The organism is Aeromicrobium sp. EU05-FHT14F07, from assembly GCF_058790455.1.
This window is the reverse complement of sequence record NZ_JBYTCR010000009.1, coordinates 54577-141397: the sequence shown is the minus strand read 5'-3', so window position 1 is coordinate 141397 and position 86821 is coordinate 54577. Positions and strand designations below refer to the sequence as shown.

The 86821-nt window shown below is 72.5% G+C and carries 79 protein-coding genes and 1 tRNA gene (1 of these 80 cut by a window edge); 46 read left to right on the top strand and 34 right to left on the bottom strand.

What is annotated here, in order from left to right:
- Positions 1-409: 409 nt before the first annotated feature.
- Together AC3WRM_RS10295 and AC3WRM_RS10290 are read right to left on the bottom strand one after the other, a co-directional pair.
- Positions 410-853 (bottom strand): GNAT family N-acetyltransferase, encoded by a 444-nt coding sequence (locus AC3WRM_RS10295; RefSeq protein WP_492248119.1) that lies wholly within the window; start codon positions 851-853, stop codon positions 410-412.
- Complete coding sequence (locus tag AC3WRM_RS10290; RefSeq protein ID WP_492248120.1) at positions 850-1206, bottom strand: GntR family transcriptional regulator; 357 nt, start codon at positions 1204-1206, stop codon at positions 850-852. The genes AC3WRM_RS10295 and AC3WRM_RS10290 overlap by 4 nt, the downstream gene beginning before the upstream one ends.
- Before the next feature lie 131 nt (positions 1207-1337).
- Here AC3WRM_RS10290 and pcrA point away from each other — a divergent pair, with 131 nt between their 5' ends.
- Positions 1338-3725 (top strand): DNA helicase PcrA, encoded by a 2388-nt coding sequence (gene pcrA / locus AC3WRM_RS10285; RefSeq protein WP_492248121.1) that lies wholly within the window; start codon positions 1338-1340, stop codon positions 3723-3725.
- A 61-nt stretch (positions 3726-3786) separates the two neighbouring features.
- Here the strand turns inward: pcrA and AC3WRM_RS10280 are convergent, their stop codons facing one another.
- Entirely contained in the window at positions 3787-4566 is a 780-nt protein-coding gene (locus AC3WRM_RS10280) for a M23 family metallopeptidase (protein ID WP_492248122.1), read from the bottom strand.
- Between the two features lie 162 nt (positions 4567-4728).
- Between AC3WRM_RS10280 and AC3WRM_RS10275 the strand changes: the two genes are divergently transcribed.
- From AC3WRM_RS10275 to sucD, 3 genes are all read left to right on the top strand, one after another.
- The gene (locus AC3WRM_RS10275) at positions 4729-4995 is read left to right on the top strand and encodes a hypothetical protein (protein ID WP_492248123.1); all 267 of its coding nucleotides are present in this window, start codon (positions 4729-4731) and stop codon (positions 4993-4995) included.
- Between the two features lie 142 nt (positions 4996-5137).
- Positions 5138-6304, top strand: a complete 1167-nt coding sequence (sucC, locus tag AC3WRM_RS10270) for an ADP-forming succinate--CoA ligase subunit beta (protein ID WP_492248124.1) — start codon at positions 5138-5140, stop codon at positions 6302-6304.
- 10 nt (positions 6305-6314) lie between these two features.
- The gene (gene sucD / locus AC3WRM_RS10265; RefSeq protein WP_492248125.1) at positions 6315-7208 is read left to right on the top strand and encodes a succinate--CoA ligase subunit alpha; all 894 of its coding nucleotides are present in this window, start codon (positions 6315-6317) and stop codon (positions 7206-7208) included.
- Between the two features lie 114 nt (positions 7209-7322).
- Here the strand turns inward: sucD and AC3WRM_RS10260 are convergent, their stop codons facing one another.
- On the bottom strand, positions 7323-9143 hold the full coding sequence (locus AC3WRM_RS10260; RefSeq protein ID WP_492248126.1) for a SigE family RNA polymerase sigma factor: 1821 nt from the start codon (positions 9141-9143) through the stop codon (positions 7323-7325).
- A gap of 69 nt (positions 9144-9212) precedes the next feature.
- On the opposite strand from AC3WRM_RS10260, the gene AC3WRM_RS10255 reads away from it, so the two are divergent.
- The 4 genes from AC3WRM_RS10255 (at position 9213) to AC3WRM_RS10240 (ending at position 13038) form a co-directional block, all read left to right on the top strand.
- The gene (locus AC3WRM_RS10255; protein WP_492248127.1) at positions 9213-10451 is read left to right on the top strand and encodes a cell division protein PerM; all 1239 of its coding nucleotides are present in this window, start codon (positions 9213-9215) and stop codon (positions 10449-10451) included.
- Positions 10336-10992 carry a phosphoribosylglycinamide formyltransferase gene (gene purN, locus AC3WRM_RS10250; RefSeq protein ID WP_492248128.1) on the top strand — a complete coding sequence of 219 codons (657 nt, stop codon included), beginning with the start codon at positions 10336-10338 and terminating at the stop codon, positions 10990-10992. The genes AC3WRM_RS10255 and purN overlap by 116 nt, the downstream gene beginning before the upstream one ends.
- Entirely contained in the window at positions 10989-12545 is a 1557-nt protein-coding gene (gene purH, locus AC3WRM_RS10245; protein WP_492248129.1) for a bifunctional phosphoribosylaminoimidazolecarboxamide formyltransferase/IMP cyclohydrolase, read from the top strand. The genes purN and purH overlap by 4 nt, the downstream gene beginning before the upstream one ends.
- A gap of 67 nt (positions 12546-12612) precedes the next feature.
- Positions 12613-13038 (top strand): GNAT family N-acetyltransferase, encoded by a 426-nt coding sequence (locus tag AC3WRM_RS10240; protein ID WP_492248130.1) that lies wholly within the window; start codon positions 12613-12615, stop codon positions 13036-13038.
- A gap of 114 nt (positions 13039-13152) precedes the next feature.
- Here the strand turns inward: AC3WRM_RS10240 and AC3WRM_RS10235 are convergent, their stop codons facing one another.
- Complete coding sequence (locus AC3WRM_RS10235; protein WP_492248131.1) at positions 13153-13716, bottom strand: TetR/AcrR family transcriptional regulator; 564 nt, start codon at positions 13714-13716, stop codon at positions 13153-13155.
- Positions 13717-13821: 105 nt separating this feature from the next.
- Positions 13822-14466 carry a TetR/AcrR family transcriptional regulator gene (locus AC3WRM_RS10230; RefSeq protein ID WP_492248132.1) on the bottom strand — a complete coding sequence of 215 codons (645 nt, stop codon included), beginning with the start codon at positions 14464-14466 and terminating at the stop codon, positions 13822-13824.
- A gap of 149 nt (positions 14467-14615) precedes the next feature.
- On the opposite strand from AC3WRM_RS10230, the gene AC3WRM_RS10225 reads away from it, so the two are divergent.
- The 3 genes from AC3WRM_RS10225 (at position 14616) to AC3WRM_RS10215 (ending at position 16835) form a co-directional block, all read left to right on the top strand.
- Entirely contained in the window at positions 14616-15479 is an 864-nt protein-coding gene (locus tag AC3WRM_RS10225) for a bifunctional methylenetetrahydrofolate dehydrogenase/methenyltetrahydrofolate cyclohydrolase (protein ID WP_492248133.1), read from the top strand.
- Positions 15476-15760 (top strand): DUF3017 domain-containing protein, encoded by a 285-nt coding sequence (locus tag AC3WRM_RS10220; RefSeq protein WP_492248134.1) that lies wholly within the window; start codon positions 15476-15478, stop codon positions 15758-15760. Before AC3WRM_RS10225 ends, AC3WRM_RS10220 begins: the two co-directional genes overlap by 4 nt.
- A 73-nt stretch (positions 15761-15833) precedes the next feature.
- A complete protein-coding gene (locus AC3WRM_RS10215) occupies positions 15834-16835 on the top strand; it encodes a M14 family zinc carboxypeptidase (protein WP_492248135.1) in 1002 nt (333 codons plus the stop codon).
- A gap of 42 nt (positions 16836-16877) precedes the next feature.
- On the opposite strand, the gene AC3WRM_RS10210 is transcribed toward AC3WRM_RS10215, so the two are convergent.
- Both AC3WRM_RS10210 and AC3WRM_RS10205 read right to left on the bottom strand, forming a co-directional pair.
- A complete protein-coding gene (locus tag AC3WRM_RS10210) occupies positions 16878-17864 on the bottom strand; it encodes a malate dehydrogenase (protein ID WP_492248136.1) in 987 nt (328 codons plus the stop codon).
- A 110-nt stretch (positions 17865-17974) separates the two neighbouring features.
- Positions 17975-19573 carry a catalase gene (locus tag AC3WRM_RS10205; protein ID WP_492248137.1) on the bottom strand — a complete coding sequence of 533 codons (1599 nt, stop codon included), beginning with the start codon at positions 19571-19573 and terminating at the stop codon, positions 17975-17977.
- A gap of 265 nt (positions 19574-19838) precedes the next feature.
- Here AC3WRM_RS10205 and AC3WRM_RS10200 point away from each other — a divergent pair, with 265 nt between their 5' ends.
- Positions 19839-22055 (top strand): NADP-dependent isocitrate dehydrogenase, encoded by a 2217-nt coding sequence (locus AC3WRM_RS10200; protein ID WP_492248138.1) that lies wholly within the window; start codon positions 19839-19841, stop codon positions 22053-22055.
- 57 nt (positions 22056-22112) lie between these two features.
- On the opposite strand, the gene AC3WRM_RS10195 is transcribed toward AC3WRM_RS10200, so the two are convergent.
- From AC3WRM_RS10195 to AC3WRM_RS10185, 3 genes are read right to left on the bottom strand one after another with little or no spacing between them, the layout of a single operon-like run.
- Positions 22113-23657 carry an AMP-binding protein gene (locus AC3WRM_RS10195; RefSeq protein ID WP_492248139.1) on the bottom strand — a complete coding sequence of 515 codons (1545 nt, stop codon included), beginning with the start codon at positions 23655-23657 and terminating at the stop codon, positions 22113-22115.
- A gap of 1 nt (position 23658) precedes the next feature.
- Positions 23659-24789, bottom strand: coding sequence for a DUF5938 domain-containing protein (locus AC3WRM_RS10190; protein WP_492248140.1), 1131 nt, complete (start codon positions 24787-24789; stop codon positions 23659-23661).
- Position 24790: 1 nt separating this feature from the next.
- Positions 24791-25585 carry an SDR family NAD(P)-dependent oxidoreductase gene (locus tag AC3WRM_RS10185; RefSeq protein ID WP_492248141.1) on the bottom strand — a complete coding sequence of 265 codons (795 nt, stop codon included), beginning with the start codon at positions 25583-25585 and terminating at the stop codon, positions 24791-24793.
- A gap of 130 nt (positions 25586-25715) precedes the next feature.
- Here AC3WRM_RS10185 and AC3WRM_RS10180 point away from each other — a divergent pair, with 130 nt between their 5' ends.
- A complete protein-coding gene (locus AC3WRM_RS10180) occupies positions 25716-26324 on the top strand; it encodes a TetR/AcrR family transcriptional regulator (protein ID WP_492248142.1) in 609 nt (202 codons plus the stop codon).
- 74 nt (positions 26325-26398) lie between these two features.
- Positions 26399-27604: an MFS transporter gene (locus tag AC3WRM_RS10175; RefSeq protein WP_492248143.1), complete on the top strand. Its 1206-nt coding sequence runs from the start codon at positions 26399-26401 to the stop codon at positions 27602-27604.
- 23 nt (positions 27605-27627) lie between these two features.
- On the opposite strand, the gene AC3WRM_RS10170 is transcribed toward AC3WRM_RS10175, so the two are convergent.
- Positions 27628-28188: a TetR/AcrR family transcriptional regulator gene (locus AC3WRM_RS10170; protein ID WP_492248144.1), complete on the bottom strand. Its 561-nt coding sequence runs from the start codon at positions 28186-28188 to the stop codon at positions 27628-27630.
- 23 nt (positions 28189-28211) lie between these two features.
- Between AC3WRM_RS10170 and AC3WRM_RS10165 the strand changes: the two genes are divergently transcribed.
- Complete coding sequence (locus AC3WRM_RS10165) at positions 28212-29423, top strand: MFS transporter (protein ID WP_492248145.1); 1212 nt, start codon at positions 28212-28214, stop codon at positions 29421-29423.
- Here AC3WRM_RS10165 and AC3WRM_RS10160 read toward each other — a convergent pair.
- From AC3WRM_RS10160 to AC3WRM_RS10115, 10 genes are all read right to left on the bottom strand, one after another.
- Positions 29344-30300: a sulfate/molybdate ABC transporter ATP-binding protein gene (locus AC3WRM_RS10160; protein ID WP_492248146.1), complete on the bottom strand. Its 957-nt coding sequence runs from the start codon at positions 30298-30300 to the stop codon at positions 29344-29346. The genes AC3WRM_RS10165 and AC3WRM_RS10160 overlap by 80 nt on opposite strands.
- Positions 30301-30312: 12 nt before the next feature.
- Complete coding sequence (locus AC3WRM_RS10155) at positions 30313-31143, bottom strand: sulfate ABC transporter permease (RefSeq protein ID WP_492248147.1); 831 nt, start codon at positions 31141-31143, stop codon at positions 30313-30315.
- A complete protein-coding gene (gene cysT, locus AC3WRM_RS10150; RefSeq protein WP_492248148.1) occupies positions 31136-31981 on the bottom strand; it encodes a sulfate ABC transporter permease subunit CysT in 846 nt (281 codons plus the stop codon). The genes AC3WRM_RS10155 and cysT overlap by 8 nt, the downstream gene beginning before the upstream one ends.
- Before the next feature lie 35 nt (positions 31982-32016).
- Entirely contained in the window at positions 32017-33099 is a 1083-nt protein-coding gene (locus AC3WRM_RS10145; RefSeq protein WP_492248149.1) for a sulfate ABC transporter substrate-binding protein, read from the bottom strand.
- A 322-nt stretch (positions 33100-33421) separates the two neighbouring features.
- Positions 33422-34285, bottom strand: a complete 864-nt coding sequence (gene purU / locus AC3WRM_RS10140; RefSeq protein WP_492248150.1) for a formyltetrahydrofolate deformylase — start codon at positions 34283-34285, stop codon at positions 33422-33424.
- A gap of 9 nt (positions 34286-34294) precedes the next feature.
- Complete coding sequence (locus tag AC3WRM_RS10135) at positions 34295-35830, bottom strand: DHA2 family efflux MFS transporter permease subunit (RefSeq protein ID WP_492248151.1); 1536 nt, start codon at positions 35828-35830, stop codon at positions 34295-34297.
- Between the two features lie 133 nt (positions 35831-35963).
- On the bottom strand, positions 35964-37094 hold the full coding sequence (locus AC3WRM_RS10130) for a GNAT family N-acetyltransferase (protein ID WP_492248152.1): 1131 nt from the start codon (positions 37092-37094) through the stop codon (positions 35964-35966).
- Positions 37091-37417 carry a hypothetical protein gene (locus AC3WRM_RS10125; protein WP_492248153.1) on the bottom strand — a complete coding sequence of 109 codons (327 nt, stop codon included), beginning with the start codon at positions 37415-37417 and terminating at the stop codon, positions 37091-37093. The genes AC3WRM_RS10130 and AC3WRM_RS10125 overlap by 4 nt, the downstream gene beginning before the upstream one ends.
- A gap of 70 nt (positions 37418-37487) precedes the next feature.
- A complete protein-coding gene (locus AC3WRM_RS10120; RefSeq protein ID WP_492248154.1) occupies positions 37488-38333 on the bottom strand; it encodes a prephenate dehydratase in 846 nt (281 codons plus the stop codon).
- Between the two features lie 23 nt (positions 38334-38356).
- Positions 38357-39502 (bottom strand): galactokinase, encoded by a 1146-nt coding sequence (locus AC3WRM_RS10115; RefSeq protein WP_492248155.1) that lies wholly within the window; start codon positions 39500-39502, stop codon positions 38357-38359.
- A gap of 52 nt (positions 39503-39554) precedes the next feature.
- Here AC3WRM_RS10115 and trpS point away from each other — a divergent pair, with 52 nt between their 5' ends.
- Positions 39555-40568, top strand: coding sequence for a tryptophan--tRNA ligase (gene trpS, locus AC3WRM_RS10110; RefSeq protein WP_492248156.1), 1014 nt, complete (start codon positions 39555-39557; stop codon positions 40566-40568).
- Complete coding sequence (locus AC3WRM_RS10105; RefSeq protein ID WP_492248157.1) at positions 40561-41127, top strand: 2'-5' RNA ligase family protein; 567 nt, start codon at positions 40561-40563, stop codon at positions 41125-41127. The genes trpS and AC3WRM_RS10105 overlap by 8 nt, the downstream gene beginning before the upstream one ends.
- A gap of 22 nt (positions 41128-41149) precedes the next feature.
- On the opposite strand, the gene AC3WRM_RS10100 is transcribed toward AC3WRM_RS10105, so the two are convergent.
- Entirely contained in the window at positions 41150-41716 is a 567-nt protein-coding gene (locus AC3WRM_RS10100) for a TetR/AcrR family transcriptional regulator (protein ID WP_492248158.1), read from the bottom strand.
- Between the two features lie 70 nt (positions 41717-41786).
- Here AC3WRM_RS10100 and AC3WRM_RS10095 point away from each other — a divergent pair, with 70 nt between their 5' ends.
- Positions 41787-42362, top strand: a complete 576-nt coding sequence (locus AC3WRM_RS10095; RefSeq protein WP_492248159.1) for a dihydrofolate reductase family protein — start codon at positions 41787-41789, stop codon at positions 42360-42362.
- A 6-nt stretch (positions 42363-42368) separates the two neighbouring features.
- Here the strand turns inward: AC3WRM_RS10095 and AC3WRM_RS10090 are convergent, their stop codons facing one another.
- Positions 42369-43265, bottom strand: coding sequence for a LysR family transcriptional regulator (locus AC3WRM_RS10090; protein WP_492248160.1), 897 nt, complete (start codon positions 43263-43265; stop codon positions 42369-42371).
- An 83-nt stretch (positions 43266-43348) separates the two neighbouring features.
- On the opposite strand from AC3WRM_RS10090, the gene AC3WRM_RS10085 reads away from it, so the two are divergent.
- From AC3WRM_RS10085 to AC3WRM_RS10015, 15 genes are all read left to right on the top strand, one after another.
- Complete coding sequence (locus AC3WRM_RS10085) at positions 43349-44065, top strand: succinate dehydrogenase cytochrome b subunit (protein ID WP_492248161.1); 717 nt, start codon at positions 43349-43351, stop codon at positions 44063-44065.
- Entirely contained in the window at positions 44065-46029 is a 1965-nt protein-coding gene (locus AC3WRM_RS10080; RefSeq protein WP_492248162.1) for a fumarate reductase/succinate dehydrogenase flavoprotein subunit, read from the top strand. The genes AC3WRM_RS10085 and AC3WRM_RS10080 overlap by 1 nt, the downstream gene beginning before the upstream one ends.
- A gap of 13 nt (positions 46030-46042) precedes the next feature.
- Entirely contained in the window at positions 46043-46789 is a 747-nt protein-coding gene (locus tag AC3WRM_RS10075; RefSeq protein ID WP_253021960.1) for a succinate dehydrogenase/fumarate reductase iron-sulfur subunit, read from the top strand.
- Positions 46790-47285: 496 nt separating this feature from the next.
- On the top strand, positions 47286-47696 hold the full coding sequence (locus tag AC3WRM_RS10070) for a MarR family transcriptional regulator (RefSeq protein ID WP_492248163.1): 411 nt from the start codon (positions 47286-47288) through the stop codon (positions 47694-47696).
- On the top strand, positions 47693-49075 hold the full coding sequence (locus tag AC3WRM_RS10065) for an MFS transporter (protein ID WP_492248164.1): 1383 nt from the start codon (positions 47693-47695) through the stop codon (positions 49073-49075). Before AC3WRM_RS10070 ends, AC3WRM_RS10065 begins: the two co-directional genes overlap by 4 nt.
- On the top strand, positions 48975-49379 hold the full coding sequence (locus AC3WRM_RS10060) for an SRPBCC family protein (protein WP_492248234.1): 405 nt from the start codon (positions 48975-48977) through the stop codon (positions 49377-49379). The genes AC3WRM_RS10065 and AC3WRM_RS10060 overlap by 101 nt, the downstream gene beginning before the upstream one ends.
- 101 nt (positions 49380-49480) lie before the next feature.
- A complete protein-coding gene (locus AC3WRM_RS10055) occupies positions 49481-50644 on the top strand; it encodes an amidohydrolase (protein WP_492248165.1) in 1164 nt (387 codons plus the stop codon).
- Between the two features lie 99 nt (positions 50645-50743).
- Positions 50744-51832, top strand: coding sequence for a BMP family lipoprotein (locus AC3WRM_RS10050; RefSeq protein WP_492270922.1), 1089 nt, complete (start codon positions 50744-50746; stop codon positions 51830-51832).
- Between the two features lie 146 nt (positions 51833-51978).
- On the top strand, positions 51979-53565 hold the full coding sequence (locus tag AC3WRM_RS10045) for an ABC transporter ATP-binding protein (protein ID WP_492248167.1): 1587 nt from the start codon (positions 51979-51981) through the stop codon (positions 53563-53565).
- Complete coding sequence (locus AC3WRM_RS10040; protein WP_492248168.1) at positions 53562-54680, top strand: ABC transporter permease; 1119 nt, start codon at positions 53562-53564, stop codon at positions 54678-54680. The genes AC3WRM_RS10045 and AC3WRM_RS10040 overlap by 4 nt, the downstream gene beginning before the upstream one ends.
- Positions 54677-55939 (top strand): ABC transporter permease, encoded by a 1263-nt coding sequence (locus AC3WRM_RS10035; protein ID WP_492248169.1) that lies wholly within the window; start codon positions 54677-54679, stop codon positions 55937-55939. Before AC3WRM_RS10040 ends, AC3WRM_RS10035 begins: the two co-directional genes overlap by 4 nt.
- Entirely contained in the window at positions 55939-56412 is a 474-nt protein-coding gene (locus AC3WRM_RS10030) for a cytidine deaminase (RefSeq protein WP_492248170.1), read from the top strand. Before AC3WRM_RS10035 ends, AC3WRM_RS10030 begins: the two co-directional genes overlap by 1 nt.
- On the top strand, positions 56409-57611 hold the full coding sequence (locus tag AC3WRM_RS10025; RefSeq protein WP_492248171.1) for a cytochrome P450: 1203 nt from the start codon (positions 56409-56411) through the stop codon (positions 57609-57611). Before AC3WRM_RS10030 ends, AC3WRM_RS10025 begins: the two co-directional genes overlap by 4 nt.
- The gene (locus AC3WRM_RS10020) at positions 57608-58891 is read left to right on the top strand and encodes a thymidine phosphorylase (RefSeq protein WP_492248172.1); all 1284 of its coding nucleotides are present in this window, start codon (positions 57608-57610) and stop codon (positions 58889-58891) included. Before AC3WRM_RS10025 ends, AC3WRM_RS10020 begins: the two co-directional genes overlap by 4 nt.
- A 20-nt stretch (positions 58892-58911) precedes the next feature.
- Positions 58912-59382 (top strand): MaoC family dehydratase, encoded by a 471-nt coding sequence (locus AC3WRM_RS10015; RefSeq protein WP_492248173.1) that lies wholly within the window; start codon positions 58912-58914, stop codon positions 59380-59382.
- Between the two features lie 808 nt (positions 59383-60190).
- Here the strand turns inward: AC3WRM_RS10015 and AC3WRM_RS10010 are convergent.
- Genes AC3WRM_RS10010 through deoC form a run of 3 tightly spaced genes read right to left on the bottom strand, consistent with a single transcriptional unit; the run spans position 60191 to position 63558 of the window.
- Complete coding sequence (locus AC3WRM_RS10010) at positions 60191-61093, bottom strand: aldehyde dehydrogenase family protein (protein ID WP_492248174.1); 903 nt, start codon at positions 61091-61093, stop codon at positions 60191-60193.
- Entirely contained in the window at positions 61093-62541 is a 1449-nt protein-coding gene (locus tag AC3WRM_RS10005; RefSeq protein ID WP_492248175.1) for an aldehyde dehydrogenase family protein, read from the bottom strand. Before AC3WRM_RS10005 ends, AC3WRM_RS10010 begins: the two co-directional genes overlap by 1 nt.
- A 33-nt stretch (positions 62542-62574) precedes the next feature.
- Positions 62575-63558, bottom strand: coding sequence for a deoxyribose-phosphate aldolase (gene deoC, locus AC3WRM_RS10000; protein ID WP_492248176.1), 984 nt, complete (start codon positions 63556-63558; stop codon positions 62575-62577).
- 173 nt (positions 63559-63731) lie between these two features.
- On the opposite strand from deoC, the gene AC3WRM_RS09995 reads away from it, so the two are divergent.
- Entirely contained in the window at positions 63732-64811 is a 1080-nt protein-coding gene (locus AC3WRM_RS09995) for an adenosine deaminase (RefSeq protein ID WP_492248177.1), read from the top strand.
- 6 nt (positions 64812-64817) lie between these two features.
- Here the strand turns inward: AC3WRM_RS09995 and AC3WRM_RS09990 are convergent, their stop codons facing one another.
- Positions 64818-65489, bottom strand: a complete 672-nt coding sequence (locus AC3WRM_RS09990; RefSeq protein WP_492248178.1) for an ATP-binding protein — start codon at positions 65487-65489, stop codon at positions 64818-64820.
- Positions 65490-65791: 302 nt separating this feature from the next.
- Between AC3WRM_RS09990 and AC3WRM_RS09985 the strand changes: the two genes are divergently transcribed.
- Positions 65792-68881, top strand: a complete 3090-nt coding sequence (locus AC3WRM_RS09985) for an Ig-like domain repeat protein (RefSeq protein ID WP_492248179.1) — start codon at positions 65792-65794, stop codon at positions 68879-68881.
- A gap of 41 nt (positions 68882-68922) precedes the next feature.
- Positions 68923-72267, top strand: a complete 3345-nt coding sequence (locus tag AC3WRM_RS09980; RefSeq protein WP_492248180.1) for an ExeM/NucH family extracellular endonuclease — start codon at positions 68923-68925, stop codon at positions 72265-72267.
- Positions 72268-72380: 113 nt separating this feature from the next.
- On the opposite strand, the gene AC3WRM_RS09975 is transcribed toward AC3WRM_RS09980, so the two are convergent.
- Positions 72381-73325 (bottom strand): GNAT family N-acetyltransferase, encoded by a 945-nt coding sequence (locus AC3WRM_RS09975; RefSeq protein WP_492248181.1) that lies wholly within the window; start codon positions 73323-73325, stop codon positions 72381-72383.
- 114 nt (positions 73326-73439) lie between these two features.
- Here AC3WRM_RS09975 and fdxA point away from each other — a divergent pair, with 114 nt between their 5' ends.
- On the top strand, positions 73440-73763 hold the full coding sequence (gene fdxA / locus AC3WRM_RS09970) for a ferredoxin (protein WP_067855044.1): 324 nt from the start codon (positions 73440-73442) through the stop codon (positions 73761-73763).
- Positions 73764-73821: 58 nt separating this feature from the next.
- Positions 73822-74925 carry a succinyldiaminopimelate transaminase gene (dapC, locus tag AC3WRM_RS09965; RefSeq protein WP_492248182.1) on the top strand — a complete coding sequence of 368 codons (1104 nt, stop codon included), beginning with the start codon at positions 73822-73824 and terminating at the stop codon, positions 74923-74925.
- Between the two features lie 58 nt (positions 74926-74983).
- On the opposite strand, the gene AC3WRM_RS09960 is transcribed toward dapC, so the two are convergent.
- Positions 74984-75595: a TetR/AcrR family transcriptional regulator gene (locus tag AC3WRM_RS09960; protein WP_492248183.1), complete on the bottom strand. Its 612-nt coding sequence runs from the start codon at positions 75593-75595 to the stop codon at positions 74984-74986.
- A gap of 43 nt (positions 75596-75638) precedes the next feature.
- Here AC3WRM_RS09960 and AC3WRM_RS09955 point away from each other — a divergent pair, with 43 nt between their 5' ends.
- From AC3WRM_RS09955 to AC3WRM_RS09920, 8 genes are all read left to right on the top strand, one after another.
- Positions 75639-76901, top strand: a complete 1263-nt coding sequence (locus AC3WRM_RS09955) for an oxygenase MpaB family protein (protein ID WP_492248184.1) — start codon at positions 75639-75641, stop codon at positions 76899-76901.
- Between the two features lie 132 nt (positions 76902-77033).
- Positions 77034-77123, top strand: a complete 90-nt coding sequence (locus AC3WRM_RS09950; protein ID WP_083516245.1) for a potassium-transporting ATPase subunit F — start codon at positions 77034-77036, stop codon at positions 77121-77123.
- Positions 77124-77130: 7 nt separating this feature from the next.
- On the top strand, positions 77131-78801 hold the full coding sequence (kdpA, locus tag AC3WRM_RS09945) for a potassium-transporting ATPase subunit KdpA (RefSeq protein WP_492248185.1): 1671 nt from the start codon (positions 77131-77133) through the stop codon (positions 78799-78801).
- A complete protein-coding gene (gene kdpB, locus AC3WRM_RS09940; protein WP_492248186.1) occupies positions 78798-80828 on the top strand; it encodes a potassium-transporting ATPase subunit KdpB in 2031 nt (676 codons plus the stop codon). The genes kdpA and kdpB overlap by 4 nt, the downstream gene beginning before the upstream one ends.
- Positions 80825-81406 (top strand): potassium-transporting ATPase subunit KdpC, encoded by a 582-nt coding sequence (gene kdpC, locus AC3WRM_RS09935; RefSeq protein ID WP_492248187.1) that lies wholly within the window; start codon positions 80825-80827, stop codon positions 81404-81406. Before kdpB ends, kdpC begins: the two co-directional genes overlap by 4 nt.
- A 4-nt stretch (positions 81407-81410) precedes the next feature.
- Entirely contained in the window at positions 81411-83951 is a 2541-nt protein-coding gene (locus AC3WRM_RS09930) for an ATP-binding protein (protein ID WP_492248188.1), read from the top strand.
- Positions 83948-84628 carry a response regulator gene (locus AC3WRM_RS09925; RefSeq protein WP_492248189.1) on the top strand — a complete coding sequence of 227 codons (681 nt, stop codon included), beginning with the start codon at positions 83948-83950 and terminating at the stop codon, positions 84626-84628. Before AC3WRM_RS09930 ends, AC3WRM_RS09925 begins: the two co-directional genes overlap by 4 nt.
- Positions 84629-84687: 59 nt before the next feature.
- Positions 84688-84858 (top strand): hypothetical protein, encoded by a 171-nt coding sequence (locus AC3WRM_RS09920; RefSeq protein ID WP_492248190.1) that lies wholly within the window; start codon positions 84688-84690, stop codon positions 84856-84858.
- 4 nt (positions 84859-84862) lie between these two features.
- Here the strand turns inward: AC3WRM_RS09920 and AC3WRM_RS09915 are convergent, their stop codons facing one another.
- The 4 genes from AC3WRM_RS09915 to AC3WRM_RS09900 form a co-directional block, all read right to left on the bottom strand.
- Positions 84863-85162 (bottom strand): DUF503 domain-containing protein, encoded by a 300-nt coding sequence (locus AC3WRM_RS09915; protein WP_067861323.1) that lies wholly within the window; start codon positions 85160-85162, stop codon positions 84863-84865.
- A gap of 14 nt (positions 85163-85176) precedes the next feature.
- Positions 85177-86028, bottom strand: coding sequence for an NAD-dependent epimerase/dehydratase family protein (locus AC3WRM_RS09910; RefSeq protein WP_492248191.1), 852 nt, complete (start codon positions 86026-86028; stop codon positions 85177-85179).
- A gap of 58 nt (positions 86029-86086) precedes the next feature.
- Positions 86087-86548, bottom strand: coding sequence for a TFIIB-type zinc ribbon-containing protein (locus AC3WRM_RS09905; RefSeq protein WP_492248192.1), 462 nt, complete (start codon positions 86546-86548; stop codon positions 86087-86089).
- 246 nt (positions 86549-86794) lie between these two features.
- Positions 86795-86821 (bottom strand) — tRNA-Lys (locus AC3WRM_RS09900) (it continues 149 nt past the right edge of the window).

Here is an 86821-nt window from a genome sequence, read left to right as displayed (position 1 = left end):
TTGTCCTCCTCGTCCCATTTGTTGTTTTTCTCCACACCCGGATCCCGTTCAGCGTGGCGAGGCTCCACCGACGGCACGCGCGAACGCAGAATCGTGCGCCCAGCACGCGCAAAGGAAGAATCGTGCGTCGCCCACGAGCCCAGACCGGACCCCGCGACCCGAAGCCGCCCCGGACCCGCTGCCGGTCGAGGCCCTTTCGGAGGCCACCCCCAGCGCCAGCCGAGGCAGCGCACCAGCAAGGTCACGACGACCACAGGCAGCGCACCAGCAAGGTCACGACGACCGCAGGCTGCGCACCAGCAAGGTCACGACCACCGCAGGCAACGCACCAGCAAGGTCACGACGATTGCAGGCTGCGCACCAGCAAGGTCACGACCCCGCAGCCAACGGATGAAGGCCCGACGCCGACTCAGCTCAGCTCGCGGACCAGATGGACGACGGGGAAGGGGCGGCCGAAGGCGTCGGTGGTGTGGGTGCGGAGGGTGCGGAAGCCGTGCGACGTGTAGAAGCCGAGGCCGTGCGCGTTGCCGGCGTAGACCTCGACGCTCGTGGGGCCGACGTGGTCGAGCAGGAGGGTGCCGATGCCCGTGCCGTGCACCTCGGGCTCGACGTAGAGCAGCTCCAGGTGCGTGCCTCGGCATCCGGCGAGGCCGAGGGGGCGGCCGGCGCGCTCGGCCACCCAGACGTCCATCGACGGCAGCAGTGCGTCGCGCAGATAGGGGTGGGCGTCGGTGAAGTCGTGGTCGGCCATGAAGCCGTGGCTGGTGCGCGCCGCCCGCTCCCAGAGGTCGGTCAGCTCGTCGAGGTCGCGCTCGCGGGCCAGCCTGATGGTCACGTCGTCCAGGTCGCTCACGCGCCCCACACCTCCTCGACCAGCCGGACGACCTGGTCGCGGGAGAGACCGGCGCGGCGCGCGTCCGCGACCACGCGCTCGACCGCCGCGCGGGTGGCGCCGTCGGGGGCGACCGGGGCCGTCACGAAGGTGCCGCGCCGACCCTGGGTCTCGACGACGCCGTCGGTCTCCAGCTCGCGGTAGGCCCGGGCGACGGTGTTGACGGCCAGCCCGAGGTCGGCGGCCAGCGCACGCACGGTCGGCAGCCGGTGCCCCGCGGGCAGCGAGCCGTCGGCGGCCGCCGCAGCCACCTGGCGCCGCACCTGCTCGAACGGCGGCTCCTGCGAGGCATGGTCCACCACGACGTCGATCACCCCGCCACCCTGCCAGCCGTCGCCGCCGGGCGCGAGCCCCCCTGTCGGTTCGTGCGCCGTCCGCCCGTCTCGTCGTCGCTCCGGTCCGTCATCGCGGCGCTGTCGGGCCCGCCGACTAGGCTGGACCGGTCATGACGTCGCCCTTTCCCGTGCCCGCAGGTGCCCGCCCCTCGTCGTCCTCGGACGACTCCGACCCGAGCCCGACGTCGGGGGCCCGTCCGCGCCGCGCGGCACGGTCCGACACGCTCCTCGAGGGGCTCAACGACGCCCAGCGGGCCGCGGTCTCGCACGAGCCGGGACCGGTCCTGGTGGTCGCGGGAGCCGGGTCGGGCAAGACGCGGGTGCTCACGCGCCGGATCGCCTGGCTGATCTCCGCCCGCGGTGCCCACCCGGGCTCGATCCTGGCGATCACGTTCACCAACAAGGCGGCGGCCGAGATGCGCGAGCGCGTCGCCGAGCTCGTCGGCGGCCCGTCGCGCGCCATGTGGGTGAGCACCTTCCACTCCTCGTGCGTGCGCATCCTGCGGCGCGAGGCCAACCGGTTCGGCTACACGTCCACGTTCAGCATCTACGACGCCGCCGACTCCCGGCGGCTGATGACGCTGGTGTGCAAGGACATGGGTCTGGACCCGAAGCAGGTCAACCCCCGCGCCGTGCTCCACTGGGTGTCCAACCTCAAGAACGAGCTGGTCGACCACGAGTCGGCCGGTGGCCGTGCCACCAACGGCACCGAGGAGCTCTACGCCGAGGCCTACCGCCTGTACCAGCAGCGGCTCCGGGCGGCCAACGCCATGGACTTCGACGACCTCATCATGCAGACCGTCCACCTGTTCCAGGCCTTCCCCGACGTCCGCGAGACCTACCGGCGACGCTTCCGTCACGTGCTCGTCGACGAGTACCAGGACACCAACCACGCCCAGTACGCGCTCGTGCGGGAGCTGTGCGACCCCGAGACGGACCCCGACCTCGACCTCATGGTCGTCGGCGACTCCGACCAGTCGATCTACGCCTTCCGTGGCGCGAACATCCGCAACATCCTCGAGTTCGAGCAGGACTACCCGGCAGCGTCCACCGTCCTGCTGGAGCAGAACTACCGCTCGACGCAGACGATCCTCAACGCGGCCAACGCGGTCATCAGCCGCAACGAGGGCCGCAAGGACAAGAAGCTGTGGTCCGCCGCAGGTGACGGCGAGCGGATCGTCGGCTACGTCGGCGACGACGAGCGCGACGAGGCGCAGTTCATCGCCGACGAGGTCGACCGGCTCACCGACGCCGGCGACGCCAAGCCGTCCGACGTCGCCGTCTTCTACCGCACCAACGCGCAGTCCCGCGTGTTCGAGGAGGTCTTCATCCGCGTCGGGCTGCCGTACCGCGTGGTCGGGGGCGTGCGCTTCTACGAGCGCAAGGAGATCAAGGACGCCCTCGCCTACGTGCGCGCGCTGGTCAACCCGCGCGACGCCGTGTCGCTGCGACGCATCGTCAACGAGCCGAAGCGGGGCATCGGCGACGGTGCACAGGCTGCCGTCGAGCGGTTCGCCGCACGCGAGCAGATCTCCTTCTGGGACGCCCTGCAGCGCGCGGAGGAGGCCGGCGACCTCGCCCCCCGCTCCCTGAAGGCCGTGCAGACGTTCGCCGCCACGATGGCCGAGCTGCGCGAGCTCGCGCTCTCCGGGGAGCCCGCCGACGTCGTGCTCGAGGCGGCCCTCACGCGCAGCGGGTACCTCTCCGCGCTCGAGGACAGCAAGGACCCGCAGGACGAGACCCGGGTCGAGAACCTCGCCGAGCTCGTCGCCGTCGCCCGCGAGTACGTCGTGAACGCGTCCACCGTCTCCGACGAGGAGAGCGGTCGCGAGGAGGCCGACCTGACGAGCGGATCGCTGGAGGCGTTCCTCGAGCAGGTCGCGCTCGTCGCCGACGCCGACTCGATCCCCGACGAGGGCGACGGCATGGTCACGCTCATGACCCTGCACACCGCCAAGGGCCTGGAGTTCCCGGTCGTCTTCCTGACCGGTCTCGAGGACGGCGTCTTCCCCCACCTGCGGGCGCTGGGTGACGCGAGCGAGCTGCAGGAGGAGCGCCGCCTCGCCTACGTCGGCATCACGCGCGCCCGGGAGCGGCTCTACGTCACGCGCGCCATGAGCCGTGCCGCGTGGGGCGCCCCGTCCTACAACCCCGCGTCGCGGTTCCTCGACGAGATCCCCGCGTACCTGCTCGACTGGCGCCGCGAGGGGCAGTCGCCGACGGCCTGGACCCGGGCGCCCTCCATCGGCTCCGGTGGTGCCTCCGGCGGAGGCGGCCGCGGTCAGGCGTTCACGGCCAAGGCGGCCGCGGCACGGTCGCAGCGCAAGCGTGCGGTGCCGTCGCTGACCCCGGGCGACCGGGTCACGCACGACAGCTTCGGCCTCGGCACCGTCGTCGCGCTCGACGGGCAGGGCGACAACGCGGTCGCCAGCGTCGACTTCGGGTCGCAGGGGGTCAAGCGTCTGCTGCTGCGCTACGCACCCGTCGAGAAGCTGTAGCCGCCGCGACGCACGGACGCCCCCGGCCGGTGGCCGGGGGCGTCGTCGGGTCGGGGTGGGGCTACGGCGTGACGCCGTGCTCGCGCAGGGCGATCTCCGGGTCGATCGGCTCGCCGCCGCCGGGTCGCACCTCGAGGTGCAGGTGGGGGCCGGTCACGTTGCCGGTCGAACCCGTGTAGCCGATCGTCTGGCCGGCGCGCACACGCTCGCCGGGCGTGGCGACGATGCGGCTCTGGTGGCAGTACCAGATCTCGGTGCCGTCGTCGAGGGTGACGACGGTGCGGTTGCCGTAGGCGCCCGCGTAGCTCGTGTCGGTGACCGTGCCGGCGGCGACCGAGACGATCGTCGAGCCCGACGGGCCCGCGAAGTCGAGGCCGGTGTGCACGCGCGCCCACAGCGAGCTGGACTGGCCGAACCGGGCGGTGAGCGCGTAGCCGGTGACCGGCAGCACCCACTGGTTCGACTTGTACTCGTCGGCGACGTTCTGCGCCTTGTCGCGCAGCTCGCCGTCGACCTTGAGCTTCTGAGACGCCTGCTGCTCGGTCTGGCGCGCGAGGGTGGCCTCGTCGATCTCGGGCGTCACGTCGACGCCCTGCGCGCCGGTGTAGCTCGCCGAGATCGTCTGGTAGCCGGAGTCGAGCGACCCCTGGTCGGCGCGCGGCGACAACGCTGCTGCGCCGATGCCGGCCATCACCAGGGCGACGGCTCCCGCGGCAGCCGGCGTGAAGCGCAGGCTGGTCTTGCGACGGCGGGGCCGGACAGCCGCCCGACGGCCGCCGACGGAGTCGCGCGGCGTCTGCTGCCTGACGTCGAGTCGACGTTTGGGCGCAGGTGATGACACGCAGAAACCTCCAGCGATGCACGGGCGGGACCTGTCGAGTCTAGAGGACAGAAGGTCATGGTCAAGGAGGAACCGGGACACCCGCACGGTCGTCCCCGTCGTTCCGGGCGTGTCGCGGGGGCGGTTGTGAGCAGGAACACCGCCGTGCGGGACGATCTCGGGGTGCCGATCCCCCGTGTCGTGGTGGCCGACCTGTCCGGTGCCGCCGAGGAGCGTGCGCTGCGCCGCGCCCGTGAGGTGAGCGCGGACGGCGAGGAGGTCGTCTACCTCGGTGCCAGCCAGCCGGTGGCGACCGCCTGGGTGGTGCGCGCGGAGGACGCCGGACGCGTGCTCGTGGTCGCCGACGACGCGGCGGAGCAGGCGTTGCGGGCCGCGCTCGCCGAGCTCGGGATCGACGACGTCGCGCTCGAGGTGCTGCCGCCGGACTGAGACGCGAGGCGGTGGCGTGGCCGCCGTCACGCTCCCCGGTGTGACGCACCCCGCCGCCCGTTTGCCTCCCACAGCGGCTAGAGTCCCGAGAGGCTCTGACCTACCTCAGAGGACCCTGGACGAACCAAGGACGGTCATCACCGTGGATCTGATGGAATACCAGGCGAAGGAGCTCTTCGCCAAGCACGGCGTCGCGACGACGCTCGGCAAGGTCGTCACGACCGCCGACGAGGCCAAGGCCGCCGCCGAGGAGCTCGGCGGCGTCACCGTGATCAAGGCGCAGGTCAAGGCCGGCGGCCGCGGCAAGGCGGGCGGCGTGAAGATCGCCAAGACCGCCGACGAGGCCTACGAGCACGCGTCGAACATCCTCGGCATGGAGATCAAGGGCCTGACGGTCAACCGCGTGCTCGTCACGCCGGCCACGCCCCCGGTCGAGGAGTACTACTTCTCCTTCCTGCTGGACCGGTCGAACCGCAGCTACCTGTGCATCGCGAGCGTCGAGGGTGGTGTGGAGATCGAGGAGGTCGCCAAGACCAACCCCGAGGCCGTCCGCCAGATCCCGATCGACGCCGGTGCCGGCGTCGACGAGGCCAAGGCCCGCGCGATCGTCGAGGAGGCCAAGTTCCCGGCCGAGCTCGCCGACCAGGCCGTCGCCATGGTGCAGTCGCTCTGGAAGGTCTTCGTCGAGGAGGACGCCACCCTCGTCGAGGTCAACCCGCTCGCCCGTCTCGAGGGCGACAAGCTCGAGGCCCTCGACGGCAAGGTGTCGCTGGACGACAACGCCTCCGAGGTGCGCCACGCCGAGCACGAGGAGTTCGTCATCCACGAGGAGGCGGACCCGCTCGAGGCCAAGGCCAAGGAGAAGGGCCTCAACTACGTCAAGCTCGACGGCGAGGTCGGCATCATCGGCAACGGCGCGGGCCTGGTCATGAGCACCCTCGACGTCGTCGCGTACGCCGGCGAGAAGCACGGCTCGGTCAAGCCGGCCAACTTCCTCGACATCGGTGGCGGCGCCTCGGCGCAGGTCATGGCCGACGGTCTCGACGTCATCCTCGGCGACCCGCAGGTCAAGAGCGTGTTCGTCAACGTCTTCGGCGGCATCACGTCGTGCGACGCGGTCGCGAACGGCATCAAGGGCGCGCTCGAGCTGCTCGGCGACAACGCCACCAAGCCGCTCGTGGTCCGTCTCGACGGCAACAACGTCGACGAGGGTCGCGCCATCCTGGACGAGCTGGACCACCCGCTCGTCACCCAGGTGGACACGATGGACGGAGCGGCCGACAAGGCCGCCGAGCTGGCGAACGGCTGAAGGGGCTGACATGTCGATCTTCCTGACCAAGGACTCCAAGGTCATCGTCCAGGGCATCACCGGCGGCGAGGGCTCCAAGCACACCGCCCGCATGCTGGCGGCCGGCACCAACGTCGTGGGCGGCGTCAACGCCCGCAAGGCCGGCACGACCGTCACCCACACCGACGCCTCCGGCGCCGAGGTGGAGCTGCCCGTCTTCGGCTCGGTCTCCGAGGCCATCGAGAAGACGGGCGCCGACGTGTCCGTCGCGTTCGTCCCGCCGGCGTTCACCAAGGACGCCGTGATCGAGGCCATCGACGCCGAGATCGGTCTGCTCGTCATCATCACCGAGGGCGTGCCGGTCCAGGACTCCGCCGAGTTCTGGGCCTACGCCCAGGGTAAGAAGACGCGCATCATCGGCCCGAACTGCCCCGGCATCATCACGCCGGGTGAGGCGCTGGCCGGCATCACGCCCGCCAACATCGCCGGCAAGGGCCCGATCGGCCTGGTGTCGAAGTCGGGCACGCTGACCTACCAGATGATGTTCGAGCTGCGCGACTTCGGCTTCTCGACCGCCATCGGCATCGGTGGCGACCCGATCATCGGCACCACGCACATCGACGCGCTCGAGGCCTTCGAGAACGACCCCGAGACGAAGGCGATCGTCATGATCGGCGAGATCGGTGGCGACGCGGAGGAGAAGGCGGCCGCCTACATCCAGGCGAACGTCACCAAGCCGGTCGTCGGCTACGTGGCCGGCTTCACCGCGCCCGAGGGCAAGACGATGGGCCACGCCGGCGCCATCGTCTCCGACGGCGCGGGCACGGCGCAGGGCAAGAAGGAGGCCCTCGAGGCCGCCGGCGTCAAGGTCGGCAAGACGCCGTCCGAGACCGCCGCCCTGATGCGCGAGATCCTCAACGGCTGACGCTCGCGTCCGCCATGCCCGGGCCCCGACCTCCTCGTGAGGTCGGGGCCCGGGCACGTTGCGGGGCGTCGAGGAGGCACGGGTGCGCCGGCATCCCGCTCGGGACGGAGCGGCTCAGCGGTCCTCGGCGTAGGCGAGGCGCTCACCGGCGCGGCGCACGAGCGACTCCCAGGCCCGCTGGTCGACGTCGTAGTCGCCGACCGGCGTCATGGTGACCTGGGCGACGGCCTTGCCGCGGCGCACGACCCCCGTGCGGATCACCTGACGCTTGCCGTCGGAGACCTCCGCGCTGATCCGCCAGGAGCGGCCCGAGAACCCGTCGCCCTTGATCGTGCTGCGCTGGCCGACCTTGGCCGAGAGGTTCTCGTCGGGGCAGTCGTCGATGTCCTGCGCGATGTCGTCGGCGAGGCTGCGAGCCTGGCCGTCCTCGTCGTAGGTGCCGACCGTCTCGGTCACGCCGAACTCGGCGGGGACGCCCACGGCGTCGGGGATGACGAACACGCGCGACGCGGTGCTGTCCAGGCCCTTGCGACGGAAGCTGGCGTCGCCGCACTGCGTGGCTGCCGGGTTGTTCCGGGTCTGCAGCGGCTTGGTGCCCGACCAGACCTTGTCGATGTCGGCCACCGGCGGCAGGTCGACCGTGTCGAGGAACCCGGGTGCGCCCGACGTCTTGGGCGGCAGGGCGTCGACGACCTCGATGTCGTCGCTGCAGCGACCGCCGCTGTCGCGGCAGACCCGCTGGATCGAGGCGTTGAGGGTGGTGGCGAAGGCGTCGATGTCCGGCCCGGCGTCGCCGGTCCGCTCGTGCACGAGCGTGCTCGTGACGCGGCCGGAGTGGGCGAGCCCGACGGTGAAGACCTTCTGCGGTGACCGGTGCGAGCGCAGTCGCAGGATCTGGAAGTCGCCGAACGGGCGCTTGACCACGAACGACCCGACGAGCTGGACCCTCGGGTGGCTGCAGCCGGCGTACCAGCCGAGCGTCGTCTCGTACGCCTTCGCCGCGGCGGCGTCGTTGCGCGAGACCTCGATGGACTCCGCCACGCGGTCGTCGTCGCCACCGCTCGCCGTGAACGTGCGGACGAAGACGCGCAGCGGGTCGGGGTCGGCGTAGCGCTGCGGCGGGCAGGTCGCGTAGGGGGTGGTGTTGGTCGGGTCCTCGTCGGTGCCCTCGGAGGCCCAGCGGCGGGTGACGTCGATGCCAGCCACCTGGCGGGTGGTCAGGAGGTTGTCGGCGGTGATCTCGCGGGCCTCGAGGACGAGGTCGGGTCGCTCGGCGCCCAGTTTCTCGCGGTACGGCAGCTCGGTCTGCGTCGCGAGCGCGTCGCCGTCGGTCGCCACCAGGCCGCCGGCGAGGACCGCCAGCACGGCCGCGGCCACCAGCAGCACCGTGTTGCGCTGGCCGCCGCGGCGCGCGGTCGCACGCACCTCGTCGGCAGCGGGCATGCTCAGCTGACCGGTGACCGACCCGAGCGCCTTCAGCCGGGTCTCGAGCTCCTCGAGGGAGAGCCCCAGCCGTCGTTCGAGGCCGTCGAGCGCGGTCGTGACGACCTCGATGCCCTCCTCGGCCCCGACCCCCACCTCGCGCGAGGCCTGGTCGAGGTCGGTGTCGCCGAGCGTCAGGAGCACGATCAGCCGGCGGTCGTCGACGGGGAGGTCGTGCAGCGCGTCGAGCAGCGCGGTGTCGGCGTCCTCCTCGTGGCGACGACGCAGCGGGTGGGTGCCGCGGCTGACCGCCGTGAGCTTCCACGCCTCCGTCCGCACGTAGGCGAGCGGGTCGCGCTGACGGATCTTCGTCCAGTTGCGCCAGGCCCGGCGGTACGCGTCGACCGTCGCCTCCTGGGCCACCTGACGGTCGCCGGACATGGCGTACACGGCACGCAGGCAGGTGGCGGAGGTGGCCTCGTAGAAGCTCGTGAACTCGTCGGCGCGGGTCATCGAGCTGCCTCCTCGGGGATGTCGGCGTGGCTGGTCGGAACGTCATGACCTTACCGGGAGGATGGTCGGGTGAACTCGACCGTCACGACCCCGCCCCTGCGCCCAGGTGTGCTCACTGCCGGGGTCTCGGCGCTCGTCGCGCTCGTCGTCGGGTCCGGCGTGGCCCTCCTCGCCGGGGTCGGGGTGGTGTCGGCGCTGCGCACCGGCGCCCGGTCCTGGCTCGTGCTGCAGGGTGCGGGGATCGAGCTGCAGGGCACGACGCTGGGCCTCGTGCCGCTCGGCGGCGTGCTGCTCTGCGGTGCTCTGACGGCGCGGGTCGCGCGAGCGATGACCCCGGCCCCGGTCGACTCCCCGGGGGCGTTCGCGGCCACCGTGGCCGGCACCAGCGGCGTGCTGGCCGCCGTCCTCGCCAGCGTCTCGAGCACGCCCGACATCGTCGTCAACCCGGCCCGCGCGGCGGCGGCGGTCTTCGTCGTGAGCGGGGTGTCGGCGGCGCTGGGTGCGACGATGCACCACGGACGAGCCGGTGACCTCTGGCCCGCGCCGTGGCGTCGTCCGGAGGTGCGCGGAGCGGTCGTCGCCGGTGCACGCGGCGCCGCCGTGCTGCTGGCCGCCGCGGGCGTCGTGGTGGTGACGCTGCTGGTGCGCCACGTCGAGCGCGCCGGACAGCTGTGGGCGCTGCTCGACCCGGGCGCTGCCGGCACGCCCGCGCTGGCCGCGATCTGCCTGCTCGCGGTGCCGACCATGGTCGCCTGGACCGCGTCGGTGCTCCTCGGCCCCGGCTTCGTGCTGGGGACGCAGACGTCCGTCGACCTCGCCGGCGCGCAGCTCGGCCCCGTCCCGGGGCTGCCGGTGCTGGCCGCGCTGCCGTCGCCCGGGACCTTCGACGACTGGGTAGTCGTGCTGGGACTCGTCCCGGTGCTCGCCGGTCTCGTCGCCGGCTGGACCGTGCGCGCCGGTGCCGAGGCGCCCTTCGGGCTGTCCGACCGACCGGTGCTGGGGCGCAGCCTGCTCGGCCTCGCCGCGGGCGCGGCCGGTGGCGTGGTCGTCGGCGTGCTGGTCGGTGCGTCCGGCGGCGCGGTCGGCCCTGGGCGGCTGGCCGACGCCGGGCCGCCCGCCCTGACGCCCCTGCTGGTCGCCGTCCCCGCGATGGCCGTGGGCGGTGCGCTCGGCGCCCTCGCGGCGCACTATCGTGACGCCCGTGCCCTCCGCCCCGAGCCCGAGCCCGACGCCGACGCGCGCCCGTCTCGTCGTCCTCGTCTCCGGCTCCGGCACCAACCTCCAGGCGCTGATCGACGCGACGGCTGACCCGGCCTACGGGGCCGAGGTCGTCGCCGTCGGTGCCGACCGCGACGGCATCGAGGGGCTGGCGCGGGCCGAGCGGGCCGCGATCCCGACGTTCGTCGTGAGGCTCGCGGACCACCCGGACCGGGAGGCCTGGGACGTCGCCCTCACCGAGCAGGTGGCGGCGCACGAGCCCGACCTGGTCGTCCTCGCCGGCTTCATGAAGCTGGCCGGCCCGCACTTCCTCGGGCGCTTCGGGGGGCGGACGCTGAACACCCACCCCGCCCTGTCGCCGTCCTTCCCGGGCATGCACGGGCCCCGCGACGCGCTGGAGTACGGCGTGAAGATCACCGGCGCGACCCTGTTCGTCGTCGACGCCGGCGTCGACACCGGCCCGATCGTCGCCCAGGTGGCGGTGCCGGTGCTGCCCGACGACGACGTCGCCTCCCTCCACGAACGCATCAAGACCAGCGAGCGCCGCATGCTCGTCGACTCCGTCGGCGAGCTGGCCCGGCGCGGCTTCACCCTGACCGACCGCACCCTCACGCTCGGAGACCCCGCATGAGCACACGACCGATCCAGCGCGCCCTCGTCTCGGTGTACGACAAGACCGGTCTGGAGGACCTGGCCCGGGCGCTGCACGCGGCCGGCGTCTCCCTCGTCTCGACGGGCTCGACGGCCCGGACCATCGAGGCCGCCGGCGTGCCGGTGACGCCCGTGGAGGAGGTGACCGGCTTCCCCGAGTGCCTCGACGGTCGCGTGAAGACGCTCCACCCGCGCGTGCACGCGGGGATCCTCGCCGACACGAGGCTCGAGGACCACGTGGCGCAGCTCTCCGAGCTCGGCGTCGAGCCGTTCGACCTCGTCGTGGTCAACCTCTACCCGTTCCGCGAGACGGTCGCCTCGGGTGCGACCCCCGACGAGTGCGTGGAGCAGATCGACATCGGCGGCCCGTCGATGGTGCGGGCGGCCGCGAAGAACCACCCGAGCGTCGCCATCGTGACGTCGCCCGACGCGTACGGCGACGTCGAGGCCGCGCTGGCGGCCGGCGGCTTCACGCTGGAGCAGCGTCGCCGGCTCGCCGCCCAGGCGTTCGCGCACACGGCCGCGTACGACGTGGCCGTCGCCGAGTGGTTCGCCGCCGGTGGCGCGGGGGAGGGCTCGGCCGACGGTGACTGGCCTGCCTTCGCGGGCACGGCGCTGCAGCGCCAGGCCGTCCTGCGCTACGGGGAGAACCCGCACCAGGGCGCGGCGCTGTACAGCGACGGCACCGGGGGGCTGGCCGCCGCCGAGCAGCTGCACGGCAAGGAGATGAGCTACAACAACTACGTCGACACCGACGCAGCGCGCCGCGCCGCCTACGACCACGACGCGCCCGCGGTGGCGATCATCAAGCACGCCAACCCGTGCGGCATCGCCGTCGGCGCCGACGTGGCCGAGGCCCACGCCCGTGCGCACGCCTGCGACCCGGTCTCGGCGTTCGGTGGCGTCATCGCCACCAACCGGCCCGTCTCGGTCGCGATGGCCGAGCAGGTCGCCGAGGTCTTCACCGAGGTCGTCGTCGCACCCGACTACGAGCCGGGCGCCGTCGAGGTGCTCCAGGGCAAGAAGAACATCCGCATCCTGCGTGCCGAGGGTGCCGACCGCGCCACGCACGAGGTGCGCGAGATCTCCGGCGGTGCGCTCGCCCAGCAGCGCGACCTGGTCGACGCGCCGGGTGACGACGTGTCCGGCTGGACGCTCGTCGCCGGGGAGCCGGCCGACGAGGCCACGCTCGCCGACCTCGCCTTCGCCTGGACCGCCGTGCGCGCGGTCAAGTCGAACGCCATCCTGCTGGCCCACGACGGCGCGTCCGTCGGCATCGGCATGGGTCAGGTCAACCGGGTCGACTCCTGCCGTCTGGCCGTCGAGCGGGCCGGCGAGGACCGTGCCCGCGGCTCCGTGGCGGCCTCGGACGCCTTCTTCCCGTTCGCCGACGGGCCGCAGATCCTCATCGACGCCGGGGTGCGGGCCATCGTCCAGCCCGGCGGCTCGGTGCGCGACGACGAGACCATCGCGGCGGCGCAGGCCGCGGGCGTCACGATGTACGTCACCGGGACCCGGCACTTCTTCCACTGAGTCCACGCGCGACGGCTCACGGGAACGTGCTGGAGGATCCTCGACGGGGTCGTGAAAGGGTCGGCCCATGGACGACGTGAGCGTGCGGAACGCCACCACGGACGACGTGACCGACCTCCTGGAGTTCTGGTCCCGAGCGGGCGAGAACGGGTCCCGGCCGGACGACCGTCCTGACCTCGTGCACGCCCTGATCCGGCACGACCCTGAGGCGGTCCTGGTCGCCGAGGCGGACGGGCGGGTCGTCGCCACGGTCATCGGCGGGTGGGACGGCTGGCGCGCCAACCTGTACCGCCTCGCCGTCGACCCCGGGTGGCGCGGTCGCGGCCTCGGTCGTCGCATGCTGGCCCTCGCCGAGGAGCGTCTCCGACGGCTCGGGGCCGAGCGCTTCTGCGCCATGGTCCTCGACGACAACGAGGAGGGCCGTGGCCTGTGGCGCGCGTGCGGCTACGCGCCGCAGGACGACTGGAGCAGGTGGGTCAAGCAGGCTCGCTGACCCGCCTGCCGCGACTCGTGCACCGTCACGCGGCGCCGCGGTGGATCAGCCACCTGGACGGCGCCCAGGACGTGGCAGATCCACCGCTCGGCACCTGCGGACGCAGGACCGTCGTCAGGCCTGCTGCGGCAGCGCGCGTCGCACGAGCTCGACCACGTGGGACTGCAGCAGCAAGAGCACTCCGTCGAGGCCGATCTCGCGATCGGCGGCGGCCACGAGCGCCCCGGAGTAGAGCAGGCTGGCGCCCCGGGTGACCTCCACCGGGTCGGGCACGCCGGTGGCGGCGAGGATCGCGACCTGGTTGCCGAAGCAGGCGTCGCGCATGGCGTGGACGGCCTCCAGCAGGTGCGGTCGGGCGAGCGCCGCCAGGTAGACGTTGAGGTAGTGCGACGGTCGGTCGGGGGAGAGGGTGCGCATCGGGGCGATGAACCGGTCCGCGGCCTCCTCGGCCGAGAGGCTCGTCCCGGCCTCGGGCACGAGCGCGGCCCACTCGTCGGTCCAGTGGGTCAGCGCCTCCCCGAACATGACGTCGACCAGCTGGTCGATCGAGGCGAAGTAGTACGAGACCGTCGCGAGCGGGACCTGCGCGGCCTCGCTGACGGATCGGTGGGTGACGGCCTTCGTGCCGCCCTCCTCGAAGAGCTTCGCGGCGGCGGCGACGAGCTGCTCGCGTCGCACTCGGCTCCGCTCCTGGCTCAGACGTGCGCGGCCTCCGGATAGTGCCTCAGGCATGGTCCTCTGTCTCTCACGTGCGGGGCCCCCTGGTGAACTTGCTCAGCGTAGTCAAGACTTCAACTTCTCGCTGACGATCTGGGCAACACCGTCGGGGCCGGCCAGCTCGGCCGCCACGAGGCCGCGGATCGCCCAGTCCAGCTGGGCCGCCTCCTCCTGCTCGGAGTACAGACGTGCCTGACGCCGCATGGCCGTGCCGACGATGAGGGTGAGCACCGTCGGTGCCAGCCTGGACGTGTCGGTGACACCGAGGATCGAGAGCCAGAGCGCGATGAGGCCCTCGAGGTCGCGGAGCGCGTCGCCGGCCTCCTCGCGCAGGGCGGGATCGTGGGTGGAGGCCAGGTAGATCGACAGCTCGACCGCCGCAGCCTCCGGACCGCGCACCGCGAACACGGCCTCGAAGGTCGGGGCGACCGAGTCGAGGTCGACGTTCTCGGGCGGCGTCTCGAGCCCGGCGAGCGAGGCCAGCGTGCTGCGCCAGCGTGCGATGTGCTCGCGGAGCGCCTCGCGGAGGAGGTCCTCGATGGAGGCGAAGTAGTAGGTGGTGGTGGCCGGCGGAAGTCCGGCGCGGCGAGCCACGGCGCGGTGCGTCACCGCCCGGGCGCCACCCTCGGCGAAGAGCGAGATGGCTGCCGTCAGCAGCTCGTCCCTCCGCAGTCGACTGCGCTCCTGCGACAGCTGCGCACGCGTCGTCATGTCCACCTCTCCACGTCGCGTCCCGTGACGCGAGTCCGAATCACCGCGACGTCGTCCGTCGTCGGGGCCTCCCCGTGGCCGAGTGTAGGGGGCCTGCGGGCGCCGGGCCTCCTGTCGCCGCGGGCCTGTCGCGTGACAGACTCGACGTCGTGACGGCGCAGATCCTGGACGGCAAGGCGGTGGCCGCGGCCATCAAGACGGAGCTCACCGGTCGCGTCGCGGCCCTGCGCGAGCGCGGGCTGGTCCCGGGCCTCGGCACGATCCTCGTCGGCGACGACCCGGGCAGCCGGTGGTACGTCGACGCGAAGCACCGCGACTGCGCGGAGATCGGCATCGAGTCGATCCGGGTCGACCTGCCGGCCACGGCCACGCAGGCCGAGGTCGAGGCGGCCGTCGACCGGCTCAACGCCGATCCTGCCTGCACCCTCTACATCGTCCAGCTGCCGCTGCCCCGTGGCATCGACGAGAACGCCGTGATCGGGCGCATCGACCCGGCCAAGGACGCCGACGGCCTGCACCCGACGAACCTCGGCTGGCTCGTGCTCGGCGAGCCGGCGCCGCTGCCGTGCACGCCGCGCGGCATCGTCGAGCTGCTGCGCCGCCACGACGTGCAGATCGCCGGTGCGCACGTCGTGGTCGTCGGTCGAGGCATCACCGTCGGCCGGCCCATGGGGCTCCTGCTCACCCGCCGGAGCGAGAACGCGACCGTCACGCTCTGCCACACCGGCACGCGCGACCTGGCGGCCGAGGTGAGACGGGCCGACATCGTCATCGCCGCGGCGGGCGTCCCGGGCATCATCACGCCCGACATGGTCAAGCCCGGCGCAGCCCTGCTCGACGTCGGCGTGAGCCGTGACGACGCCGGCAAGATCGTCGGCGACCTGCACCCGGGCGTCCACGACGTCGCCGGCTGGGTCGCCCCGAACCCGGGCGGGGTCGGTCCGATGACGCGCGCGATGCTCCTGAGCAACGTGGTGGACGAGGCCGAGAAGCGCGTCGCGGACGCCCCGTGAGCCCGGTCGTCCCGCGGAGCCGCGGGTCGCAGATCTACCTCTGCCTGCTCGTCGGCGTCGCCGTCGGGCTGGGCCTGGTGGGCCTGGGGCACTGGCGCGTCGGTCTGCTCGTCGTCGGTGTCACCTTCGCGCTCGGCGGTGTCGCCCGCGCGGTGGTGCCGCAGGACCACGTCGGCATGCTGCGGGTGCGGGGGCGCACCTTCGACATCGTCTGGCTGACGCTGCTCGGCGTGAGCCTGGCGGTCCTGGCGCTCGTCGTGCCTCCGGGCCCGCCGGCCTGACCTGTGTCGGTCGCCGTGACGCGAGTGCGTGCGTCGCCGCGCGCGGCGGTCCGCGGGGGCCTACCGTGGGGCGATGAAGCACGTCGTCGGGCGCGGCCCGGTCCGGTCCCTGGTCCTCGTGACGGTCCTGTCGCTCGGCGGCACCGCGCTCGCGACGTCGGCGGCGTCCGCCCTCGGACGTGACGTCCCGGACCCGTCCGAGCCCGCGGTCGAGGCGACGTCGACGACGAGCCCCACGCCCAGTCCCGGCCCGACCGTCTCGCCGACGCCGAGCGCGAGCCCCAGTCCGAGCCCCAGCCCGACGGCGTCGCCGACACCCACCGCGTCGCCCACGCCGAAGCCGACCGCCACCCCCAAGCCGACGCCGAAGCCCCAGCCGACACCGAAGCTCATCACGCGCAGCGCCGTCCTCGGCACGACCGTGCAGGGGCGCACGATCATGGGGTACTACCGCGGCTGGTCGCACACGACGCAGCGGCGCACGCTCGTCGTGCTCGGACAGATGCACGGCGACGAGAAGGCCGGCCTGCAGACCGCCGACTGGGTCCGCCGCAACGTCAAGCCCACGAAGGGCAGCGAGATCTGGGTCATCCCGACGATGAACCCCGACGGCAACGCCCGCGGCACCCGCACCAACGCCCGCGGTGTCGACCTCAACCGCAACTGGGGCACGAGCGGCTACCGGTCGAGCGGCAAGGGCTCCCGCACCTGGGGTGGTCCGCGTGCGGCGAGCGAGCGCGAGACGAAGGCCGTCGCGGCGTTCCTGCGTCGCAAGCGTCCCGACTACATCGCGTCGGTCCACCAGCCGTTCGGCGTCGTGGTGCGCACCGGCAAGGACCGAGGGTGGGAGCGACGACTCGCCGACGCGCTCGGCCTGCCCATCCGCGAGGTCGGCGTCGGGACGCCGTCCGGCCTCACCAGCCCCACGCTCACCGGCTGGTACAACCGCTACTACGGTCGCCACGGCACGGCGACGACGCTGGAGTACCGGGCGTCGGTCACCAGCGCCTACGCCGGACGCCGGGCCGGTCTGGCCATCACCGGCGCCGCCCGGGTCCGGGCGCGGCTGGGCTGAGCAGTTCCTCGCCGCCGAGGGGGAGGGGGCGGTGTCGCGGGCTCAGACGAGACCGAGCGCCGTCACCGCGTCGCGCTCCTCGACGAGCTCGGCCGCCGTCGCGTCCATCCGGGACCGGCTGAACTCGTCGATCTCGAGGTCCTGCACGATCGACCAGTCGCCGTCGCGCGTCGTGACGGGGTACGAGTACACGAGACCCTCGGGGATGCCGTAGGAGCCGTCCGAGCGCACCGCCATCGACACCCAGTCGCCGTCGGGGGAGCCCTGCAGCCAGTCGCGGGCCGCGTCGATCGTCGCCGACGCCGCGCTCGCCGCCGATGACGCGCCGCGCGCCTCGATGATCGCCGCGCCGCGCTTGGCGACCGTCGGGATGAAGACGTCTTCGATCCACGCCTGGTCGTCCACGACCTCGGCCGCGTTGCGGCCACCGATCTCGGCGTGGAAGAGGTCGGGGTACTGGGTGGCCGAGTGGTTGCCCCAGATGGTCATGCGCCGGATGTCGGCCACCGCGCTGCCGGTCCTGGCGGCCAGCTGGCTGATGGCCCGGTTGTGGTCGAGCCGGGTGAGCGCGCTGAACCGCTCCGCCGGGATGTCGGGCGCGTTGCTCAGCGCGATCAGCGCGTTCGTGTTCGCCGGGTTGCCGGTGACCCCGACCCGCACGTCGTCGGCCGCGACGTCGTTGAGGGCCCGGCCCTGCGCCGTGAAGATCGCGCCGTTCGCCTCGAGGAGGTCGCCGCGCTCCATCCCCTTCGTCCGGGGGCGGGCGCCGACGAGCAGGGCCAGGTTCACCCCGTCGAAGACCTCGCGCGGGTCGTCGCCGATCTCGACCGAGTGCAGCGTGGGGAACGCGCAGTCGTCCAGCTCCATCACGACGCCCTCCAGGGCCTTCAGGGCGGGCGTGATCTCGAGCAGCCGCAGCTGCACCGGAGTGTCGGGTCCGAGCAGGTCGCCGGAGGCGAGGCGGAAGAGCAGGCTGTAGCCGATCTGGCCGGCGGCGCCGGTGACGGCGACCTTGACGGGGCTGGTCACGTCGGGGTGCTCCTTGTGGGAGGAAGGGTCGGGCGGGGTCTGTGACGAACGTAACGCAGCGGCCCACCCGCGCGCACGCGGGCGGGCCGCTGCCGGCCGACGGTCCTCGGTCAGCCGGCGTGCGTCCGCGTCTCCACGAGCGCGTTCGCCACGAGCTCCTTGGCCTGGTCGTCCTCGCCGCCCGGGTTGTCGCCTCCCAGGCCCGCGCGCACGAGCTCCTCGATCTGCTTCGCGGTCGCCTCGTCGACGTGACGCCAGTAGTCGAGGGCGCGCTCCAGCACCTCGCCGGTCACGCCGCCGAGCAGGTGCCCGGCGACCGTCTCGACGAAGCGCTCGCGCTGGGCGTCGTCCCAGACCTCGCGCACGAGCGCACCGGCCTGGCTGAAGTCGTCGTCGTCCGGGCGCAGCGTGTACGCCTGACGGATCATCGGCCCGTCGGCCTCCCACCCGTCCTCGACCACTCCCACCTCATCGCTGTAGCCGCGACCCTCGCTGTTCGGGGCGTACACCGGCTGGTCGCCGCTGTGGTCGTACGCCATCGGTCCGTCGAACGTGTACGTGTTGTGGTGCTGCACGTTCTTCGGCCGGTTCACCGGCAGCTGGTGGTAGTTCGGGCCGATGCGGTAGCGCTGGGTGTCGGAGTAGGAGAAGACGCGGCCCAGCAGCATCTTGTCCGGGCTGAAGCCGATGCCGGGTACGACGGCCGACGGCTCGAACGCCGCCTGCTCGATCTCGGCGAAGAAGTTCTCCGGGTTCCGGTCCAGCGTCATCGTGCCCACCTCGACGAGGGGGTAGTCCTCGTGCGGCCACACCTTCGTGAGGTCGAACGGGTTGAGCCGGTAGGTCCTCGCGTCCTCGTACGGCATCAGCTGGACCGACAGCCGCCACGACGGGAAGTCGCCGCGCTCGATCGACTCGAACAGGTCGCGTCGGTGGAAGTCGGCGTCGTGGCCCGCGATGCGGTCGGCGTCCTCACCGGTCAGTCCCTGCACGCCCTGCTGGCTGTGGAAGTGGTACTTGACCCAGTGCTTGTCGCCGGCAGCGTTGATCCACAGGAACGTGTGCGAGCCGTAGCCGTTCATGTGCCGGTACGAGCGCGGGATGCCCCGGTCGCCCATCAGGTAGGTCACCTGGTGCGCCGACTCCGGGTTCAGCGACCAGAAGTCCCACTGCATGTGGTTGTCGCGCAGGCCGTTCGCGCCACGCCGCTTCTGGCTGCGGATGAAGTGCTGGAACTTCATCGTGTCGCGCACGAAGAAGACCGGCGTGTTGTTGCCGACGAGGTTGTAGTTGCCCTCCGTCGTGTAGAACTTCAGCGCGAACCCGCGCGGGTCGCGCCACGTGTCCGGCGAGCCGTGCTCACCCGCCACGGTCGAGAACCGCGCGAGCATCTCCGTCTCGACGCCCGGCTGGAACAGCGCCGCCTTCGTGTAGGCCGACACGTCCTCGGTCGTCACGAACGTGCCGAACGCGCCGGAACCCTTCGCGTGCACGTTGCGCTCCGGCACCCGCTCCCGGTTGAAGTGCGCCATCTGCTCCAGCAGGTGCCGGTCGTGCAGCAGGATCGGGCCGTCCGCGCCGAGCGTCAGGCTGTTGCGGTCCGAGACGGCGGGCGCGCCGGTCTCCGTCGTCGAGCCCTGCTGCGCCTCGGGCGTCGGCGCGGTCGCGATGGCGGTGCCGTCGTCGGGCTGGGGGATCTCGTGCGTCATGGTCACTCCTCGGGCGTCGGTGTCCCTCCACCGTCCCCCGAGAACGCCGACTCCGCGACCGGAGCGCCGTGCTGCGTCAAGGGTGAGGCCCGGCGCCCCCCGTCGGGCGCTCCGCCGTGCTGCGTCAGGGGTGGGGCCCGGCACCCCCGCCGGGCTGTCCGCCGCCCCCGGCCCGGCACCCCCGCCGGGCCGATGTGGTGACGCGGCTCGCACGGGATATCTTGAGGTCGAGAGACTTTCGGTCGACCCTGAGGAGTGGCCCGCGATGGCCAAGATCATCTACACGCACACCGACGAGGCCCCGCTGCTGGCGACCTACTCGTTCCTCCCCGTCATCGAGGCCTTCGCCTCGACGGCCGGCGTCGAGGTCGAGACCCGCGACATCTCGCTGTCCGGTCGCATCCTGGCCGCGTTCGCCGACGTGCTCCCCGCCGACCAGAAGGTCGACGACGCGCTCGCCGAGCTCGGCGCGCTGGCGAAGACGCCCGAGGCCAACATCATCAAGCTGCCCAACATCAGCGCCTCCATCCCGCAGCTCAAGGCCGCGGTCAAGGAGCTGCAGGAGCAGGGCTTCGACCTCCCCGCGTACCCCGACAACCCCACGACCGACGCGGAGCGCGACACCCAGGCCCGCTACGACAAGGTCAAGGGCAGCGCCGTCAACCCGGTGCTCCGCGAGGGCAACTCCGACCGCCGCGCCCCCGCGTCGGTCAAGGCCTACGCCCGCAGGAACCCGCACTCGATGGGCGCCTGGAGCAGCGACTCCAAGACCGAGGTCGCCACCATGGGCGCCGACGACTTCCGCTCCAACGAGAAGTCCGTCGTCCTCGACGCCGACGACACGCTCACCATCCAGCACGTCGCGACCGACGGCACCACCACCGTGCTCAAGGACGGCCTGAAGGTCCTCGCCGGCGAGGTCGTCGACGCGACCGTCCTGCGAGCCGCCGCCCTCGACGCCTTCCTGGCCGAGCAGGTACAGCGGGCGCAGGACCTCGACGTCCTCTTCTCGGTGCACCTCAAGGCCACCATGATGAAGGTCTCCGACCCGATCATCTTCGGTCACGTCGTGCGCGCCTACTTCGCCGACGTCTTCGCGCAGTACGGCGACGACCTCGCGAGCGCGGGCCTCAGCGCCAACGACGGCCTGGGCGGCATCCTCTCCGGCCTCGACGCCCTCCCGAACGGCGCCGAGATCAAGGCCGCGTTCGAGCAGCGCCTCGCGGAGGGCCCGCGCCTCGCGTACGTCGACTCCGACAAGGGCATCACCAACCTGCACGTGCCGAGCGACGTCATCGTCGACGCGTCGATGCCCGCCATGATCCGCACGTCGGGCCACATGTGGGGCGCGGACGGACAGGAGCACGACACCCTCGCCGTCATCCCCGACTCCAGCTACGCCGGCGTCTACCAGGCCGTCGTCGAGGACTGCAAGGCCCACGGCGCCTACGACCCGACCACCATGGGCTCCGTGCCCAACGTCGGCCTCATGGCGCAGGCGGCCGAGGAGTACGGCAGCCACGACAAGACCTTCGAGATCGAGACCGCCGGCACCGTGCAGGTCGTCGCCGCGTCCGGCGACGTGCTCCTCGAGCACGACGTCGAGCCGCACGACATCTGGCGCGCCTGCCAGACCAAGGACGTGCCGATCCGCAACTGGATCGAGCTCGCCGTCACGCGGGCCCGTGCCACCGGCGCTCCGGCCGTCTTCTGGCTCGACGAGACCCGCGCCCACGACGCGAACCTCATCGCCAAGGTCAACGCCTACCTGCCCGAGCTCGACACCGACGGCCTGACGATCGAGATCATGGCCCCGGCCGAGGCGACCACCTACTCGGTGGAGCGCATCCGTCGCGGCGAGGACACCATCAGCGTCACCGGCAACGTCCTGCGCGACTACAACACCGACCTCTTCCCGATCCTGGAGCTGGGCACGAGCGCGAAGATGCTCTCGATCGTCCCGCTCATCAACGGCGGCGGACTCTTCGAGACCGGCGCGGGCGGCTCCGCGCCCAAGCACGTGCAGCAGCTCGTGAAGGAGAACTACCTGCGCTGGGACAGCCTCGGCGAGTTCTTCGCGCTGGCGGCGAGCTTCGAGCACCTGGCCACCACGGCCGGCAACGCCCGCGCGCAGGTGCTGGCCGACACGCTCGACCGTGCCACCGGCACCTTCCTCGACGAGAACCGCTCGCCGGGCCGCAGGCTCGGCACGATCGACAACCGCGGCAGCCACTTCTACCTCGCCCTGTACTGGGCCGAGGAGCTGGCGAAGCAGACCGAGGACGCCGAGCTGGCCTCCGCGTTCGCCGACGTCGCCGGTGCGCTGCGCAGCAACGAGCAGACGATCGTCGACGAGCTGCTCGCCGTCCAGGGCTCGCCCGTCGACATCGGCGGCTACTACCGCCCGTCGGACGAGAAGGCCGAGAAGGTCATGCGTCCCTCGAGCACCCTCAACGAGGTCCTCGACTCGCTCAGCGTCTGACCCCGCACCACCACGACGAGCGCCCCCACCGGCACCGGTGGGGGCGCTCGTGCGTCGTCAGCCCGGCGTGGCCGGGTCCGCGTCGAGGCGTGCCCGCACGTCGGGCTTGACCACCTTGCCGACCTTGGAGCGCGGCAGGTCGTCCCACAGGTGCAGCTCCTTCGGGGCCTTCACGCCGCCGATCTCCGCCCGGACGAAGGACCGCAGCTCCGACGGGTCGACGACGCGCCCCGGACGCAGCTGCACGACGGCGACGACGCGCTCGCCCCACCGCTCGTCGGGACGTCCGACCACGGCGCAGTCCTGCACGGCGGGATGCCGCATCAGGGCCTGCTCCACCTCCGCCGAGTACACGTTGAAGCCGCCGGTGATGATCATGTCCTTCGCCCGGTCGACGATGTGCAGGTACCGCTCCTCGTCGAGGTAGCCGATGTCGCCGGTGCGGTGCCAGCCGTCGATCGTCGCGGCCGCCGTCGCCTCGGGGTCGCGGTAGTAGCCCCGCATGACGAGCGACGAGCGCACGACGATCTCGCCTCGCTCGCCGGTCGGCTGGTGCACTCCCTGCTCGTCGACGATCGCGAGCGTGACGAGCGGCGCCGCGCGGCCGGCGGACGAGAGCCGTGACGGGATCGGCGCGCCGTCCTCGTCCACGTGCTCGTCCGGGGGCAGCATCGTCAGCATCATGGGTGCCTCGGTCTGTCCGAACAGCTGGGCCATCACCGGTCCGACCCGATCGATCGCCTCGGTCAGCCGCGCCACCGACATGGGGGCGGCTCCGTACCAGAAGCAGCGCAGCGACGAGAGGTCCGTCGTGTCGAGCGCCGGGGCGTCCAGCAGCATGTAGACCAGCGTCGGTGGGAGGAACAGGTGCGTGACCCCGTGCCGCGGGACGAGGTCGAGGATCGCGTCCACGTCCGGGGTGCGCGCGATGACGATCTCCCCGCCGCTGACGAGCATCGGGAAGCAGAGGACGCCGGCCGCGTGGGTGAGGGGGGCGACGGCGAGGTAGACGGGCCGCTCGCCGATCGGGTAGCCCATGAGGGTCAGCGCGGTCATCGTCTCGAGGTTCTGGTGCGTGAGCACCACGCCCTTGGGACGTCCCGTGGTCCCACCCGTGCCGACGATCATCGCGATGTCGTCGGGCTCGTGCCGATCGACGGGTTCCTGGCCGCCGGCGAGGAAGTCCGCCCACGGGTGGGAACCGTCCCGCTCCCCGTCGAGGCACACGATCGTGTGCAGGCCGGGCAGGTCGGGGGCGATGGCGTCGACCAGGCCGGTGAAGGCGGCCTGGTGGACCAGCACCTCACAGTCGAAGCGTTCGAGCAGCTCGCGGTTCTCCGCCGCCTCGTTGCGGGGGTTGACGGGGCACCAGACGGCACCCGCCCTGCTGATGCCGAAGACCGTCGCGAAGGCGACGGGATCGTTCGCCGAGAGGATCGCGACGCTGGCACCGGGCTCGACGCCCCGTGCCACGAGCGCCGACGCGATCCGACCGGAGAGGTCGCCGGCCTCGCGGTAGGTCAGCGACTCCTCCCCGGTCGTCAGGCACGCCTGGTCGGCTGCCACCGAGATCCCCTTGTCGAGGTAGTCGACCAGGCGCACGTCACGCCTCCTGCACCGTGAGCCGGGGCGCGGCGACGAGCCCGAACGAGCGCAGGACGCCGAGGAGCTCTCGATGTCCGAACGCCTGGCAGCCGCTGGCGAAACCAGCCCGCCGGGGAGGCGTCTGGAGCAGCGAGTAGGCCGCGTAGGCCTGCAGCAGGCCGGTCTGCTTGTAGTTGCTGTTGCCGTGGATCACGCAGTGGGCGCGGCCGAGCGGCCCCGAGGCGTGGACGGAGTCCAACGACTTGTTCACCCGCGGGTTCTCGCGGGGCGGCATCGTGTCCATGACCTGCCGCGCCGTCGCCGTCAGGGCGGCGTCGCGCTCCTCGGGGGCCATGTCCTTCGTCGCCTCGAGCGCGCCCGCCACGATCTGCGGCACACCGTGCATCAGGGCGGCGTTGAACACCCCGCCCTGCGCCTTGCAGCTGGCCACGCGCGGGTCGCGCCTGAACCAGACCGGGTGCGACGTGCCGCCCCAGGGCAGTGACTGAGCCAGCTCGTGCTGCCCGGGGACGACCAGCGGGACGAGCCCCTGGGCGGGGTCGAACGGCACGTAGACGTTCTGCTCCAGGTAGTGGGCGGCCGACGTGGCGGCGTTGACGAGGATGGTGCGCGTCGAGGCGATCGTCGGGCTGCCGCCCCAGAACACGGCGATGTCGAGCGTGTCCAGGCCGGGGGTCTCGAGGCACAGCTGGGCCGCGATCTCGCCGGTCGTGTACATCTGGGCGAGGCCGGGGGAGAGCAGCAGCCCGGCGGCGGCGAAGTCGGCGCCGTAGGTCTCGTCGCACGTGATGAGCCAGTCCTGCTCGCCCGTCGTGTCGGTGTAGTGCGTCCCGGCGGCGAGGCAGGCCTCGACCACGGCCGGACCCAGCTCGCTGAACGGGCCCACCGTGTTGAGCACGACCTGGGCCCCCTGGAAGAGTCGGGTCAGGGAGGCGACGTCGTGCTCGACCTCGACCACCTCGTAGTCGGCGGTCTCGATGCCGGCCACGTGGGACTCCATCGACGCGTGCAGCGTCTCCTCGCTCCGCCCGGCCGCCACGAAGGGCACGCCGTACTCGCGGAGGTACTCGCAGACCAGGCGACCGGTGTAGCCGGACGCTCCGTAGACCACCACGGGCTTCGTCGTCATGTCACATCCCCATTCCGCCGTCGACGGGCAGACCTGCGCCCGTGATGAACCGCGCTGCGTCCGAGGCCAGGAAGACCACGGCGTCGGCCATGTCGGCCACCTCGCCCAGCCGGCCGGCCGGGGTCAGGTCGACCACGGCGGCGACGGCGGCCTCGGGCGACTCGAAGAGCCCGAGGTCGGCGACGTCGCTGGCGAGGCTCGCTCCCATCGCCGTCGGCACGAGGCCGGGGTAGATGCAGTTGACCCGGACGCCCAGTCCGAGCTTGCCGGCCTCCATGGCGGCCACCCGGGTCAGGCGGTCCACCGCGGACTTCGTGGCCGAGTAGCCCGCGATGCCGGGGAACGCGATGGTCGCGGCGACCGACGAGACGTTGATGATCGAACCGCCACGGCCGGCGGCGCCCTGCGGCCCCATGGCCCGGAGCCCGTGCTTCACGCCGAGCAGGGTCCCCAGGACGTTGACGTCGAGCATCCGCCGGACGTCGACCGGGTCGATCTCGGTCACGAGGCTGGTGATCTCGATGCCGGCGTTGTTGACCAGCACGTCGAGCCCGCCGTGGTCGCGCACGACGGACGCGACCGCCGCCTCCCAGGCGGACTCGTCGGTGACGTCGAGCTCGACGAAGCCGTGGCCGTCGCCCAGGGCCTCCGCCGTGGCACGGCCGGCGTCGGTCTGCACGTCGGCGACGACCACGCGGCCTCCTGCCGCGGCGAGCGCCTGGGCCATGCCCTGTCCGAGGCCCTGGGCCCCTCCGGTCACCAGGCACGTGCGCCCGGTGAGGTCGAGTGTCGTCATGTCTGCTCCTGTGGTTGCGGGGTGATGCAGGACACACTCACGGACGCTCTGGACAGTTGTCAAGATTTTTCTTGACGACTGTCCAGACGAGTCCTCCGACGCGTACACTGCCGGGGGACGGAGGTGCGGCATGGTGCTCACGACGCGGGTCGACAAGGTCGAGCAGCGCCGGCTCGAGCTGGCGGAGTCGGCGCTGCGCACGCTCGGCGACCTCGGCTACGCCCGGACGGGCCTGCGGGAGATCGCGGCGAACTCGCCCTTCAGCCACGGGGTCGTGCACTACTACTTCCACGACAAGATCGAGCTCATCACCTTCTGCGTGCGCCACTACAAGACGATCTGCTCGCGGCGCTACGACGACGCGGTCGCCTCCGCCACGACCCCCCAGGGACTGGTCGACGACGTCGTGGCCATCATGAGTCGCACGCTGCTCGACGACGCCGCGCTGCACCGCCTCTGGTACGACCTGCGCACGCAGAGCATCTTCGAACCGGGTCTGCGCGAGGACGTGCGCGACATCGACCTGCTGCTCCAGGCCATGGTGGGACGCATCGTCGCCCGCGCCGTCGAGCTGGGAGCGGGACAGGCCCTCGTCGACGAGGCGACGGCGTACGCGGCCGTCGACGGCCTCTTCGAGCAGGCCCTCGTCGCGGCGTCCCGAGGCGACGACGCAGCACAGGAGGCGGCGACCCTCCTGGGCCGTCGCGTGGCTGCCCTGCTGCGCAGCATCGTGGCCTAGTCCGGCGGGTGCTCGCTCCATGACGTCGCCCACACCGGGAACAACACGCCGAGGGTCGGTGCTTGGCTCTTCACGTGACTTCTTCCGTCGACCTGGCCCCGTCTGAGACGACCACCCCGCGTGCCGCGCACGTGGGGCTGGCGATCATCGCCCTCGCGCTCGGCGGCTTCGCGATCGGCACCACCGAGTTCGTCACGATGGGCCTGCTCAAGGAGATCGCCGTCGGCATCGACGAGTCGATCCCGACCACGGGCCACGTCATCACGGCGTACGCCTTCGGGGTCGTGGTCGGTGCACCCGTCATCGTGGCCCTCGGTGCACGGCTCCCGCGCCGCGAGCTGGCGGTCGGCCTGATCCTCGCGCTGGGCGTCGGCAACGCGGTCACCGCGCTCGCGAGCGGGTACGTGCCCGTGCTCGCCGCACGCTTCCTCGCCGGCCTCCCGCACGGCGCGTACTTCGGCGTCGCCTCGCTGCTGGCCGCCTCGCTGGTGCCGGCGCACCGCCGGGGCCGTGCGGTCAGCCGCGTCATGCTCGGCCTGTCCGTCGCGACCGTGGCCGGCGTGCCGGCCGCCACCTGGCTCGGCCAGGAGCTCGGCTGGCGGGCCGCCTACTGGGCCGTGGTCGTGCTGGCGGTGCTGGCCGCGGCGATGATGCTGCTCTTCGTGCCGCACCAGGCCGCCGACCGCACGGCCAGCATCCGGGGCGAGCTGTCGGCGCTCAGGCGTCCGCAGGTGCTGTTCGCCGTCTCTGCCGGCATGGTGGGCTTCGGCGGGCTCTTCGCCATGTACAGCTACGTGGCGCCGATCGTCACCGACGTCACCGGCCTCTCGGACTCCTCGATCCCGTGGTTCCTCCTGGCCTTCGGCATCGGCTCGGTGCTCGGGTCGTGGCTGGCCGGCCCCCTCGCCGACTGGGACGTCCCACGGCTCGTGATCTGGGGCTTCGTGGCGACGGTCGCGGTGCTCGTCGTCTTCCACCAGACCGCGGGCCTCGTGGTGCCCGCCGCTCTCGGGATCTTCGCGATCGGCGCGCTGGGCAGCCTCGTGGCCATCGGCCTGCAGATCCGCCTCATGGACGCCGCGGGCGACGCGCAGATGCTGGGCGCGGCGCTCAACCACTCCGCGCTCAACATCGCCAACGGGCTGGGTGCCTGGCTGGGGGGCGTCGTCATCGCCGCCGGCTACGGGTACCGCGCCCCGAGCCTGGTCGGTGCCGCGCTGGCCGTCGCCGGACTCCTGATCTTCCTCGTCGGTCTGCTGGCCCAGCGCCGCACGGCCTGACGCGGAGGAGGGCGCCGGTCGGCTCAGGCCGCGCGGACGAGCGTGGTGGCGACGGCCCGGGCGACGTCGGTGCTCCGTCCAGGGGTGCGCAGGCGCATCGCGAGGTCGCCGGTGACCACGAGGAGGAGCTGCTCGCCGAGCTGCTCCCCGCGACCCGGCGCCACCTCCTCGGCGAGGTCGACCAGCCGGTGGCGCAGGTGGTCGGTCTCGAGCCGGAGAGCGGCCGCGAGCTCCGGTGGCGGGGAGGCGTGCTCGGCAGCGGTCCCGAGGAACGCGCACCACCGGGAGCCCGAGGGTCCGTCGCGGAACGTCTCGAGCGCGTCGAAGACCGCCAGCAGCCGGGCCTGCGGGGTCGTCTGCTGCGCGACCGCGTCGTCCCAGGTCCGCGTCCAGGCCCGATGGCGACGCTCGAGCGCTGCCGCGAGCAGCGCCTCCTTGCTCGCGAAGCCGCGGTAGAGCGTGGCGGCCGAGACGCCGGCGCGGCCCAGGACCGCGTCGACCGGGGTGGCCGCGACGCCACCGGTGAAGAAGAGCTCGTCCGCGGCGTCGAGCAGCCGGGTCTCCGTCGAGGTGCGCAGGGCCATGGTCGCAGCCTAGACTCACGAAAGTGAAACGTACGTTTTCGTTATCAGGTCTTCTCGTGCCGGGCGGGCTCGCCCTCGTGGCCGCCACCTACGGGCTCGTCAGGCTCGCGACCGGGCTGTACCTGCCCGACGTCCAGGACGAGCTGGGACTCAGCGCCTCGGCGGCGGGCCTGGTGTCCAGCGGCGCCTCGCTCGCCTACTGCCTCGGCGCGCTGCTGGGGCTGGTGCTCGCCGGCCGACGGGCGCGGACCCTCGTGGTGGTCGCCGCGCTGACCGCGGGGGGAGGCGCTCTCGGTCTCGCCGTCGCGCCGGACGCCACGACGTTCGCCGCCCTCGCCGTCGTCGCCTCGGTGGGCGCCGGGGTCGTCTCGCCGGCGCTCGTGGAGATCCTGCGACGCGACCCGGTCGTCGCGGGCGACCCGTCCGCGCAGGCGGCGGTCAACGCGGGCACCGGGCCCGGTCTCGTCGCGGCCGGCGTGCTGGCCCTCACGCTGCTCCCGGACTGGCGCGCGGCGTGGGCCTGGTCGGGCGTGCTCACGCTCGCCGTGGCGGCGCTCGTGCTGGTGGCCGCACGGGGCGGCACGGACGCCGGCCGCGCGCCGGGCCCGGCGCTGCCGCGCTCCTGGTGGTGGGGCCACCGGAAGGTGGTGGTGGCGAGCCTGCTCCTCGGCGCCGGATCGGCCGCGGTCTGGAGCTACGGCCGGGTCGTCGTGCTCGACGCAGGGGCGGGGACGACGACGTCGGTGGTCGCCTGGATCGCGCTGGGCGTGGGCGGCACCGCCGTCGTCGCCACCGCCGGCCGGCTGGGCCGCCGGGGTCCGCGGAGCGCCTGGGTGCTCACGGCCGCCGTCACCGCCGTCGCGACGCTGACGCTCGGAGTGGGGTCCGGCTCCGCGGTCGTCGCCGTCGTCGCGTGCGCGGTGTTCGGCTGGGGCTTCGTCGCCGCGACGGGCGCGCTGATCGCGTGGACGCTCGACGTCGACCCCGGGCGCGCGGCGTCGGGGACGGCACTCCTGTTCGTCGTGCTCGTGCTCGGTCAGGCCCTCGGGTCCGCGCTGGCGGGGGCCCTCGTCGACGGTCCCGGGCACGCGGCGGCGTTCGCCGCCGCCGCCGGCCTCACCGCGGCCGGGGCGCTGGTGGCAGCGCCGCTGCGGCTCAGGAGGCGCCGGGTCGCAGCCGCAGCCACACCCGGTCGCCCTCGTGCAGCCCGAGCGCCGTCGCGTCCGTGCGGGTGAGGCTCACCAGGACCGGGCCCGGCTGGCGGGCGTCCTCGGGCGTGACCTCCAGGCGCACCTCGAACCCGATCCGCGTCCAGCGGGTGATCGTGCCGACCGTGACCGCCGCCTGCTCGTACCGCGAGATCTCGATGTCGTGCGGGCGGACGAGGTGGTCGCCGAGCGTCGTCACCGGACCGAGGAAGGAGAGCACGAAGTCGCTCGCCGGCTTGTCGTAGAGGTCGTCGGGGGTGCCGACCTGCTCGATGCGGCCGTCGTTGATCACCACGATGGAGTCGGCGACCTCCAGGGCCTCCTCCTGGTCGTGCGTGACGAAGACCGTGGTCACGTGCATCTCGTCGTGCAGGCGGCGCAGCCAGTCCCGCAGCTCCTTGCGGACCTTGGCGTCCAGCGCACCGAACGGCTCGTCGAGCAGCAGCACCGACGGCTCGATGGCGAGCGCGCGGGCCAGCGCCATGCGCTGGCGCTGACCGCCGGACAGCTGCGACGGGCGACGGTCGGCGAACTGCTCGAGGTGCACGAGCCGCAGCAGCTCGTCGACCTTCGCCTCGACCTCGGCCTTCGGGCGCTTGCGGATCTCCAGGCCGAAGGCGACGTTGCGTCGCACGCTGAGGTGCTTGAACGCGGCGTAGTGCTGGAACACGAACCCGACGTTGCGCTTCTGCACCGGCACGCCCGTGGTGTCGGCGCCCTCGATCACGACCGAGCCGGAGTCGGCGGTCTCGAGGCCGGCGATGATCCGCAGCAGCGTCGTCTTGCCGCCACCGCTCGGGCCGAGCAGGGCGGTGAGCTGGCCGGTGGGGATCGACAGGTCGACGTCGTCGAGCGCGACGAAGTCGCCGAACCGCTTGCTGACGCCTGCGACCTCGATGCTCATGGGCCTTCCCTCTCAGTGGCGGTCCGCGCGGGAGCGCAGGACCTGGACGACGACGATGCAGACGACGGAGACGCTGGCGAGCAGGAACGCGATCGCGTAGGCGCCCTCGACGTCGAAGTTGAGGTACTTCTCCTCGACGGCCAGCGTGGCGGTCCGGGTCTCGCCGAGCACGTTCCCCGACACGACCTTGACGGCGCCGAACTCACCGAGCGAGCGGGCGAGGGTCAGCACGACCCCGTAGACGACCGCCCAGCGGATGCCCGGCAGGGTGATCCGCCAGAACGTCTGCCAGCCGTTGGCGCCGAGGCTGCGGGCGGCCTGCTCCTGCTCGGTGCCGATCTCGCGCAGCACCGGCACCACCTCGCGGATGACGAGGGGCAGCGAGACGAATGCCGTGGCCATGACGATGCCGGGCGTGGAGAAGATGACCTGGAAGCCCCAGCCCTCGAGCGTCGGGCCGAACCAGCCGCCGCGCCCGCCGTAGACGAGCACGAGGGCGAGGCCGATGACGATCGGCGAGACCGAGAGCGGCAGGTCGAGCGCCGCGCTGAGCAGACGCTTGCCGGGGAACTCGGTGCGCACCAGCAGGAGCGACATGCTGACGCCGAACACGAGGTTGATGGCCGTCGCGCACAGGGCGGCGACGGCGGTGAGCTGCAGCGCCGCCACCATGTCGGGGTCCTCGAACAGGCCGCGCAACGACGTCAGGCCGTCGGCGAACGTGTTGGTCACGACGAGCGCGACCGGCCACACCACGAGCAGCGCGAGGTACACGACGGCGACGACGCGCAGCAGGTACGTGACCGGGCCGCGGGTGCGGCGGGTGGTGCTGAGGTCAGCCACGGTCGCTGATCCTCCTCTGCAGCAGGTCGAGGACGACGATCGTCGCCAGCGAGACGAGCAGCAGCAGGGTCGCGATCGACGCCGCCGCCTCGGGGTTGTCGTTCTCGATCGCGCTGAGGATGCGCACCGACGCCACCTCGGACGTGAAGGGCAGGTTGCCCGACAGCAGCACCAGCGACCCGTACTCGCCGACGGCCCGCGCGAACGAGAGCGCCGCGCCGGCGGTGATGGCCGGGACGAGGCTGGGCAGGATGACGCGACGGAACGTCGTGAAGCGGCTGGCGCCGAGCGACGCTGCCGCCTCCTCCACCTCGAGGTCGAGCTCCTCCAGCACGGGCTGGACCATGCGGACGACGAAGGGCAGCGTCACGAAGAGGAACGCCAGGTAGACCGACGCGCCCGAGTTCGCGACGTTGATCCCGAGCGGGCTGTCGTCCTTGCCGTAGAGCGACAGCAGCACGAGCCCGGCCACGATGGTCGGCAGGGCGAAGGGGATGTCGATGACCACCTCGAGCACGCCCTTGCCGGGGAAGCGGTCGCGGACGAGCACCCAGGCGATCACGGTGCCGACGACCACGTTGACGGCGGTCACGGCGACCGCTGCCTCGAGCGTCAGCACGATGGCCGAGCGGGTCTGCGCGTTGGTGATGGCGCGCCAGAAGTTCGACCAGCCGCCCTCCGACGCGGTGACGACGACGGCGCAGAGCGGGATGAGGACGAGCAGGCTGAACCACAGCATCGAGATGCCGAGGCCGAGCCCGGACGTGCGGGTGAGGGTGCTCGGCAGCGCCGGCCGGAATCGTGCCGGCCGGCGCTGCGCCGGTGCGGTGGAGGTCATGCCGTCCTGGAGGTCGTCGGGGCGGGTGGGGTCGGCTACTGCGAGGCCTTGCCGGACTTCGCGATGGCGTCGGTGACGATGCCGACGGGCGCGCCGTCCTTGCCGTCGCCGAAGAGCTTGTCCTTCACGCCGCTCCAGTCGTGCCCGCCGAAGTCGTCGGCGAGGGTGAGGAGGTTCTTGACCTTCGGGAACGGGTCCGACGCGTCGGCCGCCCCCTTGATGTCGGACGCCTTCAGGCCCACGGCGGACAGGTCGGCCACGCCGGGCTGCTCCTCGCTGAGCGGCCGGAAGCCCTTGAGCGCGAACTCGCGCTGGCCGGTCTCGCCGAGCACGAAGTCGAGCCAGGGCTCCGCGGCGGGGACGTGCTTCTTCAGGACGGCACCCGGGTTCTCGATGAGCACGGTGGTGTCGGGGATGACGTAGTCGAAGCCCTCGCCGTTCTGGTTCGCGAGGATGGCCTCGTTCTCGTAGGCCAGCAGGACGTCGCCCGTGCCGCCCAGGAAGCTCTGGGTGGCGTCGCGTCCGCTGTTCGTCAGGGACACGACGTTCTTGAAGAGCTTGTCGACGTACGCGGTGGCCTCGGCGTCGCTGCCGCCCTGGCTGGTCACGCTGCCCCACGCGGCGAGCGCGTTCCAGCGGGCCGCGCCGGAGGAGGCGGGGTTGGCCGTGACGATCTTGACGCCGGGCTTGATCAGGTCGTCCCAGCCCTGGATGTTCTTGGGGTTGCCCTTGCGGACGCCGAGCACGACCACCGAGGTCGACACGATGCCCTGGTTGGGGCCGTCGTCCCAGGTCTTGTCGACCAGGCCCGCGTCGACGAGACGGTCGACGTCGGTCGCGACGGACAGGTGCACGTAGTCGGCGGGCAGGCCGTCGGCCACGGCGCGGCTCTGGTCGCCGGACGCCCCGTAGGAGGTCTTGAACGAGACACCCTTGCCCTCGGGCGTCTCCTCGAACTTCTCGGCGATCGCCTTGTTGGCCGCCTCGGGGACCGCGAACCCGACGATCTTGATCGTCTCGTCGCTGCTGGATCCCCCCGAGCCGCAGGCGCTGAGCACCAGGGCGGAGGCGGCCGCGAGAGCGGCGGCGGTCGTCAGTCGGCGGCGGAGCGTCGTCATGGGGTCGTCCTCGGGGTCGGGCGCACCCTCCGGGGCCGTGGTGCGTCGAGGTACGACCGTAGGCGTCCGACGCCGCCGCGCACGCAGGTCTCATCATGTGGACTTTGGGGTCGCTGAGTGAGACGGGGGTGGTGGGGTGGCCGGCACCTCGGCCGTCGCTCGGCGTGGTCGCCCGCGCTGTGGGACGCAAGGTTCTGCGTTCATGCGCGGCAGGGTCGAGGATGCTGCGTTCGCTACGGGATCCCGTCGTGAACGCAGAAGCGTTCGGCCTCCAGCGCGCAGACGCAGAATCCTGCGTCCCCCGCGGGCCGGCCGCGGCGGGTCAGGCGAAGACGACGGTGCGGGGACCGTTCATCAGCACGCGTGACTCGGCGTGCAGGCGCACGGCGCGGGAGAGCGTCTGGGCCTCCACGTCGCGACCGGCGCGCGCGAGGTCGGCCGGGCCCATGCGGTGGTCGACGCGCTGGACACCCTGCTCGATGATCGGGCCCTCGTCGAGGTCGGCCGTGACGTAGTGCGCCGTGGCGCCGATGAGCTTGACACCGCGCGCGTGGGCCTGGTGGTAGGGCCGCGCTCCCTTGAAGCTGGGCAGGAAGCTGTGGTGGATGTTGATGGCCCGCCCGGCCAGCGCGCGGCAGAGGTCGTCGCTGAGGATCTGCATGTAGCGCGCGAGCACCACGAGGTCGACGTCGAGGGCCTCGACGAGCCGGAGCACCTCGGCCTCCACGTCGGCCTTCGTCTCGCGGGTGACCGGCAGGTGGTGGAACGGCACGTCGTACGCGTCGGCGAGCCGCTCGAGGTCGCGGTGGTTGGACACCACGGCGGGCACCTCGATGTTGAGGGTGCCGGAGCTCTGCCGGTAGAGCAGGTCGTTCAGGCAGTGGCCCTCCTTGGAGACCATCACGAGCGTGCGCGCGGGCCGCTCCGCCTCCACGAGCCGGAAGTCCATGGCCAGCTCCGCGGCCACCTGCTCGAACCCGTCGGCCAGCGCGGCCGTCCGCGCGTCCTCGCCGAAGTCGACGTGCAGGCGCAGGAAGAACTCGCCCGACCCGTCGTCGGCCGGCTGCTCCGTGTACTGCTGGGAGTCGAGGATGTTGCCGCCGGTCTCGTGGATCCACCGGGTCACGGCGTACACGAGTCCCGGCCGGTCGGGGCAGGACAGCGTCAGGACGTGGGTGCTGGTCACCGCCGCAGTCTAGGCAGCGGGTGCGGCCTGCGTGGGGGCGGTCGCCGGCGCGACGCCCTGGTGACGGGGGCGCTCGAAGAGCAGCACGACGACCAGCCCGACGACGAAGGCGGCGGCCGGCAGCCAGAAGGCCTCGGACATCGCCCGGGAGAAGGCCTCGGCCACCGGCGCAGGCATCGATCCGGACCCGCCGGTCGCCGACTGGAACGCGGACGCGTCGCCCTGCAGCCCGTTCGCGGCCAGGCGCGACCCGATGAGCGCGGCGACGGCGGCGCTGCCCAGGGCCGCAGCGACCTGGCGCGTCGTGTTGTAGACGCCGGCGCCGGCACCGGCCGACGACATCGGCAGGTTCCGGGTGGCCGTGGCGCTGAGCGGCGCCCAGAGGAACGCGTTCGACACGCCGAACAGGGCCATCGGCAGCAGCAGCTGCCAGGCCGGCGTCGATGGGTCGACCAGGCTCCCGAGCCACCGCATGGCGACGGCGGCGGTGCCGAAGCCCACCAGCGTCAGGAGGCGGGGGTGGACGCGGTCGGAGAGCTTGCCCACGACGGGGGAGAGCAGCAGGAGCACGACCGCCATGGGCGTCATGAAGAGCGCCGACTCCGTGGGGCTCCAGCCGCGGGCGCCCTGCGCGTAGAACATGAACGGCAGGCTCATGGCGGTGATGGCGAGGGAGACCATCGCGATGGCGACGTTGCCGACCGAGAAGTTGCGGTCGCGGAACAGTCCGAGGGGCACGAGCGGCTCGCGGCGCACCCGCGCCTGCCAGGCGACGAACAGGCCGAGCACGACGACGCCGAGCGCGATGAGCAGGGGGACGCTGATCGGTCCGGTGATGGTGCCCCAGTCGTACCGCTCACCCTCCTGGATGCCGAACACGAGCAGGAACATGCCGGCTGCGCTGAGCGCGACGCCGAGCCAGTCGATGGTGTGGGCGTGCGTCTCGAGCACCGGGACCAGGCGCACGGCCAGGACGAAGCCGATCAGGCCGACCGGGATGTTGACGAAGAAGATCCACTCCCAGCCGGCGGCGTCGACGAGCACGCCGCCGAGGATCGGCCCGACGAGCGTCGCGACACCCGCGGTGGCTCCCCAGAGGGCCATGGCGCTGCCGCGCTTGGCCGCCGGGAAGGTGCGGGTGATGACCGCCATGGTCTGCGGCGTGAGGAGGGACGCCCCGACCCCCTGGACGACACGAGCCGCGATGAGCCCGCCGATCGAGTCCGTCAGGCCGCACCACAGCGAGGCGAGGGTGAAGATCGTCAGGCCCAGCAGGTAGACGTTCTTGGGGCCGAAGCGGTCGCCGAGGCGGCCGGTCACCAGCAGGGGCACCGCGTAGGCGAGCAGGTAGGCACTCGTGACCCAGATGCCGCTGTTGTAGTCGGTGCGCAGGTCCTCGATGATCGCCGGCGTCGCGACCGACACGATCGTGTTGTCGACGAGGATCATGAAGAACCCGATGACCATCGCCCAGAGGGCGGGCCAGGGGGACGACGTCGTCGAGGAGGTGGCGCCGGGCTGCTGCGGCTCGCTCAGTTGGGTCACGCAACCAGTGTGCCGTCGTGCGCCGACAGAAGCAGCACCAGTGGCCGACGTCTCACCCGGGCTCGCCCGAGCCGTCGGGTGACGCTCGGGACCTGCGCCGATCGCAGCCGGTCCCGCCCGGGCCGCGGGTCCGCTACCGCCGCTCGCTGGCCAGCAGGTCGTAGGAGACGAGGTCGTCGAGCGTGTCGTCGCCCAGCATCTCGGCCTGACGCTCGACCCCGAGCCGGCGGAAGCCGGACCGCTCGGCCACGCGGTTGCTGGCGACGTTGCCCGCGGCGGCCAGCAGGCTGAGTCGGTGCAGTCCGGGGCCGTCGGGCGAGAACGCCCAGCGCGTCACCGCCTCGACGGCCTCGGCGACGAGTCCGCGACCCCGCGCGTCGGGGTGCGCCCAGTAGCCCACCTCGGCCGTGCCGGGGTTCACGCCGCCGAGGTGCATGAGCGTCACGAGGGCGACGAGGTCGTCGGAGACCGGGTCGGCCACGGCCCAGGTGATCTTCTCCCCGGTGGCGGCGCGCCACGTGCAGTCGGCCACGAAGGCGCGGGCCACCTCGTGCGTGTAGGGATGGGGCAGTGACCGCAGCCAGTGCCGGGTGGTCGGGTCGGAGCACGCCTGCGCCACGCGGTGCGCGTCGGTCTCCACGAGCGGTCGCAGCCGCAGGCGGTCGGTCCTGAGCCTCGGTGCGTCCTGCCACGGCCGGCGGGCGTAGGGCGCGTCGCCGAAGCGCAGCACGGCCGTCCAGGCGTCGAGGGTGCGGCCACGCTCGTGCAGCAGGGCGGGCGCGGTGCCGACCAGCTCGAAGCCGCAGGCGTGCGCGACCCGTAGGGATGCCTCGTTGCCCACGTGGGCCCGCCAGTGCACCGCCTCGATCCCGGCCTCGGTGAAGCCGTGGCCGACGGCGAGCCGCACGGCGGCGGTCATGATGCCCCGACCCCGCGCCCACGGGTGGAGCGTGAAGCCGATGTCGGCGACGGGGCCGCCGCGCACGTCGACGTTCCCGGCGAAGCGCGGACGTCCGTCGTCGTCCTCGGCCTCCACGACCCACATGCGGGCGGTGCCCTCGTCCCAGGCGCGAGCGCCGACGTGCAGGGCGAACTGCTCGCTCATCTCGCGCGTGTTCGGGATCGGCACGGCGGTCCACCGCTGCATGTCGGGGTCCTGCGTCATCTCCCACATCGCCTCGATGTCGGCCGGGGTGGCCGCGCGCAGGGTGACGACGCCGTCGGTCAGCACCGGGACCGACAGCGGGAACGGCAGGCCGTTCACCGCGCGCGCAGGATGTCGAGGATCTCGTCGAGCTTGCCGCCGTGCTCGTCCAAGGTCCGGGTGTGCTCGTCGAGGGTCCGGGTGTGCTCGTCGAGGATGCGGGTGTGGTCGGCGAGGGTCCGGGTGTGCTCGTCGAGGATGCGGGTGTGGTCGGCGAGGATGCGGGTGTGGTCGGCGAGGGTCCGGGTGTGCTCGTCCAGGGTCTGCGTGTGTCCGGCGAGGGTGCCCGTGTGACCGTCGACGGTCGAACGGATCTCCGAGACGATCTCGTACAGGTCGTCGACGTCGTTGCGCAGCTGGCTCACACGGTCCGGCGGGGTCATGCGGCCACGCTACTGCGGGTGCGCGCCCGCGACCAAGGGCTTCGTCGTCGACCTGTGGACAGGCGCGACCTCAGCGCTGCTGGGCACGGAACGGGTCGGCCGGGTACACGCCGAGCACGCGGGTCTCTGTGGTGAAGAAGCCGAGCTCCTCCAGGGCCCGTGCCACGTGCGGGTCGTCGGGGTGCCCGTCGACCTCGGCGAGGAACTGGGTGGCGGTGAACTCCCCGCCGACCATGTAGCTCTCGAGCTTCGTCATGTTGACGCCGTTCGTGGCGAACCCGCCGAGCGCCTTGTAGAGGGCGGCGGGGAGGTTGCGGACGTTGAAGATGAAGGTGGTGACGACGGGACCCGCGCCCTGGGGGGCGCGCACCGGCTCGCGGGACAGCTCCACGAAGCGCGTGGTGTTGTGGTCCTCGTCCTCGACGTCGGCGGCGAGGATGTCGAGGCCGTAGATCTCGGCCGCGAGGGGTGGCGCGATGGCGGCGGAGGTGACGTCGGCCGCCTCGGCGATCTCCCGCGCGGCCCCTGCGGTGTCGCCGGAGACGACGGGGACCCAGCCGTGCTGGCCGATGATCTTGCGGCACTGGCCGAGCGCGTGCACGTGGCTGTGCACGGTGCGGACCGTCTCGAGCGTCGTGCCGGGAACCCCCATGACCATGAACTGGATGCGCAGGAAGTGCTCGCCCACGATGTGCAGACCGGACGTCGGGAGGAAGTGGTGGATGTCGGCGACGCGGCCGGCGATCGAGTTGTCGATCGGGATCATGGCGAGGTCGGCGTCGCCGCCGGTGACCGCCGCGAACACGTCCTCGAACGACGCGCAGGCCACGGCCTCGGCGTCGGGGTGGTGCTGCTGGCAGACGATGTGGGAGTTGGCGCCGGGCTCTCCCTGGTACGCGATGCGGCGGGCGGTCACGCGCCCAGTGTCGCACCGCCGCGTCAGGCGGTGCGGTGGGCTCCTGCTGCGGGCCGGACGGCGAAGACCTCCGGCGCCTTCCACCCCAGGGCGTCGTAGCGCTGCTCGACGAGCTCTCGCACGGCGCGCGCCTTGGTCTGGGGGACGAGGGCGATGGCGGACCCGCCGAACCCGCCTCCCGTCATGCGGGCGCCCAGGGCCCCGCCCTCGACGGCCGCCTCGACCGCGACGTCGAGCTCGGCGCAGCTGACCTCGAAGTCGTCGCGCAGCGAGACGTGCGACGCGGTGAGGATGGTGCCCAGCTGCTCGAAGTCGGCCTCGCCGAGCGTCCGCAGCGCGGCCTTGACCCGCGCGGTCTCGGTGAAGACGTGCTGGGTGCGGCGACGCAGCACCGGGTCCTCGAGGCGCACGAGCGCGTCGAGCCCGGCCTTCGCGAGGTGGTCGAGACCAAGCTCGGCTGCGGCGCGCTCGCACTCCGCGCGACGCTCGCCGTACCCGCCGCCCGGCAGGGGTGCGGAGCCCTGGGCCGCCGGGGCGCTGCGGTGCGAGTGGTCGACACCGGTCGCGATGACGAGGAGTGCGAGGTCGGCGGCGGCGAGGTCGAACGGCACGCGGGCCGGGGCGTCGTCGGAGAGCGGGTCGGTGACGACCGCCTCGCCCGCCCGGCCGAACGTGACGGCGAGCTGGTCCATGAGCCCGGTGGGCGCACCCACGAAGTCGTTCTCAGCGCGCTGCGCGAGACGGGCCACCTGCAGCGGCGCGACGTCGAGGCCGGCCACGTCGGCCAGGGCCGAGACGACGCCCACGGTGAGCGCTGCCGACGAGGAGAGTCCCGAGCCCAGCGGCAGCGTCGACTCCAGCACCAGGTCGACGCCCGGCAGCGGGCCCACGGTCCCGAGCGCCCACACCGCTCCCGCGGGGTAGGCGGCCCAGTCGTCGGCCGACACCGTGCCGTCGTCGGGTGCGACGCCGATGCCGAAGGTGGCGCGCTCGCGCGTGCCGTCGGGCAGCGTGCTCCAGACGTTGACCGCGTCGTCGTCACGGCGGCGGACCTTCACCGTGAGGAAGCGGTCGATCGCGAACGGCACCGAGGGGCCGCCGTTGTAGTCGAGGTGCTCCCCGACGAGGTTGACCCGACCCGGAACCTGCCACGTGCGTACGTCGTCCACGGCCCCGAGCCTAGGACCTGTCCCGCGAGGAGCCACTGGCACAATGCACAGCATGTCCAGCAGCACCCGTCCACGCTCGCTGTCCGGCATCCAGCCGACGGCCGACTCGTTCCACTTCGGGAACTACTTCGGGGCCCTGCGGCAATGGGTGGGGCTCCAGGAGGACCACGACGCCTTCTACTTCATCGCGGACCTGCACTCGCTGAACGAGCGTCCTGACCCCTCGCTCCTGCGTCAGCGGACCTACGCGTCCGTCGCGCAGCTCCTGGCAGCCGGTGTCGACGTCGAGCGGTCGACGCTCTTCTGCCAGAGCCAGGTCGTGGAGCACACCCAGCTCGCGTGGGTGTTCAACGGTCTGACGGGCTTCGGCGAGGCCGGCCGGATGACCCAGTTCAAGGACAAGGTCGGTCGGCGGGGCGAGGAGAACGCCAACGTCGCGCTCTTCACCTACCCGATCCTGCAGGCCGCCGACATCCTGCTCTACAACCCGCACCACGTCCCGGTGGGTGAGGACCAGCGCCAGCACCTGGAGCTCTCGCGCAACCTGGCGCAGCGGTTCAACCATCACTACGGCGAGACCTTCCGGCTGCCGGAGCCCTACATCGTGAAGGGCACGGCACGCATCCTCGACCTGCAGGACCCGACGTCGAAGATGAGCAAGTCGGCGTCCAGCCCCAACGGCATCGTCGACCTGCTCGACGACCCTGCCCGCGCGCGCAAGAAGATCCGCTCGGCGGTCACGGACTCCGGGAGCGAGATCGTGTTCGACCCGGAGACCAAGCCGGGGATCTCCAACCTGCTCACGATCTTCTCGGCCATCACCGGCGAGGACGTCGAGGCGATCGTGGCTCGGTTCGAGGGGCGCCAGTACGGACACCTGAAGGTCGAGCTGGGCGACGTCGTGGCCGACTTCGTGGCCGGCTTCGGCGAGCGCACGCGCGCCTATCTCGACGATCCCGCCGAGCTCGACCGCGTGCTGGCCGCGGGCGCCGGCCGGGCCCGTGAGGTCGCGGCGCCGGTGGTGGTGGACGTGTACGACAAGGTCGGGCTCGTCCGCGGTGTCTGACCCGTGCGTGGAGGGCGTGCCGTCGCAGGACGGGGCGCTGACCTTCGGTGTGGCGATCGCCGTCCCGGAGCCGTTCGGTGAGCAGCTGCGCGCCCACCGCGCGTCGTTCGGCGACCCCGCTGCCGCGCAGATCCCCAGCCACATCACGCTGCTGCCGCCCGACCAGGTCACGGAGGAGGGGCTCGACGACCTCGCGGCGCGGCTCGAGCACGTGGCCGACCGGACGGCGCCGTTCGAGGTGACGCTGCGGGGCACCGGCACGTTCCGGCCCGTGTCGCCGGTCGTCTTCGTGGCGGTCAGCCGGGGGATCGCCGAGGCGGGCGTCCTGGCGGCCGACCTGCGCGCGGCGCTCGACGCGCCCGAGCCGCTGTTCCCGTTCCACCCCCACGTGACGGTGGCGCACCACCTCGACGACACCGCCCTCGACCACGCCTACGCGACGCTCGAGGACTTCGGCTGCGACTTCGAGGTCACCGAGGTGGCCCTCTACCTGCACCGCGAGGGCGAGGGGTGGTCCACGCACCGGACCTTCGCGCTCCAGGGACCGCGGGTCGACTGACCCCGACCCGTTCCGGCCCGCCTCAGCGCAGGATCCGGTCCACCAGCTCGTCGACCGCGGCCTCGAGCGGCACGCCGGTGTCCAGCGGGACCGTGAGCTGGTCCAGCACCAGGCCGTCGACGGCGTGGTGGAGCAGGGCGAGCTCGGTGCGTCCGCCAGGGAGCCCGGCCTCCGTGTTGAAGGCGACGTCGTCCTCGAACGCGCGCTGCCGCCAGGCGCCGAGGGTGGCGGCGACGTGCGGCCGGCGAGCCGCCTCGAGCCGGAGCTCGAACAGGGCCAGCGCCACGTGCGGGTCGGCGCGGAGTCGTCGCACGACGTCGTGGACGTAGGCGGCGAACAGGGCGCGGTCGGCCTGGACGCCGTCCCGCGGCGTGACGGCCTCGGGGGAGGGCGCGAGTCGTCGGCCGATGCGGTGGACCAGTGCGGCGACGAGGTCGTCACGGCGCGGGAAGTAGTTCGAGGCGGTCCCGACCGGCGTGCCCGCGGCGGCGTCGACGGCGCGGTGCGTCAGGCCCCGCGCCCCCTGCTCCGCGAGCACGCGGATCCCGGCGTCGGCGAGCGCGGCACGTCGGTCGTCGTTGCGAGGCATGGGGCCACCCTAGCGCGACCACGACATCTGTCGTACTCTGACCACGACAGATGTCGTGATAGGGGGAACGGTGCGAGAGCTCGTCTACTACGTGGCCGTCAGCATCGACGGCTTCATCGCCGACACCGCGGGCGGCTTCGAGGCGTTCATGGTCGGCGGCGACCACGACGCGGTCGTGCTGCAGGAGTACGCGGACGCACTCCCCGCCCACGCGCACGCCGCGCTGGGCACCCTGCCGCCGAGGACGCGCTTCGACACCGTCGTCATGGGGTGGAACACCCTGCTGCCGGCGCTCGACGCGGGCATCGCGAGCCCCTACCCGCACCTGCGCCAGGTCGTCGCCAGCCGCCGCGGGCGGACGGTGGACCCGGCGATCTCGCTCGTGCGCGACCCGCTGGCCTGCGTGCGCGACCTCAAGGCAGCCGACGGTCTCGACGTCTGGCTGTGCGGCGGAGGCGAGCTGGCCGGTGCGCTGCTCCCGGAGATCGACCGGCTCGTCCTGAAGCGTCATCCGGTGGTGCTCGGCGCCGGGATCCCGCTCTTCGGCAGGGTCGACGTCGAGGCGACCCGCTTCACCCCGACCCGGCTGCGCCCGTTCGAGTCCGGCGTCGTCGTGGAGGAGCACGTCCGCCGCTCGGGTCGGTGACGCCCGTCAGGGCTGCACGCCCTCCTGCAGCGAGAGCAGCAGCTCGTCGTGGAACGCGAGCGCCGCGAGCTGGAGGGTGTCGCGACGGTGGGCCAGCGCGATGTGCCGGTCGAGCGTCGGGTTGCGCAGGGCCACGGGACGCAGCGCTGGGCGGTTCGCCAGCACCATCTCCGGCACCACCGCGTACCCGAGCCCGGCCTCCACGAAGCGGAGCACGGACAGCATCTCCCCGCCCTCGACCGAGACCTGGGGCGTGAACCCGGCGGCGGCGCAGGCGGCGAGCGTGGTCTCGCGGAGGTCGTAGCCGGTGCGGAACATCACGAGCGGCAGGTCGCGCAGCGCGCCGACGTCGACCGCGTCGGGCAGGACGTCGTCGACGGGCGCCGCGAGCACGAGCCGGTCGCGGCGCAGCAGCACGGTCTCGAGGTCGGGTCGCTCCTCGGACAGCGGCGTGATGAGCAGGGCGACGTCGAGCCGGCCCTGGGCGAGCTCGTGGGTGAGCACGCGCGACCCGCTCTCGTGCACCTCCAGCTCGATCAACGGGTGCGACTCGTGGAACCGGGTCAGGACCTCCGGGAGCAGGCCGTCGCAGATGGACGGGGTGGCGCCGAGGCGGACCCGCCCCCGCCGCAGGCCGGCCACCTCGTGGACGGCCCGCTGGGCCGACTCGACGTCGATGAGGATGCGCTCGGCGTGGGGCAGGAGCGCCTCGCCGGCGCTCGTCAGCTCGATGCCGCCGGGCTGGCGCACGAACAGCGGCGTGCCGAGGGAGTTCTCCAGCACGCGGACCTGCTTGGACAGGCTCGGCTGGGCGACGCCGACCTCGGCGGCCGCCCGGGTGAAGTTGCGCGTGCGGGCGACCGCGACGAAGTAGGAGAGCTGCTGGAACTGCACATCCTCCACCCTACTCCTCCATAGCCGCAGGCTATGAAGGTTGGCCTCATGATGACTTAGCGCCTAGGTAAGAATCGCGTTAACGTCGGATCGTGGCCACTACTCTGACTCGCGCGTCGGCGCGCAGGTCGACCGTCGTGCTCAAGTACACGATGGCCGTGTCCGGGCTGATCATGCTCGGCTACCTGCTCGTCCACATGTACGGCAACCTCAAGTTCTTCGAGGGCAAGGAGTTCTTCGACTCCTACCTGGAGGGCCTGGAGAACATCTTCTACCCCTACCTGCCGCACGGCGGCGCCCTGTGGATCCTCCGCGTGGTGCTCCTCGTGTCGCTGGTCGCGCACGTCTACTGCGCGGTCACGCTCTGGCGGCGCAACAAGGTGGCGGCGGGCTACACCGGCGGCAAGCGCTACCACTCCAAGCAGAACCGCACCGGCATCCAGCGCTCCTACGCGTCGTTCACGATGCGCTGGGGCGGCGTGATCCTGCTGCTCTTCATCATCGGGCACCTCGCCCAGATGCTGCCGAACTGGCTCGCCCCCGGCGGAGCGTCGGACAGCAAGTACGAGCGCGTGGTCAACGGGTTCGAGATCTGGTGGGTCGTCCTGCTGTACACGATCGGTCTGGTCGCGGTCGGCTTCCACCTGTGGCACGGCTTCTGGAGCGCCCTCACGACGCTCGGCCAGAACCGCAGCAGCACCCGCAAGGACTCCGTCATCACCATCGCGTCCTGGGTGCTCTCGGTGGTCATCGCCGGTGGCTTCCTGATCGTCCCCTTCGCCGTCTTCTTCTTCGGAGCTGGTTCCTGATGAGTGACACCTACACCCCCACCGGGGCAGCCGAGCAGTTCATCGAGCACGGCGAGGACATCCACGACACCAAGGCGCCGTCCGGTCCCATCGAGCGACGCTGGGAGCAGCGCCAGTTCGACGCCAAGCTGGTCAACGCGGCCAACCGCCGCAAGATCAAGATCATCGTCGTCGGCACCGGCCTGGCGGGCGCGTCCGCGGCTGCCACGCTCGGCGAGGCCGGCTACCACGTGACGAGCTTCTGCTACCAGGACAGCCCGCGCCGTGCGCACTCGATCGCGGCCCAGGGCGGCATCAACGCGGCGAAGAACTACCGCAACGACGGCGACTCGGTCTACCGGCTCTTCTACGACACGGTCAAGGGTGGCGACTTCCGCTCCCGCGAGTCCAACTCCTACCGTCTCGCGCAGGTGTCGGTGAACATCATCGACCAGTGCGTCGCGCAGGGCGTCCCGTTCGCCCGCGAGTACGGTGGCCTGCTCGACAACCGCTCCTTCGGCGGCGTGCAGGTCTCCCGCACGTTCTACGCGCGCGGCCAGACCGGCCAGCAGCTCCTCATCGGCGCGTACCAGGCGCTCGAGCGCCAGGTCGCCGCCGGCACCGTCGAGGTGCACACCCGCCACGAGATGCTCGACCTCGTCATGGTCGACGGCAAGGCCCGCGGCGTCATCGTCCGCGACATGGTCACCGGCGAGATCGAGTCGCACACCGCCGACGCCGTCGTGCTCGCGAGCGGCGGCTACGGCAACGTCTACTTCCTGTCGACCAACGCGATGGGCTGCAACGTCACGGCCACCTGGCGTGCGCACCGTCGTGGCGCCTACTTCGGCAACCCCTGCTACACGCAGATCCACCCGACCTGCATCCCCGTCTCGGGCGACTACCAGTCGAAGCTGACGCTGATGAGCGAGTCGCTGCGCAACGACGGCCGCATCTGGGTGCCCAAGAAGGCCGGCGACGACCGCCACCCGCGCGCCATCCCCGAGGACGAGCGCGACTACTACCTCGAGCGGATCTACCCCGCCTTCGGCAACCTGGTGCCGCGTGACATCGCCTCGCGCGCCGCGAAGTACCAGTGCGACGACGGCAAGGGCGTCGGCCCCGGCGGCCTCGGCGTCTACCTCGACTTCGCCGACGCCATCGAGCGCATGGGCCGTCCGGCCGTCGAGGCGAAGTACGGCAACCTCTTCGACATGTACGCCCGGATCACCGGCGAGGACCCGTACACCGAGCCGATGCGCATCTACCCGGCCGTGCACTATGTCATGGGCGGCCTCTGGGTCGACTACGACCTGCAGAGCAACCTCGAGGGTCTCTTCGTCACCGGCGAGGCGAACTTCTCCGACCAGGGCGCCAACCGCCTCGGCGCCTCGGCGCTGATGCAGGGCCTCGCCGACGGCTACTTCGTGCTGCCGACGACGATCGCGAACTACCTCGCGGCGGGCCCGTTCGAGCCGGTCCCCGAGGACCACCCGGCCGTCCTCGAGGCCCGTCAGGCGGTCGAGGAGCGCATCCAGAAGCTGCTGGCCGTCGACGGCAACCGCACGGTCGACAGCTACCACAAGGAGCTCGGCCACATCATGTGGGAGTACTGCGGCATGGAGCGGACCGAGGAGGGCCTGACGAAGGCCATCGGCCTGATCCGCGAGCTGCGGGACGACTTCTGGAAGAACGTGAAGGTCACCGGTGAGGCCGAGGAGCTGAACCAGACCCTGGAGCGCGCCGGCCGCGTCGTCGACTTCTTCGAGCTGGGCGAGCTGATGTGCATCGACGCGCTCAACCGCGAGGAGTCGTGCGGCGGTCACTTCCGCGCCGAGAGCCAGACCGAGGACGGTGAGGCGCTGCGCCACGACGACCGCTTCGCCTACGTGGCGGCGTGGGAGTTCGGCGGCGAGAAGCCGATCCTGCACAAGGAGCCGCTCGAGTACGAGTACGTCGAGATGAAGGCCCGGTCGTACAAGTGAACAGGAGCTGCAAGTGAAGATCACCGTCAACGTCTGGCGTCAGAAGAACGCCGACGCGAAGGGCGAGATGGTCGGGTACCACCTCGACGACGTCTCCGAGGACATGTCGTTCCTGGAGATGCTCGACGTGCTGAACGAGCAGCTCACGCTCGCCGGTGAGGAGCCGGTCGCGTTCGACCACGACTGCCGTGAGGGCATCTGCGGGTCGTGCGGTGTCGTCATCAACGGCATCGCGCACGGTCCCGAGGTCACGACGACGTGCCAGCTGCACATGCGCTCGTTCAAGGACGGCGACGTCATCGACATCGAGCCGTGGCGCGCGGGCGCGTTCCCGATCGTCAAGGACCTCGTGGTCGACCGCGGCGCGTTCGACCGCATCATCCAGGCCGGCGGCTACATCAGCGTCAACACCGGCTCGGCCCCGGAGGCCAACAACCTCCCGGTGCCGAAGGAGGACGCCGACCACGCGTTCGCGGCGGCGACCTGCATCGGCTGCGGTGCCTGCGTCGCGGCGTGCCCGAACGGCTCGGCGATGCTGTTCACCGCGGCCAAGGTGACCCACCTGGGCCTGCTGCCGCAGGGCCAGCCGGAGCGCGAGTCGCGCGTGGCCAGCATGGTCGCCCAGCACGACGCGGAGGGCTTCGGCTCCTGCACCAACATCGGCGAGTGCACGGCGGCCTGCCCCAAGGGCATCCCGCTCGACGTCATCTCGCGCCTCAACCGCGACCTGCTCGGGGCGCTGGCCGCCGGCCAGGCCTGACGCACCACCCCTCGACCGCCCGTCACCCCTCCGGGGGTGGCGGGCGGTCGTGTTCGGGCCGCCGGGTGCCCCGTGCCCCCGAGCGGTGACTTCTCCACCGCTCGCGGGCTTTCAGTGGAGAACTCACCGCCCGACGCGCCTACGCGCCGTGCTCGAAGCCCTTCCATCGGTGGATCTGCAACCGCAGCGCCCGGCACCGCGCTGATCGGTGGATCCTCAACCGCAAGTCGCCTCCTGGCGTTGCTGACCCACCGATGAGGGGCTCCGGCGTGCTCGGTCACGCCAGGGCCCCTGCCCCGTCGAGGCCGCTCCAGACGCAGGGCCACGACCACCCGCGCCGACGCAGCCCCGACCCCTCCATCGGTGGATCCTCAACCGCAGGCCGCTTCCTGGGGTTGCCGACCCACCGACGAGGGGCTCCGGCGTCCGTCTCGTCGAGCCCGACGCAGATGGTTGCAGATTTGAATTAGCATGGTTAATGACCTACGCTAAGGACATGCCCACCGACTCCCAGAACCTCGCGCTGGCGGTGGCCCGACTCAACCGCAGGCTCCGGCAGGAGCGGCACTCCGACCTGACCCCGACGCAGCTGTCCGTGCTGGGCACGCTGCGCCAGCTGGGCCCGACGTCGCCGTCGTCGATCGCCGCCCGTGAGCGCGTGAGCGCCCCCAGCGTGACCCGCACCCTGAACTGCCTCGCCGAGGACGGCCTCGTCGAGCGGTCGCCGCACCCCCAGGACGGCCGCCAGGTCGTCGTCAGCCTCTCCGACCTCGGCGAGAAGACGCTCGCCGAGGAGCGCCGCCGTCGCGACGCCTGGCTGCACCAGCGCCTCGCCGAGCTCGACGCCCGCGAGCGGGCCCTGCTGCGGGAGGCGTCGGCGATCCTGACCCGGATCACCGAGTCGTGAGCCCCACCTTCCGCGCCCTGCACGTCCGCAACTACCGGGTCTACGCCGCCGGAGCCCTCGTCTCCAACGTCGGCACGTGGATGCAGCGCGTCGCGCAGGACTGGCTCGTCCTCCAGCTGACCTCCAGCGGCACCGCCCTCGGCATCACGACCGGGCTGCAGTTCCTGCCCGCGCTGCTGCTGTCGCCGGTCGCCGGGGTGGTCGCCGACCGGTACCCGAAGCGGACGGTGCTGCGCTGCACGCAGGTGGCCATGGCCGTGCCCGCCGCGATCCTCGGCGTCCTCGCCGTCACCGGTGCCGCGCAGGCCTGGCACGTGTACGTGCTCGCGTTCGTGTTCGGCGTGGGCACCGCCTTCGACGCGCCCGCCCGCCAGTCGTTCGTCGTCGAGATGGTCGGACCCGACGACCTCTCCAACGCCGTCGGCCTCAACTCGGCCTCGTTCAACTCCGCGCGGATGATCGGTCCGGCACTCGCGGGCCTGCTCATCGCCGCCGGCGGGTCGGGCGTCGAGGCGACGGGGTGGGTCATCCTGGCGAACGCCGTCAGCTACCTGGCCGTCATCGCCTCGCTGCAGCGGCTCGACCCCGCCCGGCTCTCCCCGGCCCCCGTCATGGGCAGCCGCAAGGGTGCGGTGCGCGAGGGCGTGCGGTACGTGCGCGCCCGGCCCGACCTCGTGCTGGTCCTGTCCATCGTGTTCGCGGTCGGCACCTTCGGCCTGAACTTCCAGATGACCAGCGCGCTCATGGCGACCGACGTGTTCGACAAGGGCGCGGGGGAGTACGGCATCCTCGGCTCGGTCATGGCGATCGGATCGCTGGCCGGTGCGCTCCTGGCGGCCCGACGTGAGCGTCCACGGCTGCGGTTCGTGGTGGGCGCGGCCATCGCGTTCGGCGTCGTCGAGATCGTCGCGGGCCTGATGCCCGACTACCTCACCTACGCGCTCGTGCTCCCGCTGCTGGGCCTCTGCGCGCTCACGATGATCACCGCCGCCAACGCCACGATCCAGATCACGACCGAGCCGGTCATGCGCGGCCGCGTCGCGGCGCTGTACCTCATGATCTTCATGGGCGGCACGCCGCTCGGCTCCCCGTTCATCGGCTGGGTGGGGGAGACGTTCGGCGCCCGGTGGACGCTGATCGGCGGCGGAGCCCTGTCGCTGCTGGGCGTGGCCGTCGCCCTGCTGCTGTACGCGCGAGGGCGTGAGATCCAGCGCCGCGACGTCGCCGAGCTCGTGGCTCGCCTACGCTCGCAGCATGGACGTCGAGCGCACCTTCACCCTGCCCCGGCCGGTCGAGGAGGTCTTCGCCTTCCTCAGCGACTTCGAGAACACCGAGCACTGGGACCCCGGCACGATCGAGACGACGCGCCTGTCGGGTGACGGGGGCATGGGCACCCGCTACAGGAACCGGTCCCGGTTCATGGGGCGCACCGTCACCCTCACGTACGAGACGGTCGGCTTCGACCCGCCGGCGTTCTTCGCGTGCAAGGGCGTGAACGGGCGCACGACCGCCACCGACGTCATGTCGTTCACGCCCGTCGACGACACCGCCACGCAGGTGCACTACCGGGCGCAGTTCGACTTCCCGTTCCCGCTGCACCAGCTCGCGCCGCTCGTCCTGCGTCGGCCGCTGGACCGGCTGGCCGACGAGACGGTCGACTCGATCCGCCGCGCCCTCTCCTGACCCTGACGCGGACCCCGCACCCGGCTGCGCCCCCACCGCACCCGACGCGTCCTCCGCGGACACCTCCCGCGGGACCTGCCGGGCGGGACTATCCTGGCCGAATGTCCGTCGAAGCCATCGCCCGCTCGATCGAGGTCGTCACGCCCGACCTGATCGAGCTGCGCCGCGACCTGCACGCCAGCCCCGAGCTGTCGTGGCACGAGGAGCGCACCACCGACGTGGTGGCCGGGTGGATGGACAAGCTGGGTCTCGCCCACGAGCGGTTCGAGGGCACCGGGCTGGTCGCCGAGGTCGGCCCCGAGGAGGGTCCGATCGTGGCCCTGCGCGCCGACCTCGACGCGCTGCCCGTCGACGACACCACCTCCGACCCGTGGCGCTCCACGGTCCCCGGCGTCGCCCACGCCTGCGGCCACGACGTCCACGTCTCCGCACTGGTCGGCGCCGCGGTGGCGCTGCAGGAGCTCCACCAGTCCGGCGGCCTGCCCCGCCGGGTGCGGCTGATCTTCCAGCCGGCCGAGGAGGTCATGCCCGGTGGTGCGCTGCGGCTCCTGTCCGCCGGGGTGCTCCGCGGCGTCTCACGCATCGTGGCGCTGCACTGCGACCCCTCGCTCGACGTCGGCCAGGTCGGCCTGCGCGAGGGCCCGATCACCGGCGCGTCCGACCGGATCCAGGTGACCCTCTCCGGTCGCGGTGGGCACACGTCGCGTCCACACCTCACCGAGGACCTCACCTACGCGCTCGCGAGCCTGGTCACCCAGCTGCCCGCCGTGCTCTCGCGCCGCTTCGACCCGCGCTCCGGCGCGAGCCTCGTGTGGGGCGCCGTCCGCGCGGGCAACGCGCCCAACGTCATCCCCTCGACCGGTGAGCTGAGCGGCACGCTGCGCATGCTCGACTCCGCAGCGTGGCACCAGGCGGAGCACCTCGTCCGCGGCCTCATCGCCGACATCATCGAGCCGTTCGGCGTCAGCGCCGACGTGACCTACGTGCGCGGCGTCCCACCCGTGGTCAACGACTTCGGCGTCACCGAGGTCCTGCGTCGTGCCGTCTCCGACGCCATCGGACCCGCCGCCGTCGCCACCACGAGCCAGAGCCTCGGCGGGGAGGACTTCGCCTGGTACGTCGAGGCCGTGCCGGGGGCCATGGGGCGGCTCGGCACCCGCACGCCGGACGGCCCGACGTACGACCTGCACCAGGGCAACCTGCGCATCGACGAGCGCGCGATCGCGGTCGGCGCGAAGGTCCTGGCCTGCTCCACGCTGCACTAGCGCACCGCCCCGACCCGGCAAGGTGACGATCCGGTTACGGCCCGGGGCAATCGACGCGAGGCCCTCCCGCGGGACCCTGTGCGCGGTTAGGGTGCAGGCGTGCCGGGCTCGCCGGCGAAGTCTCGAGGAGGAACATTGCGTCGTCTCACGAAGGTCACCGCCGTCGCCGGTGTGGCCGTGCTCGTGCTCGCTGGTGCGGGCTGCGCCAAGAAGAGCACCGACAGCGAGGACAGCAGCGCCAGCGGCAAGGACTGCGTCGCCAAGGTCGACACCAAGGTCGGCATGGCCTTCGACGTGGGCGGTCGCGGTGACCAGTCGTTCAACGACTCCGCCGCCAAGGGCCTCGACAAGGCCGAGTGCGAGCTGGGCTTCGAGGTGCAGACCGCCGAGGCGCAGGACGGCGAGGCCGAGTCGGCGCGTGAGGGCCGCCTCCAGCAGCTGGTCGACGCGGGCTACAACCCCGTCATCGCTGTGGGCTTCGCCTACTCCTCCGCGGTCGGCAAGATCGCCAAGGAGAACCCCGACGTCAACTTCGCCATCGTCGACGACGCGGTCGAGGGCGACAACATCGCGAACCTGCTCTTCGCCGAGGAGCAGGGCTCCTTCCTCGTCGGCGCCGCTGCGGCGCTGAAGACCGAGTCCGACAACATCGGCTTCGTCGGTGGCGTCGAGACGCCGCTCATCAAGAAGTTCGAGGTCGGCTACGAGGCGGGCGCCAAGGCCGTCAACCCCGACATCAAGATCCAGAGCCGCTACCTGACGCAGCCGCCGGACTTCAGCGGCTTCGGCGACCCGGCCAAGGGCAAGACGGCCGCCGAGGGCATGTTCGACAAGGGCGCCGACATCGTCTACCACGCGGCCGGCGGCTCCGGCGCGGGTGTCTTCGAGGCGGCGAAGGACGCCGACGCGAAGGCGATCGGCGTCGACTCCGACCAGGCCCTCACGGCCGACCCGTCCGTGCGCGACGTCATCCTGACCTCGATGCTCAAGAACATCGACGTCGCCGTGTTCTCCTACCTGCAGGGTGTCGCCGACGGCAAGGCGCCGACCGGCCCGACCGTCTACGACCTCAAGGTCGACGGCGTCGGCTACTCCAAGACCGGTGGCCAGGTCGACGACATCGCCAGCAAGCTGGACGAGTACAAGAAGCAGATCGTGGACGGCTCCATCACCGTCCCGAGCGAGTGACGAGGATCCCTGCGATCCTGACGGCTTGACGCGGTCCGGCCCTGCGCGCGAGCGTGGGGCCGGACCGTGAGCCGTTCGTCCGACCTGTTCGACCCCTGCTCCCCCTCGCCCGGCCGACGGTCGGGCCCTCCGCAGAGGAGTGCTGCGTGACCACGTCCGTCCCCGACGGCACCACGAACCCCGAGACCGGCGACGTCGTCGTCCGGCTGCGGGGCATCGGCAAGACGTTCCCGGGCGTCATCGCCAACCACGACATCGACATCGACGTCCGCCGCGGCACCGTGCACGCCATCGTCGGCGAGAACGGCGCCGGCAAGTCGACGCTCATGAAGATCCTCTACGGCGTCCAGAAGCCGGACTCCGGGACGATCGAGATCCACGGCCGCCCCGTCGACCTGGGCTCCCCGTCGGACGCGATCGGCGCCGGCGTGGGCATGGTCTTCCAGCACTTCATGCTGGCCGACAACTTCACGGTGCTCGAGAACGTCGTGCTGGGTGCCGAGAAGCTGCACGGCATCGGCGACGCGGCGCGCGCGGAGATCCGGCGCCTGTCCGAGGCGTACGGCCTCGACGTCGACCCCGACGTGCTCGTCGAGGACCTCGGCGTCGGCGCACGCCAGCGCATCGAGATCCTCAAGGTGCTCTACCGCGGCGCGTCGGTGATCATCCTCGACGAGCCGACGGCCGTGCTGGTCCCGCAGGAGGTCGACGAGCTCTTCGACAACCTGCGCGAGCTGAAGGCCGAGGGCCTCGCGGTCATCTTCATCTCCCACAAGCTCGACGAGGTGCTGTCGGTCGCGGACACGGTCACGGTCGTGCGCCGTGGCACGACCGTCGACACCCGCCCCGCCGCCGGCGTCACCTCGCGCCAGCTGGCCGAGCTGATGGTCGGCTCCGAGCTGCCGAGCCCCAGCACCGAGACGTCGACCGTGACGGACCAGCCCGTCCTCGAGGTCCGCGACCTGACGCTGCCCGCACCGACGGCCGGGCTCGCCGGCACCGGCGGCCGTCCGCTGCTGTCCGACGTCGACCTGACCATCCACCGTGGCGAGATCCTCGGCGTGGCCGGTGTCGAGGGCAACGGTCAGGCGGAGCTCGTCGAGGCGATCATGGGCATGCGGCCCGGTGCCACCGGCTCCGTGCGCCTCTTCGGTGCCGACCTCGGCGGGCTGTCGACGCGCCGACGCCGGGAGGCCGGCATCGGCTACATCCCCGAGGACCGGCACCGTCACGCGCTGCTGCTCGACGCGCCGCTCTGGGAGAACCGGGTGCTCGGCCACCAGACACGCGAGCCCAACGTCTCGGGGCCGTTCATCGACCGCAAGGGCGCGCGCACCGACACCCAGCGCATCGTCGAGGAGTACGACGTCCGCACGCCCGGCATCGACGTGCTGGCCAGGGCGCTGTCGGGTGGCAACCAGCAGAAGCTCATCATCGGTCGTGAGATGACCGGTGAGCCGAGCCTGCTCGTCGCCGCCCACCCGACGCGCGGCGTCGACGTCGGCGCCCAGGCCGCGATCTGGGACCACATCAAGCGGGCCCGACGCGACGGCCTGGCGGTGCTGCTCATCTCCGCCGACCTCGACGAGCTCATCGGCCTGTCCGACACCATCCGCGTCATCCTGCGCGGCCGTCTCGTCCCCGGCGCGTTCGACCCGGCGACCGTGACCCCCCAGCAGCTCGGCTCCGCCATGACCGGCGCCGGCGACGACGCAGCAGGAGACGTCGCATGACCGACCAGCGACTCAAGCGCCTCGGCCTCGCGCTCGCGGCACCCGCGCTCGCCCTCGTGGCGGCCTTCCTGATCACGAGCCTCGTGCTCGTGGTGGCCGGCGACTCCGTCGGCGGGGTGTGGGGGCAGATCCTCAGCATCCCCGAAGCCCGCGGCCTGACGAACATCGTCAACAGCGCCACCGTCTACTACCTGTCGGGCGTCGCGGTGGCCATCGGCTTCCGGATGAACCTCTTCAACATCGGCGTCGACGGCCAGTACCGCGTGGCGTCGTTCGCCGCGGCGGTCGTGGCCGGCGAGGCGTGGCTGCCGGGCTGGCTCAACACGGCCGCCGCCATCCTGGCCGCGATGCTCGTGGGTGCCGCCTGGGCTGGCATCGCGGGCCTGCTCCGCGTGACCCGTGGCGTCTCGGAGGTGATCTCGACGATCATGCTCAACGCCATCGCCACGGCCCTCGTCGCCTTCCTGCTGCGCAAGGCGGCCGTCGACGACCCCGGCTCGAACATCACCGCGACGAAGGAGATCCCGGAGGGCAGCCGCATCCCCGGCTTCACGCTCTTCCCCGGCGCGCCGAACCAGGTGTACGGCTTCGTGTTCATCGCGATCGTCGTCGGCGTCGTGTACTGGCTCGTCATCAACAAGACCCGGTTCGGCTTCGACCTGCGGGCGACCGGGCTCTCGGAGACCGCCGCCGTGGCGTCCGGCATCGACGTCAAGAAGATGATCCTCGTCTCGATGCTGCTCTCCGGCGCCGCCGCCGGCCTGGTGGGCCTGCCGATCCTGTTCGGCGAGGCGTTCGCCTACGGCTCGACCTTCCAGTCCGGGCTGGGCTTCGCCGGCATCGCGATCGCGCTGCTCGGACGCAACCACCCCGTCGGCATCGCCCTCGGCGCGCTGCTGTTCGCCTTCCTCGACGAGCAGTCCAACCCGCTGCAGATCGTGCAGGACGTGTCGCCCGACATCGTCAAGATCACGCAGGGTGTCATCGTGCTGACGGTCGTCATCGCGTACGAGGTGGTGCGCCGCTACGGGGTGCGCCTCGAGCAGCGCCAGGTCGCCGCCGCCCTCGACGCGGAGCGACGAACAGGCTCCACGAGCAAGGAGGTCACGGGATGAGCGTCGCGACTCCTCCGGTCGGCGGGGCGCCGACCGCCGCCGCGGGCCGCTCCCGTGTCTCGTTCGCCAAGGTGCTGCTCGGCCTGGCAGGACTGCTCGTCCTGATGGCGGTGCTGCGCGTCGTCACCGGCGCCGACGACCTCGCGTCGTCGGGCACCCTGCGCGCGACGCTGGTCGCCGCCGTGCCCATCGGCCTGGCCGGTCTCGGCGGCCTCTGGGCCGAGCGCGCGGGCGTCGTCAACATCGGCCTCGAGGGCATGATGATCCTCGGCACGTTCGGTGCCGGGTACTTCGGCTACTTCTACGGGCCGTGGCAGGGCGTGCTCGGCGCGATCCTCCTGGGTGCCGCGGGCGGGCTGCTGCACGCGATCGCGACGGTCCTGTTCGGCGTCGACCACATCGTCTCCGGCGTCGCCATCAACATCATCTCCCTCGGTGCCGTCCAGTACCTGGCCGTCCTGGCGTTCACCGGCGTCCCCGGAGGCGGTCAGACGCAGTCGCCGCGCGTCGACGACCTCCCGGCGATCACGATCAGCGCGCTCGCCGACCCGCTCGGTGACCTCGAGGCGAAGAACTGGTTCCTGGTCTCCGACGCGGCAGCGCTCCTGCGTGCCCTCGTCTCGAACCTCAGCGTCCTGACGTTGATCTCGTTGGCCCTGTTCGCGCTCACCTGGTACGTCCTGTGGCGCACCCGGTTCGGCCTGCGCCTGCGGTCGGTCGGCGAGAGCCCGGCGGCGGCCGAGTCGCTCGGCATCGACGTCATCCGCTACAAGTTCGTCGCCGTCGTCACGTCCGGCGCCTTCGCCGGCCTCGCCGGCGGGTTCCTTGCGCTGGTCGCGGCCAACGGTTTCCGCGACGGCCAGACCGGCGGACGAGGCTACATCGGCCTGGCCGCCATGATCTTCGGCAACTGGCGTCCGGGCGGGCTGCTGGCCGGCGCGGGCCTGTTCGGCTACACCGACACGTTGCGCCTGCGCGGCGGTGGCGACACGATCCACGGCCTGCTGCTGCTCGTGGCCGTCGGCCTCGTCGCGCTCGCGGTGTGGCAGTGGCGCCAGCACGGCCGTCGGTCCGCGCTGGTCGCCGCGCTGCTCGGCGTCGTCGTGGCGCTCTGGTACTTCCTCACCAGCTCGGTGCCGGAGGACCTGACCGGCATGACGCCGTACCTGACCACCCTCCTGGTGCTCGCCCTGTTCTCGCAGCGCCTGCGGATGCCGGCCGCGGACGGCAAGCCGTACCGCAAGGGGAGTGCGGGATAGTGGCCGGCTCGTTCGGGCTCGGCATCAGCACCGCCGACGACCCCGTCGACTGGGACGCGCTCACCCGGTACGCCACCGAGGTGATGCAGCGGGCCTACGCGCCCTACTCGCAGTACAAGGTCGGCGTGGCCGGGCTCGTCGACGACGGTCGTGTCGTGCTCGGCTGCAACGTCGAGAACGCCGCGTACGGCGTCGCCCTGTGCGCGGAGTGCGGCATGGTCTCGGCCCTGCACGCGACCGGCGGCGGACGTCTGCGGGCCGTCGCGTGCGTCGACGGACAGGGCCGTCCCCTCATGCCCTGCGGCCGCTGCCGACAGCTCCTGTGGGAGAACGGCGGCCCGACCATGCAGCTGCTGACCGCCCGCGGCGTGGTCACGATGGACCAGGTGCTGCCGGACGCCTTCGACAGCAGCGACCTCGACGGCACCCACCTCGACGACCCGTCCGCCTCCGACCAGGAGAACCCCGCGTGAGCGCAGCGCTCGACCTGCCCGCACCCGACCTCACCGACCCCGCACTCCTCGACGACCCGTACCCGCTGCTCGCACAGTGGCGGGCCGCCGGAGCGATGCTACGCAGCGGCGAGGGGCGCTGGGTGGCCACCACCCACGCCGCCGTCGGTGCTGTGCTGCGCAACCGCGCCCTGGGCAGGCTGTGGACCGACTGGGAACCGGCGGAGCAGATGGAGCCCTTCAACACGCTCCACCGCAACCAGCTCATGGAGAACGAGCCGCCCGAGCACACCCGCATGCGGCGGCTCCTCGCCGGAGCGTTCGCGCGCGGTCACGTCGAGCGGATGGGTCCGCGCATCGAGACCCTCGCCGACGCCATGCTCGACGACCTCGAGGCCGACCTGCGGGACGGACGTCCCGTCGACCTGCTCGCCCGCTACGCGGAGCCGATGCCGGTGTTCGTCATCGCCGACCTGCTGGGCGTGCCGCGTGAGGACCACGAGCGCCTGCGCGACTGGTCGCAGGCCATCGTGCACATGTACGAGCAGGGCGTCGGCGACGACGTGCGGGCGGCAGCGGTGCGGGCGAGCAGCGAGTTCGCCGCGTACGTGCGCGACGTGGTCGCGCTGCGCCGGGCCGAGCCGGGCGAGGACCTCGTCAGCGACCTGCTGGCCGAGAGGGAGCAGGGGAAGGGCTTCTCCGACGACGAGCTCGTCGCGACCGTGGTGCTGCTGCTCAACGCGGGCCACGAGGCGTCGGTGAACGTGTTCGGCAACGGCATGCACGCGCTGCTCTCCCACCCCGACCAGCAGGCCCGGGTGGCGGGCGGCGAGGTCAGCGCGGCCACCGCGCTGGAGGAGCTCATCCGCTTCGACGCCCCGCTGCAGATGTTCGAGCGCACCGCCACGAAGGACGTCGACGTCGCCGGTGTCACCGTGCGCGCGGGCGAGACCGTCGCCTGCCTCATGGGCTCGGCCAACCGCGACCCCGCCGCGTTCGAGCGAGCCGACACCTTCGACGTCGGCCGCGACCCCAACCCGCACGTCGGCTTCGGCATGGGCCTGCACTTCTGCCTGGGCGCACCCCTCGCCCGCGTGGAGCTGGAGATCACCGTGCGCCGGCTGCTCGACCGCTTCCCGACCATCGCGCTGCACGGCGCCGCCCCGCGCCGCCCCACGTGGGTGCTGCGCGGCTACGAGTCCCTCGAGGTGACCCTGTGACCGAACCGTTCGACGCCCCCGCCGTCATCGCTGCCAAGCGCGACCGGCACCGGCTCACCGACGCACAGATCGACTGGGTCGTCGACGCCTACACGCGCGGCGTCGTCGCCCCGGAGCAGATGTCGGCGCTCGCCATGGCGATCCTGCTCAACGGGATGGACCGCGACGAGATCTCCCGCTGGACCGGCGCCATGATCGCCAGCGGCGAGCGCATGGACTTCTCCTCCCTCAGCCGGCCCACGGCCGACAAGCACTCCACGGGCGGCGTCGGCGACAAGATCACGCTGCCGCTCGCCCCGCTCGTGGCTGCCTGCGGCGTCGCGGTGCCGCAGCTGTCGGGACGAGGCCTCGGGCACACGGGCGGCACGCTCGACAAGCTCGAGTCGATCCCCGGCTGGCGCGCGGCGCTGAGCAACGAGGAGATGTTCGCCCAGCTCGAGGACGTCGGCGCCGTGATCTGCGCGGCCGGCTCGGGGCTCGCTCCCGCCGACAAGAAGCTCTACGCGCTGCGCGACGTCACGGGCACCGTGGAGGCGATCCCGCTCATCGCCAGCTCGATCATGAGCAAGAAGATCGCCGAGGGCACCGGCGCGCTCGTGCTCGACGTCAAGGTCGGGTCCGGTGCGTTCATGAAGGACGAGTCGCGCGCCCGGGAGCTGGCCGAGACCATGGTCGCGCTCGGCACCGACGCGGGTGTCACGACCGTCGCTCTGCTGACCGACATGTCGACCCCGCTGGGCCTGACCGCCGGCAACGCCCTGGAGGTGCGCGAGTCGGTCGAGGTGCTGGCGGGCGGGGGACCGTCGGACGTCGTGGACCTGACGCTCGCGCTCGCCCGCGAGATGCTGGCCGCCGCTGGTCGTGGCGACGTCGACCCCGCCGACGCGCTCGCCGACGGGCGCGCGATGGACGCCTGGCGGCGGATGATCGTCGCGCAGGACGGCGACCCGGACGCGCCGCTGCCGACTGCCCGCGAGACGCACGTCGTGACGGCGCAGGCTGACGGTGTGCTCACGTCGCTCGACGCCTTCGCCGTCGGCATCGCCGCCTGGCGTCTCGGCGCCGGCCGGTCGCGCCCCGGTGAGGACGTGCAGGCCGGCGCGGGCGTCGAGCTGCACGCCAAGCCGGGCGACGAGGTGCGCGCCGGTGCACCGCTGATGACGCTGCACACCGACACGCCCGAGCGCTTCGAGCGTGCGCTGGAGGCGCTCGACGGCGCTGCCGAGATCGGCTCCGGACCGTTCGTCCCGCGCGACGTCGTGCTGGGTCGCGTCGAGTGACGATGGCCTAGGGTCGAGACATGCGTGTGCTGAACGACCGGCAGGAGGTCGCCGAGTCGGTGGGGACCGAGCTCGGCGTGAGCGAGTGGGTGCAGGTCTCCCAGGAGCGGATCGACCTCTTCGCCGACGCGACCGGTGACCGCCAGTGGATCCACGTCGACCCCGAGCGCGCCGCGCAGGGCCCCTTCGGCGCGACCATCGCGCACGGCTACCTGACGCTGTCGATGCTTCCCTTCCTCGGCGCCCAGGTGTACGCCTTCGCCGGCGACGTCGCGCGGGTCAACTACGGCCTCAACAAGGTCCGCTTCATGACCCCCGTGAAGGTCGGCTCGAAGATCCGCAACCGCGTCAGCGTCGTCGACGTCCACGACACCGACCGCGGCCAGCAGGTCACCCTCCGCCACCAGATCGAGATCAAGGGTCAGGACAAGCCCGCCTGCGTCGCCGAGACCGTCACCGTCCTCATCGAGGCGGGCAGCCAGTCCGGCTGAGCAGCGCCTGCGGGGGTCTCGGCTCGGTGGTGCGCTGTCGCGGGTGGTCTCGTCCTGGTGGTGCGCTGCCGTAGGTGGTCTCGTCCTGGTGGTGCGCTGCCGTAGGGGGTCTCGTCTTGCTGGTGCGCTGCCGCAGGGGGTCTGGGGTTGCTGGTGCGCTGCCTCGGCCTTCGCTGGGGGTGGTCTCCGAAAGGGCCTCGACCGGGCGGCTGGGCGCGACCTGGTCTGGGTTCTCGGGGTGTGGCTCGCGCTGTGGACGCAAGGTTCTGCGTTTGCGCGTGCCGGCGGTGGATGCGCCACCTTCTGAGCGCTCTACAGGTGGCAGATCCACCGACGAGGGGCGAGGCGTGTGAAGGATTCTTCCTTCTCGTGGAACGGTCCACGAGAAGGAAGAATCCTTCGTCCCCCCAACCCAAAGGGCACCCAAGATTCTGCCTTCACGCGAACCAGACCGAACGCCTCTGCGTTCACGACGGGATCCCGTAGCAAACGCAGCATCCTTCGAACCCCAACGCACGAACGCAGAATCCTGCGTCCCACGCGGGCCGCAGCCCGAGACCCCAGACGAGCGCCCCGCCCAGCCGCCCGGTCGAGGCCCTTTCGGAGACCACCCCGAGCGCGAGCCGAGGCAGCGCACCAGCAAGACGAGACCCCCTACGGCGACGCACCAGCAGGACAAGACCCCCTACGTCACCGCACCAGCAACCCCAGGCCCCCTACAGCCCCCACCCACCCCGCGCTGTGTGGAGACGATGACGAAAGTTCGATGAGAGATCGTCGTCAACCGCACAGAACGCGGGTCACGGGGTCAGTACGCCGACCCGCCGGCCAGGGAGACCGCGCCGACGGGGTGCCAGACGGTCTTGGTCTCGAGGAAGGCGCGGAGGCGGGCGGTGCCGGGGGCGGCGGTGACGTCGGGCTCGCCCCCACCCGACCGTGCTCGTGGGGAGTAGACGCGCTTCACCGTGTCGGCGGCCGCGCGCTCCAGGGCGACGCGCTGGTCTGCGGGCACGCCGGTCAGGTCGAGGCCGTTGACGTCGCCGTGGCTGGCGAGCCAGGGCATGATCTCGGCCTGGTCGCCGGTCAGCAGGTTGACGACGCCCGCGGGGACGTCGCTGGTCGCCAGCACCTCCGCGAACGTCACCGCCACCGTCGGGTCGGCCTGCGACGCGACGACGACGGCCGTGTTGCCGCCCGCCAGCACCGGCAGCACGGCACCTACCAGGGGCAGCAGGGGCGACGCGGACGACGCGGCCACCGCGACGACGCCCGTCGGCTCGGGAGCCGAGTAGCTGAAGTAGGGGCCCGACACCGCGTTCGCGCCACCGAAGACGGCCGACAGCTTGTCGGTCCAGCCGGCGTAGTGCACGATCCGGTCGACCGCCGCGTCGACCTCGGCGCGCGCCTCGGCGGCCTTCACGCCCCGGCTCTGCACGATGAGCTCGACGACGTCGGCCCGGCGCGACTCGAGCATCTCGGCGACGCGGTAGAGCACCTGCCCGCGGTTGTAGGGCGTCGCCCCGGCCCACTTCGCCAGGCCCGACCGGGCGGCGACGACGGCGTTGCGGGCGTCCTTGCGGGAGGCGAGCGCGGCGTTGGCCATGAGCGAACCCTTCGTGTCGTGCACCTGGTACGTGCGGCCGGACTCCGAGCGCGGGAACGCGCCGCCGAGGTAGAGCTTGTAGGTCTTCGCGACCGCCAGACGTGCCATCAGAACGCTCCCTCGTCGTCGGTGTCGAGGTAGGCGGCCATGCCGGCCGTGCCACCCTCGCGGCCGAAGCCGGACTCGCCGTAGCCGCCGAAGGAGGCGGTCGGGTCGAACTTGTTGAACGTGTTGTCCCAGACGACCCCGGCCTTCAGACCCGCGGCCATGCCCATCGCGCGCGACCCCTTCTCGGTCCAGACGCCGGCCGACAGCCCGTAGGGCGTGTTGTTGGCCTTCGCGAGCGCCTCCTCGGGCGTGCGGAAGGTCAGGGTGGTGAGCACGGGGCCGAAGATCTCCTCGCGCGCCACCCGCATCGACGCGGTCGCGTCCGTGAACACGGTGGGCGCCACGAACCAGCCCCGCTCCGGCAGCGTGCAGCTGCTCGTCCAGACACCGGCGCCCTCCTGCGCGCCGACCTCGACCAACCCGGTCACCTTGTCGTACTGCATCTGGCTGTTGAGCGCCCCGACGTCGGTGTTCTTGTCGAGCGGCTCGCCGACGCGCAGCGTCTCGATCCGCCTCTTGAGCTTCTCGACGACCTCCTCGGCCACCGACTCCTGCACGAGCAGCCGCGAGCCGGCGCAGCACACCTGGCCCTGGTTGAAGAAGATGCCCGAGACGATCCCCTCGACGGCCTGGTCGATCGCGGCGTCCGCGAACACGATGTTCGCGCCCTTGCCGCCGAGCTCGAGAGTCAGCTTCTTGCCAGTGCCCGCGAGCTCGGACTGGATGCGCTTGCCCACCGGCGTGGAACCCGTGAACGCGACCTTGTCGACGCCGTCGTGGTTGACGATGGCGCTGCCGACGTCGCCGGCTCCGGGGAGGATGTTGACGACGCCGGGCGGCAGGTCGGCGTCGGCGAGGATCTCCGCGAGGATCAGCGCGGTGACGGGCGTGGTCTCCGCAGGCTTCAGCACGACGGTGTTGCCGGCGGCCAGGGCGGGGGCGATCTTCCATGCCGCCATGAGCAGCGGGAAGTTCCAGGGGATCACCTGACCGGCCACGCCGAGGGGACGCGGCGCGGGTCCGAGCCCGAGGTGGCCGAGCTTGTCGGCCCAGCCGGCGTGGTGGAAGAAGTGCTGTGCCGCGGTGGGCACGTCGAAGTCGCGGGTCTCGCGGATCGGCTTGCCGTTGTCGAGGGTCTCGGCGACGGCCAGCTCGCGGGAGCGCTCCGCGATCGCACGGGCGATGCGGAACAGGTACTTGCCGCGCTCCGCTCCGCCCATGCGCGACCAGGGGCCGTCGTAGGCGCGGCGGGCGGCGGCCACCGCCCGGTCGACGTCGGCCGCGGACGCGGTGCTGACGGTGGTGAGGGTCTCGCCGGTGGCGGGGTTGACGGAGGTCAGGTCGTCGCCGCCGCCATCGACGAACGCGCCGTCGAGGAACAGCTGGTAGCGCGGCTTGATCCCCGCGAGGGCGGCCGACTCCAGGGCCGGTGCGTAGGTGAGGTCCATGGGTGGGTCCTTCGGTGGTGTCGGTCGACGGGGTCAGTCGACGCTGACGTAGCGGGGGCCGCTGTAGTGGCCCTGGGTCTGGGTGCGGCGCTGCAGCAGCAGGTCGTTGACGACGCCCGAGGCGCCGAAGCGGAACCAGTGCGGGTCGAGCCACTGCGGCCCGGCGACCTCGTGCACGGCGACGAGGTAGGCGATGGCGTCCTTCGTGGTGCGGATGCCGCCGGCGGGCTTCACCGCGCGCTGCACGCCGGTGAGGTCGAAGAGGTCGCGCACCGCCTGCAGCATCACGTGGGTGACGGGCAGCGTGGCAGCGGGCGCGATCTTGCCGGTGGAGGTCTTGATGAAGTCGCCGCCGGCCAGCAGCGCGAGCCACGACGCGCGGCGCACGTGGTCGTACGTGGCGAGCTCGCCGGTCTCGAGGATCACCTTCAGCCGAGCGTCCCCGCAGGCCTCCTTCACGGCGACGACCTGCTCGAACACGGTGGCGTAGTCGCCGGCCAGGAACGCGCCGCGGTCGATCACCATGTCGACCTCGTCGGCACCGGCCTCGACGGCGAGCCGGGTGTCCGCGAGCTTGACCTCCAGCGACGACCGGCCGGCGGGGAACGCGGTGGCCACCGACGCGACCTTGACGCCCGTGCCGGCCACGGCCTCGGCGGCCACGGCCACCATGTCGGGGTAGACGCAGACGGCCGCGGTCGAGGGAGTCCCCGCGACCTCCCGGTCGGGCTGCACGGCCTTGCGGCACAGGTTGCGCACCTTGCCGGGGGTGTCGGCGCCCTCGAGCGTGGTCAGGTCGACCATCGAGATGGCCAGGTCGATGAGGGCGCGCTTGGTGTCCTTCTTGATCGAGCGGGTCGCGAGCTGGGTCGCGCGGGCCTCGACGCCGACGGGGTCGACGGCGGGCAGCCCGTCGAGGAAGGTGCGCAGCGCCGCGTTGTCGGTGCCGCCGAGACCCATCGCGGCGCGCAGCGCGGCAGCGTCGGTGCTGCCGGTCGGGGTGGACGTCGGGCTCATGGGTGGCCTCCGGGTGAGACGGTGCGACGCGGGGTGAGGGTCGTCGGGCGGGCGCGGGGGTGGCCGCGGACCCATGAAGTCTGCCACCTCGCGTGTGCATGGTCATCTCGCCGTCGCTGCCGTCCCGGTGAGGTACTCCCGGGTCGCTCCCGGAGGCGTGCCACGATGTGCGCGTGAGCCTGACCGCCGACCAGATCCGCCGCGCCCCGAAGGTGGCGCTCCACGAACACCTCGACGGCGGCGTCCGCCCGTCGACCGTCGCCGAGATCGCGCAGGAGGTCGGGCACCCGCTGCCCGCCCCGCCGGACCGGCTCGGCATGTGGTTCGCCGACGCCGCCAGCTCAGGCTCCCTCCCGCGCTACCTCGAGACGTTCGAGCACACGGTGGCGGTCATGCAGCGTCCGCAGGACCTCGCCCGCGTGGCCCGCGAGTCGGTGCTCGACCTCGCCGCCGACGGCGTCGTCTACGCCGAGCTGCGCTGGGCGCCCGAGCAGCACCTCCAGGGCGGCATGACCCTCGCCGAGACGGTCGAGGCCGTGCAGGCCGGCATCGACGAGGGGCGCGCCGAGGCGGCTGCCGAGGGCACCCCGATCGTCGTGGGGCAGCTGCTCACGGCGATGCGGCACGCGCAGCACGGACTCGAGATCGCGGAGCTCGTCGTCGAGTACCGCGACCGGGGCGTGTGCGGTTTCGACATCGCGGGGGCCGAGGACGGCTTCCCGCCCATCCTGCACCTCGAGGCGTTCGAGTACCTGCGCCGCGAGAACGCCCACTTCACCATCCACGCCGGCGAGGCGTTCGGCCTGCCGTCCATCTGGCAGGCCATCCAGCGCTGCGGCGCCGACCGGCTGGGCCACGGCGTGCGCATCATCGACGACATCGACCTTGCGGCCGAGGGCGGACCCCGGCTGGGCCTGCTCGCCGCCTACGTGCGCGACCGGCGCATCCCGCTGGAGATGTGCCCCTCGTCGAACCTGCAGACGTCGGCGGTCCCGGGCATGCGCTCCATCGCGGACCACCCGATCGGCCTGCTCAAGGAGCTCGGCTTCCGGGTGACGGTCAACTGCGACAACCGGCTGATGAGCGGCACGTCCATGAGCCGGGAGATGCAGCTGCTCGTCGACGCCTTCGGGTACGGCGCCGACGACCTGCGCTGGTTCACGGTCAACGCCATGAAGAGCGCCTTCCTGCCGTTCGACGAACGTCTCGCGCTGATCGACGACGTCATCAAACCGCGCTACGCCGCCCTCTAGTCCCCGCTAGTCCCCGCGTTTCGGAACGTCATCGCCCTTTCTCCTCGAGAAAAGGGGTGATGACGTTCCGAAACGTGGGGTGGGCGAGCGGCGCAGCACCCGCCGCGCCTGGCGCGGGGTCATCGGGGTGCAGCCCGCGGCCACCGCCTCGGCGACGATCCGGTCGTCCTCGTTCTTCAGCCGCCAGCCGCGTCGCACGAGCACCCACGGGCTCTTGCGGCCCTCGCGGAGGTCGCGCGCGAGACGCAGCGCGAACGTGACGAGCCGGTGCCGCCGCAGGCAGATCGCCTGGTCGAGCAGCCCGGCGTCGCGGCACGCGGTCACCACGACAGGGGCGAACAGGCCCTCGGCGATGAACCGCTCGCCGACCTCGAGGTGCTGCGTCCCCGTCCTCCGGCTGGCCGCGATGTCGTAGACCGGCACGTCGGCCTCCCCGGCGGCGCACAGCTCGGCGATCGTCCCGACGGCCGCCACGGCGTCCCACGACGCGGGGTCGTCCCAGTCCGGGATCCCGAGGGTGGACCGGGGGAGGCGAGGGTCGTCCCCGTCGCGGTAGAAGTCGTCGAGCCGCAGGACGGCCCACCCGAGCACCTGGGCCAGGTGGGACTTCCCGACGCCCGACGGTCCGGCCACGACCACCACGCGGCCCCCCACCCGGACGTCCCGACGCTCACGCACGGTCCACGATCCTAGGCCGTCCGGACGCCTGGGCGGTCGACCTGGCCCGCCCGGGGCTTCGTCACCTGATCGCAACCTGCCACGCCATTGACGCGGGCTGGGGCTTCGGGTGAGATTCCTCCATTGGTCCGGCGCCGAAGGGTGCGGGGGGACCGACGGCACCACGACGGGCCGGACCGCCACGCGCGGCCCTGGCCCCGACCCGATGTCTGCGGTTCACCCGGACGTCGCCTCGACGGTCCCCCAGGGACGCCTCGACCTTCTCAGATAGGCCTGCCCGTCCGAACGTCGAAGGATCCCCTGTGAAGAACGTCCTGCGCTGCGCCGCCGCCACGCTCGCGGCGGTCACCGCCACCTCGGTGCTCGGCGCCGTCCCGGCCTCCGCGGCCGACCCCGTCACCATCCAGGTGCTCGACATCAACGACTTCCACGGTCGCCTCGACGCCAACACGGTCAAGTTCGCCGGCACGGTCGAGCAGCTCCGTGCGCAGGGCGGCGAGGACAACACCCTGTTCATCTCCTCCGGCGACGACATCGGCGCCTCGCTGTTCCCGTCACAGGTGCAGCAGGACGGGCCGACCCTCGACGTGCTGAACGCGCTGGACCTGGACACCTCCACCGTCGGCAACCACGAGTTCGACCGAGGTGCCGCCGACCTCCTCGGTCGTGTGGCGGACCGGTCGGACTTCCCCCACCTCGCGGCCAACGTCGTCGACGCCTCCACCGGTCGACCGGTGCTCCCGCCGTCGGCCACCTTCGAGGTCGGCGGCCTCGACGTGGCCGTCGTCGGCGCGGTCACCCAGGAGACCCCGGCACTCGTCTCGCCCGACGGCATCGCCGGCCTGCGCTTCACGGACCCGGTCGAGGCCGTGAACACCGAGGTCGAGCGCCTCGAGGGCCTGACCGACGCCCCCGACGTCATCGTCGCCAGCTACCACGAGGGTGCCCAGAGCGGCACCACCGCAGGCGGCACCCTCGAGAGCGAGCTCGCCAAGGGTGGCGCCTTCGCCGACATCGTCGCCAAGACCGATCCCGACGTCGACGCCATCTTCAACGGGCACACCCACCAGACCTACGCGTGGGAGGCGCCGATCCCCGGGCGCTCCGGCACCCGACCGGTGGTGCAGACCGGCAGCTACGGCGAGAACGTCGGCCGGGTCCAGCTGACCGTCGACCCCGCCACCGGTGCGGTCACCGGGCACACCCAGTCGAACGTCGCCCGCCTCACGACGGCCAACGAGACGCTCGTCGCCACCTACCCGCGGGTGGCCGAGGTCGCCCGGATCACCGACGCCGCCCTCGCCAACGCGACCGAGGTCGGCCGTCGTCCGGTCGGCGAGGTCACCGAGGACATCACCACGGCGGGCTACGCCGACGGTGGTGCGAAGCGCGACGACCGCGCCAACGAGTCCACGCTCGGCAACCTCGTGGCCGAGATGTACCGCTCCGAGGTGTCCAGGACGGCCGTCGGCCGTGACGTCGACCTCGGCATCGTCAACCCCGGCGGCCTGCGCGACGACCTCGAGTTCGCGGGCACCGGCGGCACCAACACCGACGGTGTCGTCACCTTCGGCGAGGCGGTCTCCGTGCTGCCCTTCGCCAACAGCCTCTTCGTCGTCGACCTCGACGGCTCGCAGCTGAAGACGGTCTTCGAGCAGCAGTGGCAGCGCACCGCGGCGGGCACCGTCCCGAGCCGCGCCTACCTGCAGCTCGGCACCTCCGACAACGTCCGCTACACGTTCGACGCCACGCGGCCTGAGGGCGACCGGATCACCTCCCTGTGGGTGGACGGCGAGAAGGTCGTCCCCGAGCGCACCTACACCGTCGCGGTGCCGAGCTTCCTGGCCTCCGGTGGCGACAACTTCCGCGCCTTCGCCTCGGGCGCGCGTCGTGACACCGGCCTGGCCGATCTCGACGCCTGGACGACGTACCTGTCGAGGAACCAGCCCGTGTCGCCGTCGTTCGCGCGCCACGCCGTCGAGCTGCGCGGTCTGCAGGCGTCCTACCGCGCGGGTGGCGCCTACGAGATCACGCTGCCGCGTCTGGACCTCACGTCCTCGGGCAGCCCCGCCAACCGCTCGGTGTCGGCGCGTCTGCTCGACGGCGACCGAGTCGTCGCGAACCTCGGTGCCCGCGCCGTCGCCAACGGTGCGGTCACCATCGCCGGCCGCCTGCCCAGCAAGGTCGCCGGCGACCTCGTCCTGGAGGTCCGCGCGTCGCGCAGCGGCACGCTCGCGACGGTCCCGATCTCCATCCAGGGCGCCTCGGTGAAGGCCGAGGCCTCCACGGTCGCCTTCGGCGAGGACGCGACCGTCGCCGTGACGGTCGGCGCCCCGGGTGCCGCGCCCACCGGCGCCGTGGAGGTCCGTGACGGCGACACCGTGCTCGGCACGGGCACACTCGACGCAGAGGGTCGCGCCGACGTCAGCATCGACACCGAGCGTCTCGGCGCCGGCTCGCACGAGCTCGAGGTCGGCTACGCGGGCGACACCGACCTGCCCTCCGCGACCGGCACGGTCACCGTGGTCGTCGAGAAGGCGGCCACGTCCGCCGAGGTCGGCGTCGAGGCGAACCCGCGCCGCGGCGCACCCGTCGAGCTGACGGTCGACGTGGCCTCGGCCACCGGCACGCAGCCCACGGGGGAGGTCCGTGCCGAGCACGACGGCACGGTCCTCGGCACCGCGACGCTGTCCGACGGGAAGGCCACCATCGAGGCCGACACGTCCAGCCTGCCGATCGGCACCACCACGGTCGAGATCGTCTACGCCGGCGACGACGACCACGCCACGTCGACGACGACGGCTGCCGTCGACCTCGCCAAGGGCGTCGTGAGCCTCGCCGTGACTCCGCCGGCCGCCACGCCCTACGGCACCTCGTCCGTGATCGAGCTGAGCAGCGACGACGACGCCCGCGGCCTCGTCTTCGCCTCCACGTCGGACGGCACCGTCGTCGGCGTCGGCACGATCGCCGACGGCTCGGGACGCGTCAGCCTCGACCGGACCGCCCTGCGGCCCGGCGAGCACACGCTCGAGGTGTACTTCAACGGCAGCGCCGACTTCGAGCCGGTGAAGGTCCCGGTCACGGTGACGATCACCAAGGCGGCCTCCGCCACCTCGGCGTCCGTGCGGCCGACGAGCGTCGTCCGCAACCGCGGCAAGGCCACGGTGGCGGTCTCCGTCCGCACCGCCGGCTTCACCGCCGACGGCGGCGCGATCGTGGTGCGTGTCGGTTCGAAGGTCGTCGGTCGCGGCGAGCTGCGCGACGGCAAGGCGTCGGTGACCCTGCGTCCGTTCACGAGCACCGGCCGCAGGACCCTGACGGTCTCCTACGCCGGCAACGATCTCGCGAAGCCGTCGACGGGCCGCGCCACGCTCACGGTCCGCTCCCGCTGACCGGCGGCCGTCGTCAGCATCCCTCGAACCAGGAGACACCTGTGTCCAGATCACCCTTCTCGCGTGCACTGCGGCTCGCCCTGGCCGGCGGCCTGGCCGCCGGCGCGCTCGCCGCAGCGCCGGCAGCCCAGGCGGTGCCGGCCGACCACCTCGTGATCGACGAGGTCTACGTCAACGGCGGCTCCAGCGGGGCGTCGTTCAAGAACAAGTACGTCGAGGTGCACAACCCGACAGCCAAGGCCGTCGACGTCGCGGGCTGGTCCGTCCAGTACCGCTCGGCGAGCAGCTCGGCCGGCTTCACGGGCGTGATCCCGCTCGGTGACCACACGGTCCCCGCCGGCGGCACGCTGCTGGTGGGAGCCAACAGCAACAACGCCTCCACCAACCCGGGTGCGAACCTCCCGGACCCCGACGTCTCCTCGACCGTGGCCTTCGCAGGCGGCGGTGGGACGATCGCGCTCTCGCGCTCCGCGACGCCGCTCACCGGGGCCCCGTCCGCCGTGCTCGCGGACGCGTCGGTGGTCGACCTCGTGGGGTACGGCAGCTCCCTCACGTTCGAGGGCTCGGCACCGGCGTCCGGGACGGGCCTCACCTCCGCCGTCGGGCGCACCGGTGGCGCCGACACGAACGACAACAAGGCCGATCTCACGGCCGTCACGCCCACGCCCACCGCCTGCGGCACGGCGTGCGACACCGCGCCCGCGCCGGTGGAGCCGACGCCCGTCGTCCCGATCGCGGAGATCCAGGGCACGGGGTCCGCCAGCCCGGTCGTCGGCCAGCGGGCCACCACTCGCGGCGTCGTGACCGCGGTCTACCCCGACGGCGGCTTCGACGGTGCCTACCTGCAGACCGAGGGCACCGGCGACGTCGACCTCGCCACCCACCGGGCCTCCACCGGGCTGTTCGTCGCCTCGGCCGCCCTGGCCGACGACGTCGAGATCGGGGACCACCTGCAGGTGACGGGCACCGTGCAGGAGAGCAGCGGGCTGACCCAGCTGGCCGTCCCGGCCGGGGGCTGGAGCGTGCTCACCGAGCCGGCCGTCGCCCCGAAGGCCGCCCAGGTCGCGTTCCCGCTCGACGAGGCGCAGCGAGAGTCGCTCGAGGGGATGCTCGTGGCGCCTCAGGGCGACTACACGGTCACCAACAACTTCGCGACGAACACCTTCGGCGAGGTGGGTCTCGCAGCCGGCACGGAGCCGCTGCGCCAGCCGACCGACGTCGTCCGTCCGCGCACCCAGGCCTACACCGACCTGGTGGCCGACAACGCCCGCCGGCTGGTCACCCTGGACGACGGCGCGAGCGTCAACTACGTCAACGGCAGCAAGGACGTGCCGCTGCCGTGGCTGACCGCCGACAACGAGGTCCGGCAGGGAGCTCCGGCGACCTTCGTGGCCCCCGTGGTGCTGGACTTCCGCTTCGGCTGGAAGCTGCAGCCCACGACCCGCCTCACCGGGGTCGCCGACGCACCGGCCACCTTCGGCGCGACGCGCGCGCAGGAGCGCACGCCCGAGCCCGTGAAGGGCGAGCTGAAGCTGGCGTCCTTCAACGTGCTGAACTACTTCCCGACCACCGGCGAGAAGTACGTCGCCTCCGGCCGCGGGACCTGCACCTATTACACCGACCGCACCGGCACGCCGATCACGAACAACACGTGCACCAACAACGGTCCGCGCGGTGCGGCGAACGACGCCAGCCTGGCGCGCCAGCAGGTCAAGATCGTCAAGGCGATCAACGCCCTCGACGCCGACGTCGTGTCCCTGCAGGAGCTGGAGAACTCCGCGACCTTGGGCCAGCCTCGCGACACGGCGCTGACGACGCTCGTCGAGGCGCTCAACGCCGACGCAGGCGCCGGGACCTGGGCCGGAGCGGCCTCGCCGAGCGTCGTCCCCCGCACGGGCGAGGACGTGATCCGTCCGGCGTTCATCTACCGCACCGCGACCGTGGAGACGGCCGGTGAGGCCCGCATCGCCGACGACGCCGCGTTCAGCAACGCCCGCGCCCCGCTCGCGCAGGAGTTCCGCGCCAAGGGCGTGGCCGGCAGCGACTTCGTGGTGATCGCCAACCACTTCAAGTCCAAGGGCTCGGGCACCGGGGAGAACGCCGACCAGCGCGACGGCCAGGGGGCGTCCAACCCGGACCGCATCCGTCAGGCACGCGCCCTGGTGGCGTTCACCGAGGAGGTCGAGAAGGCCACCGGGACCGACCGTGTGCTCCTGGCGGGCGACTTCAACTCCTACGCCAAGGAGGACCCGATGGTGGTCCTGGAGGAGGCCGGGTTCACGAACGTCACCGACGAGCTCAGCGACGAGGACACCTACCAGTTCGGCGGCCTGCTCGGCTCGCTCGACCACGTCTTCGCCTCGCCCTCGGCGGCACGCCGGGTCCGCGACGCCGACGTGTGGCGCATCAACGCCCCCGAGGCGATCGCCCGCGAGTACAGCCGGTTCAACTACAACGTCACCAACCTCTACGACGACTCGCCGTTCCGCTCCAGCGACCACGACCCGACGCTCGTCGGCTTCGACGTCGCCCCGGTCGACGGCGAGGTGGTCGTGGACGGACCCCGCAGCCGCCGCCTCGGCGGAGAGGTCGACGTCGACGTGCAGGTCCGCTCCTCGCTCGAGGGCGTCGTGCCCATGGGCACGGTGACGCTGCGCGACGGTGACACCGAGCTCGGCACGGCCACCCTGGACGGCGGCCGCGCGACGATCCCGCTCGACACCACGGACCTCGGTGTCGGCACGCACGTGCTGCGCGTCGAGTACGCCGGCGACACCGAGACCCGCGCGCTCGAGGGCGAGTACCGGATCACGGTGCTCAAGGCCGAGGCCGACCTCGCCGCCACCATCGGGTCCACCCCGTTCGGGACGGACGCCACGCTGGAGGTCACCGCCGACCCAGCCGCGTCGGGACTCGTCTACGTGGTGTCCGGCTCGACTGTCGTCGGCCGCGGCTCGCTGCGCGCCGGCGCCGCGCAGGTGCGCATCGACGGCACGGCGCTCGAGCCCGGTACCCACCGGCTGGGGGTCTTCTACGCCGGCAACGACGGGGTCGAGCCCGACGACGTCACGGTGGAGCACACCGTGACCAAGGCCAGGTCGACCGTGCGCGCCTCGGCGCCGCGCGGGAAGGTCGTCGTCGGCCGCACCCGGGCCGTCGTCCCGGTCCGGGTGAGTGCCGACGGCTTCCGGCCCGACGGTGGCACCGTGCGCGTGCGGATCGGCTCGACGGTCCTCGGCGCGGCGACGGTGCGCGACGGTGTCGCCGAGGTGCGCCTGCGTCCGATGCGCAGCAGCGGCACCAAGCGGCTCACCGTGGAGTACCTCGGTGACCGTCGCACCGGGTCGGCCACGGCTCCGCTGACCATCCGCGTCGTCCGGCGCTGACGTCCGCCCGTCCGGCTCCCGTCATCTCCCCGTGGGGTGCCGGGAGCCGGGCGAGCGCGTCGCATCTGCGCGGGGGCCGGCCCGGCCGGTCGCTCCGGACCGGCCCGCGGAGCTCAGGAGGCGGGCACGAGGTAGCGGTACCGGTGGTGCGTGACGAAGCCGTGCGGGGCGTACAGGGCCAGCGCCGCGTGGTTGTCGGGCATGGTCTGCAGGTAGACCCGGGTGGCGCCGCGCTCGTGCGCCCACGCGAGGCTGGTGCGCACGACGGCGTCGGCGAGGCCGCGTCTGCGGTGCGCGGGCAGCGTCTCGACGGCGGCCACGCCGGCCCACTCGCCGGTCACCACGACCCGCCCGACGGCTGCGGCCGGCACATCGCCGTCGACGAGCTCGACGAAGCCGACGGTGCGGGGTCCCTCGAGCACCCGCCGTGCGGCCTCGACGTCGTCGACCCGGCCGTAGCGGGACAGCCAGGCGTCCGACGCCCGTGCCGTCACGGTCGCCCGGTCGTCCGGCTGCGGGGCGTCCGGGAGGTCGGCCACCTGCACGACGGCGCCCCCGAGGTAGTCGGTGCGCGCCGTCCACCCCGCCGCGAGGAAGCGGCGCTCCCAGACGGAGTCGACGACGACCTGCGCCTGCGGCTCCAGGCCCCGGGACGTGTAGAAGTCGAGCACGGCGGCGAACGCCTCGGCGTCCGGCACACCAGGGTCGCCGACGACGGCGACGGAGTTCGCGCGGCCCGTGAAGGCTCCCGCGGCCCGCAGCTCCCACTCGCCGAGCGGCACCGACTCCGGGGCGGGCCAGCCGCGCGAGGTGACCCGGACGAGCTCGTCCACGTCGACGTCGGACGCGCGTCGGCTGCGGGCGGGGCGCAGGGGGACCACCTTGAGCGCGACCACCCGGTCGGCGGCCACGGACGTCTCGGACCCGTCGCGACGCTGCACGACCAGGCCCGCTGCGTCGACCGCGACGACCCGACCGACGGCGTCGGTGGCGCTCCCGTCGGCGAGCCGGTGCCGCACGGTCACCCGTCGGCCGAGGAGGTCCTGGTGGTCTGCCACGACGCCACCGTCTCATGAGGCATACCTCAGTACGACGCCCCGTCGAGCAGGCGGGATACTGGGACGGTCCGCCGCCGACCAGGGCGGACCAGCGTTGCCGTCGAAGGAGCCGTCGTGACCTACGTGATCGCCCAGCCGTGTGTGGACGTCAAGGACCGCGCATGCGTGGACGAGTGTCCCGTCGACTGCATCTACGAGGGCAAGCGGATGCTCTACATCCACCCCGACGAGTGCGTCGACTGCGGTGCCTGCGAGCCGGTGTGCCCGGTCGAGGCCATCTTCTACGAGGACGACACCCCGTCGGAGTGGAAGGAGTACTACGACGCGAACGTGAACTTCTTCGACGACCTCGGTTCGCCGGGCGGTGCCGCGAAGATGGGCGTGATCGACAAGGACCACGCCTTCATCGCCGCACTTCCCCCGCAGAACCAGGAGTGACGGCCGGGCCGCACCGTCGGCCCGCCACCCCCGAGGCCACCCGCGAAGGAGCGTCCTGATGGACCGACCCCGTCTCTCCTCCCGCTTCCCCGACTTCCCGTGGGACACCCTGGCGGCCGCGAAGCAGCGCGCCCACGCGCACCCCGACGGCATCGTCGACCTCTCCATCGGGACGCCCGTCGACCCCACGCCGGCGGTCGCCCGCGAGGCGCTGGCCGCGGCCTCGGACGCCCCGGGCTACCCGACGGTGGCGGCCCCCGAGGCCGTGCGCCAGGCAGCCGTCGACTGGCTCGCACGCCGTCTCGGGGTCACCCGCCTCGGCGTCGACCAGGTGCTCCTCACGGTCGGTTCCAAGGAGCTCATCGCCAACCTGCCGTCGCAGCTCGCGCTCGGACCGGCCGACACCGTCGTGCTGCCGTCCCTCGCGTACCCCACCTACGAGGTCGGGGCCCGCTACGCCGGGGCTCGGGTCGTGCTCGGCGACCCGGTCGCCGACGGTCTCACCGACGTGCCGGCGCTCGTCTACGTGAACTCCCCGGCGAACCCGCACGGCGAGGTGCTGTCGGCCGAGCACCTGCGCGAGGTCGTCCGCTGGTGCCGCGAGCGGGGGGCGCTCCTGGTCTCCGACGAGTGCTACGCCGACTTCGGCTGGGAGCGCGAGCCCGTCTCCGTCCTGCACCCCGACGTCTGCGAGGGCAGCCACGACGGCCTGCTCGCCGTGCACTCGACGTCGAAGCGCTCGAACCTCGCGGGCTACCGTGCCGGGTTCGTGGCGGGCGACGCGTCGGTCGTCGCCGAGCTGCTGGCCGTGCGCAAGCACCTCGGGTTCATGCTCCCGACCCCCGTGCAGCAGGCGTTCGCCGCCGCCATCGCCGACGACGAGCACGTCGTGCTGCAGCGTCGTCGCTACGCGGAGCGTCGCGTCGCCCTGCGCCGTGCGCTGGAGTCGGCCGGCTTCACCATCACCCACTCCGAGGGCTCGCTGTACCTGTGGGCCACGCGCGGCGAGGGCTGTCGCGATACCGTCGCCTGGCTCGCCGAGCGGGGCATCCTCGTGGCGCCGGGCGACTTCTACGGCGAGCGCGGTGCGCAGCACGTGCGCGTCGCGTTCACGGCCACGGACGAGCGCGTGGCCGCTGCCGTGGCGCGTCTGTCCGCCTGACGCCGACCGTCCTCGCGGCACCCGTCGAGCGCGCCGTGCGTGCCGACTCGCACCCCCGTCACGGGCGGACGAGGTGCGCCTGCGTGAGATGCACCAGCTCGTCGACGAAGACGTCACGGTCGAGCTCCGGACGCTGGAGCACGTAGTCGACCGCCAGGTGCTCGACCATCCGCACGAGCAGCCAGGCGGTCGCCGCCGGCGGCCAGGGAGTCGGGGTGCGGGAGACGGTGAGGTACGCGCCCACCAGCTCGGCCACGCGCTGCTCGACCGCGTCGACGTGGCCGGCCACGCGCGACGCCGGCAGCTCGCGGGTGACGAGCCGGAGGTACTCGCGGTGCTCCTCGAGGACGTCGAGCAGGCCGTCGTACGCGGCCCGCACGAGGTCGTCCGGGGGCAGGTCGAGCCGGTCGGCGAGCACGGCGGTCAGCTCGTCGCCGAGCTCGCCTGCGTACCGGTCGATGACGCCCGACAGCACCGCCTGCTTGTCGGGGAAGTACTGGTAGAGCGACCCTGGGCTGATGCCGGCACGCGAGGCGACGCGATTGGTGCTCGCGCGCTCGTAGCCCTCCTCCACCAGCACCGCCCGGGCCGCCTCCAGGATCCGCTCCACCATCAGGCGCGAGCGCTCCTGCGTCGGTTCCTTGCGTAGGCTGCGGGGCAGGTCGCTCATACGCGAATGGTATGCGAGCAAAAACTCGTGTCACGCTGCCGACATGGAACGCCTCCGGCCGTCGACCCCGGCCCCCGACCTCCTCCCGTCCGACCTCCCCCCGTCCGACCTCCCCGCACCCAGCACCGTCCCGACGCGGCACCGTGCCGCCGAGGCGCGTGGAGCGAGGCTCGGCCGCCCGCTGCGCGTCCTCGGCCGGGTGCGCGACCTCGACGAGTCGCTGATGCGCGACATCGGCGAGGGCTACCTCCGGGTCGACGAGCGTGGCGCGGAGGTGGCAGCCCTCTGCGCACCCGGTCGCGCGGACCGCGTGACGCACGCCCACCTGCGACGTGCGCTGCGCGGCGAGCTCGACGACGTGCCGGACGTGCTCCGCGACGTCGTCGAGCAGCTGACGCAGCCGCCGGACTGGCTCGACCTCGCGCTGCTCGAGGAGGGGGCCCGGTTCTACCGCCGGCTCGGTCGCAACGCCGGCGACGTGCTGCTGCAGCTGTCGCTGATCGGCGGCTACCGCTTCGGAGGACCCACGGACCTGCTGGTCCTGACCGGTGGGCTGACGGGGCCGTCGACGATGCGGCGGCTCGCCGAGACCCAGCACTGGACCATGGCGGTCACGGAGCCGGGAGCGCTGCGCCCGTGGGCCGACGGCTGGCGGCTCACGGTGCACGTGCGGATGATGCACGCGCTCGTCAACGCACGGCTGCGCGACGACCCCCGCTGGGACCGGCAGCACTGGGGCGAGCCGATCAACCAGTCCGACCAGGCGGCCACGCTCGCGCTGTTCTCGGGGACGCTGCTCCTCGGCGTGCGTGCGCTGGGCGTGCCCGTGAGCCGGGAGGACTCGAGGGCCGTCATGCACCTGTGGCGGTACGTCGGCTGGCTCCTCGGCGTCGACGACGCGTGGCTCTTCGACGACGAGCGGGCCCAGCACCGCTTCGGCTACCACGTGCTGTGCAGCCAGGACGGGCTCACCGAGGCGGGGCGTCTGCTCACCCACAGCATCGTCGACGCGCAGGCCGACCTGCACTTCCGACGTCTCGCCCGGCTGCAGCGCCGGTACGCGCCGGCGCGGCTGCTCAGCATGCTGCGACCCTTCCTCGGCACGGCCAGCATGCGTGAGCTCGACCTGCCGGTGCGTCTGCCCTGGGCGACGGTGCAGGTGGTCGCGGCGAACACGGTGCGCTACCGCCTGGTCGCCCGCACCGCGCGCGGGCGGCGTCGCCTCGACGCGTGGGCCGCCCGCTACCGGCAGGAGCAGCTGCACCGGTACTTCGGCGACGCCCCGCCCGACGTCGGCGCCCTCTGACCGGGGCTGCGGTCCGTCGGCCGCGACGCCCGCGGGTCCGTCGGTCGGGCGGCGCGTCAAGATCGCGTCAAGACGCGTCAGGGGCTCGTCAGGAGCGACGTCGCGCGGCGGTGCCGGGTGTGGTGTGGAGCCATGTCCCTCGTCACCGCACTCCAGCTGCTCGGCGTCGCCGCCCTGCTGGTCTACCTCGTCGTGGCCCTCGTGCGGCCCGACCGGTTCTGAGCCGCCCATGTCCGACACCGTCTCCGGCCTGCTGACGATCGCGGCGCTGCTGACCCTGCTCGCCGTGGTCTACGTGCCCCTCGGCGACTACATGGCTCGCGTGTTCACCTCGACCCGCCACCTGCGCGTCGAGCGCGCGCTCTACCGCGTCGGCGGCATCGACCCCGACGCCGAGCAGAGCGCCCGCGGCTACGTGCTGAGCCTGGTCGCGTTCTCCGTCGTCAGCATCGTGCTCCTCCTGGCCATCCTCGTGGGCCAGGCCGCGCTCCCGTGGGACCGCGGCCTGCCCGGGATGCCCTGGGACATGGCGGTCAACACCGCGGTCTCCTTCGTCACCAACACCAACTGGCAGTCCTACGCCGGCGAGTCGACGCTCGGCTTCGCGACCCAGGCGCTCGGCCTGACGGTGCAGAACGTCGTCTCCGCCGCGGTCGGCCTCGCCGTCGCGGTCGCGCTGGTCCGGGGCTTCGCGCGGGCGGAGTCGAGCACACTCGGCAGCTTCTGGGTCGACCTCGTCCGCGGCACCGTGCGGGTGCTGCTGCCGCTGGCCCTGGTCGCGGCGGTGCTGCTCCTGCTCGGCGGCGTGGTCCAGAACCTCTCCGACGTCACGGTGCGCGCCCTCGGCGGCGGCACCCAGGTGGTGCCGGGCGGTCTCGTCGCCAGCCAGGAGGCGGTCAAGCAGCTCGGCACGAACGGTGGCGGGTTCTTCAACGCGAACTCGGCGCACCCGTTCGAGAACCCGACCGCGCTGACGAACCTGCTGCAGGTCTTCCTCCTGCTGGTCGTGCCCGTCAGCCTCACCCGCACCTTCGGGACGCTGGTGGGCTCCCGGCGGCAGGGTCTGGTGCTGCTCGGCGCGATGGGCGTGCTGTGGGCCGGTGCCCTCGCCGTGACGACGTGGGCCGAGGTCGGCGGCCAGGGGCAGGCCGCGCAGGCCGCGGGCGCCGCGATGGAGGGCAAGGAGACCCGCTTCGGGGAGTGGGCGTCGGCGCTGTTCGCCGTCTCCACGACGGGCACCTCGACCGGCGCCGTCAACGCCTCCCACGACTCGATGTCCCCGCTCGGCGGCGGCACGGTGATGGCGCACATGATGCTCGGCGAGGTCTCGCCCGGCGGCGTCGGCTCCGGCCTCTACGGCATCCTCGTCGCCGCGATCCTCGCGGTCTTCGTGGCCGGCCTCATGGTGGGGCGGACCCCCGAGCTGCTCGGCAAGAAGATCGGCTCGCGCGAGATGACCTACGTCGCGCTCTACACGCTCGTGGTCCCGGCGCTCGTGCTCGTCGGCATCGGCACCGCCATCGCGCTGCCGTCGACCGCCGACGCGATGGGCAACCCGGGAGGCCACGGCTTCTCCGAGGTCGTCTACGCCTTCACGTCCGCGGCGAACAACAACGGCAGCGCGTTCGGCGGGATCACCGTGACGTCGACGTTCTTCCAGCTGACGCTCGCCGCGGCGATGCTGCTCGGCCGGTTCGTGCCGATCGTCCTCGTCGTGCTGCTCGCCGGCTCGCTGGCCCGCCAGCGCAGGGTGCCGACCACGGCAGGCACCCTGCCCACCGCGACCCTCCTGTTCGGCGGGCTCGTGGTCGGCGTCGTGCTGCTCGTCTCGGCCCTCACCTTCTTCCCGACCCTCGCCCTCGGCCCCGTGGCCGAGGCCCTGACAGGAGCCCCGCGATGACCCGCACCTCCGCTGCCACGCCGCTGTCGCGGCAGCTCGTCCAGCAGCTCCCCGCGGCGCTGCGCAAGCTCGACCCCCGGCACCTGTGGCGCAGCCCGGTGATGTTCGTCGTGTGGATCGGCTCGCTCGTCACGACCGTCTCGGCGGTCGTCGACCCGAGCGTGTTCGCCGTCGCCATCGCCGTCTGGCTCTGGCTCACGGTCGTGTTCGGCAACCTCGCCGAGGCGGTCGCCGAGGGCCGAGGGAAGGCGCAGGCCGACTCGCTGCGCGCGGCACGCACCGACGTCACCGCCCGCCGGGTGGCCGCTGACGGCAGCGAGTCGGTGGTGGCCGGCACGGAGCTGGCCGTGGGCGACCTCGTGCGGGTGAGCGCCGGCGAGGTGATCCCCGGTGACGGCGACGTCGTGGAGGGCGTCGCCACGGTCGACGAGTCGGCGATCACCGGCGAGTCCGCGCCGGTCGTGCGCGAGGCCGGTGGGGACCGGTCCGCCGTCACGGGTGGCACGCGCGTCCTCTCCGACGAGATCGTCGTGCGGATCACCGCCGCGCCCGGCGAGACCTTCCTCGACCGGATGATCTCCCTCGTCGAGGGCGCCGAGCGTCGCAAGACGCCCAACGAGATCGCCCTGTCGATCCTGCTGGTGAGCCTGACGATCATCTTCCTGCTCGCCGTCGTGACGATCTCCCCGATGGCCGACTACGCAGGTGCGCCGCAGCCCACGGTGGTGCTCGTCGCGCTGCTCGTCTGCCTGATCCCGACCACCATCGGGGCGCTGCTCTCGGCGATCGGCATCGCCGGCATGGACCGCCTGGTCCGGGTGAACGTGCTGGCGATGTCGGGTCGTGCGGTCGAGGCCGCCGGCGACGTCAGCACGCTGCTGCTCGACAAGACCGGCACGATCACGTACGGCAACCGGCGGGCCTCGCGGTTCGTGCCCGCCGAGGGTGTGACCCTGGCCGAGCTGACCGAGGCCGCCCGCATCGCCTCGCTGGCCGACCTCACGCCGGAGGGTCGCTCCATCGTCGACCTCGCGGTCGCCGACACGGGCGCCACCGGCACGGGTGCACCGCTGCCTGACGGTGCGGAGGCGGTCGAGTTCACCGCCCAGACGCGCATGTCGGGCGTCGACCTGCCCGACGGACGCGAGCTGCGCAAGGGCGCCGGGAGCGCCGTGGAGGCCTGGAGCGGTGCCGCGCTCCCCGCGGAGGTCGGGGCGGCCGGCTACGAGATCTCGATGTCCGGCGGGACGCCCCTGCTCGTCGCCGAGCGGCGCGCCGGGGCCACCCGCGTGCTCGGCGTGGTCCACCTCAAGGACGTCGTCAAGGAGGGCATGGTCGAGCGGTTCGCCGAGCTGCGGCGCATGGGCATCCGCACCGTGATGGTCACCGGCGACAACGCGCTCACGGCGCGGGCGATCGCCGCGGAGGCCGGGGTCGACGACGTGCTCGCGGAGGCCACCCCCGAGGACAAGATGCGGCTCATCCGTGAGGAGCAGTCGGGCGGTCGCCTTGTGGCCATGACCGGCGACGGCACCAACGACGCGCCCGCGCTCGCGGCCGCCGACGTCGGCGTCGCGATGGCGTCGGGCACGTCGGCGGCGAAGGAGGCCGGCAACATGGTCGACCTCGACTCCGACCCGACGAAGCTCATCGACGTGGTGCGCATCGGCAAGCAGCTGCTCATCACGCGCGGCGCGCTCACCACGTTCTCCATCGCCAACGACCTCGCCAAGTACTTCGCGATCGTGCCGGCCATGTTCGTGACGGCCTACCCGTCGCTCGACGCGCTCAACGTCATGCGGCTGGCCACGCCGGAGTCGGCGATCCTCTCGGCCGTCATCTTCAACGCCCTCGTCATCGTGGGGCTCATCCCGGTGGCCCTCAAGGGCGTGCGCAGCCGGGCCGCGGACGCGGCGAGCGTCCTGCGTCGCAACCTGCTCGTGTTCGGCGTCGGCGGCGTGGTCGTCCCGTTCGTCGGCATCAAGCTCATCGACCTGCTCGTCTCCCAGATCCCAGGAATCAGGTGACCGTCGTGATCCGCGACCTCCTGCGTCAGTCCCTCGCCGCCGTCCGTGTGCTGCTCGTGCTCACCGTGCTGCTCGGCGTCCTCTACCCGGCCGCCGTCTGGGCCGTGGGCCGGGTCGTGCCCGACCGCGCCGACGGCAGCCTCCTGCGCGTCGACGGCGTCGCCGTCGGCTCCCGGCTCCTCGGCCAGGCCTTCGAGGGCGGTCAGTGGTTCCACCCGCGCCCGTCGGCCAACGACTACGACGGCCTCGCGTCGGCCCCGTCGAACCTCGGGCCCTCGAACTCGGACCTCCTCGCCGCGATCCGCGAGCGACGTGCCGCCGTGGCGCAGGAGGACGGCGTGTCGCCGTCGGCCGTGCCCGCCGACGCCGTGACCGCGTCGGGCTCCGGGCTCGACCCCGACATCAGCCCCGCCTACGCGGCGCTGCAGGTGCCGCGGGTCGCCCGGGAGCGCGGACTCGACGAGGCGACCGTGCGGCGCCTCGTGGCCGAGGCCACCTCCGGACGCCAGCTCGGGTTCCTCGGGGAGCCCACGGTGAACGTCCTCGAGCTGAACGCGAGCCTGCCGGGTGCAGACTGACGCTGTGCAGACGGTTCAGGTGCAGGGCGACGGGACGCCCGAGCAGGGGCGCGGCTGCCTGCGCGTCTACCTCGGCGCCGCCCCCGGCGTCGGCAAGACGTACAGGATGCTCGACGAGGGCTGTCGCCGGGCGGCGCGCGGTACCGACGTCGTGGTCGGGATCGTCGAGACGCACGGCAGGGCGTTGACGCAGGAGCGGATCGGCGGGCTCGAGGTGGTGCCGCGACGCACCGTCCAGCACGGTGCGACCACCCTGACGGAGCTCGACGTCGACGCGGTCCTGGCCCGCGCGCCGCAGGTGTGCCTCGTCGACGAGCTGGCGCACACCAACGCTCCGGGGTCCGGGCACGTGAAGCGCTGGCAGGACGTCGACCAGCTGCTCGCGGCCGGCATCGACGTCGTCACCACCGTGAACGTGCAGCACCTGGAGTCGCTCAACGACGTCACCGAGGCGATCACCGGCGTCCGCCAGCGCGAGACCGTGCCCGACGCGTTCGTGCGCTCCGCGGAGGCCATCGAGCTCGTCGACATGAGCCCGTCGGCGCTCCGCCGGCGACTGGCGCACGGGAACGTCTACCCGGCCGAGCGCGTCGACGCCGCGCTGGCGCAGTTCTTCCGCGAGGGCAACCTGGCGGCGCTGCGCGAGCTGGCCCTGCTGTGGCTCGCCGAGCGGGTCGACGAGGGGCTGGAGCGGTACCGGGCGCGCCATGAGATCGAGGCCACGTGGGCGACCCGCGAGCGGATCGTCGTGGGGGTCACGGGCGGCCCGGAGTCGGAGCCGCTGATGCGGCGCGCCGCGCGGATCGCGTCGCGCGGATCGGGACCGTCGGGTGACGGGGGAGCGCCCTGGACCGCGCTGTACGTCTCGCGCGGGGACGGTCTGCGCCAGACGGGACCGGACCGGCTGGAGGAGCTGCGCACGACGGCGCAGGAGCTGGGCGGCGGCTTCCACACGGTGGTCGGGGACGACGCCGCGGCCGCCATCCTCGACTTCGCGCGCGCCCGCAACGCGACCCAGGTGCTCATCGGGGCGAGCCGGCGCGGACGGCTGTCGACGCTGCTACGACCCGGCATCGGCGAGACGATCGTGTCCGAGTCCGGCGACATCGACGTGCACATCGTCACGCACGACGAGGCCCGTCGCCGTCAGGCGCGGGTGCGCGAGGAGTCGGCCCTCGGGCGTCGACGGACCTGGGCGGGGTTCGCCGTGGCGCTCCTCGGCCCGTTCGTGCTCGCGGGCCTGCTGCTCGCCACGCGCGACCTCCACGGGCTGCCCACCGAGGCCATGCTCTTCATGGTGCTGGTCATCGGCACCGCCCTCGTCGGTGGTGTGCGCCCGGCCGTCGTGGCCGCGTTCGTGAGCGGCGGCGTGCTGAACTACTTCTTCACCCCACCGGTGCAGACGTTGCGCATCGCCACCGGGGAGAACGCGGTGGCGGTCGTCCTCTTCGTCGTGGTCGGCATGTCGGTGGCGCTCGTCGTCGACCGTGCCGCGCGGCTCGCGGGTCTCGCGAGCCGGGCACGGGCGGAGGCCGACAGCCTGAGCGTTCTGGCGCACCAGCTCGTGCACGCGGGCAACGACCTGCGACGCCTCCTGCGCACGACCGTCGAGCTGTTCGGCGTCGACGGTGCCCAGCTGCGCACGGCCGACGGCCGCGTGCTCGGGGAGCACGGCGTGACGTCCGGTCCCGAACGGACGGTTCCGGTGGGGGAGGAGCACGTCCTGGTGCTGTGGGGTCCGGCGGCGGGGTCCGTCGAGGAGTCGCTGCTGGCTGCCGTGGTGGCCCACGCGACGGTGCTCGTGGAGCGCCGGGCGGCCGTGGCCCTGAAGGCCGAGCGCCGGGTCCTCGCGGAGGCGGCGCGCACGCGGACGGCCCTCCTGGCCGCCGTCTCCCACGACCTGCGGACGCCGTTGGCAGCCGTCAAGGCGGCGGTCAGCAGCCTGCGCGACCCCGGCGTGGACTGGTCCGACCAGGACCGCGCCGACCTGCTGGAGACCATCGAGGACGGCGCCGACCGGCTCGACGCGCTCGTGGTCGACCTGCTCGACATGAGCCGGCTCCAGACCGGGGCGGTCGTCGCGCGCTCGGAGCCCGTCGACGTGCTGGCGGTCGTCCAGCGCGCCGCCGCCAGCACGCCGACGGTGCTGGAGGTGCCGGACGACCTGCCGGAGGCGCAGGCCGACGCCGCTCTGCTCGAGCGGGTGCTGGCCAACGTCGTGGAGAACGCCCACAAGCACGCGGCGGGCTCGACGGTGCGCGTCGACGCGACCGCGACGCGCGAGCACGTGGTGGTGCGCGTGGTCGACGGGGGACCGGGCGTGCCGGAGCACCGCCGCGAGCAGATGTTCGAGCCGTTCCAGCGGCTCGGCGACGTCCCGCGGGGCGCCGGCGTCGGGCTGGGCCTGGCGGTGGCTCGGGGTCTGACGGAGGCGATGGGCGGTAGCCTCACCGCCGAGGACACCCCCGGCGGCGGGCTCACGCTCGTGGTCGAGCTGCCCCGGGAGGGCGCCGTGCCGCTGACGACGGAAGGCGGTGACGCATGACGGTCGTGCTGGCGGTCGACGACGACGCGGCGATCCTGCGGACCCTGGGCATCGCGATGCGTGCGCGGGGCTACGAGGTCGAGACGGTCGCCGACGGCCGGTCGGCGCTGCAGTCGCTGGCCGAGCGGGTGCCGGACGTCGTGCTGCTCGACCTGGGCCTGCCCGACCTCGACGGCACGGAGGTGCTGCGGCGGATCCGGGAGACGTCGCAGGTGCCGGTGGTCGTGCTCTCGGCACGGCACGAGTCCGACGACAAGGTCGAGGCGCTCGACCTCGGGGCCGACGACTACGTGACGAAGCCGTTCGGCATGGAGGAGCTCCTGGCGCGAGTCAGGGCGGCGCTGCGCCGGGCCGCGCCGTCGCGGGCCCCCGTCGTGACGGTGGGCGACCTGGTGCTCGACGTCGAGGACCGGCGGGCTACCCGGGCGGGCGAGCCGGTGCACCTCACGCCGACGGAGTGGAAGATCGTGGAGGTCCTCGCGCGGGCCGAGGGCCGTCTGGTGCGCCAGACGACCCTCCTCACGGAGGTGTGGGGTCCGTCGTACGAGCGGGAGACGCACTACCTGCGGGTCTACCTCGCGCAGCTGCGTCGCAAGCTCGAGGACGACCCCGCGCACCCGCGCATGCTCATCACCGATCCCGGCCTGGGCTACCGGTTGCTGTCCGACCTGTCCTGACGCGATCCTGACGCGCCGCCCGCTGGATCCTTGACGCGTCGCGGGCGCAGGCTCTGAGCATGACCGCCGCACCCGACCACCGTCCCGCCCCCGCCGCACCCGCCGACGAGCCGCGACCTCCGCACACGCTGCAGGAGAGCCTGGAGCAGTTCGGCGGCGCGTGGCTGGCGGCCGGCGTGACGACCGTGGTCGGGGCGGTGGCCCTCACCGCACGCGTCGTCGTCGGGTGACGTCTCAGTCGAGGTCGTCGCTGCGCACGAGGCGACGACGCACCGACAGCAGGTCGACGTCGGGACGCGAGGCGAGGAGCCGCTCGGCCCGGTCGAGCAGGGCGTCGGCGTGCGCGTGGTCGCCGGACGTCAGGGCCACGCCGACGACGGTCCGTCGGTAGAGGTCGGTGTGGCCGACCTCGGCCACCGACACGTCGAGCGCCCGACGCAGCTCGGCGACGACCGGTCGCACGACCGCCCGCTTCTGCTTGAGCGTGTGCACGTCGCCGAGGAGCAGCTCGGCCTCGAGCCACCCGACCCACATGGCTGCCACGGCGCTCAGGCGCGGGTGGCCCGCAGCTCGTCGACGAGGGTCGGACGCGTCGGCGTCCAGCCCAGCGAGCGGGCCTTGGCGCCGCTGGCCTGCTGGTCGAGCAGCAGCGCGTCGCCGAAGGCCTCGCCGAGCCGCGCGTGCACGGTGTCGACGGAGGTGCCCGCGACGGCGTCGGCGAGCGCGAGGCCGAGGTCGCGGACGCTGGGGGAGTGGCCGCTGACGCCGAGCAGGCGTCCGTGGCCGGAGCCGCTCGTGACGACCAGCGCGTAGAGGTCGGCCAGGTCGTCGACGTGGATCGTGGTCCAGTGCTGCGCCCCGGAGCCGATCAGCTCGAGCGCGCCCTCGCCGGTGCGGGAGGCCGCCACGAGCTGCTGCGGGATGCCCCGGCCGGGCGCGTGCACGATGCCGGGCTGCACGACGGTGGCGCGGACCGAGGAGTCGAGCAGGCGGTCCTCGCGCGCCTGGCGCCAGGCGGTGATGGCGGGTGCGTCGTACGGCGTCTCCTCGTCGAGGTCGGCGCCGGAGCCGTACGTCCAGACCCCTCCGGTGTGCACGAAGGGCTTGTCGGTGCCGCTGAACGCCTCGATCGCGGCGTCGACGACCGCGTCGTCCATGGTCGCCGACGTCTCGTCGCCGGGGGCGGCGGTGTGCACGCCGGCGTCGTGCTCGCGCAGCTGCGCGGCCAGCCAGGCGCCGTCGAACAGGTCGCCCTGCAGCGGGGTGGCGCCCGCGGCGGCGACGGTCTCCCCGGAGCCCTGGCTCCGGACGACGGCGGTGACGGCGTGACCGTCGTCGACGAGGCGGCGCAGCACGGCTGCGCCCACGAACCCGGTTCCTCCGGTCAGCAGGATCTTCATGGACGGGTCAACCGCCGCGGTCGGTGCGGTGTTCCGTCGTGTCCGCTCCGTGGACGGCTCAGCCGAGGATCTCCATCAGCCAGTGCTCCTTCTTCTTGGGCTTGCGGTAGCGGTCGTCGCGGTACCGGTCGTCGGAGCGGTAGCGGTCGTCCCGGTCGCGCTCGGGACGACGCTCGTCGCGCGGCGGTGCCGGGAGCGGCGCGGGCGCCGCGGGGACGTCGGCCGTCGCGCGGTCGAGGATCTTGTCGAGCTCGCCGCGGTCGAGCCAGACGCCACGGCACTCGGGGCAGTAGTCGATCTCGACGCCGGCGCGCTCGCTCATGGTCAGGGTGGAACCGTCGGTGGGGCACTTCATGGTGCGAGAACGGTCAAGGACGTCGTCGGGTTCCCGGGCGGTGGTCTCGTCGGCCGGCGCTTCTGGAGGCTTCTTGAGCACGGCGACGTCGTACCCTGCCTCGGCCTCGTCCGCCCAGTCCTGGATCTGCTGCTCGGTCACGGGCGCGGGAGGGGTCGCTTCCATGAGTCAAGCGTCATACAAAAATGCGGAAGAGCAAGGTCGGCCGGGTCCTGTGGGACGTGAAGAAGGCCCCGACCGTGGTGGTCGAGGCCTTCTGTCTGGTACACCCCCACGGACTCGAACCGTGAACCCGCTGATGAGGAGTCGGTTGGTGTGTCGAGGGGGTCTTGGGGCAGTGTCGGGCTGGTAGGTGGTTGGTCCTGTGGGACGTGAAGAAGGCCCCGACCGTGGTGGTCGAGGCCTTCTGTCTGGTACACCCCCACGGACTCGAACCGT

Bases quoted from the DNA above. Each gene is read 5' to 3' on its own strand.
- pcrA (WP_492248121.1), top strand. From the start codon at position 1,338: ATGACGTCGCCCTTTCCCGTGCCCGCAGGTGCCCGCCCCTCGTCGTCC.
- sucD (WP_492248125.1), top strand. From the start codon at position 6,315: ATGTCGATCTTCCTGACCAAGGACTCCAAGGTCATCGTCCAGGGCATC.
- AC3WRM_RS10260 (WP_492248126.1), bottom strand. From the start codon at position 9,143: ATGACCCGCGCCGACGAGTTCACGAGCTTCTACGAGGCCACCTCCGCC.
- purH (WP_492248129.1), top strand. From the start codon at position 10,989: ATGAGCACACGACCGATCCAGCGCGCCCTCGTCTCGGTGTACGACAAG.
- AC3WRM_RS10240 (WP_492248130.1), top strand. From the start codon at position 12,613: ATGGACGACGTGAGCGTGCGGAACGCCACCACGGACGACGTGACCGAC.
- AC3WRM_RS10230 (WP_492248132.1), bottom strand. From the start codon at position 14,466: ATGACGACGCGTGCGCAGCTGTCGCAGGAGCGCAGTCGACTGCGGAGG.
- AC3WRM_RS10215 (WP_492248135.1), top strand. From the start codon at position 15,834: ATGAAGCACGTCGTCGGGCGCGGCCCGGTCCGGTCCCTGGTCCTCGTG.
- AC3WRM_RS10205 (WP_492248137.1), bottom strand. From the start codon at position 19,573: ATGACGCACGAGATCCCCCAGCCCGACGACGGCACCGCCATCGCGACC.
- AC3WRM_RS10200 (WP_492248138.1), top strand. From the start codon at position 19,839: ATGGCCAAGATCATCTACACGCACACCGACGAGGCCCCGCTGCTGGCG.
- AC3WRM_RS10190 (WP_492248140.1), bottom strand. From the start codon at position 24,789: ATGACGACGAAGCCCGTGGTGGTCTACGGAGCGTCCGGCTACACCGGT.
- AC3WRM_RS10185 (WP_492248141.1), bottom strand. From the start codon at position 25,585: ATGACGACACTCGACCTCACCGGGCGCACGTGCCTGGTGACCGGAGGG.
- AC3WRM_RS10180 (WP_492248142.1), top strand. From the start codon at position 25,716: ATGGTGCTCACGACGCGGGTCGACAAGGTCGAGCAGCGCCGGCTCGAG.
- AC3WRM_RS10170 (WP_492248144.1), bottom strand. From the start codon at position 28,188: ATGGCCCTGCGCACCTCGACGGAGACCCGGCTGCTCGACGCCGCGGAC.
- AC3WRM_RS10160 (WP_492248146.1), bottom strand. From the start codon at position 30,300: ATGAGCATCGAGGTCGCAGGCGTCAGCAAGCGGTTCGGCGACTTCGTC.
- cysT (WP_492248148.1), bottom strand. From the start codon at position 31,981: ATGACCTCCACCGCACCGGCGCAGCGCCGGCCGGCACGATTCCGGCCG.
- AC3WRM_RS10145 (WP_492248149.1), bottom strand. From the start codon at position 33,099: ATGACGACGCTCCGCCGCCGACTGACGACCGCCGCCGCTCTCGCGGCC.
- AC3WRM_RS10125 (WP_492248153.1), bottom strand. From the start codon at position 37,417: ATGACCCCGCCGGACCGTGTGAGCCAGCTGCGCAACGACGTCGACGAC.
- trpS (WP_492248156.1), top strand. From the start codon at position 39,555: ATGTCCAGCAGCACCCGTCCACGCTCGCTGTCCGGCATCCAGCCGACG.
- AC3WRM_RS10100 (WP_492248158.1), bottom strand. From the start codon at position 41,716: ATGCCTCGCAACGACGACCGACGTGCCGCGCTCGCCGACGCCGGGATC.
- AC3WRM_RS10080 (WP_492248162.1), top strand. From the start codon at position 44,065: ATGAGTGACACCTACACCCCCACCGGGGCAGCCGAGCAGTTCATCGAG.
- AC3WRM_RS10070 (WP_492248163.1), top strand. From the start codon at position 47,286: ATGCCCACCGACTCCCAGAACCTCGCGCTGGCGGTGGCCCGACTCAAC.
- AC3WRM_RS10055 (WP_492248165.1), top strand. From the start codon at position 49,481: ATGTCCGTCGAAGCCATCGCCCGCTCGATCGAGGTCGTCACGCCCGAC.
- AC3WRM_RS10040 (WP_492248168.1), top strand. From the start codon at position 53,562: ATGACCGACCAGCGACTCAAGCGCCTCGGCCTCGCGCTCGCGGCACCC.
- AC3WRM_RS10035 (WP_492248169.1), top strand. From the start codon at position 54,677: ATGAGCGTCGCGACTCCTCCGGTCGGCGGGGCGCCGACCGCCGCCGCG.
- AC3WRM_RS10015 (WP_492248173.1), top strand. From the start codon at position 58,912: ATGCGTGTGCTGAACGACCGGCAGGAGGTCGCCGAGTCGGTGGGGACC.
- AC3WRM_RS10010 (WP_492248174.1), bottom strand. From the start codon at position 61,093: ATGGCACGTCTGGCGGTCGCGAAGACCTACAAGCTCTACCTCGGCGGC.
- AC3WRM_RS10005 (WP_492248175.1), bottom strand. From the start codon at position 62,541: ATGGACCTCACCTACGCACCGGCCCTGGAGTCGGCCGCCCTCGCGGGG.
- deoC (WP_492248176.1), bottom strand. From the start codon at position 63,558: ATGAGCCCGACGTCCACCCCGACCGGCAGCACCGACGCTGCCGCGCTG.
- dapC (WP_492248182.1), top strand. From the start codon at position 73,822: ATGGACCGACCCCGTCTCTCCTCCCGCTTCCCCGACTTCCCGTGGGAC.
- AC3WRM_RS09960 (WP_492248183.1), bottom strand. From the start codon at position 75,595: ATGAGCGACCTGCCCCGCAGCCTACGCAAGGAACCGACGCAGGAGCGC.
- AC3WRM_RS09955 (WP_492248184.1), top strand. From the start codon at position 75,639: ATGGAACGCCTCCGGCCGTCGACCCCGGCCCCCGACCTCCTCCCGTCC.
- AC3WRM_RS09950 (WP_083516245.1), top strand. From the start codon at position 77,034: ATGTCCCTCGTCACCGCACTCCAGCTGCTCGGCGTCGCCGCCCTGCTG.
- kdpA (WP_492248185.1), top strand. From the start codon at position 77,131: ATGTCCGACACCGTCTCCGGCCTGCTGACGATCGCGGCGCTGCTGACC.
- kdpB (WP_492248186.1), top strand. From the start codon at position 78,798: ATGACCCGCACCTCCGCTGCCACGCCGCTGTCGCGGCAGCTCGTCCAG.
- AC3WRM_RS09925 (WP_492248189.1), top strand. From the start codon at position 83,948: ATGACGGTCGTGCTGGCGGTCGACGACGACGCGGCGATCCTGCGGACC.
- AC3WRM_RS09920 (WP_492248190.1), top strand. From the start codon at position 84,688: ATGACCGCCGCACCCGACCACCGTCCCGCCCCCGCCGCACCCGCCGAC.
- AC3WRM_RS09915 (WP_067861323.1), bottom strand. From the start codon at position 85,162: ATGTGGGTCGGGTGGCTCGAGGCCGAGCTGCTCCTCGGCGACGTGCAC.
- AC3WRM_RS09910 (WP_492248191.1), bottom strand. From the start codon at position 86,028: ATGAAGATCCTGCTGACCGGAGGAACCGGGTTCGTGGGCGCAGCCGTG.
- AC3WRM_RS09905 (WP_492248192.1), bottom strand. From the start codon at position 86,548: ATGGAAGCGACCCCTCCCGCGCCCGTGACCGAGCAGCAGATCCAGGAC.